Here is a 115,343-nt window from a genome sequence, read left to right on the forward strand (position 1 = left end):
GCATTGCGCCCCTTCTGCGCCGCCCAATTAGTATTTGTAATGTAGATCAAGAGAAGAACGAATTTACAATGCTATATCGTGCCGAAGGACAAGGGACAAAAACATTAGCAACTAGAAAACAAGGTGAAATGATAGATGTACTAGGACCATTAGGACACGGTTTTCCTGTAGAAGAAGCAGAAGCTGGTCAAACAGCTTTACTAGTAGGCGGGGGAATTGGTGTACCACCACTTTATGAATTATCACAGCGCCTCGTTGCAAAGGGTGTACGTGTGATTCACATCTTAGGTTTTCAAACGAAAGATGTTGTTTTCTATGAAGAAAAATTTGCAGAACTTGGTGATACGTACGTTGCGACAGTAGACGGTACACACGGTACAAAAGGATTTGTCACAGATGTAATTGATAATTACGGAATCGAATTTGACATTCTTTATTCATGTGGCCCGTTAGCGATGCTTCGTGCATTAGAAGGACGTTACAAAGAGAAAAAAGCATATATTTCATTAGAAGAGCGTATGGGCTGTGGTATTGGAGCTTGTTTCGCATGTGTATGCCACTTACAAGAAGATCCAAGTGGACATTCTTACAAGAAGGTGTGTAGCGACGGACCAGTATTTCCAATCGGGGAGGTTGTACTATGAACAGATTGCAAGTTGAATTACCAGGATTATCATTAAAAAATCCAATTATACCGGCATCTGGATGCTTTGGATTTGGTCGTGAATATGCACAGTTTTACGATTTAAGTGTACTAGGATCAATCATGATTAAAGCGACGACAGAACAACCACGTTATGGAAATCCAACGCCTCGTGTTGCTGAAACACCAGGCGGCATGTTAAATGCAATCGGACTTCAAAACCCGGGATTAGACAAAGTAATGAATTCGGAATTACCATGGTTAGAACAATTTGACCTTCCAATTATTGCAAACGTTGCAGGCTCACAGGCTGAGGATTACGTAGCGGTTGCGAAGGAAATTTCTAAAGCGCCTAATGTCCATGCACTAGAATTAAATATTTCTTGTCCAAACGTAAAAACAGGTGGTATCGCCTTTGGTACAAATCCTGAAATTGCTGCTGATTTAACGAAGCGAGTAAAAGAGGTTTCTGAAGTACCTGTATACGTGAAATTGTCACCGAACGTGGCAAACATAGTGGAAATTGCAAAAGCGATTGAAAATGCAGGTGCAGATGGTTTAACGATGATTAATACATTGCTTGGTATGCGTCTAGATTTAAAAACAGCTAAACCAATTTTAGCAAACCGTACAGGCGGATTATCAGGTCCTGCGATTAAGCCAGTAGCAATTCGCATGGTACATGAAGTAAGCCAAGCGGTTAACATTCCAATTATCGGAATGGGCGGTATTGAAACAGCGGAAGATGTAATTGAATTCTTCTACGCTGGCGCAAGCGCAGTTGCAGTAGGTACAGCGAACTTTATCGATCCGTTCGTATGTCCGACAATTATTGAAGAGTTACCAGCATTACTAGATGAATTAGGATTTGATCATATTTCGGAATGTCAAGGAAGGAGCTGGAAGCAAACATGTCACAGTCGTTAATCGTTGCACTAGATTTTCCAGGGAAACAAGAAGTAGAACAATTCTTACACCACTTTGAAGGGGAAGAGTTATTTGTCAAAGTAGGTATGGAGTTATTTTACAAAGAAGGCCCTGCAATTATTACGTACTTAAAAGAAAAAGGACATAAGATTTTCCTAGATTTAAAACTTCATGATATTCCGAATACAGTAAAAAGCGCTATGCGTAGCCTAGCTAGTCTAGATGTTGATATGGTAAATGTTCATGCTGCTGGGGGAAGTAGCATGATGAAAGCTGCGATTGAGGGATTAGAGGAAGGTAAGCAAGAAGGAAAAGAGAGACCGATTTGTATTGCAGTTACACAACTAACAAGCACTTCGGAAGCTATGATGAAAAAAGAGATTGGCATTGAGAAAACGTTAGAAGAAGCGGTTGCTCATTATGCAAAATTAACGAAAGACAGTGGACTTGATGGCGTTGTTTGTTCAACACTTGAAGTTCCAAAATTACGTGAAGTATGCGGAAATGAATTTGTAACAGTAACACCGGGGATTCGTCTTGCAAGTGATGATGTTAATGACCAAGTGCGCGTAGCAACACCGAAACGTGCGAGGGAACTTGGCTCAAGCTACATCGTAGTTGGGCGCAGTATTACGAAAGCAGAAAATCCGCTTGAAGCGTATAAAACAGTAAAACAACAGTGGGAAGGTGTAACAGTATGAAAAAAGAAATCGCATCGCATTTATTAGAAATTGGAGCAGTATTTTTACAACCGAATGATCCATTCACTTGGTCTTCAGGTATGAAATCACCAATTTATTGTGATAACCGTTTAACTTTATCTTATCCAAAAGTACGTCAAGCGATTGCAGCTGGATTAGAAGAGTTAATTAAAGAGCACTTCCCAACTGTAGAAGTTATTGCAGGAACAGCAACTGCTGGTATTGCGCACGCTGCATGGGTAAGCGGTCGTATGGATTTACCAATGTGCTACGTACGTAGTAAAGCAAAAGGTCACGGTAAAGGGAACCAAATTGAAGGAAAAGCTGAAAAAGGTCAAAAAGTAGTAGTAGTAGAAGACTTAATTTCAACTGGTGGTAGTGCAATTACGTGTGTAGAAGCACTTCGCGAAGCTGGCTGTGAAGTATTAGGAATCGTATCAATCTTCACATACGAGCTAGAGTCAGGAAAAGAAAAATTAGAAGCAGCTAACGTAGCATCATATTCTTTAAGTGATTACAGTGCATTAACTGAAGTTGCAGCAGAAAAAGGTATGATCGGACAAGCTGAAACGAAAAAATTACAAGAGTGGCGTAAAAATCCAGCTGACGAAGCTTGGATCACAGCGTAACATAAAAAAAGACGACTGCGGGGGAACGCAGTCGTCTTTTTTATCATTGTTAAAAATTCAAGTAAAGTCCTATCGATATCAAAGAAAATTCATATTATAATCTTTCTACTAAAAACTACTTAGCGCTTTCTGCAAGCTCATATCCTCTTACAAACAATAGAGTCATATAAGAAACAATAAATGAGAAGATGCTGTACATGCCAACCCAAAAGAAGAATTTTGGAGTGAAGGCGATAACACCTATTATTAAAAAACTAGCAAACGTTACAATCGGCATTACGTAATACGTTTTCGTCTTGCGTGTTCCAATAACAGAAACGATAAAGATAAGTAATGGACAAATTAATAAGACGAAAATCAATTCATTCATAGTTATGTCCCCTTTTCTAATGGAAGTAATCTGTACCTCGTAAACGTTTTTTAAATAAATATTCTCTTAATATAACTTCGCTAACATGTAGATAATCCCTTTAGAAAGTCACTGGATTTCATAATAAAAAGCGTAAGCAAGAGAAAACTTGCTTACACTATAGAATAAACATCGCAACGATCGTGGTGACAATTAAGCCAATCACAACTGGTAAAAAGTTTCGGCGTGCGAGTTCAAATGGATCCACTTTACAAATGGCAGCGGCAGGAATAAGCGCCCAAGGAATTAAAGTCCCGCCTCCGGTCCATATGGCAGCAATTTGCCCGAGTGCTGTTAATGTAGCTGTTCCATGCCCAAGTGCTGTTCCAAAAAGATTGGCAATTGAACCAGCAAGTGATATACCAGAAAAGCCAGATCCATCTAATCCTGTTATGACACCAACGATAGTTAATGTTCCCGCCGATACGTATTGATTTAAAGGAACAGTTTGAGATAAGGCAATCCCTAAGTCGTTAATGATTCCATGTGAACCTTTCGGTAAATAGTCTCCGATAATTTTCACAAAACCGCTATCTCCTAAATAAAAGAGTGCAGCAATTGGAATAACTGGACCAAAGATTTTAAATCCAAATTGGAGCCCTTCTATAAAATAATCGGTTGTTTTATTTAGTCCATTACCTTTGTAGGCGATGAGGGAAATGATGATAATCATAATAACAGTCGTTCCGCCGATAAGTGCTGTTGCATCGCTTCCTTGTAGTTTAAATTGAATCATGCAAAGGATATCGATGATATATACGATAGGGATACATATAGCGAGCCATTTCTTTATGCGAGGAGATAATAAAATAGTAGTTTTAGATGGTTCCGTTGATGCAGGGGAGTTTTGCAAGGATAATCCTGTATCAAATTCTTTTCGTAAGAAGAAAAAAGCGACAGAAGTTGTAACAACGCCCATCACGATAACGAGGGGAACACTGGCAGAAACGACGCTGGAAACAGGAAGACCAGCCGCGTCTGCAGTTAATTTCGGTGCACCTTGAATAACGAAGTCGCCAGATAAGGCGATGCCGTGTCCGAATAAGTTCATAGCAATGGCAACCCCAATTGGAGGAAGACCGACGCGTACAGCGACGGGGAATAAAATAGCTCCCATTAAGGCGACAGCTGGAGAAGGCCAAAAAAAGAAAGAAATTGTCATCATTAAAAGGCCGATAATCCAGTAGGCGAGGGTAGGGGTACGAATCATCTTTGTAAATGGTGAAATCATCGTATCATTTATGCCAGTATGAACGAGTAGATTGCTCATTGATACGATAATAGAGATGATTAATATAGTTGGTAAAAGTTCAGTAATAGCGTAAATGAAACTTTGAAAAATACCGCTAACGGCAAGAGGGATAGAACTTGTAGCGGTTAATGCTAATAAAAAGATAAAAACGATACAAATAATCGTCGTATCTTTCCGGAGAATAAAAAAGGTAATAATAGTGAGTAAGCAAATAACATAGAGAGCGTGTAATAGCGTTAATTCAACTCCCATAACATTCACATCCTTAGGCATTCGTGTAGTTTATTGTATGAAAGCAGTGAAAGTATGTGAGTATAGGAAAAGAAAAAAAGTGAAATTTCATGTACTGTAATGGTAAGAATAAAAAATGGATGATGCAATACAATTAATCCTAAAAATGGAATTAGAGGAGGGCGTATGTGCAAAAAATTGGTTTTTGGGGATTTATTATTTCTTGTAGTCTATTAATCATTTTAAATCTATTTACAAACAATGAATGGATAAGTATCAACCCTCTTTTTGGGTTTGTTTTTATACTGTTATACCGATGGGATGACATGAAACAACATAGTAAGAAAAGCATTGGAATTATGATAGGTATCATTGTTGTTTGCTCATTTTTCATAGGGTTTATTTTAATAGAAGGACAGAAACAGATGGAGAAAATGTCTATTTTTCAAGAATGGATGTCTTCTGCAAAAGGTCTTTATATTGTAATTGTAGTTGTTATTTTTCTTAGGTTCACGATAAGAATATGGAGTTACATATTAAAGAGAGGATAGAATGGAGGTAGTAAGAATGAGAGAAAAAATAGGATATTATGGTATGCTCGTTTGTTTACTATTATCAGTTATTTCAGGGCAATTTTTAAAAAGTGAATGGGTACCAGTTATATTATGTATAGGAGTATTGATTTTTGCACCTATGTATCGCTGGAATGGAAAGCATATAGTCGAAAAAAGAAAATGGTTTTCAGCATCGAATTTGTCATTATAATCAGCACAATTCCGTTTTTGTTATGGAAAGGAAATGAGATAATAGATGGAATTGTAATGTTTCAAGGGTGGTTGTTTATTGCGAAAATGCTATATTTAATATGCATTTTAATGTTGGTAGTGGTAGTCACTAAAATAATAAACGAAAAGCTATTCGTTAATGAATAAAAGAAAATGCCACCTTATTCGGTGGCATTTCCTCATTTTACTGCATGAGCTTTTTGCATCTTTTTAATTAAACGAATTTGTCCACGATGATTGATTTCATCTTCAAAAACGTGAAACCACTTAAAATAGTTATTTGCTGGTTTGTCATACCAAAAGTCTGTCGTTTTAAATAACCATTCATCAGGTAACGATTGAAAAGTCTCGATTGTTTTGGAACGTAATTCTTGTAATGTATTTATGTAAAATTCTATAGCGTTTCCTTTTATTTTCTCACGTCCAAGATCGCCTAATTCAATGCCAGGTAACCAGCGTTCTAATTCAGCCTCCGTTGGTTCACGGTCTTCAAAAGTATGAATCTGGTAGTAAAATTCAATAGCAGCCATATGATACAATAACATGCCAATTGAATTTGCTTCCTTATCATATAAATAATCAAGTTCTTCAATTGTTAAACTTTCCACTGCTTGCATTGTTGTATAGCGAGCGTAATTCATCATGGAAACAAGCTTTGAAAATTCTACATGTAAACCCTCCAATTTATCAATTACAAAATTCAATTAAAATTCCCCCTCTTTAAATGAATACTCCAGAGAAGGAATTCTATGTGCAAAAAAAGTTTTGTTTAAACCTTCATAATATTAACAAGGGATTACAATTAGTTCTCTATTTGATTTTGTAATAACGTCATAACCACCTTTGGTGATGACAATATCATCTTCAATTCTACAACCGCCCCAGTTCGGTATGTAAATGCCCGGCTCAACTGTAACAACCATACCTTCTTGTAAAGTTGTCTTGCTTTCTTAGGATAGGCGAAGTGGTTCATGTATTTCTAACCCAAGACCGTGCCCGGTAGAGTGTCCAAAGTATTGACCGTATCCATGTTCTGTAATGTAATTCCTCGTTATATCATCGATACTTTTCGCAGTTTCTCCAGGCTTAATTGCTTCAGTCCCACGCTTTAACGCTTCTCGTACAACATTGTATATTTTTTGGAATTCTTCCGATGGTTCCCCAATTGCTACGGTACGTGTTATATCGGAACAATATCCGTCGTAAAGTGCACCGAAGTCTAATGTAACGATATCGCCTCGTTCGATTATTTTATTTGATGCAACTCCACGGGGAAGTGAAGAACGAACGCCTGAGGCTACAATGATTTGGAATGAAGAAGATGTAGCCCCTTTTTTTCGCATGAAAAATTCTAACTCATCTCGAACGTCAGTCTCGCTTATTCCAGGCTTTAGAAATGTAACAATATGGTGAAATACTTCGTCAGCGATTGTAGCTGCGATTTTCATTGTTTCTATTTCAGATGTGTCTTTAATAAGTCGAATATCTTCAATGATCTCACACACTGGAACCATTTCTGTATGTATATATTTTTGTAGTTTCTTAAATTGTTGCAAAGTCATATTATTGTCTTCTATACCAAGTTTTTGAATGTTTAATTTTGATACTTGATTTGCAACTTCTTCTTCTAAATTTCCTTTATGCATAATAATTTCTGCTGCTTTTATTTCCGTTTTTGCTTGATCTACGTAACGGAAATCAGTAATGAAAATAGCTTTATGCGCAGCAATTAAGACAACGCCTGCGCTACCTGTAAAGTTTGTTGCGTATTGACGGTTTTTTTTTTGTAATCAGTAATCCGTCAATTTCATAGTTTTGTAGTTGATTTTGGATTTTATTAATTTTTAAAGTCATGTTAATTCCCCCTATTCACAGTATTGAATAAAGCAAATAGTGTGCCAAAATGTATATTTGAAGAAAGGATAGTAGGGAAAACATATATTTTAAGGGAGATAAGAAAATAGCCCGCCATTTGTGGGAGACGGTTTGTTTATGAAATTCAGATTGCTTCAATAAATAGCAGGGGGATGAAAAAATATTGATTGGAGTTACACTTGTACTTTATTTACATGCTTTAAAAAATTTATACAAATGTAAAATGACACTGTCAATTTTTTTGACAATATTAAATGGATATAGCAACTAAATTGAAAATAAATAAAAAATGCGTTGCTTATAAGCAACGCATTTTTTATTTACGCTTTTAATTTCATTACAATATCAGCATCTGGTGTTACATATACGGTTTGCTGATTGTCGTACGTAACAAAACCAAGTTTTGCACCACTCGGTTTTTTGACATGGCGTATTTTGGTGAAATCAACAGGTACAGAGCTAGACTCTTTCGCTTTACTGTAATACGCAGCAATTTTGGCAGCTTCTAGTAAAGTTTCTTCAGCAGGCTCTAAAGAACGAATGACAACGTGAGAGCCAGGTATGTCTTTCGTATGTAACCAAATTTCATCACGGCGGGCAAACTTCGTTGTTAAATAATCATTTTGTTTATTGTTTTTACCAACGAAAATCTCTGTACCATCACTTGCTAAATATTTATCTAATACTGGTTTAGTAGGTTTTTTCTTTGTGTTTTTCTTTTTGCGATTGCGCACATAACCTTCTTCAGCTAATTCTTCACGAATTTCTTCAATATCTTTTGAAGAAGCAGCTTCCATTTGTTGAAGTAAGCTATCAAAATAAAGAATTTCTTCATTTGTTTTTTCGATTTGTTCTTCTACAATAACAACTGAATTTTTCGCTTTTTGGTACTTTTGGAAATAGCGTTGCGCATTGTCAGATGGTGTTTTTAAAGGATCTAATGTAATTTTTACAGTTCCGCTATTTTCGTCGTAATAGTTAACGACTTCAATATCTTTATCCCCTTTTTTCAAAGCGTACATATTGGCTGTAAGTAGTTCTCCAAATAGTTGATATTTATCTGCCTTTCCGGCATCTTGCAGTGTTTTTTCGAGTTTAATGAGTTTTTTCTCGTTTTTATTTTTTTCGTTTTGCATAAAGCGTTCTAAATCATGAGCTTGTTGTTTTACACGATCACGTTCTGCTTTGCCAAAGAAGAAACGATCTAACAATTCGCTCACTGATGAGAATGTTTTTTCTTCTCCTTGCAAGTGTGTAAGAGGGAAAAGATAAAAGAATTCTTTTCCATTTGCAGTAATCATTGCTGGTGTATATGCATGAGATAGTAATGGTGTTTGTATAGAGAAAAATGCTTCTGATAATGCTTTCTCATTTACCATACCGGCTTTCTTTACTACTTCTTTTGCAAATAATGGGGATATTCCCATGAAAGCCCCGACGAGTTGTTTATCCATATTTCCAGATAGAAAGTCTAGCGGTCTAATAAAATCATCTGCGGTTTCAATTTGCAGAGGATTGATTTTATGTTGGGCTGGTGGCGCGACGTACTCAGCACCAGCATATACAGTTCGGTGACGGTTTACGGCTAATGAAACGTGTTTTAAGCTATCTAAAATCACGTTTGTTTTCGTATCTAATAAGATAATGTTGCTATGTCTTCCCATTATTTCAATTACTAATGTTTTTAATGATTCGTCTCCGATTTCATTACGACTGCGAACTGTAATTTGGATAATCCGTTCTAAGTCGATTTGTTCAATTTTTTCAATAAATCCACCTTCTAAATGTTTACGAAGAAGCATACAAAACATCGGCGGTATTGCTGGCGAATCGTAGTTTTGATTCGTTAAGTGCATACGCGCATATGTAGGATGAGATGAAAGAATTAGTTTTTGGTTCTTTCCATTCGCTCGAATATGTAATAAAATCTCGTATTTTGAAGGTTGGTATATTTTGGAAATCCTTCCCGTGTAAAGAGAATTTTCAATTTCATGTGTAATCGCTCTTGTAAATAATCCATCGAATGCCATTAATGAACACTCCTTTCTAACTAAAAGTTAATTATAGCATTTTTTTGGACGAGGCTGAATAAGCTTTCAATAGAGTATGTCTGGAATCAGGAGGTCGATGGCAGGATGAACTGGTATGGAATGCGAGCACATGAAGTGGAAGAAAGAACGAATACGAATGTAAAGGTTGGACTTACGGAGAAAGAAGCAGAAGGGCGAATTAAGAAATTTGGTACAAATGAATTAGAAGAAGCAAAAAGGCCTTCTGCACTAATGGTATTTTTAGCGCAATTTAAAGATTTCATGGTACTCGTTTTGTTTGGAGCAACAATTGTTTCTGCGTTTTTAGGTGAATACATTGATTCTATTGCTATTGTTGCCATTGTTATTATCAATGGTATTCTCGGCTTTTTTCAAGAAAGAAAAGCTGAAAAATCATTGGAAGCTTTAAAGGAACTAGCTGCTCCACAAGTTACTGTAATGCGGAATGGAAAGTGGGTAAAAGCACCATCTAAAGCACTTGTTTTAGGTGATATTATTAAGTTTTCCAGTGGTGATCGTATTGGGGCTGATGTGCGTCTTGTTGAGGCATCAAGTTTATATATTGAAGAGTCTGCTTTGACAGGGGAGTCCGTACCTGTGCAAAAGAAGGTAGAAGCATTGCAAGGGCAAGAGGTTGCAATTGGTGATCAAAAAAATATGGCTTTTATGGGGACAATGATTACGCGAGGATCTGGAACAGGTGTCGTTGTAGCAACTGGTATGAATACAGCGATGGGTCAAATTGCAAATATGTTACAAAATGCAGAGCAAATGGAAACACCACTGCAAAGAAGGTTAGAACAGCTCGGAAAAATATTAATTATTGTAGCTCTTATTTTGACAGCGCTCGTTGTATTGGCTGGTGTGTATCAAGGGAATGAAGTATATCATATGTTTTTAGCTGGCGTATCGCTAGCTGTTGCGGCTATTCCAGAAGGGTTGCCAGCAATTGTTACAGTAGCTTTATCACTTGGTGTACAGCGTATGATAAAAAAGAGAGCAATTGTACGAAAGTTACCAGCCGTAGAAACGTTAGGTTGTGCTTCCGTTATATGTTCTGATAAAACGGGGACAATGACGCAAAACAAAATGATGGTAACACATATGTGGTCAGGCGGAGAATTGTGGAAAGTGACAGGGCAAGGATATGAACCTAATGGCTCTTTTATGAAAGGTGAAATAGAAGTGAATCCAGCTAAGACAAAAGCACTTTATCAGCTACTTACATTTGGTTCACTATGTAACAATGCAAATATTATTCAAAAGAAAAAGGCGTACGTATTAGATGGAGATCCAACAGAGGGAGCGCTTGTAGCTGCAGCAATGAAAGCTGGGATTACACGTGAGGCATTGAAAGGGAAATTTGAAATTATTCGTGAATTTCCATTTGATTCAACTCGAAAAATGATGAGTGTTATTGTACGAGATCGAGAGGGGAAGAAGTTTATTGTTACGAAGGGAGCACCGGACGTTCTTTTGCAAATGAGTCAAACGATTTTATGGGGGGATAAGCAGCAGCCGTTAAGTGAGTTATATAGAAGAGAAGTACAGGCGGCTATTCATAGCTTAGGTAGTCAAGCGCTTCGAACAATTGCAGTTGCGTTTAAACCTTTAAAAGTCACGGATTCTATTGAACATGAAAGAGACGTTGAAAAAGATTTTATGTTGGTTGGGATACAAGGTATGATTGACCCGCCAAGGCCAGAAGTGGCGCAGGCGGTAAAAGAGTGTAAAGAAGCTGGTATTCGAACGGTAATGATTACAGGTGATCATAAAGTGACAGCAATGGCGATTGCTGAACAATTAGGAGTTTTGCCACCAGATGGACGCGTTGTTGAAGGCGTAGAACTCGCGAATATGGATGTGGAGGAATTAGAAAATGTTGTAGAAGATACGTATGTATTCGCTCGTGTATCACCTGAGCATAAATTAAAAATTGTTAAGGCACTGCAAAATCAAGGACATATAGTAGCCATGACAGGCGATGGAGTGAACGATGCTCCAGCTATAAAAACAGCGGATATTGGGATAGCGATGGGAATTACAGGGACAGATGTTGCGAAAGAGGCCTCTTCACTTGTTTTACTAGACGATAATTTTGCTACAATTAAATCAGCAATTAAAGAAGGAAGAAATATATACGAGAACATACGTAAGTTTATTCGCTACTTATTGGCGTCAAACGTTGGAGAAATTTTAGTCATGTTATTTGCGATGTTACTTGCATTACCACTGCCGATGGTTCCTATTCAAATTTTATGGGTGAACTTAGTTACTGATGGTTTACCAGCGATGGCATTAGGTTTGGATAAGGCTGAAGGAGATGTGATGAAGAGAACGCCGCGCCACCCGAAAGAAGGGGTATTCGCTAGAGGGCTTGCGTGGAAAATAATAAGTCGAGGGTTTTTAATTGGGGCAGTGACGTTAGTAGCGTTTATTATTGCGTATAACCAACATCCAAATGAACTGAAATATGCACAAACTGTAGCGTTCGCGACGTTGGTACTTGCTCAGCTTATTCATGTATTTGATTGTCGTAGTGAGCATTCTGTCTTTCACCGCAATCCATTTGGGAACGTGTATTTAGTAGGGGCGGTTATCATTTCGTTACTACTCATGCTAGTGGTTATATATTATCCACCGTTACAACCGATCTTTAGCACAATGCCGATACAAGCAAGAGATTGGTTATTAATTGGAGGTTTGTCATCAATTCCGACTTTCTTACTAGTAGGTTCTTTATTAACAGGGAAAAAGGCGAAAAAGAAAAAGCCAATGTTATATAAGAAGGGATTAAACTTGAAATAGTCAATGTTATGAAAATGTGATATAATTTACAGAAGGTAGTAGAGCCTTGTCTCTATTACCTTTTTCATTGAGTTATTTTATGGCTTGGATGTGATAAAAATGATTTCTAGTATGACAGGGTTTGGAAGATCGAAAGTAGAAAGTGATACTTTTCAAATTACAGTAGAAATGAAATCGGTGAACCACCGTTTTTTAGAGATGAGTATTCGACTTCCTAAGCAAATGATGGTATTTGAGGACAAAATTCGTAAAATAATTGCACAGCAAGTTCGACGTGGACGCATTGAGGTGTCTATTAGTATAGCAGGTGAAGGACTTGTTGAAAGAAAATTAAGTGTGAATTGGTCACTTCTTGAGCAGTACCAATCGATGATGGAAGATATAAAAGGAAAGTTTCAATTACAAGATTCTATTACACTCGAGCAATTAATGGCAATGCCAGAAGTAACAGCAATTGAAGAAATAGAAAATGTAAATGAACATTTTGAGAACAGTTTATATGAGGCTGTTCGTCAAGCTGCTCATATGTTGAAAACGATGAGAGATGGCGAAGGAGAACGATTACATAAAGATATAGCGTATCGTTTACAAGAGATTAGCAATTGTGTAAATGCAATTATTCCACATGCACCAATTGTTACACAAAAATATCGTGAACGATTAGAAAATCGCTTAAAAGAATTACATAATCAAGAGTTAGATGAACAAAGATTGCTAACAGAAGTCGCAATCTTTGCAGAGCGTTGTGATATTCATGAAGAGTTAGTTCGTTTGCAAAGTCATTTAGAGCAATTTCATGAAACATTGCAGATTGAAGAGCCTGTTGGAAGAAAAATGGATTTCATCGTGCAAGAGATGCATAGAGAAATTAATACGATTGGTTCTAAGGCAAATGACTTAACAATTTCAAAATATGTTGTAGAAATGAAAAATAACCTTGAAAAAATTCGTGAACAAGTACAAAATATTGAGTAGCTTTCAAAAAATATATAAAGTTATACGTGGTGGAGAAATCGGATAGACTTACTAGGAGGCGCAAACTATGGCCATGCGGTTTTTAAATATTGGATACGGAAATATTGTATCTGCTCATCGAATTATTGCTATTGTAAGTCCGGAGTCAGCTCCTATTAAACGAACAGTACAGGAAGCACGCGAACATAATGCTTTGCTTGATGCTACGTATGGGAGAAAAACAAGGGCGGTTATTGTTATGGATGATGGGCATGTTGTATTAAGTCCAATTCAACCAGAGACGATTGCACATCGTTTGAATAATAAAGAAGATTTAAGTGAGGAAGGGTAGGTTTTACATATTTATGAGAAGTAGAAGAGGATTGCTCATCGTTCTTTCAGGGCCTTCTGGGGTTGGAAAAGGAACGGTTCGTAAAGAGCTGTTTAGCCATGAGGATACACGTTTTCAGTACTCTATTTCAGTAACGACACGTAAGCCGCGTGAAGGTGAAGTAGATGGTGTGGATTATTTCTTTAAAGAAAGAGAAGAATTCGAGGAAATGATTCGTAATGAAAGATTACTTGAGTGGGCTGAGTTCGTAGGTAATTATTACGGAACACCGATTGACTATGTTGAAAAAACATTACAAGAAGGAAAAGATGTATTCTTAGAAATTGAAGTGCAAGGAGCAATTCAAGTTAAGAAAGCTTTCCCAGAAGGTGTATTTATTTTCTTAGCACCTCCAAGTTTATCTGAACTAAAGAGCCGTATTGTCGGCCGTGGTACAGAGACTGAAGATGTTATTGAAAATCGTTTAACTGTAGCGAAAGAAGAAATCGAGATGATGGACGCTTACGACTATGTAGTAGAAAACGATCAAGTTGAATTAGCTTGTGATAGAATTAAAGCAATTGTGGTTGGCGAACATTGCCGCCGCGAAAGGGTAGCAAAATATTATAAAGAAATGACGGAGGGTCTATAATTATGTTAAATCCATCAATTGACTCATTACTACAAAAAATCGATTCTAAATACACACTAGTAACAGTGGCTGCAAAGCGTGCACGTGAAATGCAACTTGCTAATAACTGTGTTGTAGAGCAACCGGTTTCTCATAAGTGTGTAGGTAAAGCATTAGAAGAAATCGATGCGGAAGTATTAAGCTACGTACCAAGTGAAGATAAAGTTGCTGAATAAGCCTTTGCCTTCGACAAAATAAAACATAGACTTTATAATTTTCTATGTAACGGTAACAACCTATTTACAAGTAGGTTGTTATTTTTTTACGAAAGGAATGAAATATTGGTACTGACGAGCTGGGAATTCTATTTCAGTATTATAAGTTTGAAAAAGAAAGAGGACGAGTCATATGCTAAAAGGGAAAAAGATACTTCTATGTGTAACAGGAGGCATTGCGGTTTTTAAAGCAGCTGCGTTAACGAGTAAATTGACACAATCTGGCGCGATTGTAAAAGTAATGATGAGTGAGTCGGCAATGAAGTTTGTTACGCCTCTTACATTCCAAGCACTTTCTCGCCATGATGTATATACGGATACATTTGATGAGAAAGACTCGGCTGTTATTGCTCATATTGATTTAGCAGATTGGGCGGATGTTGTACTTGTCGCACCTGCTACTGCCAATTGTATTGGAAAGTTAGCTGGTGGTATTGCAGATGATATGATTACAACTACTTTGTTAGCTACTGCAGCTCCGGTATGGATTGCGCCTGCTATGAATGTGCATATGTATGAAAATAAAATTGTTCAAAAAAATATGATGACATTGAAAACGCTAGGATATACGTTTATTGAGCCTGGGGAAGGCTTTTTAGCATGTGGATATGTAGCAAAGGGACGACTAGAAGAACCTGAAGCGATTATCGCACGGTTAGAGGAAGCTTTCTCAGAACACAAACCATTGCAGGGAAAAAGAATATTAATAACTGCTGGCCCAACACGTGAAAAGGTTGATCCAGTTCGTTTTATGACGAATTTTTCTTCTGGAAAAATGGGGTATGCGATTGCAGAAGTGGCGGCGAATTTAGGCGCTGATGTTATACTCGTTTCAGGACCGACAGCATTAAATCCACCGTTACATGTAACGACAGTGCAAGTGGAATCTGCACAAGATATGTTAGAAGCAGTTCTTCAACATTATCAAAACGTAGACGTTGTCATTAAAACAGCAGCAGTTGCAGATTATCGTCCGAAATATGTTCATGATAATAAAATGAAAAAGCAAAATGGTGATGCTGTCATTGAACTCGAAAGAACGGTGGATATTTTAAAAACGTTAGGTCAGAAAAAGGATAAACAGTTACTTATCGGTTTTGCTGCTGAAACGACAAATGTAGAGGAATATGCAACGAAAAAACTACGTGAGAAAAATGCAGATATGATTGTCGCGAATGATGTAAAAGCGCAAGGAGCTGGATTTGGCACGGATACGAATATTGTAACGATGTATAGAAAAGATGGAAAAGTTATTGAGTTGCCACTTTTAATGAAAAAAGAGGTAGCTCGTGAAATATTAAAGCAAATTGAAATGATGTTAGAAGATGATCGTTTATGAAATTTGCAAGTGTAATTGTTGATGTACCTGCCCGTCAGACAGATCGACCATTTGATTACATTATCCCTAAAAAATGGGAAGATATTGTACAGACAGGAATGCGGGTAGTAGTTCCGTTTGGGCCAAGAAAATTGCAAGGTTTTATTATTGGGATTAAAGATTCGGTGGATGTAGAAAGTAAGAAGTTAAAGACGATCCATGAAATATTAGATGTAACACCGGTTTTAAATGATGAATTATTAAAACTTGGATATTGGCTTACAAGTGAAACGTTATGCTACATGATTTCAGCTTTTCAAGTGATGCTTCCAACTGCGATAAAAGCAACGTATAAAAAACGTCTACAACTTTGTAAACAGGAAGAAATAGCACCTGAAATACTATATTTATTTCAGGATAAAGAAGCAATTGATTTTGAAGTAATCGAGCAACAGCCACATTTATACCGGACTATTCAACAAGAAATTAAAAATGGTACGGTTGAAGTCGTTTATCAAGTGAAAGATAAAGTACAAAAGAAGAAGCAAAGAGTTGTTCAGCCGGAGTTGCCAGAAGATAAATTAGAATTAGCGGCATTTGAACTGAAAAGTAAAAAACAACAAGATGTACTCTATTATTTTGTGGAAAATTATAAAAGTGTACCGTTGAAAGTAATTACAGAAGAGTTACAAATAACAGATGCTCCAATAAAAGCACTTGTTAAAAAGGGATTCATTTCAGAAAAGTATGTGGAAGTATACCGAAATCCGTATGACGATGATGGTTTTGAACAAACGAAACCATTGCCACTTACGGAGGAACAAAAACAAGTTATTACACCGATTTTATCATCAATTACAAATGAAACTTATAATCCATTTTTACTATATGGTGTTACAGGAAGTGGAAAGACAGAAGTATATTTACAATCTATAGCAGCAGTGCTCGAGAAAGGAAAAGAAGCTATCGTTCTTGTTCCTGAAATTGCACTAACACCCCAAATGGTGGATCGTTTTAAAGGTAGGTTTGGCTCGCAAGTTGCAGTTCTTCATAGTGCGTTGTCTGTTGGAGAAAAGTATGACGAGTGGCGTAAGATTTTAAGAAAAGAAGTGAAAGTTGTAGTTGGTGCGCGTTCAGCCGTTTTTGCGCCTTTTGAGAATTTAGGGATTATTATTATTGATGAAGAGCATGAATCAAGTTACAAACAAGAAGATAATCCAAGGTATCATGCAAGAGATGTGGCTGTCTGGAGAGGGCAATACCATAAATGTCCTATCGTTCTTGGTAGTGCGACACCAACACTTGAATCGTTTGCAAGGGCGAAAAAAGGTGTTTATGAACTACTAACAATGGAAAAACGTATGAATGAACAAGCTTTACCAACGGTAGAGATTGTTGACATGCGAGAAGAACTTCGTGACGGGAATCGATCAATGTTTTCTAAGGCGCTGCATGAAAAAATAGCAGATCGATTAGAAAAGAAAGAACAGATGGTACTCTTCTTAAATAGAAGAGGTCATTCTACATTTGTTATGTGCCGTGATTGTGGGTATGTTGTACAATGTCCGCATTGTGATATTTCATTGACATATCATAAAATGAATCATCGTTTAAAATGTCATTATTGTAGTTACGAAGAAAATATGCCAACTGAGTGTCCAGCTTGTCAAAGTACATACATTCGTTTCTTTGGTACAGGTACACAAAAGGTAGAAGAAGAAATTACAAAACTATTTCCAGAGGCGCGAGTCATTCGAATGGATGTAGATACGACAAGTCGAAAAGGAATGCATGAAAAATTATTAAAGGCGTTTGGGGAAGAAAAAGCAGATATATTACTTGGAACACAAATGATTGCTAAAGGATTAGATTTTCCAAAAGTAACGCTTGTTGGGGTTTTAACTGCAGATACGATGCTTCACTTACCTGATTTTCGTGCAAGTGAAAAGACATATCAGTTATTGACGCAAGTAAGTGGACGAGCGGGTAGACATGAATTGCCAGGGGAAGTTGTGATTCAAACGTATACGCCAGAACATTACAGTATAGAGTTAGCGAAGAACCAACAATATGATGTGTTTTTTGACCAAGAAATGCAAATGAGACGAACAAGACAATATCCTCCATATTACTATGTTGTACTCGTAACCGTATCTCATCCTGAATTATTAAAAGCGGTACAAGTGACGGAAAAAATTGCCTCGTATTTACGAACGCATTGCTCGCAGCAAACAATGGTGTTAGGACCAGTTGCTTCAGCAATTCCAAGGATAAAAGATAGATATCGTTATCAATGCATGATAAAATACAAACGGGAACCAAACTTAAAGAACGTGCTCAAAATGGTAAATGAACATTATCAAGCAGAAATGCAAAAAGAGCTACAAATCTCAATTGATTTTAATCCAACAATGTTAATGTAGCGGAGGGAAATATGGCAGTTTTAGAAATAGTAAAGCATCCAAATGAAGTGTTAGAAACACCATGCGAAAGAGTAATTAACTTTGATAAAAAGTTAGTGAAATTGTTGAAAGATATGCATGAAACAATGTTAATTGCGGACGGAGTCGGTTTAGCTGCGCCTCAAGTAGGTGTAAGCTTGCAAGTAGCGGTTGTTGATGTCGATGATGATACTGGGAAAATCGAGTTAATCAATCCATCAATATTAGAAAAACGTGGTGAACAAGTAGGTCCCGAAGGATGTTTAAGCTTCCCGGGACTTTATGGTGAAGTAGAACGTGCGGATTATATTAAAGTAAGAGCACAAAATCGCCGTGGGAAAGTATTTTTATTAGAAGCGGAAGGATTTTTAGCGCGTGCAATTCAACATGAAATCGATCATTTACACGGTGTTTTATTTACATCGAAAGTGACAAGATATTATGAAGAAAACGAACTAGAATAGGTGTTAAAAGGAGCGGTTTTTAAATGATAAAAGTAGTGTTTATGGGAACACCGGACTTTTCAGTGCCGGTGCTTCGTCGTCTTATTGAAGATGGCTATGAGGTAGTAGGTGTTGTGACGCAACCTGATCGTCCAGTAGGTAGAAAAAAAGTATTAACACCTACACCTGTTAAAGTTGAAGCGGAAAAACATGGTATCCCTGTGTTACAGCCGTTAAAAATTCGTGAAAAAGATGAATATGAAAAAGTATTGGCATTAGAGCCAGATTTAATTGTAACAGCTGCATTTGGTCAGATTGTACCAAATGAAATTTTAGAAGCACCGAAGTATGGATGTATTAATGTCCACGCTTCTTTACTTCCTGAACTTCGTGGTGGTGCACCAATTCATTATGCAATTATGGAAGGTAAAGAAAAAACAGGTATTACAATTATGTATATGGTAGAAAAATTGGATGCTGGTGATATCTTAACGCAAGTGGAAGTGGAAATTGAAGAGCGTGAAACGACAGGCTCATTATTTGATAAATTAAGTGAAGCAGGAGCACATCTTCTATCTAAAACAGTACCTTTATTAATTCAAGGTAAGTTAGAACCGATTAAACAAAACGAAGAAGAAGTAACGTTTGCGTACAATATAAAACGTGAGCAAGAGAAAATTGATTGGACAAAAACAGGTGAAGAAGTATACAATCACATTCGCGGATTGAATCCATGGCCAGTTGCTTATACAACTTTAGCAGGACAAGTTGTTAAAGTATGGTGGGGAGAAAAAGTGCCTGTAACTGAACCGGCTGAAGCAGGTACGATTGTTGCGATCGAAGAAGATGGTTTTGTAGTAGCAACTAGTAATGAAACAGGTGTTAAAATTACTGAATTGCAACCTTCTGGTAAAAAGCGTATGAGTTGTTCACAATTTTTACGTGGAACAAAACCTGAAATTGGAACGAAGTTAGGAGAAAATGCATGAGACAAAATGTTCGTGAATTAGCTCTTGATGGTTTAATTCAAGTGGAAAAAAGTGGTGCATATAGCAACTTACTTTTAAATAATTTAATTGAAAAAAGTGCAATTGATAGAAAAGATATTGGTTTATTAACTGAAATTGTATATGGAACGATTCAACGTCGTGACACATTAGATTATTATTTACAGCCTTTTTTAAAAAAGAAGGTTGAGGCGTGGGTAAGAGTATTGCTTCGCTTATCTTTATATCAAATGATTTATTTAGACCGAGTGCCAGAAAGAGCGGCTATTCATGAAGCGGTTGAGATTGCAAAGCGTCGCGGGCATAAAGGAATTGCTGGTATGGTGAACGGTGTATTACGTTCGATTCAGAGAGAAGGTGTACCTTCTGTAGATGAAATCAAGGATCCAGTAGAACGGCTTGCAATTGCGATGAGTCATCCAGTTTGGCTTGTACAAGAGTGGACTTCTGCATATGGCTTAGAAACTGCAGAGAAAATGTGCGAAGTAAATATGTTACCTCCTGTACCTACAGCGCGTGTGAATGTTGATAAGGTAACGGTAGAAGAAGCGATTGAGTTGTTGGCAAGTGAAGGTATAGAAGCAAAACGTGGTGACTTGTCAGATGATGCAATTCAGATTGAAAGAGGAAATGTAGCGCATACAGAAGCGTTTAAAAAAGGATTTCTTTCTATTCAAGATGAAAGTTCTATGCTTGTAGCACGCGCTTTAGAACCAAATGAGGGAGAGACAGTTCTTGATAGTTGTGCGGCTCCTGGTGGTAAAACTACGCATATAGCTGAGCGTTTAAAGGGAACTGGTAAAGTAATGTCTCTTGATTTACATGCACACAAAGTACGTTTAATTAAACAGCAAGCAGAGCGACTTGGGTTAGAAAATGTCGAAACAAAAGCGCTAGATGCTAGAAAAGTGCAAGAGCACTTTTCAAATGAAACGTTTGATAAAATATTGGTAGATGCACCGTGTTCTGGATTTGGTGTAATTAGACGTAAGCCTGATATTAAGTTAGGAAAAGATAAAGGCGATAGTGAAAGATTATCGACGATTCAACTTGCGATACTAGAAAAAATAGCACCGTTATTAAAACAAGGCGGTCGTCTTGTTTATAGTACGTGCACAATTGAGAAAATAGAAAATGAACAAGTAATAGATAAATTTTTAAAAGAACATCCTGAATTTGAATGGGATACTACGATAAAAGAACGTATGCCAGAAAAATTAAGTCCGTATATTAATGAAGGTCAAGTACAAATTTTACCGCATTATTTTGCAACGGATGGCTTTTATATTGCTTGTTTAAGGAAGAAGGTGTAGCATCATGGAAACGACTGTAAGAAAACAAAAGAAAAATGTAGAAACGAAGAAACCATCAATTTACTCTTTACAAATTCATGAAATGCAAGATTGGTTAAAGGAACAAGGAGAACCGAAGTTCCGCGCTGGACAAATTTTTGACTGGCTATATAAAAAACGTGTAAAAAATTATGAGGATATGTCAAACCTTTCTAAAGGATTGCGTGATAAATTGTCGAATTCCTTTGATATTACTACTTTAAACACGTTAGTAAAACAAACGTCTTCGGATGGAACGATTAAATTCTTATTCCAATTATATGACGGGTATTCTATTGAAACGGTATTAATGCGACATGAATATGGAAATTCCATTTGTGTAACAACGCAAGTTGGTTGTCGTATTGGATGTACGTTCTGTGCTTCGACGCTTGGTGGACTAAAACGAAACCTAGAAGCTGGAGAAATCGTAGCGCAAGTAGTAGAAGTTCAGCGTGCGCTTGATGAAACAGAAGAACGTGTAAGTTCTCTTGTTGTTATGGGAATTGGAGAACCATTTGATAATTACGATAATTTAATGGGATTCTTACGCATCACTAACCATGAAAAAGGACTTCATATTGGTGCTAGACATATGACTGTTTCGACGAGTGGAATTATCCCGAAAATTTATAAGTTTGCTGAAGAAGAACTACAAATTAATTTTGCGATTTCATTGCATGCTCCAAACTCAGAATTACGTTCAAAATTAATGCCGATTAACCGTGCTTATAAATTACCGGATTTAATGGAAGCTATTAAATACTATGTAAATAGAACAGGGCGCCGTATTACTTTTGAATATGGATTATTTGGAGGAGAAAATGACCAAGTTGAGCACGCTGAAGAGCTTGCTGCGCTCTTAAAAGGTGTAAAATGTCATGTAAACTTAATCCCGGTAAACTACGTACCTGAACGTGATTATGTACGTACACCACGTGAGCAAATTTTCTTGTTCGAGAAAACGTTAAAAGATCGTGGAGTGAATGTAACGATTCGCCGTGAACAAGGTCATGATATTGACGCAGCCTGCGGTCAGTTGCGTGCGAAGGAGCGCAAAGAAGAGACGAGGTGACGAGATGAAAGCCGTATTTCTATCGGATAAAGGAAAAGTTCGTCAACATAATGAAGATAGTGCAGGAGTTTTTCACAATTTAGATGGAAATGTTTTAGCGGTAGTAGCAGATGGAATGGGAGGTCATCGAGCTGGTGATGTAGCTAGCTCGATGGCCATTCAATTATTCCATGATTATTGGAAGCAAACGCATAATATGAATGAACCGAAAAAAGTAGAACAATGGTTACATACTAGTGTTGGGATTATTAATGAGCGTATATATGAATACGCTCAGCAAAATGTAGAATGTAATGGTATGGGAACAACGCTTATAATAGCTGTTTGTACAACAAGTTTTGTGACGATAGGGCATATAGGAGATAGTCGTTGCTATATGGTATCAGAAGGAGAAATGACGCTTGTAACGGAAGATCATTCGCTTGTAAATGAGCTTGTGAGACATGGTGAAATTTCAAAGGAAGATGCAGAGTATCATCCGAAAAAGAATGTGTTATTAAGAGCGCTAGGAACAGAAGAAAAAGTTGGATTAGATGTTAAAACGTTGGTGCTTGAGGAAGATGATCAATTACTTCTTTGCTCTGATGGGTTATCAAACAAAGTTTCTATTGATGATATGCAACAAATTTTACAGTTAAATGAACAGCTTGAAGGTAAAGGGCAGCGTCTCATTCAATTGGCGAATGATCGCGGTGGAGAAGATAATATCACACTTGTTCTTATTGATTATGCGGGTTCGACAAACGAAAGTAGGTGAAGTGCAACGTGCTGATTGGAAAACGCTTAAATGACCGTTATAAGCTACTGAAAATGATTGGTGGTGGCGGAATGGCCAATGTATATTTAGCTCATGATGATATACTTGGCCGAGATGTAGCGGTAAAAATATTAAGACTCGACTACTCAAATAACGAAGAGTTTATTAAACGTTTCCATCGAGAAGCGCAGTCTGTTACAACGTTGTCGCATCCAAATATTGTGAATATGTATGATGTCGGAGAAGAAGATGGTATATATTATCTTGTCATGGAATATGTACCCGGGCAAACATTGAAGCAATACATAATTGAGCGAGGTATGTTACCTATAGGAGAAGCTCTTGATATTATGGAGCAGTTAACATCCGCCATGGCACACGCCCATCATTTTGAAATTGTGCATCGTGATATAAAGCCGCACAATATTTTAATTCGAGCTGATGGAATAATAAAAGTAACAGATTTTGGAATTGCGACAGCTACAAGTGCAACAACAATTACACATACAAATTCAGTACTGGGTTCAGTCCATTATTTATCACCAGAACAGGCACGTGGCGGGATAGCAAATAAACAATCGGATATTTATTCTCTTGGAATAGTTATGTTTGAATTGTTAACAGGAAGACAACCGTTTTCTGGCGAATCTGCTGTTGCTATAGCTTTAAAACATTTACAAAGTGAAATCCCATCACCAAAAAGATGGAATGAAAATATTCCGCAAAGTGTTGAAAATATTATATTAAAGGCAACTGCAAAAGATCCTTTCCATCGATATCAATCTGCCAATGCGATGAAGCGAGATATTGAAACTGCGCTATATCCAGAGAGGATAAATGAGCAACCATTTTACATACCAGAAGATATGGAAGCGACGAAAGCGATTCCGATTATTCAACAAGAACAATTATTTGAAAATGTAAGTGATGAAACGATTGTTTTAAAAGGGAGTAAGGTGGAAGAACCGATAAGAGCAGAAGCAGCTGAGTTAGATAAGAAGAAAAAACGGAGTAACAAGTGGCTTAAAGTTTTAATTTCAACATTTTTATTTTTAGCAATAGGAATAACATTAGCGCTTACGGTTATTCCAGGATTATTTATTCCGAAAGATGTGAAAGTGCCTGATGTGGCTGGTATGAAATACACGACAGCTGTAAATACGTTAGTAGAAAAGGGCTTTGAGGTGACGGAGCCTAATATTGTATATACAGATGATGTTGAAGTTGGGGATGTAATAAAAACGGAACCTGTAGCAGGAAGAGTCGTAAAAGAAAACGCTAAAATTACTATCTATCAATCAGGTGGAAAAAAGAAAAGTAAGATGGCGAATTTCACAGGGCAAAACTTTGAGAGTGTAAAAGCTGAGTTAGAAGAAAAATATAAACAAGTTACAGTAAATTGTATTGAAAATGATAAGCCGAAAGGTGAAATTGTAGAGCAAATTCCGACGCCTGATCAAATGGTTATAGAAGCGGAGCAAGAACTGAAAATCTGGGTAAGTAAAGGTCCTTATCAAATTAGACCAGGTGACTTTTCGGGGTGGACTGAAAATAGTGTAACTGGTTATTTGAATGAGAGAAAACTAACGTCAGATATAAAACGAGAGTACTCAGATTCAGTCGAAAAAGGACTTGTAATTTCGCAATTTCCAAAACCAGGTACACCATTAAAAGAGGGAGATAAAGTAACTATTATTATCTCTGATGGTCAAAAGCCTAAAGTGACTAAAACGGTAAAAGTGGACAATATCTCTATCCCATATGAGCCTGCTGTAACAGGTGAAAAAAAGCCGCAAACAATAGAAATTTATAAAGAAGACATGCAGCAAAAAATGGATAGACCGGTTGAAACGAGAACAATTACTGAATCAGCGACTATTTCTTTAGAATTTGTAATTCAAGAAGGTTCAAAGGGACACTATAAAATTGTACGAGATGGAGTAACGATTATTGATAAAGAAGTACCATATCCAACTCAATAATAGTGAAAGTCTACTTATTATTATTGCCTGTTATGCTGTCTACAAAGTGGACGGTATAGCAGGCAAAAATATATGATTCAAAAAGCTAGTAAAGTGATGCAGCTGTAAATATTTTTTTGCATTTAATGGAAGATTTAATGTATATTAGCGAAAGTATATATGGTAGGTTTTGAAATCGTTATTTGGAAAATTTAAATCCATTCATTTTTAAATTCAGCATCACCTTATACAAAAAAAGGAGAATTCTATGCCAGAAGGAAAAATTATAAAAGCTTTAAGTGGGTTTTATTACGTGCAGCATGAAGAAGGGGTTACGCAATGTCGTGGGCGAGGTGTATTTAGAAAAAATAAAATTACACCACTTGTAGGAGACCAAGTTGTTTTTCAGGCAGATAATCCAACTGAAGGTTATGTGCTTGAAGTGTTTGATCGAAAAAATGAACTTGTTAGACCTCCTATTGCTAATGTCGATCAAGCGATCCTTGTGTTCTCTGCAGTAGAACCAGATTTTAATCCTGGACTGTTAGATCGATTTTTAGTGCTGATTGAATATCATAACATTAAGCCAATTATTTGTATTAGCAAGATGGATTTAGTAGATGAAAAGATGAAAGCAACTGTTGAAGCTTATGCGAATGATTATCGTGAGATGGGTTATGATGTTTTATTTACTTCTATTAATACGTCAGAAAGTATTGATATATTAAAACCATACTTAGAAAATTGTGTTTCTGTTGTTGCGGGTCAATCTGGTGTTGGGAAATCTTCAATGCTTAATGTGCTACGTCCAGAATTAGAGCTGAAAACAAATGATATTTCCTCCCATTTAGGACGCGGGAAGCATACGACAAGACACGTAGAATTAATTGCAATTGGGAGTGGACTAGTAGCAGATACACCGGGTTTTAGTTCACTAGATTTCATTGATATAGAAGTAGAAGATCTTACATATTGTTTTCCAGAGTTGAAAGAAGCGAGCCAATACTGTAAATTTAGAGGGTGTACACATCTTTCTGAACCGAAATGTGCTGTGAAAGCTGCGGTTGAAGAAGGGAAGATTACAGAATATCGCTATAAGAACTATAAACAATTCGTAGAAGAAATTAGAGAGAGAAAGCCGAGGTATTAGTTATGATTAAAATTGCACCATCGATTTTATCAGCAGATTTTTCAAAATTAGGGGAAGAGATTAAAGATGTAGAAAAGGGCGGAGCGGATTACATTCACGTTGACGTAATGGATGGACATTTCGTACCAAATATTACGATTGGACCATTAATTGTAGAAGCTATCCGTCCAATTACATCATTACCATTAGATGTACATTTAATGATTGAAAATCCTGATAACTATATCCCGACTTTCGCACAAGCGGGAGCGGATATTATTACTGTTCACGCAGAGGCGTGTCCACATCTGCATCGTACAATTCAGTTAATTAAATCTCACGGTATTAAAGCGGGCGTTGTATTAAATCCACATACGCCAGTTTCAGTGATTGAGCATGTATTAGAAGATATAGATATGGTATTACTTATGACAGTAAATCCTGGATTTGGTGGACAGAAGTTTATCCATTCTGTATTACCGAAAATTAAACAAGTTGCAGACATGGTGAAAGAGCGCAATCTAGAAGTAGAAATTGAAGTTGATGGTGGTGTAAATGCTGAAACAGCAAGACTTTGTGTGGAAGCAGGAGCAAATGTACTTGTAGCTGGATCAGCAGTATACAATCAAAAAGACCGCGGTGAAGCAATTCGCGTAATTCGTGGGTAGTGATGAACTTTTATCCTAGTAAGGTATTCATAGGATAGGGTAAAAATATGTAAAAAGGCAATCTACCGAATGGCAGATTGCCTTTTTACAATGGAAGGGGAAGAAAAAATGATTATTCATATTTTGGCAGGAGGACCTTCGGAATATTGCGCAGATTTTGCTCGATATGAGAATGAGGAAGTAGTGTGGGCTGCGGTTGATAGGGGAGTATACCGTCTATTAAAGAAAGGGATTACCCCGGCTGTTGCGTTTGGAGATTACGATTCAGTTACTGAAGAAGAATTAGTATGGATGGGACAGCAAACGAACGAATTACATATTGTTCCGCGGGAAAAAGATCAAACGGATTTAGAAATTGCAATCAACTGGGCATTAGGACAGAAGCCGGCACTAATTCGTATTTTTGGTGCTACCGGTGGAAGACTTGATCACGGTTTGGCAAATATACAAATGCTTTTAAAAGGGTTAGAAGTAGAGATAGAAATGTGTATTGTGGACAATAAAAATGAAATAACAGTTAAAAAAGTGGGTACACATATAATTGAAGAAAATAAAAATTTTCCTTATGTATCTTTTGTACCAGTTACTGAAATAGTGGAAGGGATTACATTGTTTGGTTTTAAGTACCCTCTTACTAATAAAACAATAGAGTGGGGATCAACACTTTGTATTAGTAACGAACTCGTTGAGGAAAAAGGTACTTTTTCATTTACTTCTGGCATATTAATGTTGATAAGAAGCACTGATTGAAGAAACAATTTTGCTCCTTACATCATATAGTGACCAAGTGGAGTAATGGGGATTAGGAGGGAAACCATGAGATTTTATACAATTAAGTTACCTAAATTTCTTGGTGGAATTGTTCGTGCAATGTTAAATACCTTCAAAAAAGATTAAAAAAGCACCTATCACCGGTGCTTTTTCCATTGTTATAGTAAAAAAAGAGCCTATCGGCTCTTTTTTTTATTATTAAACACGTTCGATTTTGCCAGATTTTAATGCTCTAGCAGAAACGTAAACACGTTGAACTTTTCCGTCGATGCGTACGCGAACTTTTTGAAGGTTAGCGCCCCACTTACGTTTTGTAGCGTTCATTGCGTGAGAACGAGAGTTACCAGAACGAGCTTTTCTTCCAGTAATAGCACAAACACGAGCCATTTATATTTCCCTCCCTTGATACCTTACCATACGTAATTTTTCAATGTTAGTCTTTTATGCGATGCTAAAAACACTACTATAATTTAACACAACTAAAAAGAGAATGCAACACCGTAGAAAAAAGAAATCAAGAAAATTTACTTGACACTATATGTCAATGAAGAAAAGTTAAAATCCATAAAAATTGCTTGACATATTATAGTGGTACATGTTGTATAATAACAATGGACTATTTTGCTCATCATAAAAAAGTGTAATTTAAAACATAAAATATGAGAGTGAAAAGAAAGAACGATGGAATTTTCTTTAAAAAGATTATATGATAGTAACTAAAGTAGTCTAGCTCACTTTCACCATTTATGAAGGGGGAAACGAGATGTCAATTGAAATTAAAACGAAGTACGGTCAAATTGATATTAGTACAGATGTAATTGCAACAATTGCTGGAGGTGCCGCGGTAGATTGCTACGGTATCGTAGGTATGGCATCAAAAAATCAGTTAAAAGATGGATTAACAGACATTTTACGAAAAGAAAACTTCACTAGAGGTGTTATTGTTCGTAAAGATGAAGATGAAGTACATATTGATATGTATATTATTGTGAGCTATGGTACGAAAATTTCAGAAGTGGCACATAATGTGCAGACGAAAGTGAAATATACACTAGATCAAACTGTAGGACTAGCAGTAGATTCTGTAAACATCTACGTACAAGGAGTTAAAGTAATAAACTTGTAATGTGCATTAAGGAGGAAAATCTGTGTCAATTCAAAAAATTGATGGAAAACGTTTATCACAAATGATCATGCAAGGAGCGAATAATTTAACAAATAATGTTCAGCTTGTTGATGCATTAAACGTATTTCCAGTTCCAGATGGCGATACCGGTACAAACATGAACTTATCTATGACTTCAGGTGCGCGTGAAGTGAAAGCAAATCCTTCACAGCATGCTGGTAAAGTCGGCGTAAGTTTAGCCAAAGGATTATTAATGGGAGCTCGTGGTAACTCTGGAGTTATTCTATCTCAGTTGTTCCGTGGTTTCTCTAAATCCATTGAACAAAAAGAAGAATTAACAACAGTTGATTTTGCTGCAGCACTAGAAGCTGGAGTAGAGGCGGCTTATAAAGCGGTTATGAAACCGATTGAAGGAACGATTTTAACGGTTGCAAGAGAAACGGGTAAATATGCAGTAACAGTTGCGAAAAAACAGCGCGACTTTGTTTTGTTTATGGAAGACGTTGTGAAAGAAGCAAACGCATCGTTAAATCGTACGCCAGATTTATTACCTGTATTAAAACAAGTTGGCGTTGTAGATAGCGGTGGTAAAGGTCTTGTAGTGGTATACGAAGGATTTTTAGCTGACTTAAAAGGAGAAACGATTTCTTCTGATGCACCGACGCAAACATCTATGAATGAGATGGTACGCGCAGAACATCACCGTAGTGTACAAAGCCAATTGAGTACAGAAGATATTAAGTATGGATATTGTACGGAGTTCATGGTGAAATTAGAGGCTGAAAAGGTGAAAGAGCATAATTTCTCTGAACAAAAATTCCGTGAAGATATTAGTGTATATGGTGATTCTCTACTAGTTGTGTCTGATGATGAAATTGTAAAAGTTCATATCCACGCAGAACATCCTGGAGACGCTATGAACTACGGGCAAAAATACGGTAGTTTAATTAAGATTAAAGTAGAAAATATGCGTGAACAGCATACTGCTTTATTAGATGAACCTGCTATGGTTCCTGAACAACCAGCTCAATCGAAAGAAAAACAACCATATGGTATCGTAACTGTGGCAATGGGGTCTGGTATTAAAACTTTATTTGAGAGCATCGGCGCAACGAAAGTTATCGAAGGTGGTCAAACGATGAATCCAAGTACGGAGGATATCGTGAAGGCAATTGAAGAAGCAAATGCTGAAAAAATCATTATTTTACCGAATAACGGAAATATTGTAATGGCAGCAGAACAAGCGGCATCAGTTGTAGATCAAGAAGTTATTGTTGTTCGTTCGAAAACAGTTCCTCAAGGTATGGCAGCAATGTTAGCATTTAACCCAGTTGGAACGTTAGAAGAGAATGAAGAAAACATGCAAGAAGCTTTATCTCATGTGAAAACAGGTCAAATTACGTATGCTGTACGTGATACGGAAATTGATGGTGTAGCAATTCAAAAAGATGACTTCATGTGTATTGCAGATGGAAAAATTGTATCTACAAATGCTGAAAAAGTAGGAGCTGCGAAGCAATTACTAGAAGCGCTTATTGATGAAGATTCTGAAATCGTAACGATTCTACAAGGTGAAGATGCAACTGACGAAGAAGTAGCGGAGTTAGTTGAATTTGTAGAAGAGAAATTTGAAGATGCAGAAGTAGAAGTGCATGCTGGAAACCAACCAGTGTATTCTTTCATCTTCTCTGTAGAATAAGATAAGATTCGTTTTGAAAATAAATGGATTACTTACTTGCTAATGGATAAGGAGTAGTAATATGAAGTTTATTACTAGTTTTTATTCAAAAGGCTAGCATATCGAAGAGAGAAAAGAGCCTTGCTGCTAATAGTGAGGCTCTTTTTTACTTGTTTTATATAAGGGATTTGAGTAGTTTCTCTTAGAATGCCTATGATAGAATATATAAGGTGAAAGAGAGCGATTACAGATGCTAATTGGTACTCAAATAAAATGCAATAAAGAAAATAGTGTGACGGGGTGTGAGAATCTTGAATGATGTTGTACAAGTTCCTGTTACGGATGTAAAGGGGATCGGAGGAGAAACATCTGAGTTACTACATGAGATGGGGATTTATACAGTTTCTCATCTATTAGAACATTTTCCGTACCGTTATGAAGATTATGCGATGAAAGATCTTGCTGAAGTAAAGCATGATGAACGTGTAACGGTTGAAGGGAAGGTTCATAGTGCTCCTTTGCTGCAATATTATGGTAAGAAGAAATCGCGTCTAACAGTTCGTGTTCTCGTCGGTCGTTATTTAATTACGGCGGTATGTTTTAATAGGCCTTACTATAAGCAAAAATTAACGTTAGATGAAACGGTAACGATTACTGGTAAATGGGATCAACATCGTCAAACAATTGCTGTATCAGAACTTCATTTTGGGCCAGTTGTACGTCAACAAGAAGTGGAGCCAGTTTACTCAGTAAAGGGGAAACTTACAGTAAAACAGATGCGTCGTTTTATTGCTCAAGCGTTAAAGGAATATGGAGATTCTATAGTCGAAGTGTTACCGGATGGTTTGTTAGGCCGGTATAAATTATTACCAAGATATGAAGCACTTAAGGCTTTGCATTTTCCGGTAGGACAGGAGGATTTAAAGCAAGCGCGTCGCCGTTTTGTATATGAGGAATTTTTCTTATTTCAGCTGAAAATGCAAACGCTGAGGAAAATGGAGAGGGAAAATTCAAAAGGGACGAAGAAAGAGATTCCGTCAGTAGAATTACAAGAATTTATCGATGCACTGCCGTTTCCGTTAACGGGTGCGCAGCGCCGAGTTGTAGATGAAATTTTAAAAGATATGACATCTCCTTATCGGATGAACCGACTATTACAAGGTGACGTTGGTTCTGGGAAAACAGTTGTTGCTGCGATTGGCCTTTATGCATCGAAATTAGCTCATTATCAAGGTGCTTTAATGGTTCCTACAGAAATTTTAGCTGAGCAACATTATCAGTCGCTTGCTGAAACGTTTTCGCATTTTGGTATGAAGGTGGAACTGCTAACAAGTTCTGTTAAAGGTGCGAGACGACGAGACATTTTAGCGAAGTTAGAACAAGGAGAAATAGATATTCTTGTTGGAACGCACGCTTTAATTCAAGATGAAGTTATATTTCATAGGTTGGGTCTCGTTATTACGGATGAACAGCATCGATTTGGTGTAGCGCAGCGCCGAGTTTTACGGGAGAAAGGTGAAAGTCCAGATGTATTATTTATGACAGCGACACCAATTCCGCGTACGCTTGCAATTACTGCATTTGGAGAGATGGATGTTTCAATAATCGATGAGATGCCAGCAGGGAGAAAGGTGATTGAAACATACTGGGCAAAACATGATATGTTAGATCGCGTCCTCGGTTTTGTTGAGAAGGAGATAAAAAAAGGAAGACAGGCATACGTTATTTGTCCTCTAATTGAAGAATCTGAGAAACTTGATGTGCAAAATGCTATCGACTTACATAGTATGCTGACGCATCATTACCAAGGGAAATGCCAAGTTGGATTGATGCATGGGAGATTATCGTCTCAGGAAAAAGAAGAGATAATGGGACAGTTTAGTGAAAATAAAGTGCAAATTCTTGTATCGACAACAGTTGTTGAGGTTGGTGTGAACGTACCGAATGCGACTGTGATGGTTATTTATGATGCAGAACGTTTCGGTTTATCGCAGCTTCATCAGCTTAGAGGGCGTGTCGGGCGTGGTAGTGAACAATCATATTGTTTATTAATAGCAGACCCTAAATCAGAAACAGGAAAAGAAAGAATGCGCATAATGACTGAAACAAATGATGGATTTGTATTGTCAGAAAAAGATTTAGAATTACGAGGTCCTGGAGATTTCTTTGGGAGTAAGCAAAGTGGCTTACCGGAATTTAAGGTTGCTGACATGGTACACGATTATCGAGCGTTAGAAACAGCAAGGCAAGATGCGGCGATACTAGTAGAGTCAGAAGCATTTTGGCACAATGATCAATACGCTGCCTTGCGTACGTATCTTGATGGGACAGGTGTGTTCCAAGGAGAGAAGCTCGATTAAAGGGAGTCAACAAAAAAATTGTTGCATTCTACTTTCAATGATTATATACTACTGTTAGTACCTAGTCATAAAAAATGGATGGTGCGGTATGAAGAAAAGAAGAAGTAAAAAAGAAAGACAAGAATTATTACAACAAACAATCGAATCAAATCCTTTTATTACGGATGAAGATTTAGCGGAAAAATTTCAAGTGAGTATACAAACAGTACGACTGGATCGTATGGAATTGTCTATTCCTGAATTAAGAGAGAGAATTAAACATGTAGCTACAAAGCAACATGAAGAAGATGTGAAATCTTTACCGTTAGAAGAGGTTGTCGGAGAAATTATTGATATTGAATTAGATAGACATGCAATCTCTATCTTTGAAGTAAAGGTAGAACATGTATTTAAAAGAAATCAAATTGCCCGTGGGCATCATCTGTTTGCGCAAGCAAACTCACTAGCTGTTGCGGTTATTGATGAAGAATTAGCTTTAACTGCAAAGTCTACCATTCGATATATTCGCCCTGTAAAATTAGGAGAGCGTGTTGTTGCAAAAGCGCGTGTTGAAGACGTAGAGAATGATAAGGGACGGACGGTTGTCAAAGTGCGTAGCTTCGTTGGAGAAGAACTTGTTTTTACAGGCACTTTTGAAATGTATCGATCTAGTAATTATAGTGAGGAAGGTAACAACTTATGAAAATCGCAATAGATGCAATGGGCGGAGATCACGCTCCGAAGGCTGTAGTATTAGGGGCAATGAAAGCTATTAAGGAATATTCTGATTTACATATTACGTTAGTAGGGAAAGAAGAGGAAATTCGTCAATACTTAACGAGTGATGAACGAATTACTATTCTTCATACAGACGAAAAAATAGAATCGACGGAAGAACCAGTAAGAGCGGTTCGTCGAAAAAAACAAGCTTCAATGGTACTTGCGGCACAGCAAGTAAAGGATGGAGAAGCAGACGCTTGTATATCCGCAGGTAGCACAGGAGCTTTAATGGCAGCTGGATTATTTGTTGTCGGTCGTATGGAAGGAATTGAGCGACCAGCTTTATCGCCTACAATGCCAACTGTAGATGGAAAAGGTTTTGTTATGTTAGATGTTGGAGCAAATGTTGATGCAAAACCAATTCATTTATATCAATATGCAGTAATGGGATCTGTTTATGCTGAGAAGGTAAGAGGAATTGAAAATCCTCGTGTTGGACTATTAAACGTTGGAACAGAGGATGGAAAAGGAAACGAGCTTTCAAAGCAAGTATTTGCAATGCTTAAGGATGCGCCAATTAATTTCGTTGGGAACGTTGAATCGAGAGATTTATTGCAAGGTGTAGCAGATGTTGTTGTATGTGATGGTTTTACAGGGAATGTAGCGTTGAAATCATTAGAAGGAACAGCACTTGCGCTATTCTCTATGTTGAAAGAACAACTAATGAGTTCGTTTACGAGCAAATTAGCAGCGGCGGTATTAAAGCCAAAACTTATGGTATTAAAAGATAAAATGGATTATTCGGAGTATGGGGGAGCTGCATTATTTGGATTGAAAGCACCTGTCATTAAGGCTCACGGTTCTTCTAATGACCAGTCGATATTTAGTGCGATTCGTCAAACGAGAGAAATGGTAGCGAAAGAAGTAATTCCTACAATTTCAAGCGTAATGGAGAAAGAGTCACTCCAATAAGAGGAGGATTTGAAATGGGAAAAATAGCATTTCTTTTTCCGGGCCAAGGTTCACAGGCAGTTGGAATGGGTAAACAATTAGCAGAGAATAATAAAGAGGTTGCAAAAGTGTTTGCAAAAGCAGATGAGGTGTTACAAGATTCACTTTCAGAAGTGATTTTTGAAGGACCGCAGGAAAAGCTTACATTAACAACAAATGCTCAGCCTGCATTATTAACAACGAGTTTTGCTATTTTGACAGCTTTGAAAGAGTATGACATTACACCTAACTTTGTCGCTGGTCATAGTTTAGGTGAATATAGCGCTCTTGTAGCAGCTGGTGCATTAACTTTTGAAGATGCTGTATATGCTGTAAGGAAACGTGGCGAATATATGGAAGAAGCTGTTCCAGACGGGGAAGGTGCGATGGCAGCTATATTAGGTGCTGACCTAGATATGCTGAAACAAGTTACAGAAGAAGTAACAAGTGAAGGATATGCAGTGCAAATCGCTAATATGAATAGTACGAAGCAAATTGTGATTTCTGGAACGAAGCAAGGTGTAGAGGTTGCTTCTCAAAGAGCGAAAGAAAATGGTGCAAAGAGAGCAATTCCACTAAAAGTAAGTGGGCCTTTCCATTCTTCACTTATGAAGCCGGCAGCTGAGAAGTTCCAAAGCGTTTTAAATGAAATTACAATTCATGACACGAATATTCCTGTTATTGCAAATGTTACAGCGGATGTTATTACACGTGGTGCTGACATTCAAGAAAAGTTAATCGAACAGCTTTATTCGCCTGTATTATGGTACCCGTCTATTGAATGTATGGTGCAGCAGGGAGTAGATATATTTATTGAAATTGGACCTGGAAAAGTACTTGCTGGACTTATGAAGTCGATTGATTCATCAGTGAAAGCATATGCGATATATGATGAAGAGACATTAAAAGATACCATTTCAAATTTGAGAGGAGAAAACTGATGTTAAAAGGGCAGGTAGCATTAGTAACTGGCGCTTCACGTGGAATTGGTCGCGCGATTGCGATCGATTTAGCGAAACAAGGGGCAAATGTAGTAGTGAATTATGCAGGTAATGAACAAAAAGCAAATGAAGTAGTAGATGAAATTAAGAAATTAGGTTCTGATGCAATTGCGGTAAGAGCAGATGTTGCAAATGCTGATGATGTTACAAATATGGTGAAACAAACAGTAGATACATTTGGACAAGTTGATATTCTTGTAAATAATGCTGGTGTAACAAAAGATAATTTATTAATGCGTATGAAAGAAGAAGAATGGGATACAGTTATTAATACAAACTTAAAAGGTGTATTCTTATGTACAAAAGCAGTATCTCGCTATATGATGCGTCAACGTCACGGTAGAATTATAAATATCGCTTCGGTTGTTGGTGTTATAGGAAACCCAGGGCAAGCTAATTATGTTGCTGCTAAAGCGGGTGTTATTGGATTAACAAAAACATCTGCAAAAGAGTTAGCAAGTCGAAATATTACAGTGAATGCAATTGCGCCGGGCTTTATTGCGACTGATATGACAGATGTACTAGATGAGAATATTAAAGCAGAAATGTTAAAAGTTATTCCAGCTGCTCAATTTGGTGAAGCGCAAGATATCGCGAATGCTGTAACGTTTTTTGCTTCTGATCAAAGCAAATATGTTACAGGTCAAACGTTAAATGTTGATGGCGGTATGGTAATGTAATAAAAGAATCGATTTCACCTAGTTTTTTTGGTCAATATTTAATATAATATTTGAGGGGAGGTGAATGGAATGGCAGATGTTTTAGAGCGCGTAACAAAAATCATCGTTGATCGTTTAGGAGTAGAAGAGACTGAGGTAGTACCAGCTGCAAGCTTCAAGGAAGATTTAGGAGCAGACTCCCTAGATGTAGTAGAACTTGTAATGCAATTAGAAGATGAATTCGAAATGGAAATTTCTGATGAAGATGCTGAAAAGATTGCTACTGTTGGCGATGCTGTGACTTACATAGAGAGTCATCTATAATGCTTAAGTGAAGTCCCGTTTTTTAGCGGGGCTTTCTGGCTTATATCTGGAGGGACCTATGCCGTACCGAAAATATAGAGAAAAAAAATACGAAACAAAATATCGTGAAGCATTTAAAGTGTTTCAAGAAAAGATAGGTATTACGTTTACAGATGAAAAATTATTGATTCAAGCATTTACGCATTCATCGTATGTGAATGAGCATCGAAAAAAACCGCATGAAGATAACGAGCGTCTTGAATTTCTTGGAGATGCAGTATTGGAACTTACTGTATCGCAGTATCTGTTTCAAAAATATCCGACAATGAGCGAAGGAGAGTTAACAAAACTACGTGCAGCTATTGTATGTGAGCCATCTCTTGTTCGTTTTGCGAACGAATTGTCATTTGGTAGCCTTGTTTTATTAGGAAAAGGTGAAGAAATGACAGGTGGACGTGAACGACCGGCTTTATTAGCGGATGTCTTTGAAGCGTTTATTGGTGCCCTTTATCTTGATCAAGGGTTAGAAACAGTTTGGGAATTCTTAAAAGAAATTGTATATCCGAAAATTAATGAGGGTGCTTTTTCTCATGTGATGGATTATAAGAGTCAGTTACAAGAATTGATTCAGCGTGATGGTAGTGGCAATGTTGAGTATCAAATTTTGCAAGAAAAAGGACCAGCTCACAATCGAGAATTTGTGTCACGTGTTACGTTAAATAACGTAGCTTTAGGTCTTGGTAGTGGTAAGTCGAAAAAAGAAGCAGAGCAACAAGCTGCTGCAGAAGCATTGAAAAAATTAAAAGAACAACTATAAGGAATCCCCCTTTGAATGAGGGGGATTCCTTATGCATAGAATGAAACTTTCTTTTTGTTTGTGAATAAAAGGAAGGGAAATCCGTATGATAGCTCGTTTTTGTATAGATAACAGTTATAGCAACGGAGAATAGGAGGAAGGCCTTTCGTGTTTTTAAAAAGATTAGAAATAGCAGGATTTAAGTCTTTTGCTGAGCGTGTATCTGTTGATTTTGTCCCAGGTGTAACTTCTGTAGTAGGCCCTAATGGAAGCGGGAAAAGTAATATTACTGATGCGATTCGCTGGGTACTTGGTGAACAATCTGCAAAATCATTACGTGGTGCAAAGATGGAGGATATTATTTTTGCAGGCAGTGATACGAGGAGAGCGGTTAATGTTGCTGAAGTAACAATAACTTTAAATAATGAAGATCAACGTTTACCAATTGAATACAATGAGGTGTGTGTAACACGTCGTGTATCTCGTTCAGGTGATAGTGATTTTTATATTAATAAACAATCATGTAGATTGAAAGATATTATCGATTTATTTATGGACTCTGGTATGGGAAGAGAAGCTTTTTCAATTATTAGCCAGGGGAAAGTGGAAGAGATTTTAAGTAGTAAGTCAGAAGAGCGTCGAGGTGTATTTGAAGAAGCGGCAGGCGTACTGAAATACAAACTTCGCAAAAAGAAAGCTGAAGGGAAGTTAGCAGAAACACAAGAAAACTTAAATCGTGTACAAGATATAATTCATGAATTAAGTAGTCAAGTAGAACCTTTAGAAAGACAAGCTTCTATTGCGAAAGATTATCTTGAGAATAAAGAAGAATTAGAGAAAGTAGAAGCTGCGCTTATTGTACATGAAATTGAAGAATTGCATGAGAAATGGGAAGCGCTTCGAAATCAGTTTGGGCATAATAAAGACGAAGAAGCTAAAATGTCAACGGATTTACAAAAAAGTGAAGAAGAGCTTGAGGAATTACGAGGACAATTACAAGCGGTAGATGAGTCTGTAGATTCGTTGCAAGAAGTACTTCTTCTTTCTAGTAAAGAGCTAGAAAAACTAGAAGGACAGCGCGAGTTGTTAAAAGAGAGAAAGCAAAATGCTACGACGCATTGTGCGCAACTTGAGCAGTTAATTGTTGAATTAACAGAGAAAGCTAAAAGTTACGATGGTGAAATTGCGTCAAGTACAGAAGCTTTAATGCAATTTGTGAATGAAGTAAAAGAGTTAGAGCAAAAATTGCATGATAATGAGCAACTGCTTGCTACTTTTGCTGACAATTTAGAGGAACAGATTGAGAATTTAAAAGGTGACTATATTGAACTTTTAAATCAACAAGCTAGTCATCGCAATGAATTATCTATGATTGAAGAACAATCTAAACAGCAAACGTCTAAAAACGAGCGGCTGGATGAAGAGAATGCGAAATATGTAGAAATGCGTATGGAAATTACAGCGAAAAAGACGAAACTTGTAGAAAATTACGAACAAGTGAAAGAAAAAGTAGCTGGCATCCTCTCAAACATACAGAAGACAGAGGCGGCGCTCGGGAAATGTAAGACGCAGTATAGTGAAAATGAAACAAAACTGTATCAAGCATATCAATTTGTGCAACAGGCACGTTCTCGAAAAGAAATGCTTGAAGAGATGCAAGAAGATTATTCTGGCTTCTATCAAGGTGTACGTGAAGTATTGAAAGCTAGAGAAAATAGGTTGCAAGGTATCGAGGGTGCTGTTGCGGAACTGTTAACGGTACCTAAAGAATACGAAGTTGCAATGGAAATCGCTCTAGGTGCAGCGATGCAGCACATTGTTGTACAAACAGAGGAACATGCTCGTAATGCAATTGCATTTTTAAAGCAAAATAAACATGGGCGTGCAACGTTTTTACCGCAAGCTGTTATTAAAAGTAGGTCGTTATCATTTGAGCAATTACGCATTGTAAATCAACACCCATCGTTTGTAGGTGTGGCGGCAGAACTTGTGCAGTACAATAATAAATATGAAAATGTAGTTTCAAATTTATTAGGTACTGTTATTGTTGCGAAAGATTTACGCGGAGCAAATGAGTTGGCGAAACAACTGCAATACCGTTATCGCATTGTAACAATCGAAGGGGACGTAGTGAATCCTGGCGGTTCTATGACTGGTGGAGCGGTAAAACAAGCGAAATCTTCTTTATTAGGACGCCAACGTGAACTGGAAGAGTGGACTCGCAAGTTAACTGATATGGAAGAAAAAACAACGAAGTTAGAAAACTTTGTTAAAGCAGTAAAACAAGAGATTCAAGAAAAAGAAGTGAAAATACGCGAACTAAGGCAAACTGTAGAAGCAGAGCGTGTAGATGAGCAGAAATTAAGAGAAGAGATTAATCGTTTAGAATTAGAAGAACATCGTATTAATGACCGCTTGTCTATTTATGATTTAGAGATTGAAGGTTTTTTACAAGATCGAGTAAAAATACAAGGGCGTAAAGAGGCGTTAGAAGGGATTTTAACGAATCTTCAAGCTGATATCACAGAGTTAGATAGTAAAATTGCAGCTTTAACAAAACAAAAAAGTGAGCAACATTCTTCAAAAGAAAAAGTTCAAAAAGAAATGACTGAGTTAAAAGTGCTGGTAGCTGAAAAGCAACAACGCTTATCTAATCAAAAAGAAAAAGTTGAACGATTTACGAAGGAAAAAGAAGAAACGGATGCGACACTTGTAAAAACGAAAGAGGATTTAGCTTTCTTAAAACAAGAAATGACATCTAATTCAAGTGGTGAAGAGCAAATTACGAATATGATTGAGAAGAAAGCGTATGATCGTAATCAAACTTCAGAATTAATTCGCTCTCGTCGCGAACAACGTGTCTCGTTGCAAGAGAGAGTAGAACATTTAGAGCGTAATTTGAAAGAAACGACAGGTAAACATAAATATATTATTGAAATGTTGAAAGATCAAGAAGTGAAAATAAACCGACTTGATGTAGAGTTGGAAAATAGATTACAACATTTACGTGAAACATATACGATTTCATTTGAAGCGGCAAAACTAAAATATACAATGACAATGCCTGCAGAAGATGCGCGTAAGAAAGTAAAATTAATCAAATTATCCATAGAAGAGTTAGGTACAGTGAACCTAGGGGCAATTGATGAATATGAACGCGTAGCGGAGCGTCATACATTTTTACTAGAGCAGAGAGACGACCTAGAAGAAGCGAAAACGACATTGCACCAGCTTATTACCGAAATGGATGAAGAAATGAAAAAACGCTTTTTTACTACGTTTGAAGGCATTAGAATGGAGTTTCAATCGGTATTCTCTGAGTTATTTGGAGGCGGAAGAGCGGATTTAGTAATGACTAATCCAGAGGATTTACTAAATACGGGTATTGATATTGTAGCACAACCGCCAGGGAAGAAATTGCAGAACTTAGGTTTACTTTCAGGTGGAGAGCGTGCTTTAACGGCAATTGCGCTTTTATTTGGTATTTTAAAAGTGCGCCCAGTACCGTTCTGTGTACTAGATGAGGTAGAGGCCGCCCTTGATGAAGCGAATGTAGCTCGTTTTGCACAGTATTTAAAGAAATTTAGTGATGAGACGCAGTTTATTGTAATTACACATAGAAAAGGTACAATGGAAGAGTCTGATGTGTTGTACGGTGTAACAATGCAAGAATCAGGGGTATCTAAACTTGTTTCGGTTCGTTTAGATGCCGGAGAAGAACTTATTGCAAGTGAATAGGAAGGATGGGAAAGTATGAGTTTTTTTAAAAAACTAAAAGAAAAAATTTCAAAACAAACGGATACAGTTACAGAGAAATTTAAACACGGATTAGAAAAAACTAGAAATTCATTTGCGGATAAAGTGAATGATTTAGTGTATCGTTACCGTAAAGTGGACGAAGATTTCTTCGAAGAGTTAGAAGAAATCTTAATCGGTGCAGACGTTGGCGTCGCAACGGTAATGGAATTAATTGATCAATTGAAAGAAGAAGTACAACGTCGTAACATTCAAGATCCAAAAGAAGTACAAGCTGTTATTTCAGAAAAACTAGTAGGAATTTACAAAGGTGACAGCGATTTTAGTAACGAAATTAATATGCAAGAAGACCAATTAACGGTTGTTTTATTTGTTGGTGTTAACGGTGTAGGAAAAACGACGACAATTGGTAAACTGGCGCATAAGTTTAAATCAGAAGGTAAGTCAGTCTTATTGGCGGCAGGAGACACATTCCGTGCTGGGGCGATTGAACAATTAGAAGTATGGGGCGATCGCGTTGGTGTAGAAGTGATTAAACAAGGATCTGGATCTGATCCAGCGGCGGTTATGTATGACGCTGTACAAGCTGCAAAAGCACGTAAGGTAGATGTATTACTATGTGACACAGCAGGACGCTTGCAAAATAAAGTAAACTTAATGAAAGAGTTAGAGAAGGTGAAGCGTGTAATTGAGCGTGAAGTACCAGGTGCTCCTCATGAAGTATTGCTTGTTATTGATGCAACAACAGGACAAAACGGTTTAAGCCAAGCGAAAACATTCCGTGAAGCAACGAATGTAACAGGTATTGTTTTAACGAAGTTAGATGGAACTGCTAAAGGTGGTATTGTATTAGCGATTCGTAACGAAATTGATGTACCGGTGAAGTTTGTTGGATTAGGAGAGCAAATGGATGACTTGCAGCAGTTTGATCCAGAACAATATGTGTATGGTTTATTTGCGAACTTAGTAGAAACAGAAGAAGCGTAAGCGAAAGAAGCGGTATTTCCGCTTCTTTTTCTATAAAAATATATGATGTTAAGAAAAAAACTTGACACTCTTTTGGACTCCATGTAAACTAACTTATGTAAAGGGAAATCACTTAACAAAGGATGATCCAACATGCTCGAAAAAACAACGAGAATGAACTATTTATTTGATTTTTATCAATCGTTGTTAACGCAAAAACAAAGAAGTTATATGTCGCTTTATTATCTAGATGATTTATCTCTTGGTGAAATTGCGGAAGAATTTGATGTAAGTCGCCAAGCCGTGTATGATAACATTAAACGGACTGAAGCGATGCTTGAAGAATATGAAGAAAAATTAGTATTACTTCAAAAGTTTCAAGAGCGACAGCGACTTGTTGCAAAGCTAAAACAGCTAATCAGCGAAGAAGAGCATGTGAATGAAGAAATGAAACAAGTTGTTGAAGCTATCGAAAAATTAGATTAGGAGGGCGGCAATATGGCATTTGAAGGATTAGCCGACCGACTTCAACAGACAATGCAAAAAATCCGCGGCAAAGGAAAAGTTTCTGAAGCCGATGTGAAAGAAATGATGAGAGAAGTTCGTCTAGCTCTTTTAGAAGCAGATGTTAACTTTAAAGTAGTAAAAGATTTTGTGAAGCGTGTGTCTGAACGTGCTGTCGGACAAGATGTAATGAAAAGTTTGACACCTGGACAACAAGTAATTAAAGTTGTACAGGAAGAACTTACAGAACTTATGGGCGGAGAGCAAAGCAAAATTGCTGTTGCTAATAAGCCACCGACTGTTATTATGATGGTTGGTCTGCAAGGTGCGGGTAAAACAACGACGACAGGTAAGCTTGCGAATTTGCTTCGTAAAAAGCATAATCGTAAACCGATGCTTGTTGCAGCGGATATTTACCGTCCAGCAGCGATTAAACAGCTTGAAACATTAGGGAAGCAATTGGACATGCCTGTATTTTCTTTAGGAGATCAAGTAAGTCCTGTTGAAATTGCGAAACAAGCGATTGCAAAAGCAAAAGAAGATCATCATGATTATGTTTTAATCGATACAGCGGGTCGCCTGCATATTGATGAAGAACTAATGGATGAATTAGCGAAAGTTAAAGAAGTTGCGAAACCGGATGAAATTTTCCTTGTTGTCGATGCGATGACGGGACAAGACGCGGTAAATGTTGCACAAAGTTTCCATGAACAGTTAGGTTTAACAGGTGTTGTATTAACGAAATTAGATGGTGATACCCGCGGTGGTGCTGCATTATCTATTAAGGCTGTAACAAACACACCGATTAAATTTGCTGGTATGGGTGAAAAACTAGATGCAATTGAAGCGTTCCATCCAGAGCGTATGGCATCCCGTATTTTAGGGATGGGCGATGTCTTAACATTGATTGAAAAAGCGCAAGCTACAGTTGATGAAGAGAAAGCAAAAGAACTTGAGCAAAAAATGCGTACGCTTTCGTTTACGCTTGACGATTTCCTAGAACAACTTGGACAAGTGCGTCAACTTGGACCGCTTGATGAATTGTTAGGAATGCTTCCTGGTGCAAATAAAATTAAAGGGCTGAAAAATGCGCAAGTTGATGAAAAACAAATTGGGCATATTGAGGCAATTATTCGTTCTATGACTAAATTAGAACGAGAACAACCGGAAATAATCAATGCTAGTCGCAAAAAGCGCATTGCCAAAGGTAGCGGTACAACTGTACAAGAAATCAATCGTCTAATTAAGCAATTCGATGACATGAAAAAAATGATGAAGACGATGACGGGAATGCAAAAAGGCAAGAAAAAAGGACTAGGTGGATTGAAGTTTCCATTCATGTAAGGAAAAAAAGATGGCTCTGTTAAGAAAAAATACTTTACAAAGCAATAGTCTTTTTGCTAATATAATTATCTGTGTGAAATAAATTCGGAGGTGCTTTATAAATGGCAGTTAAAATTCGTTTAAAACGTATGGGAGCTAAAAAAACTCCTTTCTATCGTGTAGTTGTTGCAGATTCTCGTTCTCCTCGTGACGGACGTTTCATTGAGGAAATCGGAACTTACAATCCAGTTGCTCAACCAGCTGAAGTTAAGATCGACGAAGAAGCAGCATTAAAATGGTTAGGAAATGGTGCTAAACCATCTGATACAGTTCGTAACTTATTCTCTAACCAAGGTATCATGGAGAAATTCCACTTATCTAAACAAGGTAAGTAATTGAGGCAATGACTATGAAGAAGTTAGTCGAGACGATTGTCAAGCCTCTTGTCGATCATCCTGAAGATGTAAAAGTTACACAGGAACTTTGCAACGGAGAGATAAAGTATCGATTAACTGTACATCCTGAGGATGTTGGAAAAGTCATTGGAAAGCAAGGGAGAGTTGCGAAAGCGATTCGAATGCTCTTGTATTCAGTGGGACATCATAATGATGAAAAAGTAACACTGGAAATTCAATAAACGTAAAAAGGGCGAGGAGTTATTCCTCTCCCTTTTTTAACATTTAAATAGAGATTGCATGTTCCATCTATGAAATGGAGATGCTTAATTTATATAGAAACCAGGGGTGACATACTATTTATGACAAAGTGGTTTAACGTAGGGAAAATTGTAAATACTCATGGAGTAAGAGGAGAAATCCGTGTGATTTCTCGTACTGATTTTCCAGAAGAGCGATATAAAGTAGGAAACACGCTATACATATCGAATGAGAAAGACACAGACTATCTTCCAGTGAAGGTAACTTCTCATCGCCAACATAAGACATTCGATTTATTAACATTTGAAGGATATAACAATGTAGATGAAGTAGAGAAGTTTAAAGGTTCTTTAATAAAAGTACCGGAAGAGCAGTTAGGTGAACTTGCTGAAGGTGAATACTACTATCACGAAATTATTGGTTGCAGCGTTGTAACGGAAGAAGGAGAAGCGCTAGGGACAATCAAAGAGATTCTCTCTCCTGGTGCAAATGATGTTTGGGTGATTAAACGTCCGAAGGGTCAAGATCTCTTAATTCCTTATATTGATGACGTTGTACTTCAAGTTAATATTGAAAATAAATTAGTAACCATTCATGTAATGGAAGGATTGCTATAATGAAAATTGATATTTTAACGTTGTTCCCAGACATGTTTACCGGTGTATTTGGATCTTCTATATTAAAGAAGGCACAAGAAAAGGAAGCGGTAAACCTTCGTGTTGTTAACTTTCGTGATTATACAACAAGTAAGCATAATAGCGTAGACGATTATCCTTACGGCGGAGGAGCTGGTATGGTGCTTACTCCTCAGCCTATTTTTGACGCTGTAGAAGATTTGACGAAAGAGACAGAGCGTAAGCCGAGAGTTGTCTTAATGTGTCCGCAGGGCGAAAGATTTACGCAGAAGAAAGCGGAAGAGCTTGCAGGGGAAGAACATTTGATCTTTGTATGTGGGCATTATGAAGGGTATGACGAACGAATTCGTGAGCATCTCGTAACGGATGAGATTTCTATTGGTGACTATGTATTAACGGGCGGAGAATTAGCTTCTATGGTTATTACTGATAGTGTTGTACGTCTCTTGCCAGGCGTGCTAGGAAATCATGCTTCACAAGTAGAGGATTCGTTTAGTACAGGTTTATTAGAGCATCCTCATTATACACGTCCGGCTGATTTTCGTGGTATGAAGGTACCGGATGTATTAATGTCAGGGAATCATAAAAATATTGACGAATGGCGACATAAGGAATCTTTGCGCCGTACGTATACGCGTAGACCTGATTTGTTAGATGATAGAGATCTATCTAAACAAGAGAAAAAATGGCTTGAGGAAATAAAGCGAGAGCAGTAATAACTTCATATATTTGCTATTGCAACAGGCCTAGTAATATGCTATTATAACATTTGTGCTACTGAAATCAGTAGCCGTATTAACGATGTTCCGCTGTAATTTATTAAGACTTTATAAGAGCATCTGTTTAAAGGAGAGAATTTAATATGCAACAATTAATCGCAGAAATTACAAAAGGCCAATTAAAAACTGACCTTCCTTCATTCCGTCCTGGTGACACTTTACGTGTACACGTAAAAGTTGTTGAGGGAACTCGTGAAAGAATTCAGCTTTTCGAAGGTGTTGTAATTAAACGTCGTGGTGGCGGAATTAGTGAAACATTCACAGTTCGTAAGATTTCTTACGGTGTAGGTGTTGAGCGTACATTCCCAGTTCACACGCCAAGAATCGCGAAAATCGAAGTACTTCGCCGTGGTAAAGTACGTCGTGCTAAGTTATACTACTTACGTAACCTTCGCGGTAAAAAAGCACGTATTAAAGAAATTCGATAAGACATGTATGGGAGCTTGTAAATGCACAAGCTCCCTTTTTCCAATCTATATGAAATTTTGGTATAATACGAACAGCTTACATAACCGTGGAGGGGAAATGCATGAAAAAAGAGAAGAGTTCACTTTGGGAATGGATTAAAGCAATTTTGATTGCTGTTGTATTAGCTGGTGTTATTAGACAGTTTTTCTTTGCGCCAATTCTCGTAGACGGGGTATCGATGGCACCTACTTTACATGATCGTGATCGAATGATTGTAAATAAAATTGGTTATCACATTGGAGATCCGAAACGATTTGATATTATCGTATTTCGAGCAACAGAAGATAAAGATTACATTAAGCGCATTATAGGCCTACCGGGCGATGAAATAGAGTATCGTAATGATAAGCTGTATGTTAACGGAAAGGCTTATGAGGAGCCGTATTTAGACAAGCAGAAAAAGCAAATTGCTGACGGACCGCTTACATATGATTTTAATCTTGAAGAAATGACAGGCAAGAAAACCGTTCCAAAAGATCAATTATTTGTTTTAGGTGATAATCGTCGTTTTAGTAAAGATAGCCGTTCAATCGGTACGATTTCAATGGATCAAGTAATTGGTAAAGCTAATATGTTATATTGGCCGTTAGAAGACGCACGTATTGTGAAATAAATGAAAAAGAAGGTGGCAACATGGTAATTCAATGGTTTCCAGGGCATATGGCGAAGGCTAGACGCCAAGTAACGGAGAAATTAAAATTAATTGATGTTGTAATTGAACTTGTAGATGCTCGATTACCATTATCATCTCGAAACCCAATGATTGATGAAATCATTACACATAAGCCAAGGCTTGTTGTTTTAAATAAAGCGGATATGGCAGATGACCGTTTAACAAAACAATGGATCGCATATTTTAAAGAAAAAGGTCATATGGCAATTTCGATTAACGCGCAAGCTGGACAAGGTATGAAAGAAATTGCAGCAGCTTGTAAAGTGCTTGTTAAAGAAAAATTTGATAAAATGGTTGCAAAAGGTATTAGACCGAGAGCGATTCGTGCATTAATTGTAGGTATACCAAATGTTGGTAAATCTACATTAATTAATAAATTGGCAAAGAAAAATATTGCTAAAACAGGAGATCGTCCAGGTGTGACAACAGCTCAACAATGGATTAAAGTTGGGAAGGAAATGGAATTGTTAGATACGCCAGGTATTCTGTGGCCTAAATTTGAAGATCAATTAGTGGGTCTTCGCTTAGCGACGACGGGTGCAATTAAAGATTCAATTTTAAATTTACAAGATGTAGCTGTTTACGCATTACGTTTTATGGAGAAACAATATCCAGAACGCTTGAAAGAACGCTATAATTTAAATGAGATTCCAGAAGATATTGTGGAATTATTCGATGCAATTGGAAAAAATAGAGGCTGCTTAATGGGCGGCGGAATGATTGATTATGATAAGACATCTGAGCTTGTACTTCGTGAGCTTCGTGGTGGCAAACTTGGAAAAATGACGTTTGAAACACCGGAAGAGTTTGCAGAGCAAGTAGAAGATGTGGAAAAAATAGAAGAAGTATAAGACGTGCGTTTGTGCGTCTTTTCTTTTTGGATACGTTTAAAAAGGAGTTTGTATAAATGCAAAAAATGACGATAAAAGAAGCGGAAAATGTATTGAAAGAAATTATGAATGAAGAAGATGATCGCTTTCAACTGTTAATGAAAGATGAGCGAAAAGGCGTTCAAAAGCTCGTTTTGAAGTGGTATAAACAAAAAGAGTTAGAACAGAAAGAAAAAGAGAATTTTTTTGAAATGTCCAAGTATGAAAATGCTTTGCGTGAAAAAGGGGTCACATATATCGCGGGTATTGATGAAGTAGGGCGTGGCCCGTTGGCTGGGCCTGTTGTGACGGCAGCTGTCGTCCTTCCAGAGGATTTTTATATTCCAGGGTTAAATGACTCAAAAAAGCTGAGTGAAGCGAAACGTGAGCGTTTTTATGATGAAATAAAAGTACAAGCAATTGCAATTGGAGTAGGAATTGTATCACCGCAAGTTATTGATGACATTAATATTTACCAAGCAACGAAACAAGCAATGTTAGATGCAGTTGCAAATTTATCTTGTACACCCCAACATTTATTAATTGATGCGATGAAGCTTCCTACACCAATTCCGCAAACCTCAATTATTAAAGGTGATGCGAAAAGTATTTCTATTTCAGCTGCATCTATTATTGCGAAAGTGACGAGAGATCGTATGATGAAAGAACTGGGAGAAAAGTATCCTGAATACGGATTTGAGCAACATATGGGATATGGCACAAAGCAACATTTAGAGGCAATTGAAGTGCATGGAGTATTAGATGAACACCGAAAGTCATTCGCGCCAATTAAAGATATGATTCAAAAATAAGCTGTAAATATACAGCTTATTTTTTATTTTGGCATATAAACATTACTATTTTCGAAAAAGAATAAAGCGATTTCAGTTTTCTGACACTTTATTGTAGACAGCGTGCCAATCATCTTATACAATGGCAATGTAATGTTTTTTAAACATTAAAAAACTTTTCGAGTAAAACAGGAAAACAGGGGAGGATGGGACCATGAATATCCATGAGTACCAAGGTAAGGCAGTCCTTAGAAGCTATGGGGTTAGCGTTCCGAACGGGAAGGTTGCATTTACAGTAGAAGAAGCTGTAGAAGCAGCGAAAGAACTAGGAACAGATGTATGTGTAGTGAAAGCACAAATTCACGCTGGTGGACGCGGCAAAGCTGGCGGAGTAAAAGTTGCAAAAAATTTAGATGAAGTTCGTACATATGCAGAAAGCATTTTAGGAACTACACTTGTGACACATCAAACAGGTCCTGAAGGTAAGGAAGTAAAACGCTTACTTATCGAAGAAGGTTGCGATATTAAAAAAGAATATTATGTAGGTCTAGTTTTAGATCGTGCAACTTCTCAAGTTGTTTTAATGGCGTCTGAAGAAGGCGGAACAGAAATTGAAGAAGTAGCAGAAAAAACACCTGAAAAAATCTTTAAAGAATATATTGATCCAGCAGTAGGCTTACAAGGTTTCCAAGCACGCCGAATTGCATTTAACATCAATATTCCAAAAGAGCTTGTAGGACAAGCTGTGAAGTTTATGATGGGCTTATACCGTGCGTTTATCGAAAAAGATTGCTCTATCGCTGAGATTAACCCACTTGTTACAACAGGTGAAGGTAAAGTTATGGCATTAGATGCAAAATTAAACTTTGATTCTAATGCGTTATATCGCCATAAAGACATTTTAGAGCTTCGTGATCTTGATGAAGAGGATTCAAAAGAAATTGAAGCTTCAAAATACGATTTAAACTACATTCCTTTAGATGGAAATATCGGTTGTATGGTTAATGGTGCAGGTTTAGCGATGGCTACAATGGATATCATTAAACATTACCACGGTGACCCAGCTAACTTCTTAGATGTTGGTGGCGGTGCAACTGCTGAAAAAGTTACAGAAGCATTCAAAATTATCCTTTCTGACAAAAATGTAAAAGGTATCTTCGTTAACATTTTTGGTGGTATTATGAAGTGTGATGTTATTGCAGAAGGTGTTATTGAAGCAACGAAACAAGTAGGTCTTGAGTTACCTTTAGTTGTACGTCTTGAAGGTACAAACGTAGAACTAGGTAAGAAAATTTTAAATGAGTCTGGCTTAAATATTGTTGCAGCAGAATCTATGGCAGACGGTGCACAAAAAATTGTTTCACTAGTGGGCTAATAGAAAGCGGGGGAGAAAAATGAGCGTATTAGTTAATAAAGATACAAAAGTTATTGTTCAAGGTATTACAGGTTCTCAAGGTTTATTCCATACAAAACAAATGATTGAATACGGTACGAAAATTGTCGGTGGTGTAACACCAGGTAAAGGCGGCACTGATATTGAAGGTGTACCAGTATTTGATACAGTAGAAGATGCAGTGAAAGCAACAGGCGCAAACGCTTCAGTTGTATACGTTCCACCCGCTTTTGCGGCAGATGCAATTATGGAAGCAGTTGATGCAGAAATTGATTTAGTAGTATGTATTACTGAAGGAATTCCTGTATTAGATATGGTAAACGTAAAGAGATATATGGCTGGTAAACATACACGTTTACTTGGACCAAACTGCCCAGGTGTAATCACACCAGATGAATGTAAGATTGGTATTATGCCAGGATATATTCATAAAAAAGGTCATGTTGGTATCGTATCTCGCTCTGGTACATTAACGTATGAAGCTGTACATCAATTAACACAAGAAGGTATTGGTCAATCTACTGCTGTAGGTATCGGTGGAGACCCTGTTAACGGTACAGACTTTATTGATGCGTTAAAAGCATTTAATGAAGATGAAGAAACACATGCTGTAATTATGATTGGTGAAATCGGCGGTACAGCAGAAGAAGAGGCAGCTGAATGGGTAAAAGCTAATATGACAAAACCTGTTGTAGGCTTCATTGGTGGTCAAACAGCGCCTGCTGGCAAACGTATGGGCCATGCTGGTGCAATCATTTCTGGTGGTAAAGGAACTGCTGCTGAAAAGATTAAAACAATGGAAGCTTGTGGCATTAAAGTAGCTGAAACTCCAGCAGTTATGGGAGAAACGCTAATCTCTGTTTTAAAAGAAAAAGGTCTATTTGAGACTTGCAAAAACTATTAATCTGTTGAAAGACACCTTCTTACTTGAGGGTGTCTTTTTACACTTTTTTCTGTTTACATAATAAAAATTATGGGTAAGGAGAATCAAGATGAAAAGAGAGCGGTTATTACATCTTCATTACTTGCTAGCAGATTATTGGAAAGCGATGGAGAGGCTACTATATGTCGATCCAGAATTAAAGAACATATATAATTTTAACGAAAAACAAATGGAGCACTACACTGGAATATCCTCGAAAAAATCTTCAGAACTAGTGAAATTTCTTCAAAGTTCAAATCTTCCGCAATATATATCTTATTTAGAGAAAAATCGTATCTTTTATATAACGATATGGGATGAAAATTATCCACAATTATTACGTGAAATACAAGACCCTCCCTTCGTTTTATATGGAAAAGGAGAGAAAAATTTTCTAAATAAAGTAAATAAATTAGCAGTTGTTGGAACGAGAGAACCATCATTATATGGTCATGAGAGCTTGAAATTTATTTTACACCCTTTATTAGAAAGAGAGTGGCTTATTGTCAGTGGGTTTGCAAAAGGGATAGATACAATGTCTCATGAGATTACAGTAAGGCATCATTGTCCCACTATTGGGATATTAGGGCATGGATTGTCGTTTATGTATCCGAAAGAAAATAGACATTTATATGAAATGTGGAAGGAATATATATTGTTATTGACAGAGTATCCTCCGCACTATGCACCGAAAAAATGGTATTTTCCAAAAAGGAACCGGATTATTAGTGGTATAAGTAAAGGTGTTTTAGTTGTAGAAGCGAAATCGAGAAGTGGGACACTTATTACTGCAGACCTTGCGTTAGAGCAAAATAGAGAGGTGTTTGCGCTTCCTGGACCTATATTTATAGAGGGGGCATCGGGAACAAATCATCTTATTCAACAAGGCGCAAAATTAGTAAGAAATGCAGAAGATATCTTGGAAGAGATTTTAAATTAACCTTATATTTTTAAATTTTTATTAAACAATTATTGACAAATGGTAGATTGGCACTGTATGGTATATTCATTCTTGATTGACAAAAACAAGAGAAATCAATAAGATTAATGAAGACTTGAATCCACCTCTTAAGGAGGCACTAGCATGTCAGATTACCTCGTGATCGTGGAGTCGCCTTCTAAGGCGAAGACCATTGAGAAATATTTAGGGAAAAAATACAAAGTTGTCGCGTCTATGGGACATGTTCGCGATTTGCCAAAAAGTCAAATGGGGATAGAAGTAAAGAACAACTTCACCCCGAAGTATATTACCATTCGTGGTAAAGGTCCCGTCTTAAAAGATTTAAAATCAGCGGCGAAAAAAGCAAAGAAAGTCTATCTCGCGGCCGATCCAGACCGCGAAGGGGAAGCAATTGCTTGGCATTTAGCGAATACGTTAAATGTGGACGTTGAATCAGATTGTCGGGTTGTGTTTAATGAGATTACGAAAGATGCAATCAAAGAATCATTTAAACATCCTCGTGCAATTAATATGGATTTAGTAGATGCACAACAAGCAAGACGTATACTTGATCGTCTTGTTGGTTACAATATTAGTCCTTTATTATGGAAGAAAGTAAAAAAAGGATTAAGTGCAGGGCGTGTACAATCTGTAGCAGTTCGTTTAATCATCGAACGTGAAAAGGAAATTCAAAGCTTTGAACCTGAAGAATTCTGGACAATTAAAACAGAATTTGTAAAAGGAAAAGACACATTTGAAGCAAGCTTTTACGGTGTAGATGGGGAAAAGGTTCAATTAACGAATGAAACGCAAGTGAATGAAATAATTGAACAGATGAAAGACAATGCGTTTTCAGTTGAAAATGTAACGCGCAAAGAGCGAAAACGTAATCCTGCATTACCGTTTACAACATCTTCCTTGCAACAAGAAGCAGCACGTAAGTTAAACATGCGAGCAAAGAAAACGATGATGCTTGCACAGCAATTGTATGAAGGGATAGATCTTGGAAAACAAGGAACTGTAGGTCTTATTACGTATATGAGAACTGATTCAACACGTATCTCAGAAACAGCTCAAACAGAGGCTCGTACTTACATCACTGAAGCGTATGGTACGGAATACATAGGAACAGAAAAGAAGAAAGAAACGAAAAAGTCAAATGCACAAGATGCACATGAGGCAATTCGTCCTACTTCGGTAATGAGAAAGCCAGAGGAACTAAAAAGTTTCTTAAGTCGTGATCAACTTCGATTATATAAATTGATTTGGGAGCGATTTGTTGCAAGTCAAATGGCGTCTGCTATAATGGATACTGTGACAGCGAGACTCATTAATAACAATGTTCAGTTCCGTGCAAGTGGATCGGTTGTAAAGTTCCCAGGATTTATGAAAGTGTATGTAGAGTCGAAAGATGATGGTGCTGAAGAAAAGGATAAGATGTTGCCGCCTTTAGAAGTAGGGGAAACTGTATTTTCGAAGGATTTAGAACCGAAGCAACATTTTACACAACCTCCTCCGCGCTATACAGAGGCTCGTCTAGTAAGAACACTTGAAGAACTTGGAATTGGAAGACCGTCGACTTATGTACCTACACTTGAAACGATTCAAAAACGTGGATATGTAGGCTTGGATAATAAACGCTTCGTTCCGACTGAACTTGGTGAAATAGTAATTGAACTTATTTTAGAATTTTTCCCGGAAATTATTAACATTGAATTTACTGCCAATATGGAGCAAAGCCTTGATGAAGTGGAAGAAGGAAATGCCAATTGGGTGAAAATTGTTGATGATTTCTACGTAGGATTTGAACCGCGCTTAGAAAAAGCGGAAAAAGAAATGCGTGAAGTGGAAATTAAAGATGAGCCAGCTGGGGAAGACTGTGAATTATGCGGACATCCAATGGTCTTTAAAATGGGTAAATACGGGAAGTTTATGGCTTGTTCGAATTTCCCTGATTGTCGTAATACAAAACCGATTGTGAAAGAAATCGGTGTAACTTGTCCGAAATGTGAAGAAGGACAAATTATTGAGCGTCGTAGTAACAAAAAGAAACGCCTTTTCTATGGATGCGGTACGTATCCAGAATGTGACTTTGTATCTTGGGATAAGCCGATTGGTCGTAAATGTCCGAAGTGTGAAGGCATGCTTGTAGAGAAGAAGTTGAAAAAAGGCGTGCAAGTACAATGTATTTCGTGCGATTATGAAGAAGAACAACAAATGTGAGCGTAACTGCTCACATTTTTTTCGGGAAGAAAAGGAAAGGTGATATATATGACAACACAAGTAGTAAACGTCATTGGCGCAGGTCTTGCAGGAAGTGAAGCGGCTTACCAAATTGCAAAACGTGGTGTCCAAGTTAGATTATATGAAATGAGGCCGGTAAGGCAAACGCCAGCTCATCACACAGATAAATTTGCTGAATTAGTATGTAGTAACTCACTTCGTGCAAACACTTTAACAAATGCAGTTGGAGTTATTAAAGAGGAAATGCGTTTAATGGATTCTGTAATTATTCGTGCGGCAGATGAGTGCTCTGTACCAGCTGGAGGTGCGTTAGCTGTAGACCGTCATGAGTTCGCAGCTAAAGTAACAGAATACGTAAAAAACCATCCGAATGTAACGGTAGTGAACGAAGAGCTTACTGAAATTCCAGAAGGACCAACAATTATTGCAACAGGTCCACTTACATCTCCTGATCTTGCTGCACAATTAAAAGAACTAACAGGTGAAGATTATTTCTATTTCTACGATGCGGCAGCACCAATCGTAGAAAAAGACAGTATTGACATGAATAAAGTATATTTAAAATCGCGTTATGACAAAGGGGAAGCTGCATATTTAAATTGCCCAATGACAGAAGAAGAGTTTGACCGTTTTTATGAGGCTTTAATTGCTGCTGAGACAGTGCCTTTAAAAGAGTTTGAAAAAGAAATTTTCTTTGAAGGTTGTATGCCAGTAGAAGTTATGGCAAGTAGAGGGAGACAGACGCTAGTATTTGGACCTATGAAACCTGTTGGATTGGAAGATCCAAAAACAGGGAAAACGCCATATGCTGTTGTTCAGTTACGTCAAGATGATGCAGCAGGAACTTTATACAATATCGTAGGTTTCCAAACGCATTTAAAGTGGGGACCACAAAAAGAAGTTCTACAGTTAATACCGGGACTGGAAAATGCAGAGATTGTACGTTATGGTGTAATGCATCGTAATACGTTTATTAATTCACCTAATTTGCTTCGTCCAACATATCAATATAAACAACGTGATGATTTATTCTTTGCTGGTCAAATGACTGGAGTAGAGGGATATGTTGAATCAGCAGCATCAGGATTATTAGCAGGAATTAATGCTGCACGTCTTGTGCAAGGTGAAGAGCCAGTTGTATTACCGTCAGTAACTGCGATGGGCAGCATGGCAAATTACATTACGGCAACGAACGCTAAAAACTTCCAACCGATGAATGCGAACTTCGGTCTATTTGCACCGTTAGAGAAGAAGATCAAAAAGAAAGCGGAACGAAATGAAGCATACGCAACACGCGCTTTAGAAACAATTCAAAATTTTGTGAATATTTAGTTAAATTTCTTGCAAAGGCTACTAAGTTGTGATACGATTTAGTAGCCTTTATTGAGGTGAGTTGTGTGAATGTGAAGAAATTGTTACAATTATTCGTTGGATATTTACAAATTGAAAGAAATTATTCAAAATATACAATTGCAAGTTATCAAAATGATTTAGAACATTTTGTGCAATTTATGGAGCGAGAAGGCATATCCTCTTTTTTAGACGTTACATACGCGGATGTTCGTTTGTACTTAACGACGTTGCACGATGAAAAGTTAGCCCGTAAATCTGTCGCAAGAAAAGTATCAAGCTTACGAAGTTTATATCGTTTTTTGATGCGTGAAGGTTATCGGAAAGATAATCCGTTTGCACTTGCGTCACTCCCCAAAAAAGAATTGTCAATCCCAAAGTTTTTATATGCTGAAGAGTTAGAGGAATTATTTGAAGTTTCTGACACGGGAACGCCATTAGGTCAAAGGAATCAAGCTTTATTAGAGTTGATGTATGCGACTGGAATCCGTGTGAGTGAATGTGTCAATTTACAACTTACCGATATTGACTTTGCGGTGGGAACAATTTTAGTAATGGGAAAAGGAAAAAAACAAAGGTATATTCCGTTCGGAAGCTATGCGCAAGATTCTTTAATTACTTATATAGAGAATGGGAGAAAACAGTTAGTTAATAAGACTGACGAAGACTCTCGTATGGTGTTTTTAAATGCGAAAGGTACACCGCTAACAAGTCGTGGAGTGCGTTATGTTTTAAATGAACTCATTAAAAAGGCTTCACTGACAATGCGAATAAGTCCCCATATGTTAAGGCATACATTTGCTACACATATGTTAGATGAAGGGGCGGATTTACGTACTGTACAGGAGCTATTAGGTCATGAGAATTTGTCGACCACACAAATTTATACGCATGTCTCTAAAGAAAGATTGCGTTCTGTTTACATGAAGCATCACCCGCGGGCATAAATTGCTTTAAAAGCTATAAAAACAAATAAAGGAGTTTTTTCTATGGGGAATTTCCACGCTACAACGATATTTGCAGTTCATCATAATGGAGAATGTGCAATGGCTGGAGATGGTCAGGTGACAATGGGAAATGCTGTTGTAATGAAACATACAGCTCGTAAAGTTCGCAGACTTTTCCAAGGTAAAGTTTTAGCTGGTTTTGCAGGTTCAGTTGCTGATGCATTTACTCTTTTTGAAATGTTTGAAGGAAAATTAGAAGAGTATAATGGCAACTTGCAGCGTGCAGCTGTTGAAATGGCAAAACAATGGCGTGGCGATAAAATGTTACGTCAACTAGAAGCGATGCTCATTGTCATGGATAAAACAACTATGCTCCTTGTTTCAGGTACAGGAGAAGTGATTGAACCGGATGATGGTATTTTAGCAATTGGATCTGGTGGGAATTATGCACTTTCTGCAGGTCGTGCTTTAAAGCAATATGCAAGTGAACACTTAACAGCGAAACAAATTGCGAAAGCGAGTTTAGAGATTGCTGGCGATATTTGTGTTTATACGAATCACAACATAATTGTTGAAGAATTGTAGAATCGTAAGGGAGGCATTTTATATGCATTTACATTTTACTCCGCGCCAAATTGTGGAAAAATTAGATCAATACATCATCGGTCAAAAAGACGCAAAGAAAGCGGTTGCTGTAGCGTTGAGAAATCGATACCGTCGCAGTAAATTAGCTGAAAATTTACGTGATGAAATAGCACCTAAAAACATTTTGATGATTGGACCGACAGGTGTTGGGAAAACAGAGGTAGCACGACGAATGGCGAAACTCGTTGGAGCACCTTTTATTAAGGTTGAGGCTACAAAATTTACAGAAGTTGGATATGTGGGTAGAGATGTAGAGTCGATGGTACGTGACCTTGTGGAAACATCGGTTCGTATTGTAAAAGAAGAAATGGTAGTGAAAGTTCAAGATAAAGCAGAAGAGCAAGCGAATCAACGTCTTGTTGAAATTTTAGTGCCGAGTCCGGAGAAGCAATCTGGATTTAAAAATCCATTAGAGATGCTTTTTGGGGGCGCTCAAAATTCGAGTCAAACGTCTGATACACAAGAAGATGGTGAAATTGAAAAGAAACGTCAAGATGTGGAGAGAAAGCTTGCTGCAGGGCTTCTTGAAGACGAAATTGTATCGATTGAAGTGACTGAGCAACAGTCGTCAATGTTTGATATGTTACAAGGAACTGGCATGGAGCAAATGGGAATGAATTTCCAAGATGCGTTAGGGAGTTTTATGCCGAAAAAAACAAAAAAACGTAAACTTTCTGTAAAAGAAGCAAGAAAACTCTTGACAAATGAAGAGGCACAGCGCTTAATTGATATGGATGAAGTTACACAAGAGGCTGTTTATCGTGCTGAACAGCTCGGGATTATTTTTATCGATGAAATTGACAAAATTGCTGGTAAGCAGTCGAATAGCGTAGATGTATCACGTGAAGGTGTGCAACGTGACATTTTGCCAATTGTAGAAGGGTCGAATGTTGCGACAAAATACGGATCAGTAAAAACGGATTATATTTTATTCGTTGCAGCTGGAGCGTTCCATATGTCTAAACCGTCGGATTTAATTCCGGAATTGCAAGGGAGATTTCCGATTCGAGTAGAATTAACGAAATTATCGACAGACGATTTTGTTAAAATATTAATCGAGCCTGACAATGCGTTAATTAAACAATATATGGCATTATTAGCGACTGAAGGTATAGAAATTGAATTTTCAGACGAAGCTATTCGTAAGATTGCTGAGATTGCTTATCAAGTTAATCAGGATACAGATAATATTGGAGCAAGAAGACTTCATACGATTATGGAGAAGCTCCTTGAAGATTTATCGTTTGAAGCATCTGAAATTACGTTAGAGAAAATAACGATAACCCCTCAATACGTTGAGGAGAAATTAGCATCAATTGCTAAAAATAAAGATGTGAGCCAGTTTATTTTGTAATAGTGTCATCAGGTGACTCGCCCTAGTTTCCAAGTGATGAAAAAATATGTGAGTAACATGTAGGAGGAACTTTTGAAATGGAATTATTAGCAAAAACAAGAAAATTAAATGCGTTATTACAGAGCGCAGCAGGGAAGCCTGTAAACTTTAGAGAAATGTCTGACACAATGTGTGAAGTAATCGAAGCAAACGTATTCGTAGTTAGCCGTCGTGGTAAATTACTAGGTTATGCAATTCACCAACAAATCGAAAACGAACGCATGAAGCAAATGCTTGCAGAACGTCAATTCCCAGAAGAATATACACAAAGCTTATTCAACATTACAGAAACATCTTCAAACTTGGATGTGAACAGTGCTTACACAGCATTCCCAGTAGAAAACAGAGAATTATTTGGTCAAGGTTTAACTACAATCGTACCAATCGTTGGTGGTGGTGAGCGTCTAGGTACATTAGTATTAGCTCGTCTAGGTCAAGAGTTCTTAGATGACGATTTAATCCTTGCTGAGTACAGCTCAACTGTTGTAGGTATGGAAATCTTACGTGAAAAAGCAGAAGAAATCGAAGAGGAAGCACGTAGTAAAGCTGTTGTTCAAATGGCGATCAGCTCATTATCTTACAGTGAGTTAGAAGCAATTGAGCACATCTTCGAAGAATTAAATGGAACAGAAGGTTTACTTGTTGCAAGTAAAATTGCTGATCGCGTAGGAATTACTCGCTCTGTAATCGTAAATGCACTACGTAAATTAGAAAGTGCTGGTGTTATTGAGTCTCGCTCTTTAGGTATGAAAGGAACATACATTAAAGTGCTAAACGACAAGTTTCTACAGGAACTTGCTAAATTAAAAACAAACTAATTTATAAAAAACTCTCCTCGATTGAGGAGAGTTTTTTTGTGCAATGATTGATGGTGCTTGTGAAAAGTGGCATAAGCGTGTTTTCTGGGAAAACTATTAATTGTATTTTGCTTTTTTGCTTAAAAGAAATGAAGGTTGGTAATACTAGAATTCGAGTATGAACAAAGAAAGTTTTACATTGTTCGCATTTTCGACTTGATTGTAATATTTCAGTATGATATAGTAAGCAGTGGTGTCAGTACAAAGTACACACGTTTACTGATTTAAGTGTTGGTGCTACGTTTGTAGTTTCGCTTAGAGATGAAGTAAACGGAGGATATCAAAAACCATTTAGGAGGAACTATATTATGTCAGTAATTTCTATGAAGCAATTGCTTGAAGCTGGTGTTCATTTCGGACATCAAACTCGTCGTTGGAACCCAAAAATGAAGCGTTACATTTTCACAGAGCGTAACGGTATCTACATCATCGACTTACAAAAAACTGTGAAAAAAGTTGAGGAAGCTTACAGAACGATGCGTGACATCGCTGCTGAAGGTGGAGACATTTTATTCGTAGGTACTAAAAAACAAGCACAAGAAGCTATTAAAGAAGAAGCAACTCGTGCGGGTATGTACTTCGTTAACCAACGTTGGTTAGGTGGAACTTTAACAAACTTCCAAACAATCCAAAAGCGTATCAAGCGTCTTAAAGACATCGAAAGAATGCAAGAAGATGGTACTTTCGAAGTACTACCTAAGAAAGAAGTTGTTCAACTTAAAAAAGAGTTAGAGCGTCTTGAGAAATTCTTAGGCGGTATTAAAGATATGAAAGGTCTTCCAAGTGCATTATTCGTAGTAGACCCTCGTAAAGAGCGTATTGCAGTTGCTGAAGCACGCAAATTACACATTCCAATCATCGGTATCGTTGATACAAACTGTGATCCAGACGAAATCGATCACGTTATCCCAGCAAACGATGATGCAATTCGTGCTGTAAAACTTCTTACATCTAAAATGGCAGACGCGATCCTTGAAGCAAAACAAGGTGAAGAAACTGTTACTGCGTAACAAAGTTGGAAAGGTGATAAGGGGTTCGGCCTTTTATCACCTTTTTTAAGGTATAAACACCTTTATAAAAAGTATAAATACATATTTTAGGAGGATGAAAAGTATGGCAATCACTGCTCAAATGGTAAAAGAATTACGTGAAAAAACTGGCGCAGGTATGATGGACTGCAAAAAAGCTTTAACAGAAACTAACGGCGACATGGAGAAGGCAATTGACTTCTTACGTGAAAAAGGTATTGCGAAAGCTGCTAAAAAAGCAGACCGCATTGCTGCTGAAGGTTTAACTTTCATCGAAACAAACGGTAACGACGCTTTAATCTTAGAATTAAACTCTGAAACTGATTTCGTTGCGAAAAACGAAGGTTTCCAAGCATTAATTAAAGAACTAGCTGCTCACTTATTAGCTAACAAACCTGCTAACGTTGAAGAAGCTATGACTCAAACAATTGAAGGCGGCAAAACAGTAGAAGAGCACATCAACGAAGCAATCGCTAAAATTGGTGAAAAACTTACACTTCGTCGTTTCGAAATCGTATCAAAAACTGATGCAGATGCATTCGGCGCTTACCTACACATGGGTGGACGTATTGGTGTATTAACAGTTCTTGAAGGTTCTACTGATGAAGCAGCTGCTAAAGATGTAGCAATGCACATTGCAGCAGTTAACCCTAAATACATCGACCGCGATGCTGTAACAGCTGAAGAAGTTGAGCATGAGCGTCAAGTATTAACACAACAAGCATTAAACGAAGGCAAGCCTGAAAAAATCGTTGCAAAAATGGTTGAAGGCCGTCTAGGCAAATTCTTCGAAGAGATTTGCTTACTTGACCAAGCATTCGTTAAAAACCCTGATATGAAAGTTCGTCAGTTCGTTGAGTCTAAAGGCGGAACATTAAAAGGATTCGTTCGCTACGCTGTTGGCGAAGGTATCGAAAAACGTGAAGACAACTTTGCTGAAGAAGTAATGAACCAAGTAAAAGGTAGTAACTAATACAGATTAGGGAACACATTGTGTTCCCTTTTTTAAAATAAAGATGTAAGCAATTGGAGGTTCATTATGAGTAAACCGAAATATAATCGTGTCGTTTTAAAGTTAAGTGGAGAAGCTTTAGCTGGAGAGCAAGGATTTGGAATTAATCCAACTGTTATTAAGTCAGTTGCAGAACAAGTAAAAGAAATTGCAGAACTTGATGTAGAGGTTGCTGTTGTTGTTGGTGGCGGTAACATTTGGCGTGGGAAAATTGGAAGTGAAATGGGCATGGATCGTGCAGGAGCAGATTACATGGGCATGTTAGCTACAGTTATGAATTCATTAGCTCTTCAAGATAGCTTGGAGAATATTGGAATCCAAACTCGTGTACAAACTTCAATTGAGATGCGTCAAGTGGCAGAGCCTTACATTCGCCGTAAAGCAGTTCGTCACTTAGAGAAAAAACGTGTTGTTATCTTTGCAGCAGGTACAGGTAATCCATACTTCTCTACAGATACAACAGCAGCATTACGTGCAGCGGAAATCGAAGCAGACGTTATTTTAATGGCGAAAAATAATGTGGATGGCGTATATAGCGCAGATCCATCTATTGACCCGACGGCTACGAAATACGAAACGCTTACTTACTTAGATGTATTAAAAGAAGGTTTAGGTGTAATGGATTCTACAGCTTCTTCTCTATGTATGGATAATGATATTCCATTAATTGTATTCTCGGTTATGGAAAAAGGTAATATTAAACGTGCCGTTTTAGGCGAAAATATTGGAACAGTTGTAAGGGGGAAATAAATATGGGACAACAAGTATTGAAGTCTTCAAATGAAAAAATGGAAAAAGCAGTTGCTGCTTATTCTCGTGAATTAGCAACAGTTCGCGCTGGTCGTGCAAGCTCGTCTGTATTAGATAAGGTACAAGTTGATTACTATGGTGCACCAACACCAGTTGTGCAATTAGCGAACATTACAGTTCCAGAAGCACGTTTACTTGTAATTCAACCTTATGATAAAACTTCTATCGGTGATATCGAAAAAGCAATTTTAAAAGCAGATTTAGGCTTAAACCCTTCTAATGATGGAACTGTAATTCGTATTGCATTCCCTGCATTAACAGAAGAGCGTCGTCGTGATCTTGTTAAAGTTGTGAAAAAATATGCTGAAGAAGCAAAAGTTGCTGTTCGTAACGTACGTCGTGACGGAAATGATGATCTTAAGAAGCTTGAAAAAGCTGGCGAGATTACAGAAGATGATTTAAGAGGATATACTGAAGATATCCAAAAAGAAACAGATAAATATATTGCAAAAGTTGACGAAATCGCAAAAAACAAAGAAAAAGAAATCATGGAAGTGTAATAGCGATTACTTCGCAAATATGACCCTCTTCTTAAGGGGGTCTTTTTACACTTTTAGGCATACGTCTGCTTGTTGGAGGGTATGAATGATGTTTAAAAACTTTCCTTTTTTTAAAGGTAAAAAGGACACATCGTTTGATCATCTCGTTGAAGAAGTGAAAAAAGGATATATCCCAGAACATATTGCCATCATTATGGATGGGAATGGAAGATGGGCAAAGAGGAGAGCAATGCCTCGTATTGCGGGACATCATGAAGGTATGCAAGTTGTAAAGAAAATTACAAAATTTGCAAGTAAACTTAATGTGAAAGTGTTAACTCTCTATGCTTTTTCAACTGAGAACTGGAAAAGACCGAAAAAGGAAGTTGATTATTTAATGAAGCTTCCAGAAGAATTTCTAGGTACATTTTTACCAGAATTGATTGAAGAAAACGTACAAGTCCGAGTAATAGGGCAAAAAGATCGTCTTCCTACGCATACACGCAGAGCGATGGAGAAAGCCATGGAAGATACGAAAGAGAATACGGGATTAATTCTTAATTTCGCGTTAAACTATGGAAGTCGAGATGAAATCGTTTCTGCTGTGCAACATATGATGAAAGATAACGAGGAAGGAAAAATTCGTTCTGAAGAGGTAAGTGAAGAAATGCTTTCTTCCTACTTAATGACGAGTTCTTTACCTGATCCAGAGTTGTTAATCCGAACAAGCGGAGAGCTACGTATTAGTAATTTCATGTTATGGCAAATTGCGTATTCGGAGTTTTGGTTTACAGACGTGTATTGGCCAGACTTCAAAGAAGAACATTTGCTAAATGCAATTACTGACTTTCAACATAGAGGGCGCAGATTCGGAGGCGTGTAGAAAGAGAGGGTTTGGTAGTGAAACAGAGAATTATTACTGGAGTGGTTGCTGCCGCGCTATTCATTCCCATCGTAATATACGGTGGCGTGCCTTTTACGGTTTTAGTGTATGCACTTGCTTCTATAGGTTTATATGAATTAATTCGTATGAATAAGCTTACGCTTATTTCAGTACCGACAGTTTTAGCTGCAGTATTATTGTGGATTCTTTTAATTCCAAGTAGTGCATCAGAACTGTTTACATGGATTGGATTAGGTAAATTGGAAATCACATTTGTGATTGTTTTATTACTTTTATCATATACAGTCCTTTCTAAGAATACATTTACTTTTGATAATGCTTCATTTTTACTGATGGCAACGACATATGTGGCAATGGGGTTCTTATATTTAAATGAAACGAGAATATTAGGAATTAAATATGTGTTTTGCGCATTATTTATTATATGGGCTACTGATTCAGGCGCATATTTCGTAGGAAAAGCATTAGGCAAGAGAAAATTGTGGCCAGAAATTAGTCCAAATAAAACGATTGAAGGTTCATTAGGCGGCATCGTTTGCGGAATTATCGTGGCACTTGTTTACAACGCGTTCTTCCCAGTTGAATCGAATGTAGTAATTTTAATTGTGCTGACAATTATCATTTCTATTTTTGGACAAATTGGTGATTTAGTACAATCTGCTTTTAAACGTCATTATGGCGTAAAGGATTCAGGTACAATTTTACCTGGACATGGTGGTATATTAGATCGAACAGATAGTTGGTTATTCGTTTTACCAATTCTCTACTTCTTATTACAATACAATTAATAAATGAACGAGGGGTTGGAGTCATGAAAAACATTAGTTTATTAGGTGCGAGCGGATCAATTGGTACACAAACTTTAGATGTATTACGCTCGCACCCAGACCAATTCCGTCTCGTTGCTTTTTCTGTAGGGAAAAATATTGACTACGCAGTAAAGGTAATTCAAGAATTTTCTCCGCAAATCGTCTCTGTGCAAAGAGAGGAAGATGTTTTAAAATTACAAGCTGTTTCTGGTAATACAAAAATTGTATATGGTAGTGAAGGGCTTTTAGAAGTAGCATTACATCCAGATGCGGAGATTGTAGTAAATGCTGTTGTAGGTAGCGTAGGGTTGTTACCAACACTTCGTGCAATTGAGGCGAAAAAAACAATTGGAATTGCAAATAAAGAAACGTTAGTAACTGCAGGACATCTTGTAATGGAAGCAGCACGAAAACATAATGTTTCGTTACTTCCAGTAGATAGTGAACATTCAGCTATTTTTCAATGCTTGAATGGTGAAAATGAGAAAAGAATTTCTCGTCTTATTATAACGGCTTCTGGTGGAAGTTTCCGTGATAAAACGAGGGATGAATTGCATCATGTGACCGTAGAAGATGCGCTTCGACATCCAAACTGGTCAATGGGTTCGAAAATTACAATTGATTCTGCTACAATGATGAATAAGGGACTAGAAGTAATTGAAGCACATTGGCTTTTTGGTATCCCTTACGAGCAAATCGATGTTGTTTTACATAAAGAAAGTATTATCCATTCTATGGTTGAATTTGAAGATCGTAGTGTAATGGCGCAGCTTGGTTCACCTGATATGCGAGTACCAATTCAATACGCACTTACATATCCTGATAGATTGCCTCTTTCAGACACAAAACAGTTAAACTTATGGGAAATAGGGACGTTGCATTTTGAGAAAATGGACCAAGAAAGATTCCGTTGTCTACGTTTTGCGTATGAAGCTGGAAAAGCAGGTGGAAGTATGCCAGCTGTAATGAACGCAGCGAATGAAGTAGCTGTTGAAGCCTTTTTACAAAAGAGAATTGGTTTCTTAACAGTAGAAGACCTCATTGAAAAAGCAATGAACCATCACAATGTCATTGCACGTCCGAGCTTAGAGGAAATTCTGGAAATTGATGCAGCCACAAGACGGTTTGTGATGGAACAAATTTAGCAAAGGTGGTTATGGAATTGAATACAGCGATTGCCTTTATATTAATTTTCGGTGCACTCGTATTTTTCCATGAGCTAGGACATCTATATTTCGCAAAAAGAGCAGGTATTTTATGCCGCGAGTTTGCGATTGGTTTTGGTCCGAAAATATTCTCATTTGAAAAGAATGAAACGGTGTATACGATTCGATTACTGCCCCTTGGTGGCTATGTAAGAATGGCTGGCGAGGATGCGGACACAGTTGAGTTAAAGCCTGGGAAAAAGGTTGGCCTTGTATTAAATGAAAAAGACGAAGTTGTGAAATTAGTTTTTGATGGATATGAAAAGTATCCAAATGTTCGTGTCATTGAAGTCGAACAAGCTGATTTGGAGCACAATCTAACAATTTCGGGCTATGAGGAGTACGAGGAAGAGCTTCAAACGTTCCGAGTGAATGAAAAAGCTCGTATTATTACTGCGGGGGAAGAAATTCAAATTGCTCCGTATAATAGACAATTTGGTTCAAAAAAATTAGGGCAACGCGCTTTAACAATCTTTGCGGGTCCTGCAATGAACTTCATTTTAGCATTTGTTATTTTTGTGATTCTTGGATTTGTACAAGGGGTTCCTATTGACAAACCAATGGTCGGAAAAGTGATGGATAATAGTGCAGCACAGCAAGCTGGATTGAAAGAGAATGATACAATTCAAGCGATTGATGGAAAAAACACAAGTACATGGAAAGATGTTGTTGACATTGTACGTGAAAATCCGGATAAAGAAATTACGTTACAAGTAAAGCGTGATAATGAACAGTTTAATGTGAAAGTAACGCCAACACTCGATAAAGAAGGAAAAGACGAAGTTGGTAGAATTGGTGTTTATTCCCCTGTAGAGAAAACAGTAATGGGTTCTATTAAATCAGGATTTGAACAAACATACCAATGGACGAAACTAATTTTTGAATCTCTTGTGAAATTAGTAACTGGTCAATTTTCTATTAATGAGTTGTCAGGTCCAGTAGGAATTTATAATCTAACAGATCAAGTTGTAGATTATGGATTTACGCGTGTACTAAGTTTAGCGGCAGTTTTAAGTATTAATCTTGGTTTATTCAATTTATTACCAGTTCCTGCTTTAGACGGTGGCCGTTTATTCTTCTTCTTAATTGAGGCGTTACGAGGAAAACCAATTGACCGTCAAAAAGAAGGAATGGTTCACTTTATTGGTTTTGCATTATTAATGTTATTAATGTTAGTTGTAACATGGAATGACATTCGTAAGTTTTTCTTGTAAAATAGAATGAAACTTATAATGAAATAGAGCCCGTAGAATAAAATCCCTCACCTAATTCGAGGTGAGGGGTTTTACTGCGTGTAAGAGTAAAATGAAGAGGTGCAAATAAATGAAACAAAGTATGGTATTCAGTCCTACATTACGTGAAGTTCCAGCTGATGCTGAAATTAAGAGTCATCAATTATTACTTCGCGCAGGTTTTATGCGTCAAAATGCTTCTGGTATTTATAGTTTTCTACCATTTGGGTTAAAAGTATTACACAAAGTAGAACGTATCGTTCGAGAAGAAATGGAGCGCGCAGGAGCTGTGGAATTATTGATGCCAGCTATGCAAGCTGCAGAATTATGGCAAGAATCAGGTCGTTGGTATTCTTACGGATCTGAATTAATGCGTATGAAAGATCGTAACGCTCGTGAGTTTGCTTTAGGAGCGACGCATGAAGAAGTAATTACTGATCTTGTACGTGATGAAATAAAATCATATAAAAAATTACCGTTAACATTATATCAAATTCAAACGAAATTCCGCGATGAACAAAGACCTCGTTTCGGTTTATTACGTGGAAGAGAGTTTTTAATGAAAGATGCATACTCTTTCCATGCTACACAAGAGAGCTTAGATGAAGTATACGATCGCTTATACAAAGCATATTCTAACATTTTTGCTCGTTGTGGTTTGAACTTCCGTGCAGTTATTGCTGATTCTGGAGCAATGGGCGGAAAAGATACACATGAATTCATGGTATTATCTGATGTTGGTGAAGATACAATTGCATACTCTGATACATCTGATTATGCAGCGAACATTGAAATGGCTCCTGTTGTAGCTACGTATACGAAGAGTGACGAAGCGGAAATGGCACTTGAAAAGGTTGCAACGCCAGATCAAAAAGCGATTGAAGAAGTATCTGCATTCTTAAACATTGAAGCTGACAAGTGTATTAAGTCTATGGTATTTAAAGTAGATGAGAAATTAGTAGTTGTACTTGTTCGTGGTGATCACGAAGTAAACGATGTAAAAGTGAAAAATGTATACGGCGCTTCAGTTGTTGAGCTTGCTTCTCATGAGGAAGTAAAAGAATTATTAAATTGTGAAGTTGGTTCATTAGGACCGATTGGTGTAACAGGTGATATCGAAATTATCGCTGACCATGCTGTAGCATCAATTGTCAACGGATGTTCAGGAGCGAACGAAGAAGGATTCCATTATGTAAATGTAAATCCAGAACGTGACTTTAAAGTAAGTCAGTATACAGATTTACGCTTTATTCAAGAAGGAGACCAATCTCCAGACGGAAACGGAACAATTCTTTTTGCACGTGGAATTGAAGTTGGTCATGTATTCAAATTAGGAACTCGTTATAGTGAAGCAATGAACGCAACATTCCTAGATGAAAATGGGAAAACACAACCACTTATTATGGGTTGTTACGGTATCGGTGTATCTCGTACAGTGGCAGCAATTGCAGAGCAGTTTAATGATGAGAACGGCTTAGTTTGGCCGAAAGCTGTAGCACCGTTCCATGTGCATGTAATTCCAGTAAATATGAAATCTGATGCACAACGTGAAATGGGTGAAAACATCTACAACTCATTACAAGAAAAAGGCTATGAAGTGTTATTAGACGATCGTGCAGAACGTGCAGGTGTTAAATTTGCAGATGCAGATTTATTCGGCCTTCCAGTTCGTGTTACAGTTGGTAAAAAAGCAGACGAAGGTATTGTAGAAGTGAAAGTACGTGCTACAGGTGAGTCTGAAGAAGTAAAAGTAGAAGAACTTCAAACATATATTGCAAATATTTTAAAATAAGAAGAGGTACCTCGTAATGGGGTACCTTCTCTTTCTTTGTAAACGTATTTTGTAAAAGAAGAAGTGAGAAATCTTTCTTTGTAGTACGTTTCAATTTATAATAGCAAATGGAAGGAGAGTGCTTATGTCTTTAACAAATGAACAACAAGAGCGATTTCAAATTTTGCTCCAGCAGTTGCAAATACCAGACGACCTTATAAATCAATATTTACAAGGCGGTGGTATTGAAAGGCTCGTTATTGATAAAGCGAATAAAAGTTGGCATTTTGATTTACAAGTGCCACGTATTTTGCCTACAGAATTATATGAATTGCTAGAAACAAAGCTTAAGCAATCATTTTCTCATATTGCAAGAACAACATTTGCATTAGAAACAGAGAATAAACAATTTACAGAAGAAGAAGTGAGGGCGTATTGGCCGCTTTGTACGGAACGAATTACATTTTCACCTATGTTTGCTTACTTAAAGAAACAGCTTCCGCAGGTGAATGGAGTGAAGTTGCTAATAAATGTGAATAATGAGCTGGAGTCTACTGCTTTAAAGAAAAACGTTGCGAAACCAGTAGGGGATCAATACGAAGCTTTTGGATTTCCACGTTTCCAGTTAGACACACATATACAGCAAAATGCAGAAGAAATGCAAAAGTTTCGTGAGCAAACGCAGCAAGAAGACCGCGAGCGTGTTATACAAGCTATGGAAGAAATGGCGAAGAAGCAAGCTGAAGAAAGTAGCGTTGTGTATGAAGGACCGATTACACTCGGGTATCTTATTAAGCCAGATGAAGAGATTACACCGATGCGAGAAATTCAAGATGAAGAAAGAAGAAAAACGGTTCAAGGATATGTCTTCCATGTAGAGACAAAAGAGCTTCGTAGTGGACGTACGTTATTAACTTTAAAAATAACGGATTATACGGATTCTATTATGATCAAAATGTTCTCGCGTGACAAAGAAGATATTCCAATGCTGCAATCCTTGAAAAAAGGAATGTGGGTGAAAGCCCGTGGTTCAGTTCAAAACGATACATTTGTTCGAGATTTAGTAATGATTGCGAATGATATTAATGAAATAACAGGTCCGTCTCGTAAAGATAAAGCGCCAGAAGGCGAAAAGCGTGTAGAACTTCATCTTCACACTCCCATGAGCCAAATGGATGCTGTTACTCCTGTTTCTAGGCTTGTTGCCCAAGCTGGTAAATGGGGACATGAAGCTATTGCGGTTACAGACCATGCTGTGGCTCAGTCGTTCCCGGAGGCATATTCTGCGGGGAAAAAGGCTGGAGTTAAAGTTATATACGGTGTAGAAGCGAATTTAGTTAATGATGGTGTACCGATAGCGTATAACGAAGCGCATCGTTTACTTGCGGAGGAAACGTATGTTGTTTTCGACGTTGAGACGACAGGTTTATCAGCTGTATACGATACAGTCATTGAGTTGGCTGCCGTAAAAGTAAAGGGTGGCGAAATCATTGATCGTTTTGAATCTTTTGCAAACCCACATCAACCATTATCAGCGACGATTATTGAATTAACAGGTATTACAGATGATATGTTAACTGATGCACCAGAAGTGGACGAAGTGTTTAAAAAGTTTGAGGAATGGATGGGTGACCATACCCTTGTTGCCCATAACGCAAGCTTCGATATGGGATTTATTAACGTAGGTTTTAAAAAGGCTGGGTTAGAAAAAACGAATAACCCTGTTATTGATACGTTAGAACTTGCACGATTCTTATTCCCAGAAATGAAAAATCACCGATTAAATACGATGTGTAAAAAACTTGATATTGAATTAACGCAACATCACCGTGCGATTTATGATACAGAAGCGACGGGATATTTACTTGTGAAAATGTTGAAAGACGTAATTGAAAAGGGATTTGAATATCACGATCAATTAAATGATAGTATGGGGCAAGGGGATGCGTATAAGCGTGGCCGTCCAAGCCATCTGACGTTACTTGCCACATCAGATGTTGGATTGAAAAATTTATATAAACTTGTTTCATATTCTCACCTTAATTACTTTTACCGTGTACCACGAGTACCGAGGTCACTATTAAAAAAATATCGTGAAGGAATTTTAGTAGGAACGGCTTGTGATAAAGGTGAAGTGTTTGAGGCAATGATGCAAAAAGCTCCTGAAGAGGTAGAAGAAATTGCACAGTTTTATGATTACATTGAAGTAATGCCTCCAGAGGTGTTGCGTCATTTAGTAGAGCGTGAACTCGTTCGAGATGAGGGACAATTAAAAACAATTATCTCTAACTTAGTAAAACTAGGCGAGACGTTAGATAAACCAGTTGTTGCTACAGGGAACGTGCATTACTTAGATCCAGAAGATGCAATGTATCGTAAAATTTTAGTCAGTTCGCAGGGCGGAGCCAATCCGTTAAATCGACATTCATTACCGCCAGTACATTTCCGTACAACTGATGAAATGCTAGAGTGTTTTTCATTTTTAGGTGAAGACAAAGCGAAAGAAGTTGTTGTGACGAATACACAAAAGGTTGCGTCATTAATTGGTGATGTTCGTCCAGTAAAAGATGATCTATATACACCGAAAATTGAGGGTGCCGATGATGAAACACGTGATATGAGTTATAAAATGGCACGCAGTATATATGGTGAAGAACTACCAGAAATTGTAGAGGCTCGTTTAGAAAAAGAATTGAAAAGTATTATTGGACATGGATTTGCCGTTATCTATTTAATCTCACATAAGCTTGTGAAAAAATCGTTAGTCGACGGATATCTAGTAGGTTCGCGTGGTTCGGTAGGTTCATCGTTCGTTGCAACGATGATGGAAATTACAGAAGTAAACCCATTACCACCACACTATGTCTGTCCAAAGTGCAAGCAATCTGAATTCTTTAATGATGGTTCCGTAGGCTCTGGTTTCGACTTACCAGATAAAGATTGTCCGACATGTAATGTGGCATATGTGAAAGATGGACATGATATTCCATTCGAAACGTTCCTTGGATTTAAAGGAGATAAGGTACCCGATATCGATTTGAACTTCTCCGGGGAATACCAACCACGTGCCCATAACTATACGAAAGTACTGTTCGGTGAAGACTATGTATACCGTGCTGGAACGATTGGTACAGTTGCGGAAAAAACCGCTTATGGATATGTAAAAGGTTATGCAAATGATCACAATTTAACAATTCGAAATGCAGAGATTGATCGCTTAGTAGCGGGATGTACAGGGGTAAAACGTACAACTGGACAGCATCCAGGTGGTATTATCGTTGTGCCAGATTACATGGATATCTTTGATTTTTCACCAATACAGTTTCCTGCTGATTCAATTGGTGCTGAGTGGAGAACAACGCATTTTGACTTCCACTCGATTCATGATAATTTATTGAAACTTGATATACTAGGACACGATGATCCGACCGTTATTCGTATGTTACAAGATCTAAGTGGTATTGATCCGAAAACAATCCCAACGGATGATCCAGAAGTAATGAAAATTTTCTCTGGTCCAGAAACGTTAGGGGTAACGGAAGAACAAATTAACTGTAAAACAGGTACACTTGGTATCCCGGAATTCGGTACGAAGTTCGTAAGACAGATGTTAGAAGAGACAAAACCAACGACATTTTCAGAATTGGTCCAAATTTCTGGGCTGTCACATGGTACTGACGTATGGCTTGGTAATGCAAATGAGTTAATTTATAACGGTACATGTACGCTGAGTGAAGTTATCGGTTGTCGTGATGACATCATGGTATATTTAATCTATCAAGGTTTAGATCCATCATTAGCCTTCAAAATCATGGAGTCGGTTCGTAAAGGTAAAGGTGTACCAGAAGAATGGGAAGATGACATGAAAGGTAATAATGTGCCAGGTTGGTATATTGATTCATGTAAGAAGATTAAATACATGTTCCCTAAAGCCCATGCGGCTGCTTACGTACTTATGGCTGTGCGTATCGCATACTTTAAAGTACATTTTGCACTTTTATTCTATGCGGCATATTTTACAGTCCGTGCAGATGATTTTGATGTAGAGGCGATGGCGAAAGGTTCAGCATCCATACGTGTAAAAATTGATGAAATTGCTCAAAAAGGATTGGATGCAGCGCCGAAAGAGAAGAGTTTATTAACAGTACTAGAAATGACACTGGAAATGTGTGAGCGTGGATATTCATTCCAAAAGGTCGATTTATACCGCTCGCATGCAACTGAGTTTATTATTGATGGGGATACTTTAATTCCTCCATTTAATGCAGTGCCTGGTCTTGGTACGAACGCAGCCTTAAGTATTGTGGAAGCGCGCAAAAATGGAGACTTCTTATCAAAAGAAGACTTACAGCAGCGAAGTAAGGTTTCGAAAACAATTATTGAGTATTTAGATAGCCAAGGTTGTTTAGGAGATTTGCCAGATCAAAACCAATTATCACTGTTCTAATAGGTAGGAAAAGTCTTTGCAAATCAATATTTGCTATGGTATACTATAAACCGAGATAACCATGTCATGTATATTTTGTGAAAAAGAGAGTGGGGAAACCCACTCTTTCGTGTTACTATCTACATTTTATTCATGTAGATAGTAAAGACATTTCTGTCGTATATACATATTTTGTTACAAGTTTTACTTCTTAAATTTGGTAATACTAAGACAGATATTCCCTGCTTAACGGCAGGGGCTTTTGTTAGCTAACGAGAAAGAATAAGATAGACCGTCTTTGTGAACGGGATCTTTTCTTGTAAATGGTACATGGCGGCAGGAAGGAGGCTGTTTATGGATAAGAAAGTCACAGAAGTTGTAGAAGCATTTGCGCAGCCAATCGTTGAAGAGTTAAATCTTGAACTTGTAGATGTAGAGTATGTGAAAGAAGGACAAGACTGGTTCTTACGCGTATTCATCGATTCTGAAAAGGGAGTCGACATTGAAGAATGCGGTGCGGTAAGTGAACGTTTAAGCGAAGCTTTAGATAAAGAGGATCCAATTCCTCACCTTTACTTTTTGGATGTATCATCTCCTGGAGCAGAACGCCCATTAAAGAAAGAGAAAGACTTCCAGCAAGCGGTAGGAAAACAAGTGGCAATTAAAACATATGAGCCAATTGATGGCGAAAAGATGTTTGAAGGAAAGTTACTTTCCTACGACGGTACTACAATTACACTACTATTAACAATTAAAACACGTAAAAAAGAAATCCAAATTCCAATGGATAAAGTTGCAAATGCGCGACTTGCTGTTACGTTTTAGTAAGAAGGGGGATCTTCATGAGCACTGAGTTGTTAGATGCTTTGCTCGTATTAGAGTCAGAAAAAGGTATTAGTAAAGATATTATTATTGATGCGATTGAAGCAGCATTAATCTCTGCTTATAAACGCAATTTTAACCAAGCACAAAACGTTCGTGTGAGCTTTAACCCAGAAGTGGGAACAATTCAAGTTTTAGCACGTAAGGACGTTGTTGATAATGTGTTTGATCCACGTCTTGAAATCTCTGTAGAAGAGGCAAGACAAATTAATCCAAACTACCAAGATGGCGACGTACTAGAAATTGAAGTAACGCCAAAAGATTTTGGTCGTATTGCAGCGCAAACTGCAAAACAAGTTGTAACACAACGAGTTCGTGAAGCAGAACGTGGTGTTATTTACTCAGAATTTAGTGATCGTGAAGAAGACATTATGGTTGGTATTGTACAACGCCAAGATGCTCGTTTCATCTACGTAAGCTTAGGCAAAGTAGAAGCTTTATTACCTGTAAGTGAGCAAATGCCAAATGAGCAATATAAGCCACATGATCGTATTCGCGTATTTATTACAAAAGTAGAAAAGACAACAAAAGGACCACAAATTTACGTATCACGTACACATCCTGGTCTTTTAAAACGTTTATTCGAAATGGAAGTTCCAGAAATTTATGATGGAACTGTAGAAATTCGCTCTGTAGCGCGCGAAGCAGGAGATCGTTCTAAAATCTCTGTGCATGCAGAAAACATTGATGTTGATCCAGTTGGTTCTTGCGTAGGACCGAAAGGACAACGTGTACAACGTGTTGTAGATGAACTAAAAGGTGAAAAGATTGACATCGTTCGCTGGTCAAATGACCCAGTTGAATATGTTGCAAATGCTTTAAGCCCATCACAAGTTGTTAAAGTACTTGTAGATGAAGATGAAAAAGCAACAACTGTTGTTGTTCCAGACCACCAGCTATCGTTAGCTATCGGTAAGCGTGGACAAAATGCACGTCTTGCAGCTAAATTAACAGGCTGGAAAATTGATATTAAAAGTGAGTCTGATGCGAAACAACTTGGAATTGTTACAGAAGAAGATAGCGTAATCGCATTCGGATTCGATTCAGTTGAAGACGAAATCGAATAGAGGTGATGAGTATGAGCAATCGAAAAGTTCCGTTACGAAAATGTATTGCGACGCAAGAGATGAAATCAAAACGAGAGCTGGTTCGCATTGTTCGTTCCAAAGAGGGCGAAGTGTCTATTGATTTATCTGGAAAAAAATCAGGACGAGGTGCATATTTGTCAAAAGATAAAGAATGCATTATACAAGCCCAAAAGAAAAACATTTTGGAACATCATCTAAAAGCGAAAATCGACAGTTCTCTGTACGAAGAGCTTCTTGAGCTTGTTGAGAAGGAGTCGAAATAAGTGTCCGATTGGAAATCGTTTTTAGGACTAGCAAATCGCGCTCGAAAAATCATTTCGGGTGAAGAACTCGTTTTAAAAGAAGTACGAAGTGGTAAAGCAAAGCTCGTATTGCTTTCTGAAGATGCGTCAGCGAACACTACTAAACGTATCACTGATAAAACGACGTACTACAACGTACCAATGAAAAAAGTCGAAAATCGACAACAATTAGGGCATGCGATTGGGAGAGACGAGCGAGTCGTTGTAGCTGTGTTAGATGAAGGCTTTGCGAAAAAGCTACGTAGCATGCTCGATACAAATTACCGGGGGTGAAGGTATGAGTAAAATTCGAGTACATGAATATGCAAAAAAAAATAATATCTCAAGTAAAGATCTTATGACAAAACTTAAAGAGATGAATATCGAGGTTTCGAATCATATGACAATGTTAGAAGACGAAGTAGTAAATAAATTAGATAATGAATATAACACTGGAGCGGAAAAACCTTCTGTTGCAGATGAGTTTGAAGTAGAAGAGAAAGTTGTTCGCAGTAAAAAGAACAGCAATAAGAAAAAGAAAAAAGGCAAAGGAAATGAAGACAAACGTCAAGATAACTTTGCTGGAAGACAACAAACACAAATAGTAGAAACACCAGATAAAATTACTTTCTCTGGAAGCCTTACAGTAGGTGAACTTGCTAAAAAGTTAAGCAAAGAGCCATCTGAAATTATTAAAAAGCTCTTCATGCTAGGAATTATGGCGACAATTAACCAAGATTTAGATAAAGATACAATTGAGTTAATCGCTACTGATTACGGTATTGAAGTAGAAGAAGAAATAGTGGTAAGTGAAACTGAGTTTGAAACATTCATGGATGAGCAAGATGATGAAGAAAACTTAAAAGAGCGTCCAGCTGTTGTTACGATTATGGGACACGTTGACCATGGTAAAACAACATTACTTGACTCTATTCGTAATTCAAAAGTAACTGCTGGCGAAGCTGGTGGAATTACTCAGCATATTGGTGCATACCAAGTTGAAGTAAATGATAAGAAAATTACATTCTTAGATACGCCTGGTCACGCGGCATTTACAACAATGCGTGCTCGTGGTGCGCAAGTAACTGATATTACAATCCTTGTTGTTGCAGCTGATGACGGTGTTATGCCACAAACAGTTGAAGCGATTAGCCATGCAAAAGCAGCTGGAGTACCAATTATTGTTGCTGTGAATAAAATGGATAAACCAGCGGCGAATCCTGATCGTGTAATGCAAGAATTAACAGAATATGAATTAGTTCCAGAAGCTTGGGGCGGAGACACAATTTTCGTACCAATTTCTGCAATTCAAGGCGAAGGCATTGACAACTTGCTAGAGATGATTCTTCTTGTAAGTGAAGTAGAAGAATATAAAGCAAACCCAAATCGTTATGCAACGGGTACTGTAATTGAAGCACAGCTTGATAAAGGTAAAGGAACTATCGCGACATTATTAGTTCAAAACGGTACGCTTCGAGTTGGAGATCCAATTGTTGTTGGAACTTCATTCGGACGTGTTCGTGCAATGGTAAGTGATATTGGTCGTCGTGTAAAAGTTGCTGGTCCATCAACTCCTGTTGAAATTACAGGTTTAAATGAAGTACCACAGGCTGGAGATCGTTTCATGGCATTCGCTGATGAGAAGAAAGCTCGTCAAATCGGTGAATCACGTGCACAAGAAGCGTTAGTTGCACAACGTGGTGAGAAATCTAAATTAAGCCTTGAAGATTTATTCCAACAAATCCAAGAGAGCGATGTAAAAGAAATCAACTTAATCGTAAAAGCAGACGTACAAGGTTCTGTTGAAGCGATGGCAGCATCACTTCGTAAAATTGATGTTGAAGGCGTAAAAGTTAAAATCATTCACACTGGTGTAGGTGCGATTACAGAATCTGATATTATTTTAGCTTCTGCATCTAATGCAATTGTAATTGGATTTAACGTACGTCCGGATGTGAACGCGAAGCGTACAGCTGAATTAGAGAACGTTGATGTTCGCTTACACCGCATTATCTACAAAGTAATCGAAGAAATTGAATTAGCAATGCAAGGTATGCTTGATCCAGAATTCGAAGAAAAAGTAATCGGTCAAGCGGAAGTTCGTCAAACATTCAAGGTAACAAAAGTTGGAACAATTGCAGGTTGTTACGTAATTGACGGTAAAATTACACGCGATAGTGGCGTTCGTATTATCCGCGATGGTATAGTAATTTTCGAAGGACAACTTGATACGTTAAAACGTTTCAAAGACGACGTAAAAGAAGTTGCACAAAACTATGAGTGTGGTATTACAATTGAGAGATATAATGACCTTAAAGAAGGGGACATCATTGAAGCATACGTTATGGAAGAAGTGAAGCGATGATTGTCGCTTCACTCTCATTCGAGTGTATGATTTACGATGTACATTCTTTAAAAGAGAAACGGGCAATTTTGCAACGAGTGCTAACTCGTGTGAAACAGCGCTATAATGTAGCTGTTTCTGAAGTTGGGCATCAAGATGTATGGCAACGTACAGAAATTGCGATTGTTTCCGTATCCTCAAATCGTGTTATCTGTGAAAAAGAAATGAATCGTGTACTGGAGTACATCGATTCATTTCCTGAAATTGAACGTACGATAACACAATTGGAATGGTATTGAATGAGGTGAAGAGTTATGAAATTACGTGCAAACCGTGTAGGCGAGCAAATGAAAAAAGAATTAGGCGACATCATTAGTCGTAAAATTAAAGACCCACGTATCGGATTTGTTACAGTAACAGATGTACAAGTGAGTGGTGATTTACAAATTGCCAAAGTATATATTTCTGTTTTAGGTGACGAAGAACAGAAAGAAAATACGTTAAAAGGTTTAGCGAAGGCAAAAGGCTTTATTCGTTCAGAAATTGGCCAACGTATTCGTCTTCGTAAAACACCGGAAATTACCTTTGAGTTTGATGAGTCTATCGGATATGGTCATCGAATTGATACACTTTTACATGAAATTAATAAAGACGGTAAACGTGAAGAATAATGGATAGACATTTGTCTATCCATTTTTTCAATGCAAAATAAGTTTTGGATATTTACTACGAAAGAATTATGATGAGGTGAACATATATGGAAGGTGTAGTATTATTACATAAGCCAAAAGGCATGACATCACATGATTGTGTATTTAAATTAAGAAAGGTATTGAGAGAAAAGAGAATTGGTCATACGGGAACATTAGACCCAGATGTAACAGGAGTATTACCAATTTGCGTCGGAAGAGCAACAAAAATTGCACAATTTTTAACAAGTGAAACGAAAACATATGAAGGTGAAGTAACATTAGGATTTTCAACGACAACTGAAGATGCTTCTGGTGAGGTTGTTGAAACGAAAAATATAGATCGTGCTATTACTCGTAAGGAAATAGAAAAAGTTCTTGCTGAATTAACAGGCACGATTGAACAAATGCCACCAATGTTCTCGGCTGTAAAAGTAAACGGGAAAAAATTATACGAATATGCAAGAGCAGGACAAGAGGTGGAACGTCCAGTTCGTACAATTACGATTCATGAGTTCGTATTACTTGATGATCGTGAAGTTTTTGAAGGAGAAAATATTTCATTCCGTTTCCGTGTAACGTGTAGTAAAGGAACATATGTAAGAACGTTAGCGGTAATGATTGGGGAGAAACTTGGTTTCCCATCACATATGTCTCACCTTGTAAGAACGGCATCTGGTGAATTTTTATTAGAAGATTGCATATCATTTGAAGAAATTGAAGAAAACGTGCAAAATGGAACAGTAGAGTCTATCTTCATTTCAATTGATGAAGCATTAAGTAAGTTTCCAAAAATGGTTGTAGATGAAAAGCAAGCAGAGAAAATTAAGAATGGTATGTTCTTAAAGAATGAATTAGAAATAACGGCACCATTTATTACAGTGTTTGATAAAAATGATCGTTGCTTAGCAATTTATGAACATCATCCGAAACATCCTGGCATGTTAAAGCCGATGAAAGTACTTGTGAATAATCAAGAACTAAAGCTATAATGAATTATTGGAAGGATTATTACAGAAAAAGGTGAATTCAAGCGTGAAACTTATTCATTTAACTCATCCACATGAACAAAATAAATTAGAATTACCACCTACTGTAATGGCATTAGGATTTTTTGATGGCATTCATTTAGGACATCAATGTGTAATTCGAACTGCGAAAAAAATAGCGGACGACAGAGGATATAAAAGTGCAGTTATGACATTTCATCCCCACCCATCTGTTGTTTTAGGGAAAAAGGATGCGCATGTGGAGTATATTACACCAATGCGTGATAAAGAAAAAATAGTCGAAAGCTTAGGAATCGATATATTATATGTGATTAAATTTGATGAATCATTTGCAGGGTTATTACCGCAACAATTTGTAGATGATTATATTATTGGTTTAAATGTAAAGCATGTAGTAGCAGGGTTTGATTATTCATATGGACGTTTAGGAAAAGGAAAGATGGAGACTTTACCATTTCATGCAAGAGGGGAGTTTACACAGACTGTGATTGAAAAAGTTGAATTTCAAGAAGAGAAAGTAAGTTCTACAGCATTACGAAAGTTAATTCGAAATGGCGAAATGGAACAAATTCCATCTATTTTAGGTAGAGCCTATACTGTAGCGGGAACAGTTATACACGGCGACAAACGTGGACGCCAAATTGGTTTTCCAACAGCTAATGTAGGTTTAAGTGATGAGTATTTATTGCCACCTGTAGGTGTTTATGCAGTGAGATTAAAAGTTCACGATGAATGGTACGATGGTGTATGTAATATTGGATATAAACCGACTTTTAAAGAAGATGAGCGTCAATTATCAATTGAAGTGCACTTATTTGAATTTAACAAAGATATATACGACCAAAATGTTACAGTAGAGTGGCATATGCGTATAAGAGAAGAGAAGAAATTCAATGGCATTGATGAGTTAGTTGAACAAATCGCAAAAGATAAGAAAACAGCACAAGAATATTTTGCGAGCGAAAAGAATATACTTGCTTTTTCAAATGAAAAGTAGTATTCTATGTTATGTACTTTATGACAACCATTGCTTGGCATTGCGACTCACCGACGCTTGCTAGGTAATTGGGGGTTTAATTAATAGGAGGTGAAATAGGATGGCTTTAACACAAGAGCGTAAAAACGAAATCATTGCACAATTTAGAACTCATGAGACTGATACTGGTTCTCCAGAGGTTCAAATTGCTGTCCTAACGGAGCAAATTAACACTCTAAACGAGCACTTACGTACTCACAAGAAAGATCATCATTCACGTCGTGGTCTATTAAAGATGGTTGGTAAACGTCGTAACTTACTAACTTACCTTCGTAATAGCGATATCACACGTTACCGTGAATTAATCACAAAGCTTGGCTTACGTCGATAGTCAAAGAAGCGGGAATATTCCCGCTTTTTTGTTAGGTAAAAATATATCTTCTACGCTTTATAGCTTACTTAATTTTAGGCAATACTAGAGGTAGAATATTGTGATATACTATCCATTTACATAGAAGAATTGAATACTTTAAATTGAGAGGGGTACTTAAATGAGTCAAGAAAAGCAAGTCTTCTCGATAGATTTAGCTGGTCGCCAGCTAACAGTTGAAACTGGTCAGCTTGCCAAACAAGCGAACGGAGCAGTATTAGTAAGATATGGCGATACAGCGGTTCTATCTACAGCAACTGCATCAAAAGAAGCTAAAAATGTAGATTTTTTCCCACTTACAGTAAACTATGAAGAGCGTTTATATGCAGTCGGAAAAATTCCTGGCGGTTTTATTAAGCGTGAAGGTCGTCCAAGTGAAAAAGCAATTTTGGCAAGTCGTTTAATCGACCGTCCAATTCGTCCGCTATTCGCAGATGGTTTCCGTAACGAAGTGCAAGTTGTCAGCATTGTAATGAGTGTTGATCAAGATTGTTCTTCTGAAATGGCAGCTATGCTTGGTTCTTCATTAGCGTTATCGATTTCAGATATTCCATTTGAAGGTCCAATCGCTGGTGCGACAGTTGGTCGTATTAATGGCGAATTCGTTATTAATCCAACAGTAGAACAGCAAGAACAAAGTGATATCCACTTAGTTGTAGCTGGTACGAAAGATGCGATTAACATGGTTGAAGCAGGAGCAGATCAAGTGCCTGAAGAAACAATGTTAGAAGCAATTATGTTTGGTCATGACGAAATTAAACGTTTAATTGCATTCCAAGAAGAGATTGTACAAGCTGTAGGTAAAGAGAAATCAGAAGTGAAACTTTATGAAGTTGACGCTGATCTTAATCAAGCTGTACGTGAAATGGCTGAGAAGGATATGCATTCTGCAATTCAAGTACATGAGAAACATGCACGTGAAGATGCAATTAACGAAGTGAAAAAGCGTGTAATTGAGCATTACGAAGCTGAAGAAGCTGACGCTGATACATTAGGACAAGTAAATGAGATTTTATATAAAATTGTAAAAGAAGAAGTACGTCGTCTTATTACAGTTGAAAAAATTCGCCCAGATGGCCGTAAAGGTGACGAAATCCGTCCTTTAGCATCAGAGGTTGGTATTTTATCTCGTACACACGGTTCTGGTTTATTCACACGTGGACAAACACAAGCATTAAGTATTTGTACATTAGGTGCATTAGGCGATGTGCAAATTTTAGATGGTCTTGGTGTAGAAGAATCAAAACGCTTTATGCACCATTACAATTTCCCATCATTTAGTGTTGGTGAAACAAGACCGATGCGTGGACCAGGTCGTCGTGAAATTGGTCACGGGGCACTAGGAGAGCGCGCACTTGAGCCTGTAATTCCATCTGAAAAAGATTTCCCATACACAGTACGCCTTGTATCTGAAGTATTAGAATCAAATGGTTCTACTTCACAAGCAAGTATTTGTGGTAGTACTTTAGCAATGATGGATGCGGGTGTTCCACTTAAAGCTCCAGTTGCAGGTATTGCAATGGGTCTGGTTAAATCTGGTGAGCATTACACAATTTTATCTGATATTCAAGGTATGGAAGATCATTTAGGTGATATGGACTTTAAAGTAGCAGGTACAGCACAAGGTGTAACTGCACTGCAAATGGACATTAAAATCGATGGTTTATCACGTGAGATTTTAGAAGAGGCATTACAACAAGCGAAAATTGGTCGTGTGCACATTCTAAATCATATGTTATCTGTTATTGCAGAGCCACGTACTGAATTATCAGCTTACGCTCCAAAGATTATTACAATGACAATTAACCCAGATAAAATCCGTGACGTTATTGGACCAAGCGGTAAACAAATCAATAAAATTATTGAAGAAACTGGTGTTAAAATTGACATCGAGCAAGATGGTACAGTATTCATTTCATCAATAAATCAAGAAATGAACGACAAAGCTAAGAAGATTATCGAAGATATCGTTCGCGAAGTACAAGTAGGTGAGATCTACGAAGGAAAAGTGAAACGTGTTGAGAAATTCGGTGCTTTCGTTGAATTATTCAGCGGTAAAGATGGATTAGTTCATATTTCTGAACTTGCACTTGAGCGTGTAGGTAAAGTAGAAGACGTTGTGAAAATCGGTGATGTAATTACAGTTAAAGTTATCGAGATTGACAAGCAAGGTCGCGTAAATCTATCTAGAAAAGTATTGCTAAAAGAAGAGCAAGAAAAAGAAGCTGCTAAAGAAGAAGACAAACAAGAGCAGCAATAAGTAAAAGCCAGTTAAACTGGCTTTTTTTGTTATGTAAAAAACATGATGTTCATATATTTTTATGTCGGTATAGGTATAGTTTTCATTATAACGCTCAAATTAACAAAGATAAGAAGAAAATGTTTTTATATAGTTAATTTGGGAGGGTTTATATGAAAGTTCGTATATTGGCATACATATGTATATTTTCTTTATATGTCAGTTTAGGCTCTTATTCTGTTTTTGCACAAGATAACTTGCATGAAGAAATTCAAAAGCATGCAAAACAGTATGAGATTGCACCTCAAAATGCGATGATTGATAAAATATGGAAGGCAACACCTGGATATAATGGAAGACAAGTGGATATTGAAGCATCGTATAATAATATGAAGAAGCTAAAGGAATTTGATCAAAAATATCTTGAATTCAAAGAAGTCTCACCGAGTGTTCATTTGGAAGATTTATCACCAGCTCCAATTTATAGAGGGCATCCAAATAAAAAGATGGTAGGATTAACAATAAATGTGGCATGGGGAAATGAGTATTTGCCTCGCATATTAGAAATCTTGAAAAAGCATGATGTGAAGGCCACTTTCTTTTTAGAAGGACGTTGGGTGAAAGAAAATTTGCGGTTTGCAAAAATGATTGTCGATGCAAAACAAGAAGTTGGAAATCACTCATACACACACCCTAATATGAAAACGTTATCCTCAGATGAAATACGAGATCAGTTACAAAAAACAAATCGAATGATAGAAGTAGCAACGAATCAAAAAGTAAGATGGTTTGCCCCGCCGAGTGGAAGCTTTCGAGATGAAGTCGTAAAGATTGCAGATGATTTTCAAATGGGAACGATTATGTGGACTGTAGATACGATTGATTGGCAGCGACCTGAGCCAGATGTACTATTGCAGAGAGTAATGAGAAAAATACATCCAGGTGCTATCATATTAATGCATCCTACTTCGTCTACAGCAGAGGCTTTAGATATAATGATTACAAAATTGAAGGAACAAGGATATAAAGTGGGGAATATAACTGAATTACTGGATGAAAAACGTGTGGATTAAATACATTTGCATGACATTCATCCTTAAACTTGTTATCATTAAATAATAGCGTTTTATTTAGAGAAACTGGCAGTAGGAGGAAAGTTTTTGATTAAAAAATATACTTGTAAAAATGGTGTAAGAATAGTTATGGAGAATATACCAACTGTAAGATCGGTTGCAATTGGTATTTGGATCCATGCGGGATCAAGAAATGAAAATGAAAAAAATAATGGGATTTCTCACTTTTTAGAGCATATGTTCTTTAAAGGGACAGAGACACGTAGTGCACGAGAGATTGCAGAATCATTTGATAGCATTGGTGGTCAAGTGAATGCATTTACTTCAAAAGAATATACTTGTTACTATGCAAAAGTATTAGATGAGCATGCTAAATATGCTTTAGATGTTTTAGCAGATATGTTCTTTAATTCAACATTTGATGAGGAAGAACTGAAAAAAGAGAAGAATGTCGTATGTGAAGAAATTAAAATGTACGAAGATGCGCCAGATGATATTGTGCATGATATGTTAACGAAAGCAACATATGAAACGCATCCACTTGGATATCCTATTTTAGGAACAGAAGAAACGCTTAATACGTTTACAGGTGATACGTTACGTCAATATATAAAAGATCATTACACACCTGAAAATGTAGTTGTATCAGTTGCAGGAAATATTGATGAAGCATTTTTACAAACAGTGGAGCAATATTTCGGTAGTTATGAAGGAACAACAAACCGTGAACAAGTACATAGCCCAATTTTCCATTTTAATAAGGTAGCCCGTAAAAAGGAAACGGAACAAGCTCATTTATGTCTAGGATATAAAGGTTTACAAATGGGACACGAAGATATTTATAACTTAATTGTATTAAATAATGTTTTAGGCGGTAGCATGAGTAGCCGTTTATTCCAAGAAGTACGTGAGCAACGTGGATTAGCTTACTCGGTATTTTCTTACCACTCTTCTTATGAAGATACAGGTATGTTAACACTTTACGGTGGAACAGGTAGCCAACAATTAGATACACTGTATGAAACAATGCAAGAAACATTAGAGACATTGAAAAATACAGGTATTACAGAAAAAGAGCTTATGAATAGTAAAGAGCAATTAAAAGGAAACTTAATGTTAAGTTTAGAAAGTACAAATAGCCGTATGAGCCGTAACGGTAAAAATGAATTGCTTCTTCGTAAACATCGTTCACTTGATGAGATTATTGAAAGTGTAAACACTGTAACAAAAGAAAATGTGGACGGATTAATTCGCAACATGTTTACTGATGAATTCTCTGCGGCACTTATTAGTCCAGATGGAAAACTTCCAAAAGGAATAAAACTATAATCGATTTTTATGATGTATCTGATAATAACCTTCTCTCTTTTTAAATGAGAGAAGGTTATTTTTTTTATACATATAGAATAGGTACTAATTATAGACAATGCAAATGAAAAATTCAGTAGTGGGAGTGGAGTATGTATGCGATTAAGTGAATTAAGTGGTAAAGAGGTTGTAGATATAGAAAAAGCGGAAAAAATGGGAGTCTTAGGTTATATGGATTTAGAGATTAATGAGAAAGACGGACAAATACAAACACTTATAATACCTGTAGGGAAGTGGGGAGGTTTTAAAAAGGAACCACAAGAAGTAAGGGTGGCATGGAGTCAAATAAAGAAAGTCGGACATGATATGCTTCTTTGTGATAGTATAGATCGTTCAAATTCGGAGTGAAGGATGGCCATTTTGGTCATCTTTTTTTGTATCTACATAGAAACCTGATAAATCATATGTGCATTTGGATTTTCAATCACCATAAACTCGTACATTACATATGATGTGGAGGAAAAAGAAAAAGTAGGCACTTTTCTTATAAATGACAGAAAAAGAAGGTGAATTAGGGAATGTTGACTGAGATGCATATTGCTGTCATAGGAGGAGATGCAAGGCAGCTAGAAGTAATTCGTAAGCTAGTTGAATTGGATGCGAAACTTTCTTTGATAGGGTTTGATCAGTTAGATCATGGTTTCACAGGGGCAGCAAAAGAAAGTATACAAAATTTAGATTTCACTTCTGTAGACGCAATTATTTTGCCGGTTGCAGGTACAAATGCTAAAGGAGAAGTAGATACTATTTTTTCAAATGAAAAAGTTTCAATAACGAAAGAACAAATTGAAAATACACCAGAAAACTTTACTATATATTCGGGTATTGGTACACCTTACTTGGAAAATCTCGTATCTACTACGAACCGAAAACTTGTTAAATTATTTGATCGTGATGATGTGGCAATATACAATTCTATTCCAACTGTAGAAGGTACATTAATGATGGTAATTCAACATACCGACTATACAATTCATGGGTCCAATGTAATGGTTCTAGGATTTGGTAGAACAGGAATGAGTGTTGCGAGAGCATTTCAATCATTAGGAGCCCATGTCAAAGTTGGAGCAAGACGATCTGAACATATTGCACGTATTACAGAAATGATGTTTTCTCCTTTTCATATGCAAGACATAGAGAAAGAAGTAGGAAATATCGATATTGTAATCAATACAATTCCGCACCTCGTTGTAACAGCGAATGTTATTGCAAAAATGCCAGCTCATACGTTAGTGATTGATTTAGCTTCTAAACCAGGCGGTACTGACTTTAGATATGCGGAAAAAAGAGGAGTCAAAGCGTTGCTAGCACCTGGATTACCAGGTATTGTTGCTCCCAAAACGGCTGGGCAAATTTTAGCAAATGTTCTTTCTCAGTTATTAGCAGCAGATGCAATTGCAAAGGAGGAGGAAAAGAAATGAGTTTGAAGGGGAAACGAATTGGTTTCGGATTTACGGGTTCACATTGTACGTATGAGGAAGTTATGCCGCACTTAGAAAAATTAATTGCTGAAGGGGCAGAAGTACGTCCCGTTGTTTCATACACTGTTCAATCAACAAATACTAGATTTGGAGAAGGAGCAGAGTGGATTAAGAAAATTGAAGAAATAACAGGTTTTAAAGCAATTAATTCAATTGTTGGAGCAGAGCCACTTGGACCTAAAATTCCATTAGACTGCATGGTAATCGCTCCTTTAACAGGAAATTCTATGAGTAAATTTGCAAATGCAATGACAGACTCTCCAGTACTAATGGCAGCAAAAGCGACGTTAAGAAATGGCAAGCCTGTCGTATTGGCGGTTTCGACGAATGATGCATTAGGATTAAATGGGGTAAATCTCATGCGCCTAATGGCAACAAAAAACATCTACTTCGTTCCATTCGGTCAAGATGCACCAGAGAAAAAACCCAACTCAATGGTAGCTCGCATGGAGCTGCTGGAAGACACAGTATTAGAAGCACTGCAAGGAAAGCAATTGCAACCGGTGGTCGTAGAAAAATTCAGATATATGAATTAAAAAACGAAAAAAAACGGACAATTTTTGATGAAACCATCATTCTTACTGTAGAATATGATAAAATTAACGTTATTAAGATTAGAAGGGGTATTGTATACTCCTTCTGATTCTAAGTTATAGAAGGATTGGTATCTAGAAAGGGGCATAGTGATGGAAAAGCAAAAAACTTTTCATGTCGCTGTAGTTGGAGCAACCGGCGCAGTTGGTGAACAAATGTTAAATACTTTAGAGAAACGAGAATTTCCGATTGGGAAGTTAACGTTACTTTCATCTAAACGATCTGCAGGTAAGAAACTTGTATTTAAAGGCGAAGAATTTACAGTTCAAGAGGCAACTCCTGAAAGCTTTGAAGGAGTAGATATCGCACTATTTAGTGCTGGTGGATCTGTATCGAAACAATTAGCGCCAGAAGCAGCAAAACGCGGTGCGATTGTTGTTGATAATACAAGTGCATTCCGTATGACAGAAAACGTGCCACTTGTTGTACCTGAAGTAAATGAAAATGACTTAAAAGAACATAATGGCATTATTGCAAATCCAAACTGTTCTACAATTCAAATGGTAGTAGCTCTTGAGCCAGTTCGTCAGCAATATGGTTTAAAACGAGTAATCGTTTCCACATATCAAGCTGTATCAGGTGCTGGTGCGGCAGCTATTGAAGAACTTCATGAACAATCACAAGCAATCTTAAATGGCGAAGAAGTTAAGGCAAATGTTCTTCCTGTATCAGGTGATAAGAAGCATTTCCCAATTGCTTTTAATGCGATTCCACAGATTGATAAGTTCCAAGATAATGGATTTACATTTGAAGAAATGAAAATGATTAACGAAACGAAAAAAATTATGCATATGCCTGAATTAGAAGTAGCGGCAACATGTGTACGTTTACCAGTTGTATCAGGACACTCTGAGTCTGTTTACATCGAAGTAGAAAAAGAAGGCGTAACAGTAGCAGAATTAAAGAGCTTACTTGCAAATGCGGAAGGTATTGTTCTGCAAGATAATCCAGAAGAGCAGTTATATCCAATGCCAGCTACTGCAGTAGGTAAAAACGAAGTATTCGTTGGAAGAATCCGTAAAGATTTAAATAACGATAAAGGATTCCATCTTTGGGTCGTATCTGATAACTTATTAAAAGGCGCTGCATGGAATTCTGTTCAAATTGCAGAGCGCTTAGTAAAATTACAATTAGTGTAAACGGCTAAGAGAAGGTGCAAAATATGAAAATAATTGTTCAAAAATTTGGTGGCACATCAGTACGTGATGACAATGGACGTAAGCATGCGCTTCATCATATAAAAAAATCATTAGCTGCTGGTTATAAAGTAGTTACTGTCGTATCTGCTATGGGTCGTAAAGGTGAACCATATGCAACGGATACGTTATTAAGTCTTGTAAATCAAGAGGAATCTACTATTTCTAAACGTGAGCAAGATTTATTATTATCGTGCGGAGAGTTAATCTCTGCAATTGTTTTCTCTAATATGTTGAATGAGAACGGTATAAAAGCAGCAGCATTAAATGGTGCACAAGCTGGTTTTGTAACGAATGATGACTTTACGAATGCAAAGATTATTGAAATGAATTGCGATCGTATACATGAAGAGTTAGAAAATGTAGATGTAATCGTCGTTACAGGATTCCAAGGGCAAACGAAAAAAGGTGATACGACAACACTTGGACGCGGAGGTAGCGATACTTCAGCTTCAGCATTAGGTGTTGCGCTTCATGCTGAATACATCGATATATTCACTGATGTAGAAGGTGTTATGACTGCGGATCCTCGTATTGTAAAAGATGCACGTCATCTTCAAACTGTAACGTATAACGAAATTTGTAACATGGCTTATCAAGGTGCGAAAGTCGTTCATCCACGTGCAGTTGAAATTGCGATGCATGCAAAAGTACCGCTTCGTGTACGTTCTACGTATTCTGAGAGTGAAGGTACGCTTATTTCAGCATATGACGGTGCTACAAGAGGTCGTGATGTAGAAGAACGTCCTGTTACAGGTATTGCCCACGTATCAAACGTAACGCAAATTAAAGTGCTTGCAAAAGAAACGGCATATGATTTGCAGCAACATGTGTTTAAAGAAATGGCGAACGAAGGAATCAGTGTCGATTTAATTAACATTTCACCTACTGGCGTAGCATATACGGTGAGTGATAATGTATCAAGTCATGCAGTTAAATTATTAAAGAACCTTGGATATGAGCCAATTGTGACAGAGCATTGTGCGAAAGTATCTATCGTTGGAGCTGGAATGGCAGGATACCCAGGGGTTACTGCGAAAATCGTTACAGCTTTAGCAGAAAAAGGTATTCAAATTCTGCAATCGGCAGATAGTCATACAACAATTTGGGTTCTTGTAAAAGAAACTGATTTAGTGGAGGCTGTAAATGCATTACATAGTGCGTTTGAGCTTTCAAAAGAAAAGCAACTGGAACAATAAGGAGTGAGACCATGATAGATTTTGGGACAATTGCAACTGCGATGGTAACACCGTTTGATATAAACGGTAATATCGATTTTGCGAAGACAACGAAATTGGTAAATTATTTAATTGATAACGGTACAACAGCAATCGTGGTAGGAGGAACGACAGGCGAATCTCCTACATTAACTTCAGAAGAGAAAGTAGCGTTATATCGCCATGTCGTATCTGTTGTCGATAAAAGAGTGCCCGTAATCGCTGGAACAGGTAGCAATAATACGCATGCTTCTATTGACTTAACTAAAAAGGCAACAGAAGTTGGTGTGGATGCAGTAATGCTAGTAGCACCGTATTATAACAAACCGAGTCAAGAAGGAATGTATCAGCATTTTAAAGCAATTGCTGAAAGCACGCCGCTTCCGGTTATGCTATATAACGTTCCAGGACGATCTATTGTACAAATCTCCGTTGATACAGTTGTTCGTTTATCAGAAATAGAAAACATTGTTGCTATTAAAGATGCCGGCGGCGATGTGTTAACAATGACAGAAATCATTGAAAAAACAGCGGACGACTTTGCGGTATACAGCGGTGATGACGGTTTAACGTTACCGGCTATGGCAGTTGGAGCGAAAGGTATCGTTTCGGTAGCATCTCATGTCATCGGAAACGAAATGCAAGAAATGATTACAGCATTTCAAGCAGGAGAGTTTAAGAAGGCGCAAAAATTACATCAATTACTTGTAAGAGTAACTGATTCGTTATTTATGGCGCCAAGTCCAACTCCAGTAAAAACAGCGTTACAAATGGTTGGATTAGATGTAGGTTCTGTACGTTTACCACTTCTTCCATTAACAGAAGAAGAAAGAGTAACGTTACAATCTGTAATGCAATCTATTCCTCGTTAATAAAAATGACCTAGTGTGGAACTAGGTCATTTTTTTATTGATATGAAAATGTTTGAATCTGTTTTAATGTGAATCTTTTGTAAAATGATTTTAGGCTCGCCTTTCTCGTCTGTATATGACCCTATATAGAAAACATTTTATGTTGAAAACGAGTATATTACGCTATGCGTTCTCTACTGGCTAAAGTATGATATGGTCCTTTCGTTAATTTTGTTTCAACCTCTTGTTCTCGATAGTGACTGTCAAATCCCGCTAAAAATTTAACCTTATTAAATTTTTAGCGGGATTTTGTAATTCATAGCTTTTTGTCATGTAATGCAATGTTTATAAGAAAAGGATCTTACATCTTTAATTTTGTTGAAAAGTAGTTGCTAGTACAGGAAATACTTTCGGTTATGTTTTTAGAGGAATTGCCTCAAATATGACGTAATCTATAAAAAAAGTTTCATTTTATAAGTGTTTTTGTGCAATTCAAGAAAAAAATCTAGGAAATCCATCAAATGAAAGTAATTTAAAGTGTTTAGGGGTTTTTTTTTCAAATAACATGGAGTATAAAAGCAGCGGAAATAAGCCATATACTTTTAGTACTGTTCCTTTCTTTTACTTTTTCTTTCGCACGATTTAACTTGTGTTCTATTTCTTCTATCAGGTATAATATGGCTAAGTAGCTTAGTACGGGTATGCTTAGCAAAATTGGGAAAAATTATAATTTAATTACATTTTCATATCATATCGAATAAGATATTTGATTTATATAATGAAAGAGAGGTGAAACCTGGTTTAAAAAATAAACAAGGACATGATATCGCATAACGGTAAGGACATTCGTCTTGGACGGTGAATATATGGTGGTTGTAGAGTTTCCCCTGGTGTCTCTGCAATTTTAGTGAAATCAGTGTTTGCAAGATTTTTAAACCAGGCAACAACATGAAGAGAAAAGAGAATGAGTCTGTTAAAGTATTTGCTCTTGGTGGAGTAGGTGAAATCGGGAAAAACATGTACTGTGTTGAAATTGATTCTGAAATCTTTATTGTGGATGCAGGGTTAATGTTCCCGGGAGATGAAATGTTTGGAATTGATATCGTTATTCCTGATATTACATATTTAGTGGAAAACCAAGAGCGAGTAAAGGGTTTATTTATTACTCACGGTCATGAAGATCATATTGGTGGTATTGTTTACGTACTTCGTAAATTATCTATTCCAGTGTATGCAACGAAATTAACAGTAGGACTTATACAAGAAAAACTTGGCGAAGCGGGTATGTTAGGTCGTGTAGACTTAAAAACAATCGATTCAAATTCAACAGTAGAGTTTAATACTACAACGGTGTCATTCTTTGGAACGACACATAGTATTCCAGATTCTGTTGGTGTTTGTTTCCATACATCAAAAGGTGCAATCGTATATACAGGAGACTTTAAATTCGATCAAACTCCAATTGGAAATAGTGGAGCAGACCTTGGGAAAATGGCTCAAATTGGAAATGAAGGCGTACTTTGCTTATTATCTGATAGTACAAACGCAGAGCGCCCAGGTTATACAGGTTCTGAAAAAGAAGTTGGTGTAGAAATTTCTAAAGTGTTCTACGGCGCAGAAGGTCGTATTATCGTTGCTTCATTTGCATCGAATGTACATCGTATTCAACAAGTATTTGATGCAGCTGCCGAAACAGGGCGAAAAGTAGCGGTAGTAGGACGTAGTATGGTGAAAGTAGTAGACATTGCAAGACGTCTTGGTTATTTAGATGTTCCAGAAGGTATGGTTATTTCATTACAAGAAGTAGACAACTTCCCAGAGAAAAAGGTAGCTATTTTAACGACAGGTAGTCAAGGTGAACCGATGGCTGCTCTATCTAGAATGGCAAAACAAGCACATAAACAAATTTCAATTCGTAAAGGTGATACTGTTATCATTGCTGCTTCGCCAATTCCGGGTAATGAAATATCTGTATCAAAAATTATTGATTTGTTATTTAGAGCTGGAGCTGAAGTTGTTTATTACGGCGAAAGAAAAGTTCATGTTTCAGGTCACGGTAGCCAAGAAGAATTAAAATTAATGTTAAATTTAATGAAACCGAAGTACTTTGTACCCGTACATGGTGAGTTCCGTATGCAAAAAGCACATGCGTATTTAGCTGAAGATGTAGGTATTACAAGAGAAAATATCTTTATCGTAGAAAAAGGCGATGTAATTGCTTTTGGTGACGATGAAGCGAACTTAGTCGGTAAAGTACAAGCTGGTAATGTTTTAATTGATGGATTAGGTGTAGGTGACGTTGGTAATATCGTTCTTCGAGATAGAAAGATGTTATCTCAAGATGGAATATTAGTAGTAGTTGTAACGCTTGGTAAAGATGAAAAGAAAATTATCTCTGGTCCAGAAATCATTTCACGTGGTTTCGTATATGTTCGTGAGTCAGAAGCGTTAATTGAACGATCTACAGAGATTGTACGTATGATTGTTGAGCAGTCAATTAAAGAATATTCGATTGAATGGTCAATGTTAAAACAAAATATTCGTGAATTATTAGGACAGTTCTTGTACGAAGAGACAAAGAGAAAACCTATGATTTTACCGATTATTATGGAAGTATAAAAAAGATCACCCTTATGGGTGATCTTTTTTTTCTTTTTAACCCTATCGAATGAAATTTATAACTTAAGAAATAATAGTTATATACGAGTGAAAGGGGATGCGAAATGACAGAACGTGATCGATATACAAATGAAGAAAAAGAAACTGAGCCAAAAGAAGCTGGAAAAGAGGCTTCAATAGTAGAAAAAATTCAACAGCTTGGACAGACAAATGTACCACAGATGAATGAATCACGTATTCATTGTTTAACGATTATCGGACAAGTGGAAGGTCATGTTCAATTACCGCCGCAAAATAAAACAACAAAATACGAGCATATCATTCCGCAAATTGTTGCGATTGAACAAAATCCGAAAATTGAAGGTTTGCTTTTAATATTAAATACGGTTGGAGGTGACGTTGAAGCTGGACTAGCAATTTCAGAAATGGTAGCTTCACTTTCAAAACCAACAGTATCTCTAGTTTTAGGTGGGGGACATTCCATCGGTGTACCGATTGCTGTTTCTACTGACTATTCGTTTATTGCGGAAACTGCGACGATGACAATTCATCCAATTCGTTTAACAGGTCTTGTCATAGGTGTGCCGCAAACATTTGAGTATTTGGATAAGATGCAAGAAAGAGTTATTCGTTTTGTGACGAAGCACTCGAAAGTAACAGAGGATCGTTTTAAAGAGCTTATGTTTGCGAAAGGAAATTTAACGCGAGATATTGGGACGAATGTAATTGGTGGAGATGCAGTAAAGTACGGTCTTATAGATGATGTTGGTGGTATTGGAAATGCGATTCGAAAATTAAACGAATTAATAGATGTTCGCGCGGAAGGTAGTGCAGAAGGGACAATGTTACAATGATTTTATATACAATTATGCCAGAGCAACTTGTGTATCCGGCCGATTATTCACAATGTGAAAGTCAAAAAGTTGTAAATATAAATGGTGTGGAATTAATGGTTTCTGAAGAGGAACATGGGTGTTATTCTATTGTACGTGTGCTAAGTACGGACCCACTTCACTATTTAGAGTTTGAGCCCGGTCAGAAAATAACCTTTTAGCAAAAAGAAGGATTTTGTTTAGAAGCTATGGTATAATATAAAAAACAAGACGGTTGAGCAGCCATGAGTAGGCTGCTTTCTTCTGTTTATTTAGCATTTTACAAGAAGTGTAAAAATAGAAGATATAAAGACCTGAAAAATAGAGAAAACAGACATATAAATAGAGCATTTTTAGGGGAGCTTTACTTATATGTAGAACACGAGGTGAAGAAATGGCAAAACAAAAGCAAAGAGGGACGAAGGCAAAGGCAAGACGTACGATAAAGCCAACTTTGTATTATGAAATCGTCGGTTTAACTCTTTTTGCACTTTCAATCATTACGATTTTACAGCTAGGCGTTGTAGGGAAATCGTTTGTGTTATTTTTTCGCTTCTTCTTTGGTGAGTGGTACATAATTGGTGTGTTAGGTGTAATAGCTTTATCGGTTTCCTTTGTTATAAAACGCGGATGGCCGAACCTTTTAAATAAACGGTTAATTGGATTTTATTTAATTGTATTGGCAATATTAATGTTTAGTCATATTACATTATTTAACCTTCTTACAAAAGATGGAGCAGTGCAAAATACTTCTGTTATTGTGAGTACGAAAGATAACTTCTTTCTTGAAATGAAAAAAGGGCCAGATAGCGTTCATTTAGGCGGTGGTATGTTTGGTGCGCTTATGTTCGCGACATGTTACTTCCTATTCGACGAAGTAGGAGCCTATATCATTGGGATTATTTTAGTTATTCTCGGGGTACTTTGTATAACAAATAAACATATTGGAGAAGTGTTAGCTCCAGTTGGTAGAATTCTTAGAAGTCAATTTCAAGTGATGCAAGTGGATTATAAAGATTGGAGATCCAAAAGAACGGCTGAACAAACAGAAAAGAAAAAAACAACAAGAAGTACAAGAAGCAAACGTGCTGCAGAACAAGAAGAAGTGATTGAGCCGATGGAAGAAATCCAAATTGATCCGCCAATTATTTCAAATTTCACTGAGAATTATCCTGCAAATGAAGAAGAGGATAAACGAATTGAAGTAGAGCAAGAAGATTTGATCACTTCACCGTTTATTGAAGAGACTCCACCAATTGAAGAATCAAAGAAAAAGCGTGGAGAAAAAATCGTTGAATCGTTAGAGAGTGAAGCGCAAGCACCTCCTATGCAATTTTCAAATGTAGAAAATAAAGATTACAAGCTTCCTTCACTTGATATATTAAAATTTCCAAAGAATAAGCAAGTTACAAATGAAAATGCGGAAATTTATGAGAATGCTCGTAAATTAGAACGTACATTCCAAAGTTTCGGAGTGAAAGCGAAAGTAACAAAAGTGCATAGAGGTCCTGCAGTTACAAAATATGAAGTGTATCCTGATATGGGGGTAAAGGTAAGCAAAATTGTCAGTTTAAGTGATGATTTAGCCCTTGCATTAGCTGCAAAGGACATTCGTATTGAGGCGCCAATTCCCGGGAAATCAGCTGTAGGGATCGAAGTTCCGAACTCAGAAGTTTCGATGGTAACGCTGAGGGAAGTTCTTGATTCTAAGGCTAACAATCATCCGGAAGAGAAGTTGTTAATTGGTCTTGGCCGAGATATTACAGGTGAAGCTGTATTAGCCCGTTTAAATAAAATGCCCCATTTACTCGTAGCTGGTGCGACAGGGAGCGGGAAAAGTGTATGTATTAACGGTATTATTGTTAGTATTTTAATGCGTGCAAAACCACATGAAGTAAAATTAATGATGATTGACCCGAAAATGGTAGAGTTAAATGTATATAACGGTGTGCCTCATTTGTTAACACCAGTTGTAACTGATCCGAAAAAAGCATCGCAAGCATTGAAAAAAGTTGTGAGTGAGATGGAACGTCGTTATGAATTGTTTGCTCATAGTGGTACACGTAACATTGAAGGATACAACGATTATATAAAAGAGCATAATAGTCAATCAGAAGCGAAACAACCCGAATTACCGTATATTGTAGTAATTGTGGACGAGTTAGCAGATTTAATGATGGTTGCTTCGTCTGATGTAGAGGATGCGATTATGCGTCTAGCGCAAATGGCTCGTGCTGCTGGTATTCATTTAATTATTGCAACGCAACGTCCGTCAGTTGACGTTATTACGGGTGTTATTAAAGCGAATATTCCATCACGTATTGCATTCGCTGTATCTTCTCAAACAGATTCTCGTACAATTCTTGACGGTGGTGGTGCAGAGAAGCTACTAGGTCGTGGCGACATGCTGTTTATACCAATTGGTGCATCGAAACCTGTACGTGTACAAGGTGCATTTTTATCAGATGATGAAGTTGAGAGAGTTGTAGAATATGTTATTGGACAGCAAAAAGCACAATATCAAGAAGATATGATTCCGCAAGATGTTCCTGATACGAAGCAGGAAGTAGAAGATGAATTATATGATGAAGCGGTTCAACTTGTAGTGGAAATGCAAACAGCATCTGTTTCTATGCTACAACGTAGGTTTAGAGTAGGTTATACGCGAGCTGCTCGTCTAATTGATGCAATGGAAATGAATGGTGTAGTAGGTCCATATGAAGGTAGTAAACCGAGAGAAGTACTCATTAATGATGTACAAGAAAAAAGTTCTTAAAAAAAGCCTAATTGTTTTTACAATTAGGCTTTTTTATATAGTGTTTTTGTTATATACTATACTCAGCAATAAAGAAAGGGCTTACATTTAGAGGGTATCTTTAGAATACGAATACTTTGAGTATGTTTTATGTAAATGTTCGATATTTAATGCAGAAAAATGTTGGATTTTGTTGACACGTATGAGAGCAAGTGGTAAGATTACTTCGAAAAGAATCACTGCCTCATATAATCTTGGAGATAAGGTCCATAAGTTTCTACCTGGCAACCATGAATTGCTAGACTATGAGGGGAAAAGTGTGTAACAAAGGATGTAAAGGATCTTTGTGCCGAACTTTTTCTCGAAATGAGGAATGTTTATGGTGCAAAGTTTTTTTTATACAGTAAAGAGTGAAAATTTCATTTTAAAAAATTATTATTATTTATTCGACAATTGTGCTTATTTTTAGTGGTTAGTCATTTGTACTATGTTGTAAGTTGAAAAAAGAGAAAAGAAGTCTTACATCAGAGGTCGAATAATTGAAATGCGGGGGAGTCTTATGTCAGTAAAATCCGATAGTCGTCACCTATATTTACGGGTGATTGATCACATCAAAGAAAAAATTAAAGATGGGGCTTATAAAGAACGACAAAAGTTACCATCAGAGTTTGATTTAGCGAAAGAACTTGGCGTAAGTAGAGCGACTTTAAGGGAAGCGTTACGTATTTTAGAAGAAGAAAATGTTGTCATTCGTAGACATGGTGTAGGGACATTTGTAAATGCAAAGCCATTATTTTCTTCTGGAATAGAACAACTTTCTAGTATTACAGATATGATTTCTAGTGTGGGGAAAACACCAGGAACGATCTTTTTATCATCATCTACTACAACTTTAACAGAAGAGGAAAAAGAGAAGTTTAATAGTGAAGATGGTTTCAATGCAGTGATGATTGAACGCGTGCGTACAGCAGATGGGGAACCTGTTGTATATTGTATCGATAAACTTGCAAAAGAAATATTGCCAGATTTATCGGGTTACAATGAGGAGTCATTATTAACGGTGATACATAATAACACGCATAAGCGCATAACATATGCGGTTGCTCACATTGAGCCAATTGGCTATCACCCTAAAATCTCACCGATTTTAGAATGTGAGCCTGAAACAGCACTGCTTGTATTAAAACAAATGCACTATGATCAAAATGATGAGCCAATCTTATATTCTATCAATTACTTTAGAGCTGATAAGTTTAGCTTCCACGTATTAAGAAAGCGTATGTAGGTAAGTTCCTTTTTAGGGAGGTGACAGCAAGAAGTAAGGGACAGCAGCGAAAGAATAAAAAAATATATATCATTTTTGGAGGGGTTTCTAGTATGAAGAAAAAAGCAGGTCTTTTATTATCATTAACATTAGCAGCAAGTACAGTTTTAGGTGCATGTGGTAACTCGGATAAGGCAAGCAGTGATAAGAAAGACACGAAAGACTTCAAGGTCGGTATGGTAACGGATGTTGGGGGCGTTGATGACAAATCGTTCAACCAATCGTCTTGGGAAGGACTAAAAAAGTTTGGTAAAGATAACGGATTAAAGGAAAAGACAAATTATCGTTACCTACAGTCTGAAAAAGAAGCGGATTATATTCCAAACTTAAAGAAATTTTCAAAAGATAAGTATGATTTATCTTTCGGAATTGGTTATAAATTAGAAGGTGCAATTAAAGAAGTAGCAAAAGAATCTCCAAAACAACAATTTGCAATCGTTGATACTGTAGTAGATGCACCAAACGTAACGAGCATTACATTTAAAGATCATGAAGGTTCATTCCTTGTAGGTGCGGTAGCAGCTATGTCAACAAAATCGAATAAAGTAGGATTTGTTGGTGGGATGAAGAGTGATTTAATTAGTAAATTCGAAAATGGATTTAAAGCGGGTGCAAAAGCAGTAAATCCAAACATTGAAATCGTATCTGAATATGCAGAAGCATTCGATAAACCTGAAAAAGGTACAGTTCTTGCATCAGCAATGTATGGTCAAGGCGTAGACGTAATTTATCATGCTGCTGGTGGTACAGGTAACGGTGTATTCACTGAAGCGAAAAACCGTAAGAAAAAAGGTGAAAATGTTTGGGTAATCGGTGTTGACCGTGATCAAAACCAAGAAGGTATGCCTGAAAACGTAACATTAACTTCAATGGTAAAACGTGTAGATATCGCTGTTGAAAAAGTAGCGCAAGAAGCGAAAGACGGTAAGTTAAAAGGCGGTAAAGTAGAAGCGTTTGGTTTAAAAGATGACGGTATTGGTATTTCAAAAACAACTGATAACGTGAAAAAAGTTAACCCTGAAATTTTAACAAAAGTAGAAGAATTTGAAAAGAAAATTACAGACGGTGAAATTAAAGTACCGGCTACAGATAAAGAGTATAAAGAATATGAAGCTTCTCTAAAAAAATAAATAGAGAAATAGCAAAGGTTAGTTCATAGAACTAACCTTTGTATGTATAAAACTTCCGAATTGCTTAATAAGTTAATAGTGTAATAGGGAATGTTCCCTGTTAAAAGGAGGAACACAATGGAATACGTAATTGAGATGAATAACATTACGAAAGTATTCCCAGGCATTGTAGCGAATGATGATATTACGCTGCAAGTAAAGCAGGGTGAGATACATGCTTTACTTGGAGAAAATGGTGCAGGGAAATCCACATTGATGAATGTACTATTTGGTTTGTACCAACCAGAACAAGGTGAAATTAAAATTAAAGGAAAGTCTGTAAATATTACCAATCCGAATGTGGCAAATGACCTTGGTATTGGAATGGTTCATCAGCACTTTATGCTTGTTCATAATTTTACAGTTACAGAGAATATTATTCTCGGAAATGAACCGAGGAAAAAAGGGAAAATTGCTGTTGAGGAAGCTGCTAAAGAAATTCAAAAACTGTCTGAACAATACGGTTTAGCTGTAGATCCATATGCGAAAATACAGGATATTTCAGTGGGTATGCAACAGCGTGTTGAGATTTTGAAAACTCTTTACCGCGGTGCAGAAATTTTAATATTTGATGAACCGACAGCTGTGTTAACACCACAAGAAATTCATGAGCTAATTCAAATTATGAAAAAGCTTGTGCAAGAAGGAAAATCTATTGTTCTTATTACACATAAGTTGAAAGAAATTATGGAAGTTTGCGATCGTTGTACGATTATTCGTAAAGGAAAAGGAATTGGAACGGTTGACGTTGCAAATACGGATGAAAATAAACTTGCAGAATTAATGGTCGGACGTCAAGTGAATTTTAAAACAGAAAAAATAGACGCGAAACCAAAAGAAGAGGTACTTTCAATTGCAAATCTTGTTGTTCACGATGCACGTCAACTACCTGCTGTAAAAGGCCTTGACTTAACTGTTCGTGCGGGGGAAATTGTTGGGATTGCAGGGATTGATGGAAATGGACAAAGTGAATTAATAGAAGCAATTACTGGTTTACGAAAAGTTGAGTCAGGTTCTATTGCAATTAAAGGGAAAGAAATAACAAATTGGCCTGTTAGAAGAATAACAGAAGAAGGAATTGGTCATATTCCAGAAGATCGTCATAAACACGGACTCGTCCTTGATTTTTCTGTTAGAGATAATATAGTTCTGCAAACGTACTATAAGAATCCGTTTTCAAAGAAAGGGATTTTAAATTTCAGCAAAATTACAGAAAAAGCAAAGGCTCTTATTGAACAGTTTGATGTACGTACACCTAGTGAGCAAACTTTAGCACGCGCTCTATCTGGGGGAAATCAACAAAAAGCAATTATTGCACGTGAAGTAGACCGTGATCCAGATTTATTAATCGCAGCACAGCCAACACGTGGTTTAGATGTAGGAGCAATTGAATTTATTCATAAGAGATTAATAGAGCAAAGGGATAAAGGGAAAGGTGTATTACTTTTATCACTAGAGTTAGATGAAATCTTAAATGTTAGCGATCGAATTGCTGTTATTTATGAAGGGAAAATTGTAGCAATAGTTGATGCGAAAGAAACGAATGAACAACAGCTTGGATTGTTAATGGCTGGGGGAACAAAGAAGGAGCAGGTGGGTACAAATGGCTAAAAAACTTTTAACAGAACGAACGATAAATATTTTAGTCCCAGTACTATCCGTTATTTTTGGCTTACTTGTCGGAGCGATTGTAATGTTAGTTAGTGGTTATGATCCAATTGTAGGTTATAGTGCACTTTGGACAGGGATGTTCGGTAGCGCAAGTGCGATTGGTGAAACGCTTCGTACAATGATACCGCTTATTCTTGCTGGTTTATCAGTGGCGTTTGCATTTCGTACAGGTTTATTTAATATCGGGGTAGAGGGTCAATTGCTAGTTGGTTGGCTTGCAGCGGTTTGGTTCGGTTATGCAGTTTCACTACCAGCTTTCCTTCATATTCCATTATCTATTTTATTCGCAGCATTGGTAGGAGGAATTTGGGGCTTCATTCCTGGATATTTAAAAGGAAAGTTTCAAGTTAATGAGGTTATTGTAACAATTATGATGAACTATATCGCATTATATGTAACATATGACATCATTAAGCGCTTTTTACATGAAGGTAATGATAAAACGTATGACATTAAAGAGAGTGCATCACTATCTTCAGACTGGCTTGCTAGCATTACTGATGGTTCGCGTCTTCACTGGGGAATTATTGTAGCAATATTAATCGCTATTTTAATGTGGTTCTTATTAGATCGAACAACTTTAGGCTACGAATTAAAGTCGGTAGGATTTAATCAGCATGCTTCTCAATATGCAGGTATGAAAGTTTCTCGTAATGTAGTATTCTCCATGACAATTGCTGGTGCATTTGCGGGGATTGGTGGAGCGATGGAAGGATTAGGAACATTCCAGAGTATGACCGCGATGTCTTCGTTTACAGGAGTAGGATTTGATGGGATTGCCGTAGCATTACTTGGAGGGAATAATCCGTTTGGTATAATCCTTTCAGCTTTATTATTTGGTGGTTTGAAAAGTGCTTCCCCTCAAATGAACTTTGAGGCAGATGTACCATCAGAGCTTATTAATGTAATTATTGCATGTATCATCTTCTTTGTTGCATGTAGTTATGTGTTAAGATGGGCGCTTACACGCATGAGCAAGGAGGGGAAATAAATGAGCTTTTTAGATATATTAGCCATTCTTGTGACAGGTACGTTATATACATCGGCACCTATCATTTTCACAGCACTAGGTGGAGTATTTAGTGAACGATCGGGTGTTGTAAATATCGGATTAGAAGGACTAATGCTATTTGGTGCATTTATTGGAGTTGTTACAAACTTATTAATGGGTGATACTTGGGGAACGATGACCCCGTGGATTGCGTTATTATTTGCGGCAATTGGTAGTGGATTATTTGCATTACTTCATGCGGTAGCTTCTATTACATTCCGAGCAGATCAAGTTGTAAGTGGTGTAGCAATTAACTTCTTATCTCTTGGTTTAACGGTATTTGCAATTAAGAAGATTTTTGATAAAGGGCAGACTGACTTTATTCAGTATCGTATTGAAAAGATTGATATTCCAGGCCTTTCGGATATTCCGGTTTTAGGGAAAATATTTTTCTCGAATGTACCAATAACGTCGTATATTGCCATTATTTTAGCATTCGTTGTTTGGTATGTTATTTATAAAACACCGTTCGGTCTTCGTCTACGTGCTGTTGGTGAACACCCAATGGCAGCGGATACGATGGGGATTAACGTATATAAAATGCGCTATATTGGAGTCTGTATTTCAGGAGTGTTTGCTGGAATTGGTGGAGCGATTTTTGCAATGTCAATTTCTAATAACTTCTCAGGGGCAACTATTACAGGACAAGGTTTCTTAGCTTTAGCTGCTATGATTTTTGGAAAGTGGAATCCACTAGGCGCACTAGGTGCAGCTCTATTCTTTGGTTTTGCGCAATCTCTTAGTGTAACGGGCGGAACAATTCCTGTATTAGATCAAATTCCAAGTGTTTTATTAACGATATTACCATATGTATTCACAATATTAGCGCTTGTTGGTTTTGTAGGTCGTTCTGAAGCTCCGAAAGCATTAGGAACTCCTTATGAAAAAGGAAAACGATAAGTATTTTATAAGTATAAAAAAGCTCGCACATTAGTGTGGGCTTTTTTACATAGAATATATTTAATACGGAATTTTACTATGTTCCTTACATATTAAAGTTTTTAGAAAGAATCATATGTAAGCATAATAAGGGAGAAAAGTTGATTTTTTATTTCTAAAAACTGTATATTGAAGAGGAATATTCCTATATACGTAAAGGAGGGCTATAAATGAAACTAATGGAACAACAACTACATGAGTTAGGTGGTTTGCGCGTACATATTATTCCGACTGATAAATATAAAACGAATACCTTTGTATTTCGTTTTAAAGCGCCTTTAAATGAGGAGACGGTGACAGAGCGTGCCCTATTGCCATACGTATTGCAAAGTGCCACAGAAAAATTACCTTCTGTAATTCGTCTTCGTCAATATTTAGAAGAATTATACGGGTCTTCTTTAGCGGTAGATGTAAGTAAAAAAGGGGAAGACCATATTATCTCCATTTATGTAGACATTGCAAATGAAGTTTATTTACATGATGCACCACCGTTATTTGAAAAAGCGCTTTCTATGTTGTCTGATATTGTGTTACATCCAGCAACCGAGGGGAACGGTTTCCTATCTTCTATCGTAGAAAGTGAAAAAAGAGCACTGTTACAGAGAATTGAAGCTACTTATGATGATAAAATGCGTTATGCAAACGAGCGTTTAATTGAAGAAATGTGCAAAGTAGAACCGTATCGTTTAAGTGCAAATGGAAAAAAAGAGAGTGTTACGTCTATTACAAATGAAAGTCTGTATCAATATTATCAAAAGGTGTTAGCAGAAGATGAGATGGATCTATATATTATTGGTGATATTTCAGAAAACGCCGTTGATCTTGTAAGTAAGTATTTTTCTATTTCAGCTCGTCCAGTGAGAGAAAGAAATGTACTCCTTCATAGACGAAATAATGAAGAAAAAGAAGTTGTTGAAAAACAAGAATTAAAACAAAGTAAATTACACATCGGTTATCGTACATTTGTCACATATAAAGATGAAGATTATTTTGCATTGCAATTGTTCAATGGATTGTTTGGTGGTTTTTCTCATTCGAAGTTATTCGTAAATGTGCGTGAAAAAAATAGTTTAGCGTACTATGCAGCATCGCGCTTTGAAAGTCATAAAGGTTTATTATTTGTTATGTCAGGAATCGAAGCGAAAAATTATGAAAAAGCAGTTGAGATTATTAAAGAACAAATGCTTGCGATGCAAAACGGAGAGTTTTCTGAAGAAGAAATACATCAAACAAAAAGTGTCATCCAAAATCAAATATTAGAGGCGATTGATACACCGCGTGGATTTGTAGAAATGCTATATCATGGTATTATTTCAGATCGTACACGTCCAGTTGAAGAATGGCTTACAGGTATAGAAAGTGTAACAAAAGAAGAAATTGTAAAAGTAGCTAAAAATATTGAACTAGATACAATTTACTTTTTACAAGGAACGGAGGGAGAGTAAATGGAAAAAATTGTTTATGGGCAATTAAAAGAAACACTCTATTATGAAAAACTTCCTAATGGATTAGATGTATATGTTTTACCGAAACAAGGATTTAATAAAACATTTGCGACGTTTACGACGAAATATGGTTCAGTAGATAATACATTTGTACCATTGGGGAAAGAAGAAATGATTCGTGTGCCTGATGGGATTGCACATTTTCTTGAGCATAAATTATTTGAAAAAGAAGATCACGATGCTTTCCAATTGTTTAGTAAACAAGGAGCATCGGCAAATGCTTTTACATCCTTCACACGAACAGCTTACCTTTTTTCATGTACTTCAAACGTAGAACAAAATTTAAATACATTGCTAAACTTCGTGCAAGAGCCTTATTTCTCTGAAAAAACAGTTGAAAAAGAGAAGGGGATTATTGGGCAAGAAATTCAAATGTATCAAGATAACCCAGATTGGCGTTTGTACTTTGGGTTAATTGATAGCTTGTTTGTAAAACACCCAATTAAAATTGATATTGCAGGCACAATCGAATCTATTAGTAAAATTACGAAAGATTTATTATATGAATGTTATGAAACATTTTATCATCCGAGCAATATGTTATTATTTGTTGTGGGTGCAATTGATCCAGAGAAAACAATGGATTTAGTACGTGAAAATCAAGCGGAAAAAGATTATAAAAACCAGCCAGAAATTGTGCGTTCATTTGAAGAGGAACCAAATGAGGTAAATGAAAAGAAAAAAATTATTTCAATGCCTGTGCAAACACCGAAATGTTTAGTTGGTATTAAAGCGACTAATTTAAAAGAAAAGGGGCAAGCGCTTTTAAAACAAGAAATTGCGCTTACGTTACTCTTAGATTATTTATTTGGAAAAAGTTCTGTTCATTACGAAGCTTTATATAATGAAGGACTTATTGATGATTCATTCTCGTATGACTATACAGAAGAAAATAACTTCGGTTTTGCAATGGTTGGTGGTGATACGAAACAACCTGATGAATTGGCAGATCGTTTAAAAGATATTTTATTAAAAACAGATTATGATCAATTAGATGCGGCGGCATTAGAACGAGTGAAGAAAAAGAAAATTGGTGGTTTTTTACGCTCGTTGAATTCACCAGAATATATTGCAAATCAATTTACACGATATGCGTTTAATGAATCTAGTCTATTTGATGCATTGACTGTATTAGAAGGGCTGACGGTTCAAGACTTACAAGAAGTAGCAAAATTATTGTTATCAGAAGAAAAAATGAGTGTTTGTCAGGTGTTACCGAAAAAATAACATTTTAAAGATACCCTCATCTTATCATTGAAAAATTGTAAGATGAGGGTATTATTTAGTTGTGTGAAAATTGAACTTGTAGAGATAAGAGAGGGAATTTATGAAAAAGTATGCGTTAGTAACTGGAGGGAGCGGAGGGATTGGCTCTGCTATTTCGAAACAATTAATTCAAGATGGATATACAGTTTATGTTCATTACAATAACAGTGAAGGAAAGGTATTGGAATTGCAGAAAGCATGGGGAGAAGTTATCCCTGTTCAAGCGAATTTGGCTTCTAGTGATGGAGCGGAGCAATTGTGGGGACAAATTGAACACCCTATTGATGTTATTGTATACGCAGCTGGGAAGAGTATTTTTGGACTAGTAACAGATGTAACAAACGAAGAATTGGGTTATATGGTAGAACTTCAAGTGAAGAACGTATATAAATTACTTTCAATGGCACTTCCGCCTATGATCGGGAGGAGAAGTGGTAATATTGTAATTATTTCATCTATATGGGGACAAATAGGGGCTTCTTGTGAAGTGCTGTATTCAATGGTAAAAGGGGCGCAAAATTCATATGTGAAAGCTTTAGCGAAAGAAGTTTCTTTAAGTGGATTACGTGTGAATGCAGTAGCACCAGGAGCAATTGAAACGGAAATGTTAAGTGTTTTTTCTGAAGAAGATAAAATGGGAATTGCTGAAGATATACCATTAGGTAGAATAGGATTACCAGAAGAAGTAGCAAAAACAGTTTCATTCCTCGTATCACCAGGAGCATCATACATAACTGGACAAATCATCGGAGTGAATGGCGGTTGGCACTGCTAAAAATTTCTTACATAAAAAATGAACAGTTGCACAAATTAAGGATGATTTTATTACTCAATAGTGAGGTGCTTAATTATGTCAGTATTAGATAATTTTGATCAGTGGAAGAGCTTTTTAGGAGATCGTTTAGAGCAAGCGCAAGGAAAAGGTTTAGACGGCGGTGCGGTATCAGATATGGCATTTCGTGTTGGCGACTACCTTGCTAATGAAGTAGAAGGGCGCAATGACCAAGAGAAATTATTAGCTGAGCTTTGGAAAGTTGCTGATGAACAGGAGCAACATACAATTGCAAACTTAATGGTTAAGTTTGTACAACATAAGTAAAAGTAGAGAGGAGATTCTCCTCTCTACTTTTTTTGTATAATAATTACACAGGATAGATTATACATTTAGCTTCCCTATTAAGGTGAAATCATATAATATAGTACGTAGGTGTAAAGTAAGCAAGGGGAGTGATCTTGGATGATTGAATGGTATTTTGAATATGAAATACATAAAAACCGACCTGGCTTGCTTGGTGACGTTTCTTCGTTAATCGGTATGCTCGGCATTAATATTGTCACAATTAATGGTGTAGATAATGCACGACGTGGGTTACTTCTTATGTGTGATAATCAAGAGCAAATCTCTAGACTTGAATCAATTTTAAATACGATGGATAACATAACGGTAACGAAATATCGTCCGCCCAAGCTAAGAGATAAGCTAGCGGTTAGGCATGGTAGGTACATACAACGAGATGCAGATGATAAGAAAACATTTCGATTTGTGCGTGATGAATTAGGCTTACTTGTAGACTTTATGGCAGAAATTATGAAAAAAGAAGGCCATAAACTAATTGGGATACGCGGAATGCCTCGTGTCGGAAAAACAGAATCCATTGTTGCTGCAAGTGTTTGTGCAAATAAAAGGTGGTTATTTGTATCATCTACTCTTATTAAGCAAACTGTTCGTAGTCAATTAATTGAAGATGAGTATAGCGATGACAATATTTTCATCCTAGATGGAATTGTGTCAACGAAGCGTGCCAACGAAAGACATTGGCAGCTCGTTCGTGAAATTATGAGATTGCCTGCAACGAAAGTTGTGGAACATCCTGATGTATTTGTGAGTCAGTCAGAATACACATTGGATGATTTTGATTATATTATCGAGTTGCGTAACGATTATGATGAAGAAATTCAATATAATTTAGTAGATGAAATTGAGCAAGGTACGCAAAATAATTTCTCTATGTTTGACTTTTAAAGAAATATTGAGGTGTTAGTAGTGACGGAATTGGGACAAAAGCTGAAAGAAGCAAGAGAAGCGAAAGGCTTGTCTATTGATCAGCTGCATGAAATTACAAAAATTCAAAAACGCCATCTAGTGGCAATTGAAGAAGGCAATTATGATGTATTGCCAGGAGCTTTTTATGCGCGTGCATTCATTAAACAATACGCAGATGCTGTTGGATTAAATGGAGAGGAACTGCTTGTAGAACATCAGAGTACGATACCACAATCTGAAAGGCGTGAAGTTCCACAAGTATCAACGGGACAAAAAACACAAGAAACAATGCAAAAATCTTCATCATGGCCAGTTGCAGATCACATGCCGAAAATCTTAGTTGCGCTGTTAGTAATCGCGGTTGGAGTCGTAATCTGGTTTGTGTTTCAAGCGTTAACTGGAAAAGATGATGAAAAAGTTCCGAGTGCTCAAAGTGAGAAAATTGAAGTTCAAAAAGCGAAAGATTCTCCATTAGATACGAAGAAAGCGGAAGAGCCAAAGAAAGAAGAGCCAAAGAAAGAAGAACTAAAGAAAGAAGAACCAAAGAAAGAGGAGCAGCCAGCACCACCAACTGGACAGCAAGAAGTGAAAGTAGTTGGAACAACTGGTAAGGTATCTACTTTGGAAATTCATAATAATAAAACGTTAGAATTGGAAATTTCAGCGAAGGGTGCAAGTTATGTAGATGTTAAGGATGATGCGGGTAATGAAATTCTAAACACTACAGTACAAAGCGGTCAAACAGAGAAACGCGATGTATCAACATTAAAAGAAGTACGACTTAATATTGGAAGTGCACCGAATGTTGAAATTAAACTGAATGGCCAAGTGCTTGCTTTCCCGTTAGATCCACAAAAAGAATATCACCAAAGATTGGTGATTAAAAACCAAGGGATAGAGCAACCTGCACAATAACAGTCATCGCTTCGATGACTTTTTTTTCGATGAACAAATGTTTTTGATATGATGGAGGAATAGCTGTGAATTTACCAAATAAAATTACAATATCTAGAATCTTCTTAATTCCAATTTTTATGGTAATTATGTTAGCGCCCTTTGATTGGGGTTCATACAAAATTGGTGATGTTGATTTGCCAATTCAACATTTAGTAGGGGCACTTATCTTTATCATTGCTTCAGCTACAGATTGGATTGATGGACATTACGCAAGAAAGTATAATCTTGTAACGAATTTAGGAAAGTTTCTTGACCCATTAGCTGATAAATTACTTGTTTCAGCAGCACTTATTACATTGGTAGAGATGCAATATGTACCGGCTTGGATTGTTATTGTAATTATCAGTCGTGAGTTTGCTGTAACAGGTTTACGTCTTGTACTTGCTGGAACAGGGGAAGTAGTTGCGGCAAATCAGCTAGGGAAAATTAAGACATGGACACAAATTATTGCGATTGCAGCATATTTATTACACAATGTACCTTTAAATTTAATCCATATTCCAGTTGCTGATATCTTCATATGGATTGCATTAATCTTTACTGTTATTTCAGGATGGGATTATTTCTGGAAAAATAGAGCTGCTTTTGTAAACTCAAAATAGAAGTTTATGGGGGAATTAGGATGAATGCTGAGATTATTGCGGTTGGAACTGAATTATTACTTGGACAAATTGCAAATACAAATGCCCAGTTTTTATCTGAAAAGTTAGCTTCAATTGGAATTAACGTGTACTATCATACTGTTGTTGGTGATAATAATAAGCGACTGCAAAAGGCGATTGAAGCTGCGGAAGAACGTGCTGATATACTTATTTTTACAGGTGGATTAGGACCGACAAAAGATGATTTAACGAAAGAAACGATAGCGGCTAGTTTAGATGAAGCGCTTGTGTATGATGAAAAGGCATTAGCCTTAATAAGTAATTACTTTAAGCGTACAGGCCGTGAATTTACGGAGAATAATAAAAAGCAAGCGCTCGTCTTAAATGGAGCAACAGTATTTGCAAATGACCACGGTATGGCGCCTGGTATGGGGGTAAATAAGAACGGAAAAGTTTATATTTTATTACCAGGGCCGCCAAAAGAAATGAAACCAATGTATGTAAGTTACGTGGAGCCTTTTTTACGTAATTTTACAACAGGAGAAAACATTTATTCCCGTGTGCTTCGTTTCTTCGGTATCGGGGAGTCCCAATTAGAGGTGAAAGTTCAAGATTTAATTGATGGACAAACAAACCCAACAATCGCCCCGCTAGCAAATGATGGAGAAGTGACATTACGTTTAACCGCTAAGCATCAAAATGTTAGCGAAGCGGAGAAACTAATTCAACATGTGGAAGATTTGATTTTAGAAAGGGTAGGAGAATTTTTCTACGGATATGACCAAGAATTTTTGCATTATAAGGCAATCGAGTTATTGAAGAGAAAAGGGTTAACTTTAGCATGTGCAGAAAGTTTAACAGGTGGTCTTTTTGGAAATCAAGTAACTGAAAATGCTGGTGTTTCTTCTGTATTTAAAGGCGGTGTCATTTGTTATCATAATGATGTGAAGCAACATGTATTGCGTGTGCCTGAAGAAGTGTTGCATACTGATGGTGCAGTTAGTAAAGAATGTGCTCGTTATCTTGCTGAAAATGTTAAGGATTTATTAAAAGCGGATATCGGAATTAGTTTCACTGGGGTAGCAGGGCCAGATGCTTCAGAACAGAAAGAGCCAGGAACAGTATTTGTTGGATTGGCGATTAAAGGTGAACAAACTGCAGTTTTTCCTCTTAATTTAAGTGGAAGTCGTCAACAAATTAGAGAACGCTCGACAAAATATGGATTTTATCATTTATATAAAAAGCTAGAAGAGATATAAGTTTCTTCTAGCTTTTTTTATAGTTAAATTACGTATTTATGTAATGGAAAATAAAAAAATCGAATAAATGTTCGATTTTTGTTGGCAAATTGAATTGAAAATAGGTATAATAAGATTAGCAATTCAGTTAAGGAGGAATTTTGAATGAGTGATCGTCAAGCGGCATTAGATATGGCGTTAAAACAAATAGAGAAGCAATTTGGTAAAGGTTCAATTATGAAATTAGGAGAACAAGCGGAACGTAGAATTTCTACAATTTCAAGTGGTTCTTTAGCACTTGATGTGGCATTAGGGGTAGGCGGATACCCACGTGGCCGTATTATCGAAATTTACGGACCTGAAAGTTCAGGTAAAACGACAGTTTCATTACATGCAATTGCAGAAGTACAACGTCAAGGTGGACAAGCAGCATTCATCGATGCGGAGCACGCAATGGATCCTGTATATGCACAAAAATTAGGCGTTAACATAGATGAATTACTATTATCACAGCCTGATACAGGGGAGCAAGGATTAGAAATCGCGGAAGCTCTTGTACGAAGTGGTGCGGTTGACATTATCGTAATTGACTCTGTAGCAGCTCTTGTACCGAAAGCAGAGATTGAAGGCGACATGGGTGACTCACACGTAGGTTTACAAGCACGTTTAATGTCACAAGCACTTCGTAAGCTTTCAGGAGCAATCAACAAATCAAAAACAATTGCAATCTTTATTAACCAAATTCGTGAAAAAGTTGGGGTTATGTTCGGAAACCCAGAAACAACTCCAGGTGGTCGTGCGTTGAAATTCTATTCAACTGTCCGTCTTGAAGTGCGTCGTGCGGAGCAATTAAAGCAAGGTAACGACATCGTTGGTAATAAAACAAAAGTAAAAGTAGTGAAAAATAAAGTAGCGCCACCATTCCGTGTTGCTGAAGTTGATATTATGTACGGAGAAGGTATTTCAAGAGAGGGTGAAATCTTGGATATGGCTTCTGAGCTTGATATCGTTCAAAAGAGCGGTGCTTGGTATTCTTATAATGAAGAACGTTTAGGACAAGGTCGTGAAAATTCGAAGCAATTCTTAAAAGAGAATACGGACTTAAGAGAGGAAATTGCCTTCTTTGTTCGTGATCATCACGGAATTGGTGAAGATTCTGGTGTGGAAGACACGGAAGATGCAACTCTTCAAGATTAAAAAATAAAAGACACGGGTCCCGTGTCTTTTATTTTTTTACCTTCTATTAAAGGGGTATCTATCGTAGTGGTTAAAATATTTTTTTGACTCAAATGGGATGTGTAAAGAGGAATATTCATACGTTTTAAGGGAATAAAATGGTATTTACTAAGGTTTTCCAGGATAGTATGCTATCAATTTTTCAAATTCAGATAACATTAAGGACTGAAGGTAAAGAAAGTAAAAGTAGACAACGCTTGACAATGAAAATTACGATAGATACAATGAGAATGTATATTTTTTCTTATATACGATATACTCTTCTCAAGAAGAGAAGTAATATTCGGAGTAAGGTTTAAATCTTACCGAAATAATAATATGACATTTTAATTGTGAAATGAAGAAAGTCCCTTAAAAAAGCGGGACGACGGTCTTTGCTGTATATTGTAATTTAATGTACATGCCGACAGTCTTTTTTCATTCATAGCAAGGGGAGGTGAAATCATGAGTAGTACAGTTTGGATACTCATCTCCATTTTGCTTGCAACAACAGTCGGTGCAGTTGTTGGCTTTTTTGTTCGAAAGTCTATTGCTGAAGCGAAGATTAATGGTGCGGCTAATGAAGCGAAACGTATTTTAGACGAAGCGAATCGTGAGGCTGAAGCACTTAAGAAAGAAGCGCTTTTAGAAGCAAAGGATGAAATTCATACACTTCGTACAGAAGCTGAATTAGAAATTCGTGACCGTAGAAGCGAATTACAAAAACAAGAAAATCGTTTAATGCAAAAAGAAGAGAACCTTGATCGTAAAGACGAAACGCTCGATAAACGCGAGCAGCAGTTAGAGAAGAAAGAGGAATCTCTTGTAGCGAGACAACAACAGATTGAAGAGTTGGAAAGCAAAGTGGGAGAGTTAGTTCAAAAGCAACAAACAGAATTAGAGCGCATTTCCAATCTGACACGCGAACAAGCGAAAGCAATTATTCTTGGTAAAGTAGAAAATGAAGTTTCTCATGAAATCGCTGTTATGGTAAAAGAAAGTGAAGTTCGCGCGAAAGAAGAAGCGGATAAGAAAGCAAAAGAGATTTTATCTCTTGCAATGCAAAGATGTGCAGCTGATCATGTTGCTGAAACAACCGTTTCGGTTGTAAATCTTCCAAATGACGAAATGAAGGGACGTATTATCGGGCGTGAAGGTCGTAATATTCGTACGTTAGAAACGTTAACGGGTATTGACTTAATTATCGATGATACACCAGAGGCGGTAATTCTTTCTGGATTCGATCCAATTCGTCGTGAAACAGCTCGTATCGCTCTTGATAAACTAGTACAGGACGGACGTATTCACCCAGCGCGTATTGAAGAGATGGTCGAAAAATCAAGACGTGAAGTGGACGAGTATATTCGCGAAGTCGGAGAGCAAACAACGTTTGAAGTGGGTGTTCACGGATTACACCCAGATTTAATTAAAATTTTAGGTCGTTTAAAATACCGTACAAGTTATGGACAAAACGTCTTAAAACACTCTATGGAAGTTGCATATTTAACTGGACTTATGGCAGCAGAGCTTGGTGAGGATGAAAAACTAGCAAGACGTGCTGGTCTATTACATGATATCGGAAAAGCGATTGACCATGAAGTAGAAGGTAGCCACGTTGAAATTGGTGTTGAACTCGCAACGAAATATAAAGAGCATCCTGTAGTTATAAACAGTATCGCATCTCACCATGGTGACACAGAACCAACTTCTATCATTGCAGTTTTAGTTGCAGCAGCAGATGCTTTATCAGCTGCAAGACCGGGAGCTCGTAGTGAAACGCTTGAAAACTACATTCGTCGTCTTGAAAAGTTAGAAGAGATTTCAGAGTCTTATGAAGGCGTTGAAAAATCATTTGCAATTCAAGCAGGACGTGAAGTTCGTATTTTGGTAAAACCAGATACAATCGATGACTTAGAAGCTCATCGTTTAGCTCGTGATATCCGAAAACGTATTGAAAATGAACTGGATTACCCAGGACATATTAAAGTAACTGTTATTCGTGAAACACGTGCAGTGGAATACGCAAAATAAAGTGGTGAAACACCACTTTATTTTTTTGTGTTGGAATTGGATAAAATAAAGACAGTTATTTAGCATAAAAGTGAAACAAACTTATAATAAACATATTATAAGGAATTTACTTGATGCTATAGCAATAAAAAATGCAGTACATAGAAAGGGTAAGACATATGAGAATATTATTTGTTGGGGATGTAGTAGGATCTCCTGGTAGAGGTATGATTCAACAGTACGTACCGGCATTAAAGAAAAAATATACACCTACAGTAACAATCATTAATGGAGAAAATGCAGCAGGTGGCCGTGGGATTACAGAAAAAATATATCGAAACTTTTTAGAGTGTGGGGCACAAGCAGTTACACTTGGAAACCATGCTTGGGATAATCGTGAAGTATTTGAATTCATCGATGATGCAAAATATCTTGCAAGACCAGCTAACTTCCCAGAAGGAACTCCAGGAAAAGGACTTATCTTTGTGAACTGTAATGGAACAGAAGTTGCAGTTATTAACTTACAGGGGCGTACTTTCCTTCCTCCGATTGATTGTCCATTCCGTAAAGTGGATGAATTAATTAATATTGCGAAAAAACGTACGAATATTATCTTTATTGATTTCCATGCGGAGACTACAAGTGAAAAACAAGCGCTAGGTTGGTATGTAGATGGACGTGCTACAGCAGTAGTAGGTACGCATACGCATGTCCCTACAGCGGATAACCGTATTTTACCAAGCGGAACGGCATATATTACAGATGTTGGGATGACAGGGCCATATGATGGAATTTTAGGTATGGACCGAGAAGCAGTATTGAAGAAGTTTTTAACGAACTTACCGGTACGATTTGAAGTAACAAGTGGTAGAACGCAATTAAGTGCAGTGTTAATTGATGTGGATCCAAATACAGGAAAAGCAAAGAAAATTGAGCGCATTTTAATTAATGACGATCAACCATTTTTTGAGTAAATTTCCGTTAAATTTTAGATAAGTTATTATATTTTAATTTTTTAGAAAAATTACGAAAATTTAGCAGGAATACGCGCCATTCCTCGTGAATATAAGTTAAAGTGAAATAATTGCTAATACTTTTTAAAGAAACGAGGAGGAAACGCGGAATGGAAATATTAAAAGTTAAAGCAACGTCGGTCCCTAATTCTGTAGCTGGTGCACTTGCAGGTGTTATTCGCGAACGCGGAACAGCAGAAATTCAAGCTATTGGTGCAGGTGCATTAAACCAAGCGGTAAAGGCAGTAGCAATTGCAAGAGGGTTTGTAGCGCCTAGTGGTTTGGACCTAATTTGTATCCCAGCGTTTACAGATATTATGATTGATGGCGAAGAGCGTACAGCAATAAAATTAATTGTAGAACCTCGTTAAGTTTAAACAACCTGTTTGCAGTATGCAAACAGGTTGTTTTTATAATGGAGGAATGAAAATGAAAATTTTTGATGCTCATTGTGATGTGCTCTTTCAGTTATGGAGTGCAAAGGGAAAAAAGAATTTTAAAAACGATCCGCAATTACATATTACATTTCAACAGTTAAAGGAAAGACAAGGAAGTATACAATGTTTTGCAAT

At 37.1% G+C, this 115,343-nt stretch carries 108 protein-coding genes, 2 pseudogenes and 1 riboswitch (2 of these 111 only partly in view); of the genes and pseudogenes, 104 read left to right on the top strand and 6 right to left on the bottom strand.

Annotated elements, in window-relative coordinates:
• The 4 genes in view from pyrK to pyrE are tightly spaced (each overlapping or abutting the next) and all read left to right on the top strand, a layout consistent with a single transcriptional unit that may run on beyond the window.
• Nucleotides 1-644 carry the 3' portion of a dihydroorotate oxidase B electron transfer subunit gene (gene pyrK, locus MHI28_RS27760; protein ID WP_000983355.1) on the top strand. The gene continues 136 nt to the left of window position 1, outside the view, so 644 of the gene's 780 nt are visible here — the last part of the coding sequence; its start codon lies beyond the left edge, outside the window; the stop codon is at nucleotides 642-644.
• Nucleotides 641-1,570 carry a dihydroorotate oxidase B catalytic subunit gene (pyrD, locus tag MHI28_RS27765; protein WP_001081049.1) on the top strand — a complete coding sequence of 310 codons (930 nt, stop codon included), beginning with the start codon at nucleotides 641-643 and terminating at the stop codon, nucleotides 1,568-1,570. Before pyrK ends, pyrD begins: the two co-directional genes overlap by 4 nt.
• On the top strand, nucleotides 1,555-2,271 hold the full coding sequence (gene pyrF / locus MHI28_RS27770; protein WP_000083509.1) for an orotidine-5'-phosphate decarboxylase: 717 nt from the start codon (nucleotides 1,555-1,557) through the stop codon (nucleotides 2,269-2,271). Before pyrD ends, pyrF begins: the two co-directional genes overlap by 16 nt.
• A complete protein-coding gene (gene pyrE, locus MHI28_RS27775; protein WP_000711463.1) occupies nucleotides 2,268-2,900 on the top strand; it encodes an orotate phosphoribosyltransferase in 633 nt (210 codons plus the stop codon). Before pyrF ends, pyrE begins: the two co-directional genes overlap by 4 nt.
• Before the next feature lie 115 nt (nucleotides 2,901-3,015).
• On the opposite strand, the gene MHI28_RS27780 is transcribed toward pyrE, so the two are convergent.
• Both MHI28_RS27780 and MHI28_RS27785 read right to left on the bottom strand, forming a co-directional pair.
• Nucleotides 3,016-3,270 (bottom strand): YbeF family protein, encoded by a 255-nt coding sequence (locus MHI28_RS27780; RefSeq protein WP_001003933.1) that lies wholly within the window; start codon nucleotides 3,268-3,270, stop codon nucleotides 3,016-3,018.
• Nucleotides 3,271-3,427: 157 nt separating this feature from the next.
• Complete coding sequence (locus MHI28_RS27785) at nucleotides 3,428-4,813, bottom strand: membrane protein (RefSeq protein WP_000537904.1); 1,386 nt, start codon at nucleotides 4,811-4,813, stop codon at nucleotides 3,428-3,430.
• 167 nt (nucleotides 4,814-4,980) lie between these two features.
• Here MHI28_RS27785 and MHI28_RS27790 point away from each other — a divergent pair, with 167 nt between their 5' ends.
• Entirely contained in the window at nucleotides 4,981-5,343 is a 363-nt protein-coding gene (locus MHI28_RS27790; protein WP_001169220.1) for a YoqO family protein, read from the top strand.
• Nucleotide 5,344: 1 nt separating this feature from the next.
• Nucleotides 5,345-5,724: pseudogene (locus MHI28_RS27795) on the top strand (YoqO family protein).
• Between the two features lie 32 nt (nucleotides 5,725-5,756).
• On the opposite strand, the gene MHI28_RS27800 reads toward MHI28_RS27795, so the two are convergent.
• The 3 genes and pseudogenes from MHI28_RS27800 to MHI28_RS27810 form a co-directional block, all read right to left on the bottom strand.
• On the bottom strand, nucleotides 5,757-6,281 hold the full coding sequence (locus MHI28_RS27800; protein ID WP_001012054.1) for a DinB family protein: 525 nt from the start codon (nucleotides 6,279-6,281) through the stop codon (nucleotides 5,757-5,759).
• Nucleotides 6,282-6,362: 81 nt separating this feature from the next.
• Nucleotides 6,363-7,431, bottom strand: a pseudogene (locus MHI28_RS27805) (M24 family metallopeptidase).
• A 341-nt stretch (nucleotides 7,432-7,772) separates the two neighbouring features.
• Nucleotides 7,773-9,482, bottom strand: a complete 1,710-nt coding sequence (locus MHI28_RS27810; RefSeq protein WP_000863281.1) for an Rqc2 family fibronectin-binding protein — start codon at nucleotides 9,480-9,482, stop codon at nucleotides 7,773-7,775.
• 105 nt (nucleotides 9,483-9,587) lie between these two features.
• On the opposite strand from MHI28_RS27810, the gene MHI28_RS27815 reads away from it, so the two are divergent.
• The 17 genes from MHI28_RS27815 (at nucleotide 9,588) to spoVM (ending at nucleotide 27,529) form a co-directional block, all read left to right on the top strand.
• Nucleotides 9,588-12,311, top strand: a complete 2,724-nt coding sequence (locus tag MHI28_RS27815) for a calcium-translocating P-type ATPase, SERCA-type (protein ID WP_001104763.1) — start codon at nucleotides 9,588-9,590, stop codon at nucleotides 12,309-12,311.
• Nucleotides 12,312-12,410: 99 nt separating this feature from the next.
• Entirely contained in the window at nucleotides 12,411-13,286 is an 876-nt protein-coding gene (locus MHI28_RS27820; protein ID WP_000625867.1) for a YicC/YloC family endoribonuclease, read from the top strand.
• 67 nt (nucleotides 13,287-13,353) lie between these two features.
• A complete protein-coding gene (gene remA / locus MHI28_RS27825) occupies nucleotides 13,354-13,617 on the top strand; it encodes an extracellular matrix/biofilm regulator RemA (RefSeq protein WP_001251456.1) in 264 nt (87 codons plus the stop codon).
• Nucleotides 13,618-13,630: 13 nt separating this feature from the next.
• Nucleotides 13,631-14,248, top strand: coding sequence for a guanylate kinase (gmk, locus tag MHI28_RS27830; protein WP_001257742.1), 618 nt, complete (start codon nucleotides 13,631-13,633; stop codon nucleotides 14,246-14,248).
• 2 nt (nucleotides 14,249-14,250) lie between these two features.
• On the top strand, nucleotides 14,251-14,463 hold the full coding sequence (gene rpoZ, locus MHI28_RS27835; RefSeq protein WP_000933962.1) for a DNA-directed RNA polymerase subunit omega: 213 nt from the start codon (nucleotides 14,251-14,253) through the stop codon (nucleotides 14,461-14,463).
• A 172-nt stretch (nucleotides 14,464-14,635) separates the two neighbouring features.
• Nucleotides 14,636-15,841, top strand: coding sequence for a bifunctional phosphopantothenoylcysteine decarboxylase/phosphopantothenate--cysteine ligase CoaBC (coaBC, locus tag MHI28_RS27840; RefSeq protein ID WP_000911744.1), 1,206 nt, complete (start codon nucleotides 14,636-14,638; stop codon nucleotides 15,839-15,841).
• Entirely contained in the window at nucleotides 15,838-18,243 is a 2,406-nt protein-coding gene (priA, locus tag MHI28_RS27845; RefSeq protein ID WP_000666722.1) for a primosomal protein N', read from the top strand. The genes coaBC and priA overlap by 4 nt, the downstream gene beginning before the upstream one ends.
• An 11-nt stretch (nucleotides 18,244-18,254) precedes the next feature.
• Nucleotides 18,255-18,725, top strand: a complete 471-nt coding sequence (def, locus tag MHI28_RS27850; RefSeq protein ID WP_000279470.1) for a peptide deformylase — start codon at nucleotides 18,255-18,257, stop codon at nucleotides 18,723-18,725.
• A 23-nt stretch (nucleotides 18,726-18,748) separates the two neighbouring features.
• Nucleotides 18,749-19,693: a methionyl-tRNA formyltransferase gene (gene fmt, locus MHI28_RS27855; protein ID WP_000598805.1), complete on the top strand. Its 945-nt coding sequence runs from the start codon at nucleotides 18,749-18,751 to the stop codon at nucleotides 19,691-19,693.
• The gene (gene rsmB / locus MHI28_RS27860) at nucleotides 19,690-21,024 is read left to right on the top strand and encodes a 16S rRNA (cytosine(967)-C(5))-methyltransferase RsmB (RefSeq protein ID WP_001249661.1); all 1,335 of its coding nucleotides are present in this window, start codon (nucleotides 19,690-19,692) and stop codon (nucleotides 21,022-21,024) included. Before fmt ends, rsmB begins: the two co-directional genes overlap by 4 nt.
• A 4-nt stretch (nucleotides 21,025-21,028) precedes the next feature.
• Complete coding sequence (rlmN, locus tag MHI28_RS27865) at nucleotides 21,029-22,117, top strand: 23S rRNA (adenine(2503)-C(2))-methyltransferase RlmN (RefSeq protein WP_000450548.1); 1,089 nt, start codon at nucleotides 21,029-21,031, stop codon at nucleotides 22,115-22,117.
• Between the two features lie 4 nt (nucleotides 22,118-22,121).
• Nucleotides 22,122-22,874 carry a Stp1/IreP family PP2C-type Ser/Thr phosphatase gene (locus MHI28_RS27870; protein WP_000648709.1) on the top strand — a complete coding sequence of 251 codons (753 nt, stop codon included), beginning with the start codon at nucleotides 22,122-22,124 and terminating at the stop codon, nucleotides 22,872-22,874.
• 8 nt (nucleotides 22,875-22,882) lie between these two features.
• On the top strand, nucleotides 22,883-24,856 hold the full coding sequence (gene pknB / locus MHI28_RS27875; RefSeq protein WP_340828364.1) for a Stk1 family PASTA domain-containing Ser/Thr kinase: 1,974 nt from the start codon (nucleotides 22,883-22,885) through the stop codon (nucleotides 24,854-24,856).
• Nucleotides 24,857-25,103: 247 nt separating this feature from the next.
• Complete coding sequence (gene rsgA, locus MHI28_RS27880; RefSeq protein WP_001113932.1) at nucleotides 25,104-25,985, top strand: ribosome small subunit-dependent GTPase A; 882 nt, start codon at nucleotides 25,104-25,106, stop codon at nucleotides 25,983-25,985.
• A 2-nt stretch (nucleotides 25,986-25,987) separates the two neighbouring features.
• On the top strand, nucleotides 25,988-26,632 hold the full coding sequence (gene rpe / locus MHI28_RS27885) for a ribulose-phosphate 3-epimerase (protein WP_000589970.1): 645 nt from the start codon (nucleotides 25,988-25,990) through the stop codon (nucleotides 26,630-26,632).
• A 69-nt stretch (nucleotides 26,633-26,701) separates the two neighbouring features.
• Nucleotides 26,702-27,382 (top strand): thiamine diphosphokinase, encoded by a 681-nt coding sequence (locus tag MHI28_RS27890; RefSeq protein ID WP_000752665.1) that lies wholly within the window; start codon nucleotides 26,702-26,704, stop codon nucleotides 27,380-27,382.
• A gap of 66 nt (nucleotides 27,383-27,448) precedes the next feature.
• Entirely contained in the window at nucleotides 27,449-27,529 is an 81-nt protein-coding gene (spoVM, locus tag MHI28_RS27895; protein ID WP_001213599.1) for a stage V sporulation protein SpoVM, read from the top strand.
• A gap of 72 nt (nucleotides 27,530-27,601) precedes the next feature.
• Here spoVM and rpmB read toward each other — a convergent pair whose 3' ends face one another.
• Nucleotides 27,602-27,790, bottom strand: coding sequence for a 50S ribosomal protein L28 (gene rpmB, locus MHI28_RS27900; RefSeq protein WP_000124776.1), 189 nt, complete (start codon nucleotides 27,788-27,790; stop codon nucleotides 27,602-27,604).
• A 376-nt stretch (nucleotides 27,791-28,166) separates the two neighbouring features.
• Between rpmB and MHI28_RS27905 the strand changes: the two genes are divergently transcribed.
• The 81 genes from MHI28_RS27905 to MHI28_RS28305 all read left to right on the top strand — a co-directional run.
• Nucleotides 28,167-28,529, top strand: a complete 363-nt coding sequence (locus MHI28_RS27905; protein WP_000021109.1) for an Asp23/Gls24 family envelope stress response protein — start codon at nucleotides 28,167-28,169, stop codon at nucleotides 28,527-28,529.
• A gap of 22 nt (nucleotides 28,530-28,551) precedes the next feature.
• The gene (locus tag MHI28_RS27910; RefSeq protein ID WP_000027131.1) at nucleotides 28,552-30,228 is read left to right on the top strand and encodes a DAK2 domain-containing protein; all 1,677 of its coding nucleotides are present in this window, start codon (nucleotides 28,552-28,554) and stop codon (nucleotides 30,226-30,228) included.
• Nucleotides 30,229-30,518: 290 nt separating this feature from the next.
• Nucleotides 30,519-32,567 (top strand): ATP-dependent DNA helicase RecG, encoded by a 2,049-nt coding sequence (gene recG, locus MHI28_RS27915; protein WP_001000822.1) that lies wholly within the window; start codon nucleotides 30,519-30,521, stop codon nucleotides 32,565-32,567.
• An 88-nt stretch (nucleotides 32,568-32,655) separates the two neighbouring features.
• Nucleotides 32,656-33,249, top strand: coding sequence for a transcription factor FapR (gene fapR / locus MHI28_RS27920; protein ID WP_000747349.1), 594 nt, complete (start codon nucleotides 32,656-32,658; stop codon nucleotides 33,247-33,249).
• Nucleotides 33,246-34,238, top strand: coding sequence for a phosphate acyltransferase PlsX (gene plsX / locus MHI28_RS27925; protein WP_000684100.1), 993 nt, complete (start codon nucleotides 33,246-33,248; stop codon nucleotides 34,236-34,238). The genes fapR and plsX overlap by 4 nt, the downstream gene beginning before the upstream one ends.
• Before the next feature lie 14 nt (nucleotides 34,239-34,252).
• The gene (gene fabD, locus MHI28_RS27930; RefSeq protein WP_000515907.1) at nucleotides 34,253-35,197 is read left to right on the top strand and encodes an ACP S-malonyltransferase; all 945 of its coding nucleotides are present in this window, start codon (nucleotides 34,253-34,255) and stop codon (nucleotides 35,195-35,197) included.
• The gene (gene fabG, locus MHI28_RS27935; RefSeq protein ID WP_000912007.1) at nucleotides 35,197-35,937 is read left to right on the top strand and encodes a 3-oxoacyl-[acyl-carrier-protein] reductase; all 741 of its coding nucleotides are present in this window, start codon (nucleotides 35,197-35,199) and stop codon (nucleotides 35,935-35,937) included. The genes fabD and fabG overlap by 1 nt, the downstream gene beginning before the upstream one ends.
• A 69-nt stretch (nucleotides 35,938-36,006) precedes the next feature.
• Complete coding sequence (gene acpP / locus MHI28_RS27940; RefSeq protein WP_000786062.1) at nucleotides 36,007-36,240, top strand: acyl carrier protein; 234 nt, start codon at nucleotides 36,007-36,009, stop codon at nucleotides 36,238-36,240.
• 58 nt (nucleotides 36,241-36,298) lie between these two features.
• Nucleotides 36,299-37,036 (top strand): ribonuclease III, encoded by a 738-nt coding sequence (rncS, locus tag MHI28_RS27945; RefSeq protein WP_001146875.1) that lies wholly within the window; start codon nucleotides 36,299-36,301, stop codon nucleotides 37,034-37,036.
• 147 nt (nucleotides 37,037-37,183) lie between these two features.
• Nucleotides 37,184-40,753, top strand: a complete 3,570-nt coding sequence (gene smc, locus MHI28_RS27950) for a chromosome segregation protein SMC (RefSeq protein ID WP_000478965.1) — start codon at nucleotides 37,184-37,186, stop codon at nucleotides 40,751-40,753.
• Between the two features lie 15 nt (nucleotides 40,754-40,768).
• Nucleotides 40,769-41,758 carry a signal recognition particle-docking protein FtsY gene (ftsY, locus tag MHI28_RS27955; protein WP_000007640.1) on the top strand — a complete coding sequence of 330 codons (990 nt, stop codon included), beginning with the start codon at nucleotides 40,769-40,771 and terminating at the stop codon, nucleotides 41,756-41,758.
• Between the two features lie 132 nt (nucleotides 41,759-41,890).
• The gene (locus MHI28_RS27960) at nucleotides 41,891-42,223 is read left to right on the top strand and encodes a putative DNA-binding protein (RefSeq protein WP_000891062.1); all 333 of its coding nucleotides are present in this window, start codon (nucleotides 41,891-41,893) and stop codon (nucleotides 42,221-42,223) included.
• A 12-nt stretch (nucleotides 42,224-42,235) separates the two neighbouring features.
• Nucleotides 42,236-43,585, top strand: a complete 1,350-nt coding sequence (gene ffh / locus MHI28_RS27965) for a signal recognition particle protein (RefSeq protein WP_000863460.1) — start codon at nucleotides 42,236-42,238, stop codon at nucleotides 43,583-43,585.
• A 101-nt stretch (nucleotides 43,586-43,686) separates the two neighbouring features.
• Nucleotides 43,687-43,959, top strand: a complete 273-nt coding sequence (gene rpsP / locus MHI28_RS27970; RefSeq protein WP_000268748.1) for a 30S ribosomal protein S16 — start codon at nucleotides 43,687-43,689, stop codon at nucleotides 43,957-43,959.
• Between the two features lie 14 nt (nucleotides 43,960-43,973).
• Nucleotides 43,974-44,201, top strand: a complete 228-nt coding sequence (locus MHI28_RS27975; RefSeq protein ID WP_000737393.1) for a KH domain-containing protein — start codon at nucleotides 43,974-43,976, stop codon at nucleotides 44,199-44,201.
• 120 nt (nucleotides 44,202-44,321) lie between these two features.
• Nucleotides 44,322-44,837: a ribosome maturation factor RimM gene (rimM, locus tag MHI28_RS27980; protein WP_000170272.1), complete on the top strand. Its 516-nt coding sequence runs from the start codon at nucleotides 44,322-44,324 to the stop codon at nucleotides 44,835-44,837.
• Entirely contained in the window at nucleotides 44,837-45,571 is a 735-nt protein-coding gene (gene trmD / locus MHI28_RS27985; RefSeq protein WP_000686901.1) for a tRNA (guanosine(37)-N1)-methyltransferase TrmD, read from the top strand. The genes rimM and trmD overlap by 1 nt, the downstream gene beginning before the upstream one ends.
• Nucleotides 45,572-45,717: 146 nt before the next feature.
• On the top strand, nucleotides 45,718-46,062 hold the full coding sequence (gene rplS / locus MHI28_RS27990; protein ID WP_001186516.1) for a 50S ribosomal protein L19: 345 nt from the start codon (nucleotides 45,718-45,720) through the stop codon (nucleotides 46,060-46,062).
• A gap of 101 nt (nucleotides 46,063-46,163) precedes the next feature.
• Complete coding sequence (gene lepB / locus MHI28_RS27995) at nucleotides 46,164-46,715, top strand: signal peptidase I (protein ID WP_000711853.1); 552 nt, start codon at nucleotides 46,164-46,166, stop codon at nucleotides 46,713-46,715.
• 20 nt (nucleotides 46,716-46,735) lie between these two features.
• Entirely contained in the window at nucleotides 46,736-47,626 is an 891-nt protein-coding gene (gene ylqF / locus MHI28_RS28000) for a ribosome biogenesis GTPase YlqF (RefSeq protein ID WP_000236705.1), read from the top strand.
• Between the two features lie 56 nt (nucleotides 47,627-47,682).
• The gene (locus MHI28_RS28005; RefSeq protein ID WP_001171121.1) at nucleotides 47,683-48,456 is read left to right on the top strand and encodes a ribonuclease HII; all 774 of its coding nucleotides are present in this window, start codon (nucleotides 47,683-47,685) and stop codon (nucleotides 48,454-48,456) included.
• A 193-nt stretch (nucleotides 48,457-48,649) separates the two neighbouring features.
• Nucleotides 48,650-49,810, top strand: coding sequence for an ADP-forming succinate--CoA ligase subunit beta (gene sucC / locus MHI28_RS28010; RefSeq protein WP_001020791.1), 1,161 nt, complete (start codon nucleotides 48,650-48,652; stop codon nucleotides 49,808-49,810).
• 19 nt (nucleotides 49,811-49,829) lie between these two features.
• On the top strand, nucleotides 49,830-50,732 hold the full coding sequence (sucD, locus tag MHI28_RS28015; RefSeq protein ID WP_000115178.1) for a succinate--CoA ligase subunit alpha: 903 nt from the start codon (nucleotides 49,830-49,832) through the stop codon (nucleotides 50,730-50,732).
• Nucleotides 50,733-50,820: 88 nt separating this feature from the next.
• Nucleotides 50,821-51,690 (top strand): DNA-processing protein DprA, encoded by an 870-nt coding sequence (gene dprA / locus MHI28_RS28020; protein ID WP_340828367.1) that lies wholly within the window; start codon nucleotides 50,821-50,823, stop codon nucleotides 51,688-51,690.
• 144 nt (nucleotides 51,691-51,834) lie between these two features.
• The gene (gene topA / locus MHI28_RS28025; RefSeq protein WP_001286957.1) at nucleotides 51,835-53,913 is read left to right on the top strand and encodes a type I DNA topoisomerase; all 2,079 of its coding nucleotides are present in this window, start codon (nucleotides 51,835-51,837) and stop codon (nucleotides 53,911-53,913) included.
• 48 nt (nucleotides 53,914-53,961) lie between these two features.
• Nucleotides 53,962-55,266: an FADH(2)-oxidizing methylenetetrahydrofolate--tRNA-(uracil(54)-C(5))-methyltransferase TrmFO gene (trmFO, locus tag MHI28_RS28030; protein ID WP_000213006.1), complete on the top strand. Its 1,305-nt coding sequence runs from the start codon at nucleotides 53,962-53,964 to the stop codon at nucleotides 55,264-55,266.
• A 65-nt stretch (nucleotides 55,267-55,331) separates the two neighbouring features.
• Nucleotides 55,332-56,231, top strand: a complete 900-nt coding sequence (gene xerC, locus MHI28_RS28035) for a tyrosine recombinase XerC (protein WP_001101245.1) — start codon at nucleotides 55,332-55,334, stop codon at nucleotides 56,229-56,231.
• Between the two features lie 42 nt (nucleotides 56,232-56,273).
• Nucleotides 56,274-56,816, top strand: a complete 543-nt coding sequence (hslV, locus tag MHI28_RS28040) for an ATP-dependent protease proteolytic subunit HslV (RefSeq protein WP_000526274.1) — start codon at nucleotides 56,274-56,276, stop codon at nucleotides 56,814-56,816.
• Between the two features lie 22 nt (nucleotides 56,817-56,838).
• Nucleotides 56,839-58,230: an ATP-dependent protease ATPase subunit HslU gene (gene hslU / locus MHI28_RS28045; protein WP_000550083.1), complete on the top strand. Its 1,392-nt coding sequence runs from the start codon at nucleotides 56,839-56,841 to the stop codon at nucleotides 58,228-58,230.
• Between the two features lie 77 nt (nucleotides 58,231-58,307).
• Nucleotides 58,308-59,087, top strand: coding sequence for a GTP-sensing pleiotropic transcriptional regulator CodY (gene codY / locus MHI28_RS28050; protein WP_000421290.1), 780 nt, complete (start codon nucleotides 58,308-58,310; stop codon nucleotides 59,085-59,087).
• A gap of 347 nt (nucleotides 59,088-59,434) precedes the next feature.
• Nucleotides 59,435-60,136, top strand: coding sequence for a 30S ribosomal protein S2 (gene rpsB, locus MHI28_RS28055; protein ID WP_000111485.1), 702 nt, complete (start codon nucleotides 59,435-59,437; stop codon nucleotides 60,134-60,136).
• A gap of 103 nt (nucleotides 60,137-60,239) precedes the next feature.
• Nucleotides 60,240-61,127, top strand: coding sequence for a translation elongation factor Ts (tsf, locus tag MHI28_RS28060; protein ID WP_001018576.1), 888 nt, complete (start codon nucleotides 60,240-60,242; stop codon nucleotides 61,125-61,127).
• A gap of 66 nt (nucleotides 61,128-61,193) precedes the next feature.
• Entirely contained in the window at nucleotides 61,194-61,916 is a 723-nt protein-coding gene (gene pyrH / locus MHI28_RS28065; protein WP_000042669.1) for a UMP kinase, read from the top strand.
• Nucleotides 61,917-61,918: 2 nt separating this feature from the next.
• Nucleotides 61,919-62,476: a ribosome recycling factor gene (gene frr / locus MHI28_RS28070; RefSeq protein ID WP_000531505.1), complete on the top strand. Its 558-nt coding sequence runs from the start codon at nucleotides 61,919-61,921 to the stop codon at nucleotides 62,474-62,476.
• Nucleotides 62,477-62,561: 85 nt separating this feature from the next.
• The gene (gene uppS, locus MHI28_RS28075; protein ID WP_000971296.1) at nucleotides 62,562-63,338 is read left to right on the top strand and encodes an isoprenyl transferase; all 777 of its coding nucleotides are present in this window, start codon (nucleotides 62,562-62,564) and stop codon (nucleotides 63,336-63,338) included.
• A 17-nt stretch (nucleotides 63,339-63,355) separates the two neighbouring features.
• Entirely contained in the window at nucleotides 63,356-64,147 is a 792-nt protein-coding gene (cdsA, locus tag MHI28_RS28080; protein ID WP_000813589.1) for a phosphatidate cytidylyltransferase, read from the top strand.
• A 23-nt stretch (nucleotides 64,148-64,170) separates the two neighbouring features.
• Nucleotides 64,171-65,313 (top strand): 1-deoxy-D-xylulose-5-phosphate reductoisomerase, encoded by a 1,143-nt coding sequence (dxr, locus tag MHI28_RS28085; RefSeq protein ID WP_000790358.1) that lies wholly within the window; start codon nucleotides 64,171-64,173, stop codon nucleotides 65,311-65,313.
• Nucleotides 65,314-65,330: 17 nt separating this feature from the next.
• Nucleotides 65,331-66,587, top strand: coding sequence for an RIP metalloprotease RseP (gene rseP, locus MHI28_RS28090; RefSeq protein WP_001090241.1), 1,257 nt, complete (start codon nucleotides 65,331-65,333; stop codon nucleotides 66,585-66,587).
• Between the two features lie 109 nt (nucleotides 66,588-66,696).
• A complete protein-coding gene (locus tag MHI28_RS28095) occupies nucleotides 66,697-68,397 on the top strand; it encodes a proline--tRNA ligase (protein WP_000814295.1) in 1,701 nt (566 codons plus the stop codon).
• A gap of 124 nt (nucleotides 68,398-68,521) precedes the next feature.
• Nucleotides 68,522-72,823 (top strand): PolC-type DNA polymerase III, encoded by a 4,302-nt coding sequence (locus MHI28_RS28100; protein ID WP_000059996.1) that lies wholly within the window; start codon nucleotides 68,522-68,524, stop codon nucleotides 72,821-72,823.
• A 333-nt stretch (nucleotides 72,824-73,156) separates the two neighbouring features.
• Nucleotides 73,157-73,627, top strand: a complete 471-nt coding sequence (gene rimP, locus MHI28_RS28105) for a ribosome maturation factor RimP (RefSeq protein WP_000359095.1) — start codon at nucleotides 73,157-73,159, stop codon at nucleotides 73,625-73,627.
• 17 nt (nucleotides 73,628-73,644) lie between these two features.
• Complete coding sequence (gene nusA, locus MHI28_RS28110; RefSeq protein ID WP_000102598.1) at nucleotides 73,645-74,751, top strand: transcription termination factor NusA; 1,107 nt, start codon at nucleotides 73,645-73,647, stop codon at nucleotides 74,749-74,751.
• An 11-nt stretch (nucleotides 74,752-74,762) separates the two neighbouring features.
• The gene (gene rnpM / locus MHI28_RS28115) at nucleotides 74,763-75,035 is read left to right on the top strand and encodes an RNase P modulator RnpM (RefSeq protein WP_000071123.1); all 273 of its coding nucleotides are present in this window, start codon (nucleotides 74,763-74,765) and stop codon (nucleotides 75,033-75,035) included.
• The gene (locus tag MHI28_RS28120) at nucleotides 75,036-75,347 is read left to right on the top strand and encodes a YlxQ family RNA-binding protein (RefSeq protein ID WP_001286522.1); all 312 of its coding nucleotides are present in this window, start codon (nucleotides 75,036-75,038) and stop codon (nucleotides 75,345-75,347) included.
• 4 nt (nucleotides 75,348-75,351) lie between these two features.
• On the top strand, nucleotides 75,352-77,418 hold the full coding sequence (gene infB, locus MHI28_RS28125) for a translation initiation factor IF-2 (RefSeq protein WP_000036346.1): 2,067 nt from the start codon (nucleotides 75,352-75,354) through the stop codon (nucleotides 77,416-77,418).
• Nucleotides 77,415-77,696 (top strand): DUF503 domain-containing protein, encoded by a 282-nt coding sequence (locus MHI28_RS28130; RefSeq protein ID WP_000634349.1) that lies wholly within the window; start codon nucleotides 77,415-77,417, stop codon nucleotides 77,694-77,696. The genes infB and MHI28_RS28130 overlap by 4 nt, the downstream gene beginning before the upstream one ends.
• Before the next feature lie 15 nt (nucleotides 77,697-77,711).
• Nucleotides 77,712-78,068 (top strand): 30S ribosome-binding factor RbfA, encoded by a 357-nt coding sequence (rbfA, locus tag MHI28_RS28135; RefSeq protein ID WP_000776437.1) that lies wholly within the window; start codon nucleotides 77,712-77,714, stop codon nucleotides 78,066-78,068.
• 86 nt (nucleotides 78,069-78,154) lie between these two features.
• Nucleotides 78,155-79,078, top strand: coding sequence for a tRNA pseudouridine(55) synthase TruB (gene truB, locus MHI28_RS28140; RefSeq protein ID WP_000399364.1), 924 nt, complete (start codon nucleotides 78,155-78,157; stop codon nucleotides 79,076-79,078).
• A 43-nt stretch (nucleotides 79,079-79,121) separates the two neighbouring features.
• On the top strand, nucleotides 79,122-80,093 hold the full coding sequence (gene ribF, locus MHI28_RS28145; RefSeq protein ID WP_000766703.1) for a bifunctional riboflavin kinase/FAD synthetase: 972 nt from the start codon (nucleotides 79,122-79,124) through the stop codon (nucleotides 80,091-80,093).
• A gap of 100 nt (nucleotides 80,094-80,193) precedes the next feature.
• Nucleotides 80,194-80,463: a 30S ribosomal protein S15 gene (gene rpsO, locus MHI28_RS28150; RefSeq protein WP_001229392.1), complete on the top strand. Its 270-nt coding sequence runs from the start codon at nucleotides 80,194-80,196 to the stop codon at nucleotides 80,461-80,463.
• Nucleotides 80,464-80,623: 160 nt separating this feature from the next.
• Entirely contained in the window at nucleotides 80,624-82,762 is a 2,139-nt protein-coding gene (gene pnp / locus MHI28_RS28155) for a polyribonucleotide nucleotidyltransferase (RefSeq protein WP_000076744.1), read from the top strand.
• Between the two features lie 152 nt (nucleotides 82,763-82,914).
• Nucleotides 82,915-83,814, top strand: a complete 900-nt coding sequence (locus MHI28_RS28160; protein ID WP_000868223.1) for a polysaccharide deacetylase family protein — start codon at nucleotides 82,915-82,917, stop codon at nucleotides 83,812-83,814.
• An 87-nt stretch (nucleotides 83,815-83,901) separates the two neighbouring features.
• Nucleotides 83,902-85,143: a M16 family metallopeptidase gene (locus MHI28_RS28165; protein ID WP_000593001.1), complete on the top strand. Its 1,242-nt coding sequence runs from the start codon at nucleotides 83,902-83,904 to the stop codon at nucleotides 85,141-85,143.
• 135 nt (nucleotides 85,144-85,278) lie between these two features.
• Nucleotides 85,279-85,530, top strand: a complete 252-nt coding sequence (locus MHI28_RS28170) for a YlmC/YmxH family sporulation protein (RefSeq protein WP_001239759.1) — start codon at nucleotides 85,279-85,281, stop codon at nucleotides 85,528-85,530.
• A 170-nt stretch (nucleotides 85,531-85,700) separates the two neighbouring features.
• A complete protein-coding gene (gene dpaA, locus MHI28_RS28175; protein WP_000954743.1) occupies nucleotides 85,701-86,603 on the top strand; it encodes a dipicolinic acid synthetase subunit A in 903 nt (300 codons plus the stop codon).
• Nucleotides 86,600-87,199, top strand: a complete 600-nt coding sequence (gene dpaB / locus MHI28_RS28180) for a dipicolinate synthase subunit B (protein ID WP_000053596.1) — start codon at nucleotides 86,600-86,602, stop codon at nucleotides 87,197-87,199. Before dpaA ends, dpaB begins: the two co-directional genes overlap by 4 nt.
• A gap of 150 nt (nucleotides 87,200-87,349) precedes the next feature.
• A complete protein-coding gene (asd, locus tag MHI28_RS28185) occupies nucleotides 87,350-88,396 on the top strand; it encodes an aspartate-semialdehyde dehydrogenase (RefSeq protein WP_000414846.1) in 1,047 nt (348 codons plus the stop codon).
• Between the two features lie 23 nt (nucleotides 88,397-88,419).
• On the top strand, nucleotides 88,420-89,652 hold the full coding sequence (dapG, locus tag MHI28_RS28190; protein WP_000692456.1) for an aspartate kinase: 1,233 nt from the start codon (nucleotides 88,420-88,422) through the stop codon (nucleotides 89,650-89,652).
• An 11-nt stretch (nucleotides 89,653-89,663) separates the two neighbouring features.
• A complete protein-coding gene (dapA, locus tag MHI28_RS28195) occupies nucleotides 89,664-90,542 on the top strand; it encodes a 4-hydroxy-tetrahydrodipicolinate synthase (protein ID WP_000564763.1) in 879 nt (292 codons plus the stop codon).
• 927 nt (nucleotides 90,543-91,469) lie between these two features.
• On the top strand, nucleotides 91,470-93,140 hold the full coding sequence (locus MHI28_RS28200) for a ribonuclease J (protein ID WP_000823089.1): 1,671 nt from the start codon (nucleotides 91,470-91,472) through the stop codon (nucleotides 93,138-93,140).
• A 104-nt stretch (nucleotides 93,141-93,244) separates the two neighbouring features.
• On the top strand, nucleotides 93,245-93,994 hold the full coding sequence (tepA, locus tag MHI28_RS28205) for a translocation-enhancing protein TepA (RefSeq protein WP_000139825.1): 750 nt from the start codon (nucleotides 93,245-93,247) through the stop codon (nucleotides 93,992-93,994).
• Entirely contained in the window at nucleotides 93,991-94,194 is a 204-nt protein-coding gene (locus MHI28_RS28210) for a YlzJ-like family protein (protein WP_000605020.1), read from the top strand. Before tepA ends, MHI28_RS28210 begins: the two co-directional genes overlap by 4 nt.
• 212 nt (nucleotides 94,195-94,406) lie before the next feature.
• Nucleotides 94,407-96,788: a DNA translocase FtsK gene (locus MHI28_RS28215; protein ID WP_001118795.1), complete on the top strand. Its 2,382-nt coding sequence runs from the start codon at nucleotides 94,407-94,409 to the stop codon at nucleotides 96,786-96,788.
• Between the two features lie 203 nt (nucleotides 96,789-96,991).
• Nucleotides 96,992-97,093, top strand: a riboswitch (purine riboswitch).
• A 233-nt stretch (nucleotides 97,094-97,326) separates the two neighbouring features.
• On the top strand, nucleotides 97,327-98,052 hold the full coding sequence (locus tag MHI28_RS28220; protein ID WP_000114182.1) for a GntR family transcriptional regulator: 726 nt from the start codon (nucleotides 97,327-97,329) through the stop codon (nucleotides 98,050-98,052).
• Between the two features lie 92 nt (nucleotides 98,053-98,144).
• Nucleotides 98,145-99,221, top strand: coding sequence for a BMP family lipoprotein (locus MHI28_RS28225; RefSeq protein ID WP_000725767.1), 1,077 nt, complete (start codon nucleotides 98,145-98,147; stop codon nucleotides 99,219-99,221).
• A gap of 117 nt (nucleotides 99,222-99,338) precedes the next feature.
• Nucleotides 99,339-100,871: an ABC transporter ATP-binding protein gene (locus MHI28_RS28230; protein ID WP_000456928.1), complete on the top strand. Its 1,533-nt coding sequence runs from the start codon at nucleotides 99,339-99,341 to the stop codon at nucleotides 100,869-100,871.
• Nucleotides 100,864-101,922, top strand: a complete 1,059-nt coding sequence (locus MHI28_RS28235; RefSeq protein ID WP_001085255.1) for an ABC transporter permease — start codon at nucleotides 100,864-100,866, stop codon at nucleotides 101,920-101,922. Before MHI28_RS28230 ends, MHI28_RS28235 begins: the two co-directional genes overlap by 8 nt.
• Complete coding sequence (locus MHI28_RS28240; protein ID WP_000008857.1) at nucleotides 101,923-102,882, top strand: ABC transporter permease; 960 nt, start codon at nucleotides 101,923-101,925, stop codon at nucleotides 102,880-102,882.
• 209 nt (nucleotides 102,883-103,091) lie between these two features.
• Nucleotides 103,092-104,366, top strand: coding sequence for an EF-P 5-aminopentanol modification-associated protein YfmF (gene yfmF, locus MHI28_RS28245; protein WP_000772420.1), 1,275 nt, complete (start codon nucleotides 103,092-103,094; stop codon nucleotides 104,364-104,366).
• Nucleotides 104,367-105,653, top strand: coding sequence for an EF-P 5-aminopentanol modification-associated protein YfmH (gene yfmH, locus MHI28_RS28250; protein WP_000411985.1), 1,287 nt, complete (start codon nucleotides 104,367-104,369; stop codon nucleotides 105,651-105,653).
• Nucleotides 105,654-105,753: 100 nt separating this feature from the next.
• Complete coding sequence (gene ymfI / locus MHI28_RS28255) at nucleotides 105,754-106,467, top strand: elongation factor P 5-aminopentanone reductase (RefSeq protein WP_000759625.1); 714 nt, start codon at nucleotides 105,754-105,756, stop codon at nucleotides 106,465-106,467.
• Between the two features lie 75 nt (nucleotides 106,468-106,542).
• On the top strand, nucleotides 106,543-106,791 hold the full coding sequence (locus MHI28_RS28260) for a DUF3243 domain-containing protein (RefSeq protein ID WP_000114444.1): 249 nt from the start codon (nucleotides 106,543-106,545) through the stop codon (nucleotides 106,789-106,791).
• 138 nt (nucleotides 106,792-106,929) lie between these two features.
• Entirely contained in the window at nucleotides 106,930-107,715 is a 786-nt protein-coding gene (locus MHI28_RS28265) for a DUF3388 domain-containing protein (RefSeq protein WP_000574107.1), read from the top strand.
• A 21-nt stretch (nucleotides 107,716-107,736) separates the two neighbouring features.
• Nucleotides 107,737-108,651, top strand: a complete 915-nt coding sequence (locus tag MHI28_RS28270) for a helix-turn-helix domain-containing protein (protein WP_000137465.1) — start codon at nucleotides 107,737-107,739, stop codon at nucleotides 108,649-108,651.
• A gap of 65 nt (nucleotides 108,652-108,716) precedes the next feature.
• On the top strand, nucleotides 108,717-109,295 hold the full coding sequence (gene pgsA / locus MHI28_RS28275; RefSeq protein ID WP_340828368.1) for a CDP-diacylglycerol--glycerol-3-phosphate 3-phosphatidyltransferase: 579 nt from the start codon (nucleotides 108,717-108,719) through the stop codon (nucleotides 109,293-109,295).
• Between the two features lie 20 nt (nucleotides 109,296-109,315).
• Nucleotides 109,316-110,554: a competence/damage-inducible protein A gene (locus MHI28_RS28280; RefSeq protein ID WP_000990684.1), complete on the top strand. Its 1,239-nt coding sequence runs from the start codon at nucleotides 109,316-109,318 to the stop codon at nucleotides 110,552-110,554.
• A 144-nt stretch (nucleotides 110,555-110,698) separates the two neighbouring features.
• Nucleotides 110,699-111,730, top strand: coding sequence for a recombinase RecA (recA, locus tag MHI28_RS28285; RefSeq protein WP_001283853.1), 1,032 nt, complete (start codon nucleotides 110,699-110,701; stop codon nucleotides 111,728-111,730).
• 483 nt (nucleotides 111,731-112,213) lie between these two features.
• Entirely contained in the window at nucleotides 112,214-113,779 is a 1,566-nt protein-coding gene (gene rny, locus MHI28_RS28290) for a ribonuclease Y (protein ID WP_000099770.1), read from the top strand.
• A gap of 158 nt (nucleotides 113,780-113,937) precedes the next feature.
• A complete protein-coding gene (locus tag MHI28_RS28295; protein ID WP_001221092.1) occupies nucleotides 113,938-114,732 on the top strand; it encodes a TIGR00282 family metallophosphoesterase in 795 nt (264 codons plus the stop codon).
• Nucleotides 114,733-114,881: 149 nt separating this feature from the next.
• Nucleotides 114,882-115,142, top strand: a complete 261-nt coding sequence (spoVS, locus tag MHI28_RS28300) for a stage V sporulation protein SpoVS (protein ID WP_000404341.1) — start codon at nucleotides 114,882-114,884, stop codon at nucleotides 115,140-115,142.
• A 22-nt stretch (nucleotides 115,143-115,164) separates the two neighbouring features.
• Nucleotides 115,165-115,343, top strand: partial view of a dipeptidase gene (locus tag MHI28_RS28305; RefSeq protein WP_003279695.1) — the beginning only. The gene runs 781 nt beyond the window's last position; the window shows 179 of its 960 coding nt (coding positions 1-179); the start codon lies at nucleotides 115,165-115,167; the stop codon falls past the right edge of the window.

It is taken from the genome of Bacillus sp. FSL K6-0268, from assembly GCF_038005425.1.
Lineage (GTDB): Bacteria > Bacillota > Bacilli > Bacillales > Bacillaceae_G > Bacillus_A > Bacillus_A thuringiensis_S.

Bases quoted from the DNA above. Each gene is read 5' to 3' on its own strand.
- pyrD (WP_001081049.1), top strand. From the start codon at position 641: ATGAACAGATTGCAAGTTGAATTACCAGGATTATCATTAAAAAATCCA.
- pyrF (WP_000083509.1), top strand. From the start codon at position 1,555: ATGTCACAGTCGTTAATCGTTGCACTAGATTTTCCAGGGAAACAAGAA.
- pyrE (WP_000711463.1), top strand. From the start codon at position 2,268: ATGAAAAAAGAAATCGCATCGCATTTATTAGAAATTGGAGCAGTATTT.
- MHI28_RS27780 (WP_001003933.1), bottom strand. From the start codon at position 3,270: ATGAATGAATTGATTTTCGTCTTATTAATTTGTCCATTACTTATCTTT.
- MHI28_RS27785 (WP_000537904.1), bottom strand. From the start codon at position 4,813: ATGGGAGTTGAATTAACGCTATTACACGCTCTCTATGTTATTTGCTTA.
- MHI28_RS27810 (WP_000863281.1), bottom strand. From the start codon at position 9,482: ATGGCATTCGATGGATTATTTACAAGAGCGATTACACATGAAATTGAA.
- MHI28_RS27815 (WP_001104763.1), top strand. From the start codon at position 9,588: ATGAACTGGTATGGAATGCGAGCACATGAAGTGGAAGAAAGAACGAAT.
- MHI28_RS27820 (WP_000625867.1), top strand. From the start codon at position 12,411: ATGATTTCTAGTATGACAGGGTTTGGAAGATCGAAAGTAGAAAGTGAT.
- remA (WP_001251456.1), top strand. From the start codon at position 13,354: ATGGCCATGCGGTTTTTAAATATTGGATACGGAAATATTGTATCTGCT.
- gmk (WP_001257742.1), top strand. From the start codon at position 13,631: ATGAGAAGTAGAAGAGGATTGCTCATCGTTCTTTCAGGGCCTTCTGGG.
- rpoZ (WP_000933962.1), top strand. From the start codon at position 14,251: ATGTTAAATCCATCAATTGACTCATTACTACAAAAAATCGATTCTAAA.
- coaBC (WP_000911744.1), top strand. From the start codon at position 14,636: ATGCTAAAAGGGAAAAAGATACTTCTATGTGTAACAGGAGGCATTGCG.
- priA (WP_000666722.1), top strand. From the start codon at position 15,838: ATGAAATTTGCAAGTGTAATTGTTGATGTACCTGCCCGTCAGACAGAT.
- def (WP_000279470.1), top strand. From the start codon at position 18,255: ATGGCAGTTTTAGAAATAGTAAAGCATCCAAATGAAGTGTTAGAAACA.
- fmt (WP_000598805.1), top strand. From the start codon at position 18,749: ATGATAAAAGTAGTGTTTATGGGAACACCGGACTTTTCAGTGCCGGTG.
- rsmB (WP_001249661.1), top strand. From the start codon at position 19,690: ATGAGACAAAATGTTCGTGAATTAGCTCTTGATGGTTTAATTCAAGTG.
- rlmN (WP_000450548.1), top strand. From the start codon at position 21,029: ATGGAAACGACTGTAAGAAAACAAAAGAAAAATGTAGAAACGAAGAAA.
- MHI28_RS27870 (WP_000648709.1), top strand. From the start codon at position 22,122: ATGAAAGCCGTATTTCTATCGGATAAAGGAAAAGTTCGTCAACATAAT.
- rsgA (WP_001113932.1), top strand. From the start codon at position 25,104: ATGCCAGAAGGAAAAATTATAAAAGCTTTAAGTGGGTTTTATTACGTG.
- rpe (WP_000589970.1), top strand. From the start codon at position 25,988: ATGATTAAAATTGCACCATCGATTTTATCAGCAGATTTTTCAAAATTA.
- MHI28_RS27890 (WP_000752665.1), top strand. From the start codon at position 26,702: ATGGCAGATTGCCTTTTTACAATGGAAGGGGAAGAAAAAATGATTATT.
- spoVM (WP_001213599.1), top strand. From the start codon at position 27,449: ATGAGATTTTATACAATTAAGTTACCTAAATTTCTTGGTGGAATTGTT.
- rpmB (WP_000124776.1), bottom strand. From the start codon at position 27,790: ATGGCTCGTGTTTGTGCTATTACTGGAAGAAAAGCTCGTTCTGGTAAC.
- MHI28_RS27905 (WP_000021109.1), top strand. From the start codon at position 28,167: ATGTCAATTGAAATTAAAACGAAGTACGGTCAAATTGATATTAGTACA.
- fapR (WP_000747349.1), top strand. From the start codon at position 32,656: ATGAAGAAAAGAAGAAGTAAAAAAGAAAGACAAGAATTATTACAACAA.
- plsX (WP_000684100.1), top strand. From the start codon at position 33,246: ATGAAAATCGCAATAGATGCAATGGGCGGAGATCACGCTCCGAAGGCT.
- fabD (WP_000515907.1), top strand. From the start codon at position 34,253: ATGGGAAAAATAGCATTTCTTTTTCCGGGCCAAGGTTCACAGGCAGTT.
- fabG (WP_000912007.1), top strand. From the start codon at position 35,197: ATGTTAAAAGGGCAGGTAGCATTAGTAACTGGCGCTTCACGTGGAATT.
- acpP (WP_000786062.1), top strand. From the start codon at position 36,007: ATGGCAGATGTTTTAGAGCGCGTAACAAAAATCATCGTTGATCGTTTA.
- rncS (WP_001146875.1), top strand. From the start codon at position 36,299: ATGCCGTACCGAAAATATAGAGAAAAAAAATACGAAACAAAATATCGT.
- ftsY (WP_000007640.1), top strand. From the start codon at position 40,769: ATGAGTTTTTTTAAAAAACTAAAAGAAAAAATTTCAAAACAAACGGAT.
- MHI28_RS27960 (WP_000891062.1), top strand. From the start codon at position 41,891: ATGCTCGAAAAAACAACGAGAATGAACTATTTATTTGATTTTTATCAA.
- ffh (WP_000863460.1), top strand. From the start codon at position 42,236: ATGGCATTTGAAGGATTAGCCGACCGACTTCAACAGACAATGCAAAAA.
- rpsP (WP_000268748.1), top strand. From the start codon at position 43,687: ATGGCAGTTAAAATTCGTTTAAAACGTATGGGAGCTAAAAAAACTCCT.
- MHI28_RS27975 (WP_000737393.1), top strand. From the start codon at position 43,974: ATGAAGAAGTTAGTCGAGACGATTGTCAAGCCTCTTGTCGATCATCCT.
- rimM (WP_000170272.1), top strand. From the start codon at position 44,322: ATGACAAAGTGGTTTAACGTAGGGAAAATTGTAAATACTCATGGAGTA.
- trmD (WP_000686901.1), top strand. From the start codon at position 44,837: ATGAAAATTGATATTTTAACGTTGTTCCCAGACATGTTTACCGGTGTA.
- rplS (WP_001186516.1), top strand. From the start codon at position 45,718: ATGCAACAATTAATCGCAGAAATTACAAAAGGCCAATTAAAAACTGAC.
- lepB (WP_000711853.1), top strand. From the start codon at position 46,164: ATGAAAAAAGAGAAGAGTTCACTTTGGGAATGGATTAAAGCAATTTTG.
- ylqF (WP_000236705.1), top strand. From the start codon at position 46,736: ATGGTAATTCAATGGTTTCCAGGGCATATGGCGAAGGCTAGACGCCAA.
- MHI28_RS28005 (WP_001171121.1), top strand. From the start codon at position 47,683: ATGCAAAAAATGACGATAAAAGAAGCGGAAAATGTATTGAAAGAAATT.
- sucC (WP_001020791.1), top strand. From the start codon at position 48,650: ATGAATATCCATGAGTACCAAGGTAAGGCAGTCCTTAGAAGCTATGGG.
- sucD (WP_000115178.1), top strand. From the start codon at position 49,830: ATGAGCGTATTAGTTAATAAAGATACAAAAGTTATTGTTCAAGGTATT.
- dprA (WP_340828367.1), top strand. From the start codon at position 50,821: ATGAAAAGAGAGCGGTTATTACATCTTCATTACTTGCTAGCAGATTAT.
- topA (WP_001286957.1), top strand. From the start codon at position 51,835: ATGTCAGATTACCTCGTGATCGTGGAGTCGCCTTCTAAGGCGAAGACC.
- trmFO (WP_000213006.1), top strand. From the start codon at position 53,962: ATGACAACACAAGTAGTAAACGTCATTGGCGCAGGTCTTGCAGGAAGT.
- hslV (WP_000526274.1), top strand. From the start codon at position 56,274: ATGGGGAATTTCCACGCTACAACGATATTTGCAGTTCATCATAATGGA.
- hslU (WP_000550083.1), top strand. From the start codon at position 56,839: ATGCATTTACATTTTACTCCGCGCCAAATTGTGGAAAAATTAGATCAA.
- codY (WP_000421290.1), top strand. From the start codon at position 58,308: ATGGAATTATTAGCAAAAACAAGAAAATTAAATGCGTTATTACAGAGC.
- rpsB (WP_000111485.1), top strand. From the start codon at position 59,435: ATGTCAGTAATTTCTATGAAGCAATTGCTTGAAGCTGGTGTTCATTTC.
- tsf (WP_001018576.1), top strand. From the start codon at position 60,240: ATGGCAATCACTGCTCAAATGGTAAAAGAATTACGTGAAAAAACTGGC.
- pyrH (WP_000042669.1), top strand. From the start codon at position 61,194: ATGAGTAAACCGAAATATAATCGTGTCGTTTTAAAGTTAAGTGGAGAA.
- frr (WP_000531505.1), top strand. From the start codon at position 61,919: ATGGGACAACAAGTATTGAAGTCTTCAAATGAAAAAATGGAAAAAGCA.
- uppS (WP_000971296.1), top strand. From the start codon at position 62,562: ATGATGTTTAAAAACTTTCCTTTTTTTAAAGGTAAAAAGGACACATCG.
- dxr (WP_000790358.1), top strand. From the start codon at position 64,171: ATGAAAAACATTAGTTTATTAGGTGCGAGCGGATCAATTGGTACACAA.
- MHI28_RS28095 (WP_000814295.1), top strand. From the start codon at position 66,697: ATGAAACAAAGTATGGTATTCAGTCCTACATTACGTGAAGTTCCAGCT.
- MHI28_RS28100 (WP_000059996.1), top strand. From the start codon at position 68,522: ATGTCTTTAACAAATGAACAACAAGAGCGATTTCAAATTTTGCTCCAG.
- rimP (WP_000359095.1), top strand. From the start codon at position 73,157: ATGGATAAGAAAGTCACAGAAGTTGTAGAAGCATTTGCGCAGCCAATC.
- nusA (WP_000102598.1), top strand. From the start codon at position 73,645: ATGAGCACTGAGTTGTTAGATGCTTTGCTCGTATTAGAGTCAGAAAAA.
- rnpM (WP_000071123.1), top strand. From the start codon at position 74,763: ATGAGCAATCGAAAAGTTCCGTTACGAAAATGTATTGCGACGCAAGAG.
- infB (WP_000036346.1), top strand. From the start codon at position 75,352: ATGAGTAAAATTCGAGTACATGAATATGCAAAAAAAAATAATATCTCA.
- MHI28_RS28130 (WP_000634349.1), top strand. From the start codon at position 77,415: ATGATTGTCGCTTCACTCTCATTCGAGTGTATGATTTACGATGTACAT.
- rbfA (WP_000776437.1), top strand. From the start codon at position 77,712: ATGAAATTACGTGCAAACCGTGTAGGCGAGCAAATGAAAAAAGAATTA.
- truB (WP_000399364.1), top strand. From the start codon at position 78,155: ATGGAAGGTGTAGTATTATTACATAAGCCAAAAGGCATGACATCACAT.
- rpsO (WP_001229392.1), top strand. From the start codon at position 80,194: ATGGCTTTAACACAAGAGCGTAAAAACGAAATCATTGCACAATTTAGA.
- pnp (WP_000076744.1), top strand. From the start codon at position 80,624: ATGAGTCAAGAAAAGCAAGTCTTCTCGATAGATTTAGCTGGTCGCCAG.
- MHI28_RS28160 (WP_000868223.1), top strand. From the start codon at position 82,915: ATGAAAGTTCGTATATTGGCATACATATGTATATTTTCTTTATATGTC.
- MHI28_RS28170 (WP_001239759.1), top strand. From the start codon at position 85,279: ATGCGATTAAGTGAATTAAGTGGTAAAGAGGTTGTAGATATAGAAAAA.
- dpaA (WP_000954743.1), top strand. From the start codon at position 85,701: ATGTTGACTGAGATGCATATTGCTGTCATAGGAGGAGATGCAAGGCAG.
- dpaB (WP_000053596.1), top strand. From the start codon at position 86,600: ATGAGTTTGAAGGGGAAACGAATTGGTTTCGGATTTACGGGTTCACAT.
- asd (WP_000414846.1), top strand. From the start codon at position 87,350: ATGGAAAAGCAAAAAACTTTTCATGTCGCTGTAGTTGGAGCAACCGGC.
- dapG (WP_000692456.1), top strand. From the start codon at position 88,420: ATGAAAATAATTGTTCAAAAATTTGGTGGCACATCAGTACGTGATGAC.
- dapA (WP_000564763.1), top strand. From the start codon at position 89,664: ATGATAGATTTTGGGACAATTGCAACTGCGATGGTAACACCGTTTGAT.
- MHI28_RS28200 (WP_000823089.1), top strand. From the start codon at position 91,470: ATGAAGAGAAAAGAGAATGAGTCTGTTAAAGTATTTGCTCTTGGTGGA.
- tepA (WP_000139825.1), top strand. From the start codon at position 93,245: ATGACAGAACGTGATCGATATACAAATGAAGAAAAAGAAACTGAGCCA.
- MHI28_RS28210 (WP_000605020.1), top strand. From the start codon at position 93,991: ATGATTTTATATACAATTATGCCAGAGCAACTTGTGTATCCGGCCGAT.
- MHI28_RS28215 (WP_001118795.1), top strand. From the start codon at position 94,407: ATGGCAAAACAAAAGCAAAGAGGGACGAAGGCAAAGGCAAGACGTACG.
- MHI28_RS28220 (WP_000114182.1), top strand. From the start codon at position 97,327: ATGTCAGTAAAATCCGATAGTCGTCACCTATATTTACGGGTGATTGAT.
- MHI28_RS28225 (WP_000725767.1), top strand. From the start codon at position 98,145: ATGAAGAAAAAAGCAGGTCTTTTATTATCATTAACATTAGCAGCAAGT.
- MHI28_RS28230 (WP_000456928.1), top strand. From the start codon at position 99,339: ATGGAATACGTAATTGAGATGAATAACATTACGAAAGTATTCCCAGGC.
- MHI28_RS28235 (WP_001085255.1), top strand. From the start codon at position 100,864: ATGGCTAAAAAACTTTTAACAGAACGAACGATAAATATTTTAGTCCCA.
- MHI28_RS28240 (WP_000008857.1), top strand. From the start codon at position 101,923: ATGAGCTTTTTAGATATATTAGCCATTCTTGTGACAGGTACGTTATAT.
- yfmF (WP_000772420.1), top strand. From the start codon at position 103,092: ATGAAACTAATGGAACAACAACTACATGAGTTAGGTGGTTTGCGCGTA.
- yfmH (WP_000411985.1), top strand. From the start codon at position 104,367: ATGGAAAAAATTGTTTATGGGCAATTAAAAGAAACACTCTATTATGAA.
- ymfI (WP_000759625.1), top strand. From the start codon at position 105,754: ATGAAAAAGTATGCGTTAGTAACTGGAGGGAGCGGAGGGATTGGCTCT.
- MHI28_RS28260 (WP_000114444.1), top strand. From the start codon at position 106,543: ATGTCAGTATTAGATAATTTTGATCAGTGGAAGAGCTTTTTAGGAGAT.
- MHI28_RS28265 (WP_000574107.1), top strand. From the start codon at position 106,930: ATGATTGAATGGTATTTTGAATATGAAATACATAAAAACCGACCTGGC.
- MHI28_RS28280 (WP_000990684.1), top strand. From the start codon at position 109,316: ATGAATGCTGAGATTATTGCGGTTGGAACTGAATTATTACTTGGACAA.
- recA (WP_001283853.1), top strand. From the start codon at position 110,699: ATGAGTGATCGTCAAGCGGCATTAGATATGGCGTTAAAACAAATAGAG.
- rny (WP_000099770.1), top strand. From the start codon at position 112,214: ATGAGTAGTACAGTTTGGATACTCATCTCCATTTTGCTTGCAACAACA.
- MHI28_RS28295 (WP_001221092.1), top strand. From the start codon at position 113,938: ATGAGAATATTATTTGTTGGGGATGTAGTAGGATCTCCTGGTAGAGGT.
- spoVS (WP_000404341.1), top strand. From the start codon at position 114,882: ATGGAAATATTAAAAGTTAAAGCAACGTCGGTCCCTAATTCTGTAGCT.